Here is a 115,343-nt window from a genome sequence, read left to right on the forward strand (position 1 = left end):
CCATGTTCTGGAAGGAGTATTCTTTTACCAGTTCCTTTTTCAAGGATCTGTTTTCCACTTCCAAATTACGGGAACGAAGTGCGTTCTGGATGTTCAGACGAACTTCATCGATTTTGAATGGTTTTGTCAGGTAATCGTAGGCACCCATCTTCATCGCTTCCACCGCTGTTTCGGTTGTACCGAAAGCTGTGATCAGCATGAAAACTGTATCTGGATAGGATTCTTTGACGTGCTTCAGAAGCTCAATCCCCGTCACATGGGGCATCTGCAAGTCAGAGATGATCATATCAAAGGTTTTTTTCGTCAGAAGGTCTTTCGCCTTTTGGCCGTCCTCAGCCAAAGTGATCTCATAGCCTTCTTTTTTCAGCATGATCTCTAAAAACTCGCGTATTGATTCTTCGTCATCGACAACAAGAATTCTCGACTTCATTTATGTGCTCCCACGTCCTTGTGTTAAAAACTATTCTCTCAGTGTGCTCTGGGGAAAGTCAAAATAAACTCAGTACCTACGCCCACTTCACTCTCCACGAACACCTGCGCCCCGTGACCTTCCAAAATCTTATGAGTCACAGCTAGACCAAGGCCTGTGCCTTTCGGCTTGGTTGTATGGAAAGGTTCAAACATTTTCTTGCGGGTCGCTTCACTCATCCCACATCCCGCATCACGGATGCGCACGCGCACTTCCTTGTCGGTGACCAAAGCCTTCACCGCGATCTGCGGTTTCTGAGAATCATTCATAGCCTGATAGGAATTGATGATGATGTTCAGGAATGCCTGCTTCAATTTGTCCCGACGGCCCAGAATCTTCAACCCGGCCTCGTACTCGCGCACCTGCTCCACATCGGCGCGGACCTGGGCATTGAGCTTCATTGAATCCAGCACCTCGGTGATCAACGAAGACAGGTCCACCGCATCTGTCGGCGGCACTTCCGGACGCGCATAATCCAGGAACTCGGTGATCAGGTTATTCAGGCGGTCAATCTCACGCAAAACGATTTTCATCAGCTTGCGGTCATCGTCGTTGTTCACGGTCTGAGTCAGAAGCTCGATACTGCCGCTGATACCGGCCAACGGATTGCGGATTTCATGGGCAATACCCGCCGCCAAGCCGCCGACGGCTGCCAGCTTTTCATTTTGTCTGGCAGCATATTCAAGCTGACGAATCTTGGTCAGGTCATCAAACAACCCGATGGACAAATGCGCTTTCAACTCGGGACTGTAGATCTTTGACAAAGTCATACCCAGGATCTTCGCATTGGCATCATTCTTCGGCGTGTACTTCACATCACCTTTAAACAGCCCTTCAGATCTGCGTGTCTCTGGGAACAATTCATACCAGTTCAGCGTGGATAGATCCGAATACCCCAGAATCTCGGCGGCGGAAGAATTGGCTTTCACCACCTCACCGGATTCAGTGAAAGACACCATCCCGGTCGGAATGTTTTCCACCAGAACCTCGTTCAGCTCTTGCGCGGAACGAAGGCTTGCCCCTGTTTCTGACAGTTCTTTCCCCACGGTCTGCAACTGCTCACTCAGGTATCCGGACAGCCCGGCGACTGAGAAGAAGGCAATATTATTCAAAGCCAGCAGGAAGAAGAAGTTCAAAGCCTTCATCTCTGGTGAAAACAGCGCCGCCACGGTAAAGAAGATGCTTGTGAACAGAGCCAGTGTCACCGCACCGACGCCACGGCAGGCAATCCCCGCCAGCAGGATGTTCACCAGATGCAGGAACAAAAACAGCGACTGATTGATCCCGGAATAATAAATCAAAAAAGAGATCAGCAGGGAATCAACGACAAAGCCCGCAAACAGCAACCACGGGCTTTTCAGCAGCCGGTCCCACATCGAGAACCACACCACATGGGCGCCAAAGGCCACACTCAGGATCGCATAGAATGGACCCAGAATCTGCCAGTTGATGAAACCTTCCTGAAACACACTGGAAACCGCACTGATCAGCAAAATCAACGCAAAAAGGCTGACGCGGGTAAATTCCACCGTCAGCCCCTGATTTTTACTGTTCTGCAAAGCAAAACTTAAACGCATCTATTGAACCACATCCGCCATGTTGAAGATCGGAAGATACATCGCCACAACCAGAACCGCGATGATACCGCCCAGAACAACCATCAACAGTGGTTCCAGCAAAGAGGTCATCGCTTTTACAGCCGTTTCAACTTCATCTTCATAGAAATCCGCGATTTTACCCAGCATGATATCCATCGTACCAGACTGCTCCCCGATAGAGATCATCTGAACCACCATCTCCGGGAACGCTTTTTCCTTTGCCAGCGGGGAAGCGAAAGTTCGCCCTGCCGTCACCGACTCTTTACAGCGAAGCAAAGACTGCTCGATCACCACATTGCCCGCAGTTTTAGCAGAGATCTCAATAGCCTCGATCAAGCCCACACCGGAAGAAAGCAATGTTGACAAAGTGCGGGTCAAACGCGCGATTGCGGATTTTTGCACAACCTCACCAAACACCGGCGCTTTCATGATGAAACGGTCGAAGGCATCTTTGCCCCCGTCGGTTTTCAACCACTGCATCAAAGCCATCGGGCCGACAATCAGAACACCCAGATAGATGTACCAGTTGTTGATCATCGAGTTACTCAGGTTAACAACCATCATGGTCAGCATTGGCGGCTCTTTTCCGGAACCGGCGAAGAACTCCATGAACTTAGGAATGATGAAAACCAAAATACCGGCGATCACGATCATCGCCACGACGATGATGACCATCGGATAAACCAAAGCCCCTTTCACCTGGGCTTTGATTTTTTCGGACTTTTCCATGTAACTCGCCAGACGCTGCAGGATGCCGTCAAGGATACCGGCCTCTTCCCCCGCCTGAATCATATTCACATACAATTTATCAAAGACATTCGGAACCTGCGCCATCGAATCAGCCAGACGACGGCCCCCTTCGATAGAGGTTTTAACTTGCGCGGAAGCTTCTTTCAAAAGACCCGGGCGCAAACCTTCAGACAGGATTTTCAAAGAATCCACCACCGGGATACCGGCGTTGATCAAAGTTGCAAACTGACGAGTGAAGATCTGCAGGTCCTTCCCTTTTACGGTGGGAGCAAACAGACTGGCCGTTTTTCCCGCGGAAGCGCGCGTAGCGCCGAAGGCTACCACCCGCACTGGCAAAAGCTGCTGGGCACGCAGACGGATAATGGCTTCCTGCTGGGAAGCCGCTTCGATCTCGCCCTGAACCATTTGGCCAGAGGCATTCTTGGCCTGATACTGGAATTTTGCCATCTTAGATACCTACCTTCTTAAGAAGCTGATCAAGATTGTCCGGGTCGCGGGACACTTCAAACGCGGTTTTTAAATCCACGCGACGACGGATCAGATGCTGCAACAAAGACTGATTCAAAGTCAGGATGCCGGAGTTTTCCGGAGCCTGGGTCAAAAGATTTTCCAAAGATTTCAGATCCTGATCTTCAATCAGGCCGCGCACCTGAGGCTTCATCAGAAGCACTTCATGTGCAAAAACCTTTTCACCGCTCAGACCCGCCACCGGATACTGACCGGAAGCCATCGTCAGCACTTCCGCCAGACGAGGGGCGCCGTGTTCTCCAAAACGCTCACCCAAAGTGGAAAGCGCACGACGAAGAGCATTTGTCACTGATGGAGCCTTCATGGAATAAATCACGAACACACCCTGTTCGGCCAAAGACAAAGCCTCCAGCAAAGATTCTTCGTCGTTAAAGCCGTCATAGACGACCATGTCCACGCCGGCCATCAGACTTTCTTTTTCTTCCGGGCGGGCAAATTCACCGTTGTGATAGATATAGCAGGATCTGGATTCACGCACCTGCGGAAACGCCTTGCGCGAAAACACCACACCCAGGAATGACTTTTCATCAGAGATTTTCTGCAGAATTCGGTGCAGGGCCCACACCTGACCGGCTTCACCCGGACCGGACAACAGCACCAGACCCTTCATGCGCAGACAAGCTTCCAGCAACGACGGGGGCAGCGCCACTTCCTGCTTTCCACCGTCAAGATCCATGTCCAAAACAGCCTTCATGGTGCTGTCCTGCTGGAAGAAGGAAAAACCAATACGCAATGTATCCAGTGCTGCTTCCCCTTGCACCACACCCGTGGTTTCAAGCACCGCTTTTTGCTGGGTGCTGAGCAGGCTTTGCTGCAAAAGATTCCATTCCGTCATCAACGCAGGTGATGAGCGCAAACTTGTCCAGCCTGAAGCCAGACGAGCACGCGGCTCACTGCCGACAACAAATAAAAATTCTTCCGCTTTTTTGGCTTTAGCCTGCAAAAGGAGCTCGGTCAGACTCATTAGGTGTCCTTCACTGATGCGTTGAGCACTTCTTCAATAGTTGTTACGCCACGTTTTAGTTTCAAAAGCGCACTTCGGCGCAGGGTTCTCATCCCCTGTTCACGGGCCAGGAAACGAAGCTGTCCGGTGGAGGCACCCTTCAAGATGGCCTCTTTCATTTTCTCGGTCATGGCCAGCAATTCGTAAATCGCCAGACGGCCTTTGATGCCGGTGTTGTTGCAGTTGGCGCAACCCTTTCCACGCATCAATTTATATTCCCCGATTTCAGCCTGCGGCACGCCCAGATTCAGCAGAGTCTGCGCCGGCACTTCCACCGGAGCCTTGCAGGATTCACAGACTTTACCGACCAGACGCTGGGCCACGATCAGATTCACTGTCGAAGTGATAATGTATGGAGCCACACCCATCTCGGTCAGACGAATGACAGTTCCAGGAGCATCGTTGGTGTGCAGGGTGCTGACGACCAAGTGACCTGTGGAGGCCGCTTTAAAGGCGATCTCGGCGGTTTCAAGGTCACGAATCTCCCCCACCATCACGACATCCGGATCCTGACGCAGGAAGGATTTCAGGGCGCTGGAAAAATTCAGATCGATATCCGGGTTCATCTGAACCTGGTTGATACCTTCCAAGTTGAACTCCACCGGATCTTCCGCCGTGGAGATGTTCACATCCGGCTGATTCAGTTCCGCCAAGGCAGAATAAATCGTCGTGGTTTTACCCGAACCCGTCGGTCCTGTGATCAAAACCATGCCTTGCGGCAGATTGATGGTGGCTTTAAACAATTTCAAATCGTCTTCTTCAAAGCCGAGCTTCGTCATATCCAACTGCAAATTGGATTTATCCAAAAGACGCAGAACGACCTTTTCACCCCAAAGCGTTGGCAAAACACTGACACGGAAATCCATCTCTTTGGCCTTGGTGCGCACTTTCAAACGACCATCCTGCGGACGGCGTTTTTCGGCGATATCAAGTTTGGACATGATCTTGATACGAGAAGCAATCGCCGCCGCCGTGCCTGCCGGAGGCGCTGTGGCTTCTACCAGATTACCGTCAATACGGAAACGCACGCGGTATTTTTTCTCGTAGGGTTCAAAGTGAATATCAGATACTTTCTTACGGATCGCATCCGCCAGAATCGAGTTCACGAACTTGATGATCGGCGCGTCTTCAGACCCGCCGTCCTGATCGATGACTTCGGTGGCCGGCCCCGCACTGAGGATGAAATCATCCTCGTCGCCAACACCCATGGTGTTCAAAGACTTGGTGCTGATGCTGCCACCATAGTATTTTTCGATACCGGACATGATGGCGCTTTCCGTCCCCACCACCGCTTGGATGCGGCAACGGGTGATAAAGCGCAAATCTTCTTTGACTATAATATTAGAGGGATCGGCAAAGGCCACGACCAGAGTGTTCCCGGCTTTTTGCAGCGGGATCAGGGTGTTTTTTTCGCACACATCCTTGGGAATCATTGCAATGACACTTGCATCGATTTCAAACGTGTTGACCTCGACCCCTGGAACCGCAAAGTGTTTTTCAACAGCGCGAAGGATCTGATTGTCTTTTAAGTAACCGAGTTGAATGATGGAATTCGTCAGCTTCTGCCCGGTTTTTTTCTGCTCTTCGATGGCCAACGCCAATTGATCAGGCTTGAGCAAACCTTGCTTGACTAGAATTTCCCCGATTTTGAGTGAAGACATTAGGACTCCCCTGGACTCACTTTACTCCAGGGTGCCATTTTTTGTAACTAGACTGAGGATGAGTTTTCTTTCAAAAAGCGGGTCCAGCTTTCGTGAATCTCTTCGTTGCTCAGATTATGATTCGGATGCAGACGCTCCAGCCACAAACGTGTCAGCGCCTCGGCGACCAGCACCGGATGCAGCACCCGCAGCTCGGCTTTTTCGGCTTCTTCCAGCAACAGATTCTGCAGCGGCAACAAGTTCAGGTCCAGGGCATAGCCAGTGCCCTTCATATAATTGAAGTAAGACAAATCCGTCAGCAGTGCCTGCTGCCCTGATAAATCCACCGTGTTCACCACAATGCCGGCACTCACCGCCTGCATTGTCAGTTCATCAATTGGCAAAATATGGAAACGAATCCCCAGATGGGATTTCATCAAAGCCTGCTGATGTTCCTCCAGGCCTTCAGCTTCCCCCACCAGATAAATATCTGAAATGCCCATCAGCGCCAGCACCGAAGCGACCACGCGGGCCTCTTCGTTGTGCCCGATCACAAAAGCCGGGGTGCGAATATCCAGATCGCGGGCATCAGCCACCAAAACCATGCGCAAAGCCTCATGCAAAAGCACCCGCGGATACCAGGATCCGTCTTCTGAAAAGAAAGAATCCAGAACCTGCACCGCCCGAACCTGCGTGGGCAGCACTTTCATTTGCGGCAGAATTTCGGAAGACAATGACGGAGCGACTTTAACCGCCGCCGCCCCTTGAAAAACCCCGGCGGAAAATTCACTGACCGTTTCAAACTGCCAGTCCCAGCCCTTTTCACTGGCCAAAGACTGCATAAAACGCATGAACTGTCCTGGTGTGCCGTCCGGCCGGATCTCACGAATGAGGGTGCTCATCAAAATACTTTCTGGCGTCGGCCATGTCGTTTTGAATCTGGTTTTTCAGCTCTTCAATGCCCGAGAATTTTTTTTCATCGCGCAGGAATTTCAGCAGATAAACCTCCACTTCAATTCCGTAAAGCTGAGCATCAAAATCGAACAAATGCGTTTCGATTTTCACCGGCCCCTTGCCGTTTTCCTGGAAGGTGGGATTCACTCCGATGTTGGTGATGGAAGGATGCAGATGCGCTCCGATTTTGGTTAGAGTGCAGTATACACCCTGACGCGGAATAAACTCGACATCCGGGTGAACATTGGCTGTCGGAACACCGATGGTGCGCCCGCGCTGAAAGCCTTTTTCCACATGACCACGCAAATAGTAAGTGCGTGCCAAAAGATCATTGGCCTTTTCCACCTCACCGTTTTTCAGGTGTTCACGGATGCGCGTGGAAGACACCACCGCCCCTTCAAACTGGAACGGCGGAATGATGATCAGGCGAATGCCTTTTTCAGCGCAGTATCTTTCCAGGAACGGGATGTTGCCGGCGCGGTCAGCTCCAAAGTTAAAATCATGCCCCACCACCAGGGTTTTGGGATTCAGTTGCTTCAGGACATAATTATCCAAAAACTGCTGCGGAGTGACCTTGGCAAAGTCCCGGGTGAATTCCTCGATAATGACGTTTTCGATGCCGCGTTTTTCAAACTGTTCCTGCTGGTCTTTCAGGTCGAAAAGACGATAAGTGGCCCTTTCAGGGTGAAGAACCTTCACGGGGTGAGGATGGAAAGTATACACGACCGACGGGACCCCGAAATACTGAGCCTCTCGCACGACATTTTCAATAAGCTGCTGGTGGCCCAGATGGACCCCGTCAAAATTCCCTATAGTGACGACAGACGCCGCCAAGGGAGCGCTCAGATGTTTGGCACCTTGATAAACCTGCATATTTTTCAATATACCCGTTTCTACGCCTCCCGGTAAGAGCTTTTAATCGTTGAATTTTTCAATAAATTTGCTATGTTGCGACGCGTGCAAAAGGGCCTCATTCCTCACCTCTTATACCGACTCGAAGTCCTGCTTCGATTCTTCTCCCGTCGCCGGGGTTTTTGGCTGCGTTGCCTTTTGTGCTGGCTTATCGGTTGCCTGGCTTTGTCCAACGATGAAATCACGTCTTACGACCAGCGCTTCCAACTGCGCGGAGACCAAAAAACCTCCCCGCAGATCGTTCTGATCACCATCAAACAATCAGATTTTGCGATGATCTATGATGCCCGAACAAACTTCCTCGACAACATGAGCGAAGTCACCGACATCACCGACAGCTTCTTCTGGAACAAACCCCTTTGGTCCGAACTGCTTTTGCGTATCCTGCGCCAAAATCCCCAGTCTGTGGGCGTGACCCTGTACTTTGGCGATAACATCGGCACGGTTCGCATGACGCCGGAGGATCAGCGCATCTTCCTGGATCCGCGCATCGTGTGGGCTTCAACCACCAATTCCCTGGAACGCATCCTGACCCCGGTCTTTACCAACCGGGACCACAACAACCTGGGAAGCAACGAACTTCGTCGTGACGAAGACGGCGTGGTCCGTCGTGTGTTCCCTCAGCGGGCGGAAATGCCCCACTTGGTGGAAAAAATCACCGGTAAGAAGTTCCCGACCCAATTGGCGGGCCTGGCGATCAACTATCGCGGCTCAGCGCGAGTCTTCAAACAGTACTCTTTAAGTGAAATCATCTATGACGAACTTCCGGCCAATGCCTTCACTGACAAAATCATTTTGATCGGGGCCGAGACTTCGTCCGCTCCGGTGTACATGACCCCGATGGGGACTTTGTCGCGCACAGAAATCCTGGCGCATATCACCGACACGGTTTTAGGCGACAAGTGGATTAAGCGCCTCAGCTTTGCCTGGTACGCTGCCGGTTTCTTTGTGCTGATGCTGATGGCGGTCTTTGTGATCACCACCTATCCGCAGTCCGTGGCCCTGTTCTTTATTCTTTGGATCGGCACTTTGCTTGCGGCCCTGTCGGCGTGGGTTTTTGACACGTTCTATTTCTGGTCCCCGGCGTTTTCTCCGTTCGTACTGCTGGCCACAAGCTGGATCATCTTCATCGGTTATCAGGCCACCAAAATTGAACGCCAGAACTTCCATTTGCAGCAGGAACAGGAATATCTGGCACAGCTGGAACAGTTGAAAAACAACTTCGTCAGTCTGATTTCCCATGACCTGAAAACGCCGATTGCAAAAATTCAGGCCATCGTCGACCGCCTGATGACCCAGCATGCGCACGAAACGGAATTGGGACAGGATCTGAAATCCCTGCGCCTTTTCAGTGATGAACTGAATCGTTATATCCAGTCCATCCTCAAGGTTCTTCGTGTCGAGTCCCGTGATTTCAAAATCAACAAGGAAGTTGCCGACATCAACGAGATCATCGAAGAGGCCCTGCAGCACCTGCGCCCGCTGGCCCGGGAAAGAGGCATCCAGATCCACACGGCTTTGGAGCCGATGTTCTCGGTGGAATTTGATACGACTCTGCTGAAAGAGGTTGTGATCAATCTGATTGAAAATGCGATTAAGTACACGCCCAGCGGCGGTCAGATCGAAGTGATCTCGCACGAGTCCGAAGAATTCGTGCACGTCCTGGTGAAGGACACCGGAGAAGGGATCAAGCCCGAAGACATGGAAAAGGTCTGGGGTAAATTCACGCGCGGTTCCGATCAGGATCTGCGCACCAAGGGAACCGGCCTTGGACTTTATCTGGTTAAATATTTTATTGAACTGCATGGCGGTAAAGTAACGATGGAAAGTAAACTGGGACTTGGGACCACGGTTGCTTTCACCCTGCCGCTGGATGCTGAAGAAGACGAGGTGTTAGTATGATCAATAAGCTCCACACACTGATTGTTGATGACGAGGCCGAACTGCGCCGTTCGGTGATTTCGATCCTGAAATCCACCATGCCCGAAATTGAATTCACCATCGAGGAAGCCGCGACGGGCCGCGAAGCCCTGGACAAGGTGAAACAACAGCAATGGGATCTGGTTCTGATGGACGTGAAGATGCCGGAAATGAACGGCCTTGAAGCGTTGACCGCGATTAAGGAACACGACCCCCGCACTTTCGTCGTTTTGATGACGGCGCATTCAAATCTTCATGACGCTGTCGTGGCGATCAAAGAAGGTGCTTACGACTACGTCGAAAAACCGGTGCAGCCACAACAACTGGCCGAAATCGTGCGTAAAAGCCTTGAGGCGCGCGATCTGATTTCGTCTTTGGCGATGTCCAATCCCGTGTTTGACGACGACATTGAATCCGAGATCGTGGGCGGCTCTTCCAAAATGAAAGAGGTCTTCAACCTGATCTACCGTCTGTGCAAAGTCGACACGACGGTTCTGGTGCGTGGTGAAAACGGAACCGGCAAAGAGCTTGTGGCCCGCGCCATTCACTTCAACTCCCCTCGAAAATCCGGTGCCTTTGTGGCCATCAACTGCGGGGCGATCCCGGAAAATCTGATGGAAAGCGAATTGTTCGGCCACGAAAAAGGCGCTTTCACCGGCGCGGTGGAACGCAAGATCGGGAAATTCCAACTGGCGAACAACGGAACCTTGTTCCTGGATGAAATCGGCGAGCTTCGCCCGGACATGCAGGTAAAACTTTTGCGCGTTTTGCAAGAGCGCAAGTTCACCCCGGTGGGCAGCAACCGTGAAGTCAAAACCACGACGCGTATTATTGCCGCCACCAACCGCAATCTGGAAAAGATGATGGAAGAAGGCGAATTCCGCGAAGACTTGTTCTATCGCCTGAATGTCATGCCGATCTTCCTGCCTCCTTTGCGTGAGCGTTCTGATGACATCGAGGCCCTGGCTGGAAACTTCATCAAGAAGTTCTCAAAGCAACACGGCCGTCAGATCACGGGCATCACCCCGGAAGCTTTGGACATGCTGAAATCCTATCGCTGGCCCGGAAACATCCGCGAGCTTGAGAACATCATCGAGCGTTCTTTCATCGTGGAAAACAGTCACCAGATCACCGTGGATTCACTGCCTGATTCCATCAAACTTGCGCCGAAAGACGGCACTGACAAAACAGCGAGCGTTGGTTATTCCGGCCCGCTGGACTTTGATGCCTTCAAAGAAGAGATGGAAAAGGAATTTATCGTCAGCGCTTTGAAAGCCAACAACGGTCGTATCAACCAGACGGTGGCTCAGGCGAACATTCCGAAGAACACCCTGCTGCGCAAGATCCGCAAGTACGGCATCAATGTGAAGGAATACACTAACGAAGAATAAACCCGGCCGTGCGAAGGACTTCCTCTGCCGGGATGTCCTTCATGCACACATGGGTTTTGATCGGACAGACCTTGTGGCCATGCTTGCCGCAAGGTCGACAGCGCAAGTCCTCTTTCTGGACGACATAAGATTGTGCTGACCACGGGCGATAGCCAAATTCCAAAATCGTGGGACCAAACACCGCAATCAAAGGTGTTTCACAGACCGCCGCCAAGTGTGTCGACGCACTGTCGTTTCCAACCAGCAATGCGGCACGGGCGATCAACTGGGCTGACTCAATGATCTTGGTTTTGCCCGCCAAGGACACAGAACCCGCAATGCCCTCTGCCACTCGTTCTGACAGTGTTTCTTCCCCGGGACCACCCATCACGTAGACTTCATAGCCCTGATCTTTCAGCGCCTTGCCAACGCCGATAAAACCCTCCTCCGTCCAGCGTTTGGTGGCCCACACGCTGCCTGGGAAGATCAACACGGCTTTTCCGTTTTCAAACCCCTGAAGGTTGAATTTGGTCTTTAGCTGCTGAAACAATTCAGAATGCGCCAGCACTTTTTCACGCTGGCTCATGGACGCCCACTCAGGAGGCGCTGGTAACAAACCATGATCTGCCGGCAAATAGGGTTTTGCCCGGGTGACATAGTCTTCGATGTTCTTTTTCAGTTCGGGATCAAACGGCGCCAAAAGACTGAGCTGTCTCATCGCATCCGGCAGACGCACATCGCGTTTTACGCGGGTTTGGAAAGCCAGAAAGTTCCAGGCATTTTTGTAAGAGACTTTATGAGCGGCCTTGATTTGCATACAGAACAAAACCGTACGCATGGATTCATGCGGAGAAATCAGATGATCGACATTTTCTGACCGCAGGGATTCAATGATGCGGGCGTATGTGTCTTTCTTGCCCTTTTCGATTTCATAGACGTGATCAACAATACCGGCTTTGACAAAGAAGTCGCCCAAACCTTTGCGGCAAACCAACCCCAGCTTGTGGTCAGGCCACAAGGCCCGGCATTTTTTAAGGAGCGGGATTGAGAGCAGTAGATCGCCCAGAAAGGCGGTTTGCACAACAAGATTCAAGGGCATCGATAACTTCCTCTAACGAGACCTGATCGTAGCACATAATGGCTTTTTCACAAGTCCTCTTCCAGCAAGGGCTGCAGGGGCTTTTTGTCAAAAGCTTAAATCCTCTGTCATAAATGTCGATCTCGTGAGCACAAGTCGGACCAAACCAGGCCACCACTTGTTTTTTCTGAGAGATCGCCATGTGCATGCCCAGACTGTCCCCGGTCACAACCACATCACAGGCGGCAACACTGATCAGGCCGTCACGAAGCCCCGACTCGGTTTCCGAAGAAATCACGGAATAACCTTCCTGAATAAGACCGTTACGAATGGTGTCTTCAGGACCGCCCAGCAGCGCAATTTCAGCATACGGAAACTTTGCCTGAATGCGCTCAATCAGCAGACGATGATAGTCCACCGTCAGTTTTTTATAAGGAATCACCGGACTGCATCCAGTGTTCAAACCAATCACCAGGGATTTATTATTTTCAGCAAGCCACATGTCTTTACGACGACGAGCTTCTCGGTCTTCACTTTCAGTCAGTGGCAACCAATAGTCATCGCGCTGGTATTCACCCAACTCCAAAGCCTCAATCATCAACTGGGTTTCAGGCTTTTGATTGACGAAGAATTTTTTATGATTGTCCAAACCCAGTTCCCACAGCTCTTGAGCCGCGTCCGTGGCCGGAACAATCGCGCCGTTGGATCCTTGAACCGTGAAGCCATAAATTTGATCCACTTGAGTGCGCTTCACAACCCCACAGGCCTTCAGGGACTTATCAATCACAAAACCCACTTCAAATTCCAAAGTCGACAGTTGCAAAAGGTCCGCTTCGCTGGTGGTCAGGACACGATCAAGGGCAGGATGATTTTTCAGCAGATGGTGAGCCGGCGCATCAGTCACCCAGGTGATCATGGAACCGGGGTATTTCCGCTTGATGGCTTTCAGCAGACTGGTGCTGCGAACCACGGCCCCCAAGGCGCCCAGATGAACAATCAAAACAGAGCATGTCGGCACATCTTTTTGCGCGCAGGAAGAGTCACACACCGTATTTTTGGAGCAGGGTTTGTAACCGGAAAAGTGTCTGCAATTGATCATCGCCATCTTCATATTCTATGTCAGTTGCCCGCCGATGGCGCAGATCCAGACCGGCTTTTCAGGACCTTCGTATTGTTGAAAGCCGGCTGAAATATTCCGATAAGCCCTCGAATGAGAATCGAGAAAGAACCCCTGCAAATCCCCGCCCTGCAAATGCAGCCTTCCGCTGATGGCGGCAGCTTTACGGTTCTTTCCACGCGCAAAAGCTATCGCCTGAATCCCCTGCAGTACTCATATCTGGATGTGCTTAAAAACGGCAGCTCCATCGAGGGCCTGGTTCAGTTCTTTCTGGGACAGGGCTGGCTGGTCAGCTTTCGCGAATTGTCTGCTTTGCTGGAATTCCTGATTCAGGAAGGCCTTTTGCAGAACCCGAATGTTCAGGCTTACTTCAACCGCGCCCAACAGGCCATGCACGAACAAGGGCATTTAAGCGGACCAGGCCAGCAAGTGACCTCGCTAAATCCGTCGCAACTGCCCTTCTTCCGTTCTTTGGATTCGCGGCTTGCGCAGCACCTGATGCAAAACTCTGAACGCTTCCAGGTCCCGGCCAACATCAAAGTCATTCAATCCGGAAAAAATGACCGGGATCTGTTCATTCTGTTAAAAGGCCAGGCCGGCATTTACCGTGTGTTCGGCAATCAACAGCGCCAGATGGTGGCGGCACTTCATTCCGGGGCCCTGTTTGGTGAAAGCGGATTCCTGTTAAATCACCCGCGCACCGCGGACGTTATCACTCTGGCTCCCAGTGAAATTCTGCGTGTTCGCCATTTGCCAGAGTTCGATCAACTGATCAAAAGCGACAAAGCCCAAAGCCTGCAACAACGCTTCTGGATTCTGCAGGCCCTGCAGTCTTCCAACATATTTAAGAATTTACCCGGTGATTGCCTGGACAGTTTGATCTTCTCAGGCCGTTTGGTTAAGTCCCCGGCCCATCAAAGACTTTTCAATGAGGGCCAACCCGCCAATACCTGCTACATCGTCGTCCAAGGCAGCGTTGTGATCAGCCAACAGGGCCGCAACATCAACGTCATGGCCCAAGGCGCCTGTTTCGGCGAAATTTCCCTGCTAATGAGTGGCGGCCAGCGCACAGCCACCGCCACCACCCAACAAGAAACCATCCTGCTGGAAATCCAGCAAAACAATTTCTATCAAGTTCTGTCTCAAAATTTATTCTTAGCAAAAGAAATCGAAACCCTGGCCGCACAAAGACTCGAAGCCGACCGCCAACGCTAATTACTTGCCGGGTTTAATTTCTACGACTTCGGAAACAAGTGTTCCGATTTTGATTTTGGATTCAATTCTCAGGATAAATTTACGATCATCGTCAGACAACCAGATGAAGTTGTCGCCGATCGGATTTAATTTGCCCTTCAAAGTGATTTTGGGCTGAACCACGATGGCTTTAATCGGACCCAGCTTGGTATTCAGAACTTCACGGCGCAGGGCTTTGCCAGAGAAGACCAGGTTCTCATTGTCATTCCCGACGCGGAAAGAATACTCTTTGCCCGTTTCCCATTTGAAATTTCGCATATAGTAAATCGCGCTGTACACGTTTTGCGTGTAAGGCAGGATTTCCCAGTTCTGTTTTTTCTCTTCTTCCCCGTGATCCTTGGTCACCTTCTTTTCCCAGAAGGTCGCCGTGTTTTTCTCGACGTCAAAGAGCATCTTGGCTTCACGCAATTGACCGGATTCCTTCACGTGCAACTGGAACACACGAGGCACAAGGTCCTCGTAATCCACGAATGTCTCAACGCGGTCTTCAACACTATAGAAGGAACTGAACAAGGAACTGGTACGAATCTCCACCGCAAACGTGTAAGACTTGCGGTTATTGACCATGGCAAAAGGCTCCACCTTCATGCGAAGCTCCCCGGCAGAGACCTTGAAATAATGCACATCGTGCACCACTTCCTCACCCACCCGGAATGGATCATTCACCGGACGACGGCCGTTGAATCCTTCGGAATCTTCGATATCAGGCTGGCGGGCCGCAGGCTCGGACGCAGCCGTTTCTGTTTTAGCCGACTTGGTGGTTTTTGCAGCCGGCTTGCCTGCGGGTGCGGCGGCTGTCTTTGCGGAAGCTTTTACATCCGTTTTTTCAGCGGCCTTCCCTGTTGGTTTTGCAGAAGTTTTGCCGGGGGCTTTGGCAGAAGTTTTGGCGGCTGACTTATCCGCCGTCCCTGGAGTTTCGGATTTCGCCGCGGCCGGTTCTGCCGCAGTCGATTCCGCAGCGCCCTCTGGTGGGGCTTCCGTCTGCGGTTTTACAATCGTGACGGCTCCTTCGAACTCCTCGTTTTTTTTCAGTTGATCGGCCTTTTCGTACTTCAAAAATGAAGTCGAACAAGAAACCAAAAACAATGAAACGAGAGCACCAAGAAGCAGCTTATTCACCGGAAGTCCTTCCACCGTCGATGCACCCACATCCATTGTTCAGGGTGCTTTCTGACAATCTCTTCAAGCTTGTCGCAATAACTTTGCGTCAAATTCAGAGTCGTCTGGTCTTTATCATCAGTCACACACGAAGCCGTGTCCATCGCTGGCTCCACAACAACATGAAGTTTTTTGTCTTCCCCCTCGTAGGTATAGATGGGAAGGACCGGAGCCTTGGTTTTTTGCACGAACAGAGCTAGACCATAGGCTGTGCCTGTCTTTTTTCCAAAGAAGGAGGTCTCAATACCGAAGGGGCGACCCATAAACTGGTCCAGGACAAAGACCACCGCCGAGTTCTTTTTTAAGGCCTTCAAAATTTCAAAAGCGTTGTTAGGCGCGTGCGCATCGATGTACTGAACACCTTTCGCCCCGCGAATGGAAAACCACAGATCATCAAACCATTTGGTTTTAAATCTTTTCGTGATCAGGTTCACGCTCTGCCCGTTTAACACAATCGTGTTACAGGCAAGATCCCCATTCCCCAGGTGCAAAGTCAGGAAGAACATTCCTTTCCCGGCAGCCCGGGCATTTTCAACGTGCTCCCAGCCGTGAAACACCACATTCTTGGTGATCCACTCAGGCGTCACAGACGGAATGAAAAAGAATTCTGCAAAGTTATATCCCAATTGATAAACTGACTCACGCCCCACAGCTTTTCTTTGTTTGTCAGTCCATTCGGGGAAAGCCAGCTTCAGATTGTCCAGCACGATTTTTTTGCGGAAACCAAAGACATCAAACCACAAGAATCCCACCCAGGATCCGGATTTGCGCAGCCAGCGGCGCGGCACCAGCGAGCTGAAAAAAACCATCAGATTAACGAAGAACTTGAGTAATAATCTCATGAAGGCGTCCCTTCTTTCCTGCTTCAACCACTTCCAAAGAGGTGCTCCACAGGATGGAGGAGTCGTTGAACAAATGACGAAGTTTCACGGCATCTTTGCCGGTGGTCACCAGCATATCCGCCCCTGAAAGTTCGAAGGCTTCGGTGATGTTTTTCACATCCTGAGCCGTGTACTGATGATGATCGCGATAGTGCAGGCTCTGTTTGGAGACCTCTCCGATTTCGCCCATCATCTTTTCGAAAACATCGGGTCTTGCAATGGCTGAAACCAGGAACAGTTTTTTACCCTGAATTTCGCTGCGATTCAAAACCTGTCCGGTTTTGACGTTCTGGCACTTCTGAATCTCGTATCCGAAATAAAGTACTTCCTTGTCTTTGGGAAGTTTGGCCTCCAAAGCCTTCAAAGCATCCTCTGTGGCCAGATTGCATTTGGATAAAATCAAAACATCCGCACGCTGTATCCCCGCCCACGATTCACGGGCACGGCCTTCCGGCAGAACCTCGTAATTCGCCAGGCTTTCGGTCGCATCCAGAATGACGATATTCAAATCACGATGCAGGCGGCGGTGCTGGAATCCATCATCCACAATCAGCACATCATATTTATGAACTTCCGTGGAATAACGGGCCGTGCGCCATTTGCTGGGGCCCACGTACACTTTCACCTGGGGGTTGGCCTGAGCCAGCAACACCGGCTCGTCACCGAAGTAACGTGCGGCAAAGGGGTGATCCACATCCACCAGACAAGGCGAATCGGCATCCGCACGATAAGAGCGACTGATCACCGCCACTTTCTTGCCGTCAGCCACCAGCGACTTCAGACAATAATCAGTGATCGGTGTTTTTCCGGTCCCGCCCACTGTCAGATTTCCGATACTGATCACCGGCACCGGCGCCTTGTAGATGCCGAATACACCGCGGTCAAAGAGGCTGTTTTTAACCCCCACGACCTGATCATACAAAAATGACAGTGGACGAAGATATCTCATCAGACGAAGTACTCTTCCAGGGCTTTGACCACGCGTTCGGTCGCACCCTTGTCACCAAGATACTGACGAACCTGTCCCAGATCCGCGACGACAGAGTCGTGATACTTCTTATCCAGAACATAACGTTCCAGCTCAGCCGCCAAATTCTCGGCGGTCACTTCACTTTGGAACAGCTCTGGAACCGCTTCTTTGTTCAGAATCAAATTCACCAGACCAAAATACTTGGTCCCACGAACGAAGAGCTTCGCAAAAATACCCGTCAGCCACTTCATCTTGTACATGATGACCATGGGTTTTTTCAGCAAGCCCACTTGCAGGGTCGCTGTTCCTGAAGCCACCAGCATCATGTCCACCAGATGAATCATTCTAAACGGCTCATCCTTCAGCAACATATAAGGCAGTCGGAAATTTTCCAGACGGTCCTGCATGTACTCTTTCGTGAAGGTCGGAGCAGTCAGGATCAAAACTTTCAGATTCGGGAATTTCTTGGACAAAATCCGAGCCGCATCCAATTGAATGTCCAGATGCTGCTTCACTTCCAGACGACGGCTGCCCGGCATCAAGCCCAGCACGATTTCGTTGTCACGAATGCCGCACTGGTTGCGGTGAGTTTTGCGGTAATCAAGATCATCAATCAAACGCTCGTCCAATTCATCCAGAAGCGGATGACCGACGAACTCCACCGGCACCCCGTGCTCTTCATAGAAAGGCACTTCAAACGGGAACAAAACGAATACTTTTTTGCAGTACTTTTTGATCGTCTTCACACGGCCTTTGCGCCATGCCCACACCTGCGGGGAAATGTAGTAAACAACCGGGATTCCCAATGCGTGCAGTTTTTTTGCCAGCATCAGGTTGAATTCCGGATAGTCCATCACGATCGCCACTTTCGGACGGCGCTTTTCAGCCTCCGCCACCAGGCTGTCAAAAACACTTTTCAGATGAGAATAAGCACTGATGATTTCGGCGGCACCGACCACGGCCATCTCTTCGGATTTACCCAGGCGTTCAAAGCCGATGTCTTCCATATCCTGGCTGCCCACGCCGAAAGCATGAACCTTGCGGCCTTTGCGCTTCCAGGCTTCCAGAATTCTTTGGGCATAGGTCACACTGGAGGCTTCCGCCGCCACAATCAGAACCTGATCCATCAGCCCTCAATCATTCTCTGCACGTCTTCGATGGCTTTCAGGGCCTTCAACCCGTCAAGACCTGTGACCACAGGTTTTTTATTATTCAAAACACAGTCGATGAAAGCATCCGTTTCCCTTTGCAGGGCATCGGCTTTTTCAACGGACCACTTGGTGACCGTCAGGAACTCATCACCACCCGGACCCGGAACCACTTTTTCAAGTTCCAAAGTGCCAGTCTGGGCAAACAGGGTGCAATCATCCTGCAAAACGCGAATGGATCGCTGGGCCACCGGAGACACACGGCTGACATTGATCATCACCTGCATGCCATTTTTCATTTTGAAAGACACAGAGGCGGTATCCAGCTCTTTGGAAATAAGCTTGGTGCCGGTGCCGTTCATGGACTCAATTTCAGAACCCGTCAGCCAGAACAACAGATCCATGTCGTGGATCATCAGGTCGTGCAAAACGCTGACATCGGAACCGCGCTTGTTGTAAGGCGCCATGCGGTTCAGCTCGATGAATTTTGGATTCTTCAGATGCTTTTGCAGATCATTGATCGCCGGGTTGAATCTTTCGATATGCCCGACGGCCACTTTCACATTCTTTTTTTCAGCCAAAGCCAGAAGCTCTTCAGCCTGCTGAACGGTGGCGGTGATCGGCTTTTCAACGTTCACATGAACGCCGTTTTCCACGAACAACTTTGCCAGTTCAAAGTGACTCAGCGTACTTGCCGCAATGGTCACCAGATCCACATGACCAATCAAATCCTGGGGCTTGTGGAAGCTTTTTACCCCCAGCTCCATGGCGATTTTATCAGCCTGTGCCGGGAAGTGATCACACACCCCGACCAGTTCCACGTTCGGATTGTTTTTGTATTTCTGAGCGTGGAATTTACCCAGGTAACCAACCCCGATAACCGCGCCACGAAGTTTATTACTCATCGTCCTGCCATCCTTTAGGGCTTCTGTCCACGGCGATACCGCGTTTGGAAGAGCGAATGAAGTTCACGAAGTACTCAATGTTCGGGCTCATCGTGCACTCGTTCAGGATGCGTTCAATGCCTTCCTCAACGGTGTGAGAACCCATGATGATGATACGGATGGCTTTGTGCACGTTTGCGATTTCTTCACGTGGGAAGCCTTTGCGCGCCAGACCGATCTTGTTGGTCGCGCGGATTGTCGCGTAAGTGCCCTGAGCACGACAGAACGGCAGGATGTCCTTGTTCACGATGGAAGAACCCGCCACGAAAGCACCACGGCCCACTTTGGTGAACTGGTTGAAGGCGCACACGCCCCCGATGGTCACACCGTCTTCAATTTCACAGTGTCCGCCCAAATGGGAGTTGTTGGCGATGGTGACATTGTTGCCGACTTTGCAGTCATGCCCGATGTGCGTGTAAGCCATGAAGTAGCCGTTGTTGCCGATTTCTGTTTTGCCGTCACCCTTGCTGGTCGCAAGATTGGCGGTGGAGAATTCACGGAACGTGTTGTTGTTACCGATAATCAATTTGGTTGGTTCACCTTTGTAGGAAAGGTCCTGAGGAGCCCCTCCGATTACAGCACCGGGACAGAAATGATTGTTTTCGCCGATTTCGATAATGCCGTGACGGGAACCCAGTGTCACATGACCTTCGACGAATGTGCCTTTGCCAATAAAACCTTTGCCTTGAATCAAACAGTAAGGGCCGATTTCAACATCGTCGGCGATTTGGATGTCCGGAGAAATAACACTGCTTGAATGAATCTTATAATTTGCCATGAACTTCTATTCCTAAACTAAAAAAGGGCCTTTGCAGGCCCTTTCGTTTTCTTATCAACTACTTTTCTTTTTCGAAGGCCGCGATTACTTCAGTTGTCAGGTCCGCATCCGCAGTTGCGTAAAGAACCATTTGAGAGTTCTCCAGCACCAGAGTGTAACCTTTGTCTTTCGCAAGTTTCGCGATCACTTTTTTCATTTTCTCAAGAATCGGAGCTGTCAGCTCGCGCTCTTTTTTCTGAATTTCGATCTGGCTTTTACCAACCACATCACGATACTTCAGCATTTCTTCCTGGAATTCAGCTTGTTTTTTACCAAGCGCTTCTTCAGAAAGAACAGACTTTTTCTTTTCCAGGTCTTCACCCATCTTTTTCAAGTCTGCTTCTTTTTTCTCCAGCTCTTTTTTCTTTTTGTTGAACTCTGTTTCAAGTTCCGTTTTTGCTTTCTTACCCGCAGAAGTGGACTGAATAGCTTTTTGCATATCAACAAATCCAACTTTTGCCTGAGCTTGTGCCAAAGATGCCGTCAGTAGCATGCTCAACACGATCAACATTTTCTTCATTCCAAATCCTCCTTAAAAGGTTTTAAAAATAATTTTGTACTGGTTCAGCTACGCGGGCAAAGCCCGCTGCGCTCTCCCGGCCCAGCCGGCTAAGTCTAGCTACGGCGCCCAGAGGGCGCCTGCGCTTCCTGCGCCCGGGCGCGCTTAGAAACTAGGCCCGATGGAGAATTCGAAGACGGTGGCGTCTTGGTAAGCTGGGTTGCGGTTCAGTGGGAAGCCCCATTCGAAGCGCAATACACCAATTGGTGAATACCAGCGAATACCGAAGCCGACGTCCGCGAAGAAGTTATTGTCTGAAAGGACATCATCCGCGGCACCGATATCGAAGAATCCAGCACCCATGATGCCAGCTTCTTTAACCAAAGGGAACTGTAATTCCGTCTGGTACATGGCCTGCTGAACGCCCCCGTAGAAACGCCAAGCTTTCTCACGAGCTTCCGCCTCGGACTTACCCTCGGCGATCAGATCGTTATAGATCATCTCAGAGAACTTCATTTTACCCACGCGATAGGATCTATAACCACGCAAAGAGTATGGTCCACCCAGAAGGTACAATTCAGAGAACGGAACTTCCTGACCATCCAACCCGTCGATACGGGAATATTGGATGTTATTTCGCCACACTACGTCCCAGAACAGGTTCTTATAGTATCTGAAGTTGGCGTTACCGCGAGTATACTTCAGATCTCCACCCAGACCGGCGTATTCATAAGACGCGCTGGAATAGATCCCTTTGGTCGGCATCTGACGGTCATTACGCGTGTCATATTCAACAGTTCCAGTCATGGAGCTGGTCACACCGGAAGCCGATTCCAACGGGAACAGATCCGGATCCGTGATCAACTTGCCTTCACTGTCGTATTTTTTAGACAGTTTGGTGTCGTCATATTTGTACTTCAGGAAACCACGCGTGTACTCAGCCAGCGGGTGACCCAAACGAATTGCACCACCTGTGTGATTTTCGTCATAGTCCACACGTCCAGTGTTCGCGCTTTGATAAAGATCCGCCCCCAAAGACCAAAGGGTGTCTCGGAAGTACGGCTCAGTGAAGGACAAGCTGTAGTAACTGCCCGTGTTGCTCAAATTCAAGGACGCGCCCAGATTCTGACCTTTACCCAGGAAGTTCGCCTGACTGATGGAACCCTGCAAAGTGAAACCCTGGGAAGTACCGTACCCGGCACCCAACTGGATCTGACCGGTGTTACGCTCTTTCACGGAAATGTCCACGTTCATAACTTCCGTGCGTTCCGGATCGATGGAGGTCTTGAAGTTCACCTCCTCAAAGAAGCCCAGACGCTGGATGTTTTCCAAAGACTGACGACGGCGCGTTTCGTTGTACAGCTCGCCCTCATGAACTTTCAACTCACGACGGATGACCTTGTCACGGGTCTTGGAGTTGCCGACCATGTTGATCTTACCGAAGTAAACTTTGTTACCCTTGTCGAATTCAAACACCAGATCCACGCGACGTTCTTTGTCGTTGAAACGAGTGCGCGGAATAACGTTGGCATAGGCATAGCCCAAGTCACCATACTTCGCCGTCAGATCACTGATGTCTTTTTGCAACACATCGTAAGCAAAAACGCCGTTGTCATCGATCTTGATCACTTCGCGCAATTCGGATTTCGGGAACAAAAGATCGCCGGCAAAATCCACGTCGCCGACATTGTACTGCTCACCCTCTTCAATTCGGATGGTGATATAAATGTTCTTTTTATCCGGTGTCACCGTCACCTGCGGACGATCAACCTTGGCTTGAACATAACCCTGATTCCAGTAAAGGAAGCGAAGGATCTGAACATCACGTTCAAACATCTCCTGCTTGTACTGACCAGAGCCGCTGATGCCAGAGAAGAAGCCGCCCTCTTGAGTCAGCATCTTGCTTTTCAGCGAGCTGTCACCCATGTGGTTGTTACCCAGGAAGGTGATCTTTTTAACTTTTACTTTATCATTTTCACGGATCTTAAAGACCAGACGGACAGTTTCGTCTTTGGTGACCTCTTGAACTTCTGAATCAATCTTGGCCAGGAAGAAACCCTTGTCTTCATAAAGCTTTTGGATTTTCTCCACCGCTTCTTTAACTTTGGCCATATTCAAAAGCTGGTAAGGCTTGATGCCTGTGGCATCGGCAATATCTTCAGACTTTACTTCACTGTTGCCTTCATAAGTGATTTCAACTACAGAAGGTTTTTCCAAAACAGTGTACGTCAGCGTGACGTCTTTGCCGGTGGTCTTGCGATCCACTTGGATGTCGTTGAAGAAGCCCAGATTGAACAACGCCTGCACATCTTCACGGATGTGCTGAGTGCTGTACTGCTCGCCCACTTTGGTGGTGATCTTTGCAAGAATGGCGTCTTTTTCAATTTTACGATTGCCGGCAACTTCGATGGTTTTAACGATCAAACCGGATGTCGCATCCGATGCTTCCGCAGCCGCAACAGGAGCTTTGGCCTTGGCGTTTTTCTTTTTGGCAGGCTGAGCTACCACCGTCGAAGTCATGAATGTGATTAACAGTGCACAAAGAAGCTTACTCAAAGTTCCCATTCCCCGTTATTTTTTAAAAATCTATAAGATTTTTAAGTACTTACAATTTAGACAAGGAATCGTAACTTAAGACCAAGGTCCTGTCAAAGCCACCAGACAAGCAAATCGACTTTTTTAGCCGCAAAGCACAAGCAAATCATGAAGATAGCCCCAGGGCCTTAAGACTGCCATTGACCGTCTTTCATTCTGTACACCTTCGGAAACCTGGTGGCGAAGGTCAGATCGTGAGTCACGATAACCAGGGCCAATTTCATTTCTTCCTTCAGACGGAAGAACAGCTCCTGAATCTTTCCACTGGTGTGGGAATCCAAATTCCCTGTCGGCTCATCGGCGAACAGAATCTTTGGATGGCGCACCAAGGCACGAGCAATGGCTACGCGCTGCAACTCACCCCCAGAAAGCTGGTTCGGATGATGGTCGGCGCGGTCCGCAAGGCCCATGAAATTCAAAAGGTGCAGCGCCTTTTCTTTGGCCACCTTGATAGACTCCCCACCCACACGACAGGGGATCATGACGTTTTCAAGAGCATTGAATTCACTTAAGAGATGGTGGAACTGAAAGACGAAGCCCATCTCCGAGTTGCGGAAGCGGGACAGCTCATCATCACTCATCGCCAGAAGATCGCGACCTTCACAATACAGCTCGCCCTTATTCGGACGATCCAAAGTTCCCATGATCTGCAACAAAGTCGATTTGCCAGCACCGGAAGCCCCAAGAATCGCAAACGCCTCGCCCTCGCGGATATCCAGACTGACACCACGAAGAATTTCAAGCTCACCGACCCCTTGGGTATAGGATTTGTGAATGTCCACGGCACGCAAAAGAATATTTTCGCTATTCACTTCGAAGTCCCTCCACCGGTTCCAGCTTCGCCCCGCGACGTGCCGGCGCAATTGTGGCAATCAAACAGATCACAAGTGTTGCAATACAGATGGCCACGCCATCCACGAAACGGATTTGCAGTTCGATATTTTCCAGACGATAGACCTCGCCGGAAATCAGACTTAAACGCCCCTGCATAAATTCAAACAAATAGGCGATACCGACACCCAGGACAAACCCCAGCACCAGCCCCACCACGCCCATGAACAGCCCCTGACAGACAAAGATCTTCATGATGTCTTTTTGTGACAGGCCCACGGTTTTAAGAATGGCGATATCTTTGAAGCGACGAACGACATTTACAAACAAAGTTGCCGACACATTGAACGCCGCCACGATGGTGATCACCAGCACAACAAAGAAGATCCCCGGACGCTCGACATTGATGGCTTCAAAAAGGTTTTCATTGGCATCACGCCAGTCACGCACCCAGTAAGGAGCCCCCAACACACCGCTTAAGTTGAAGGCAGCTTCACGGGCATGATCCACGTCCTGAAACTTCAACAACAGGCCCGAATAACGGTCTCCAATATCAGCCAGATCCTGGGTGGCTTTTAAATCAGACAAAATAAAACGTTCGTTCCAGTCGTGTTTTCCCAGATCCAAAACACCCTGCACCTTGAAGGCCCCCACCCGGCGCTGGAATTTTGACGGATCCACAGAATCCGCCACTGGCACCACCACACGGAAGGTGTCGCCGACATTGAGGTTCATTTTTTTGGCAAGATTCTTACCCACCAGCGCCAAAGGCACATCCGTGGCCACATTTAAATCATCAGACCCGCTGACAATACGGCGTTTGAAGTTCAAAACCTCATTCACCCTTTGTGTGTCCACACCCTGAATCAAAACACCCGAAATCTGGCCTTTGTTGGCCAAAACCGCTTCAATAAAAACAAAGCGGCTGGTGCTGACCAAGGTGGGTTCGGCCTTGCGAATGCGCTCTTCCAGCTCTTTCCAGTCATCAGGAAAACGTGAACGCTTCACCACTTGTGCATGACCGGAAACTTCCGCCATGGCGGTTTTCAGAGTGTTTTCAAAACCACTCATCACCGCCATCGAGGCCACCAGCGCCGCCACCCCCAAAACCAGTCCCAACAAGGCCAAAGGAGCCGAGCCGCCAAACATGGTTTTGCGCGAGAAAAGCAGTCGCCAGGAAAGCCAAGGCAATGACGACTTCACGAAGGCTGACTTTCCGCCGTCAAAGTGGACTTCAGATAAGACATGATAAACCCATCCAAATCCCCGTCCATCACGTCATCGACCTGATTGGTCTCATGATCGGTGCGGTGGTCTTTGACCATCTGATAGGGATGCATCACGTAAGAGCGAATTTGCGAACCCCATTCATTGGCTTTTTTCTGGGAATTCATCGCGTCTTTTTCTGCATTGCGCTTTTCGATTTCCATTTCATAAAGGCGCGCTTTCAACATCTTCAGGGCTTTTTCACGGTTCTGGATCTGGGATCTTTCCACCTGACAGGTCACAATAACCCCGGTCGGAATATGTGTCATACGAACCGCCGAATCCGTTCTGTTGACGTGCTGACCACCGGCCCCGCTGGCGCGGAAGGTGTCAACTTTCAAGTCTTCCGGACGAACCTCGATATTGATGTCGTCATCCACTTCCGCCCAGGCAAAAACGGACGCAAACGAAGTGTGGCGACGGGCATTGGAATCAAATGGAGAAATGCGCACCAGACGATGCACACCGGATTCAGCTTTCAGATATCCATAGGCATACGGACCTTCAATCAAAAGCGTGCAGGATTTAATCCCGGCACCCTCGCCCTCGGTCATCTCGATGATTTGAACTTTGAAGTCATGCTTGTCAGCATAGCGGGTATACATACGCAGAAGCATCGAAGCCCAGTCGCAGGACTCAGTACCGCCCGCCCCGGAGTTGATGGAAAGGTAGGCGCTGTTGCTGTCCAGCTCGCCATTCAGAACTCGTTTCAACTCAAGTTCTTCACCCAGTTTTTCCAGGGCCACGACTTCACCTTTGGCTTCGCTGAAGCTGCCTTCATCCTGGGCTTCTTCCGCCATTTCCAGCAGAACTTTGGCGTCGCTCAAACGGCCTGCAAAAGTGTCGAATTCACCCACCGCCTTTTCAAGCAGGGCTTTTTCTTTGTTCAGCTTTTGCATTTCAGCAGGTTTTTCCCAGATGGCCGGGTTTTCAGCCTGAATGGAGATCTCTTCCAGGCGTTTTTTCTTGCGATCTAAGTCAAAGATACCCCCGAAGCTCCTTCGAGAAGGCTTCGAGAGACACGATTTTACTTTTAATTTCAGAGGCTTCAGTAACGATAGACATAGGCCCAGTGTAATCACAGGGCCCAGTCTGTCAAGAAAAACGCCTCCGAGAGAAGGGAGGGGAAAATCTCTCGGAGGCGACAGTATGGGAGAAACACACATCTGCCTATTACAAAGGCGATGCCAACCGGGTCTCTTCTGACTATTTGCGAAATGAATGCAGGAAAGCGCCGAAAACACGGGCCGCGCGAAGGAATCGTTCAAACTTTAGACAAAACCACGGACGCAAAAGGTCCCTTTGGGGTCTTTCTGCGAGGTTTCGATTGTCTTGTCGATTTTAGAGGGAAAAGAGGCCTTATTTACCAGAAACTTTTTTCAAAAGGACTTCGAAAGCCGCATCCTGAATGCCGAACATTTCAAGAGCGTCGGCCTCACTGGTTTCGTGATCGTACCCCAGCAAATGAAGCACCCCATGCAAAAGCATGTAACCCAGCTCCTGCTGATAAGTAAGCCCATGCTCTTTGGATTGCCGCTTTAAAACCTCGGGGCATAAAACAAGCTCCCCTAAAGAACCCGGATCCATCGAGTCAAAACTCAGCACATCCGTGGCGTAGTTCTTACCGCGAAACTCCATGTTGATTTTCTGAGCGGGTTTTTTATCCAAAAAGACCAGCGTCAGTTCGCGACGGGCCTGATCCGCTTTCAGCACTTTTTTGCGCTTTAACTCAGTCACCACAAGATCCATCCAGCTTTGAATGAATTTGCGAGGCGCCGCGTGTTTGGATTCATTGACGATCAAAACTTCCATGATCAACCCTGTGATGGCGTGTGACCGACATCCCCCAAGCCGCCACCGGCACTGCGAGGATAATCAATACGCTGGTGATAGATCCCCAGAAGAATGCGGATGAACGCGGCTTCGACCTTGGAGATGTCTTTCAGGGTCAGATTACATTCATCCAACTGCCCGTCAGAGAACTTTCTTTGCGTGATGTTTTTAACGATGTTCTGCAGACGTGCCGGAGTCGGCTCATCCAAAGATCGAGCCGCCGCTTCGATACTGTCGGCAAGCATACACAATGCAGCTTCGCGGAACTGCGGTTTCGGCCCCGGATAACGGAAGTCCTCTTCCCCGATCTCCGGACCGTCTTCTTTTTTCAGATCCAGAGCCTTGTTGTAGAAATAAGAAATCAGCGTGGTTCCATGGTGCTGCAAAACCCCGTCAATGATCGGTTTACCCAGTTTGTAGGCCATGCCCATTTCCACCCCGTCTTTTACGTGAGCGATCAAAAGGGTCTTACTCATAAACGGAGAAATATGATCATGCGGGTTGTGGCCCGGCTTCTGATTTTCAATAAAGTAATTGGCGTGCTCCATTTTACCGATGTCGTGGTAATAGCACATCACTTTACCCAGCAATGGATTGGCGCCGATTTCTTCCGCGGCCGCTTCCACCATCGAACCCACCATCATAGAGTGGTGATAAGTTCCCGGGGCTTTAACGATCATTTCTTTTAGCAGCGGGTGATTCAGGTTGCTCAATTCAAGCAGTTTGACGTCCGTGGTGTAGTTGAAGACCGACTCCAGAAGTGGAACAAACATCATCGCCACCAGGGCCGAGAAAATACCCCCCAGGAAGCCCGCGGGGATTGAAAGCAGAATTTCTTTTACGCCGCCCTCTTGATCGAACTTGGTCATGGTCAGAATGAAGGCAATCATCGCTGCATTCACTAATCCCGTGCGCACACCGGCATAATAAACGTCGTTACGGGTTTTGCAGTTATAAACCCCGCGCGCCGCCGCGATACCGCCCACCAGGGACACGAACATAAAGGCGAAGTTGTAATCCACCATGATGCCCAGGCACACGGACAGGAAGGCCGTGAACAACCACACGATTTCACCGTAAGTGATCAGCAGCCCCACCAGCATCGGACCTGCCGCCACCGGAGCCGCATACAGGAAGATCGCCGGAGGCAGGAAGTGGCCCAGTTTTGAAGCAAACGCCGCATCCGTGATGAACATGTAAATCTTGGTGAAGAAGATAATGCCAAAAGCAATCAGCATCATGACGGAAACGTCTTTGAATTCGATTTTCACTTTATTGATGGTGAAACGCTTCAGGTAAGAGAAAAACACCAAAATCGCCACCGACAGCATCAGCGCCATGGAAAGCGACATGATGTCTTTGCCCTTGTCCGCGCGGATGTTTTCAATCTGCTTGATCACCGCCATCTGGAACGGCTGAACCACCGAACCTTGCGCGATGATGCTCTGATTCTTTTTAATCGTGATGGTCACCGGAATCACCGCATCACGCGCGGCCTGACGGCGGCTGGCGGTTTCCTGCTTGTTCAGGGTCATGTTCGGAACAACCAAAGAACGGGCAAAGTAAAGGATATTGGCCTGATCCGATTCCGAGAAACGATTCAGGTCTTTTTTCAGCTCCAGTTCGAAGTTTTCCGGGGACTGCAGATCCAGGATTTCTTCACGCGGGATCGGGAATTCTTTCCCCAGATTGTTTTTGTGCACCACCCGACCCAAAACAGCAGCCTGGCTGGCCGGAATGAAGCGGTCCGGCGCTTCAGCCACTTTGCGGTCGTACCAGTTTTCAAGGTTGCGGATAACGATGGCTTCAATGCGCGGATTGAATCGAAGATCAATCAGCCACTCGAACATAAAGTCCGAAACCCCCACACCCAGCTCTTTTTCAAACTGCTTTTTGTACTGGAAGAAATCCTTCACCGCGATCCGGTACTGGGCCGGGGCCGTCGGCCACTTGGTTTCGCGGTAATAAGCACGCATGGTGCGGAAAGAGTGAATCAGGTTGACCGACACACGTTCAAAGACGCTGGTGTCATAGTCGTAAACGATCGGCACCGCGTATTCCGCCTTCAGGCGTTTTTCCTCGGTGGTGACCTCGTCGGTCATTTCAAAGCCGATGGGCGACGTGACATCGTACTTCGCCACATCACCGACATTGAAGTTGTATGGAATATCGAACTGATAGAAGATCGTGTAAGAAAGCAGTACGCAATACAGGAAGATCAAAGCCGCGCGACGGATGAAGAATTTTTCCTCCATGAGTTGCACAATACGACCCAGGAATGTCTTCTCCAAACCGATGGAATCCACCCAGTCCAAAAACTTCAGACTGTGATCCTCATAGTTGACCCGCTTGGCTGGGCTTTCGCCCTTTTTTGGATTCTTACCTCGTTGCATATCTAGTTTTTCTACGGTAACCCATATTGCAAAAATTGTCGAAATCACTATGCATTTGTGTTAGCAATAAAGAGATTCCATCAGAAAGTCGAGGAGTCCCGATGCCACACATTCCCTCCAACTTACGTCATATTGAGTCCTTAGTCGAGATCGTTGCTTCCTTGCGCGGCCCGGGAGGTTGCCCCTGGGACAAAGAACAGACTCACGAGTCTTTGACTCAATACGCAATTGAAGAGACTCACGAACTGGTCGAAGCCCTGGAACTGCCCGCTTCCGATACGGCGAAAGATCTGAAAATGAAAGAGGAACTGGGGGATGTCCTCTTTCAAGTGGTTCTGCACGCTCAGCTTGCCGCCGAACGTGGAGCTTTTACTCTGGAAGATGTGATTGCCGGAATCAGCGAAAAACTGGTACGCCGCCACCCGCATGTCTTCGCGGACACCCAGGTTGCCGACACCGCCGAGGTCATCCGCAACTGGGAAGAAATCAAGAAACAAGAGAAGGCTTCTTCTGCCGCACCGTCGCCATACGCACTGAATGTGCCTCCCCTGCCGGCTTTACAGAAAGCCTACAAAATCGGCAAACGCACTGAAAAGTTGAAATTCGACTGGGAAGACATGGATGGTGTCCTTGCCAAAGTCGAAGAGGAATATCAGGAGCTGCGCGAAGCTTTGGATGAAGGCACTGACAGCGAGATCGAACACGAGTTGGGAGACGCCCTGTTTTCGCTCGCCCAGTTGGGACGTCATGTGCAGATGGAACCCGAGCAGGTTTTGCGCAAAGCAAATCAGCGTTTTGAAAATCGCTTCAACACCATGGTGGAACTTGTCGCGAAAGATCACAAAGATTTTTCAGCAATGACCCTTGAGCAAAAAGAAGAGTACTGGCAGAAAGCCAAATTACTTTTGAAGAAGAAATAATCCAAGGGACCTTCCATCGAAGGTCCCTTTTCTTTTAAGCCTCGTAATAAAAGAGGACATTGGTTGTGACGACAAGTTCGACAGTTCCGAGTATCTTCTAATTTCGACGCGCACTTAGCCTGGAAAACGAGACGGAAAGCCTGACAAACTGGCTATAGGTTTTACACAAGAAAATATTTTGGAAAATGATTGATTTAACAACACCCTGTTATTTCACACACTTAGCGTGTCTCAATTCTAGACCAATTAAAAAATAAAAAACGAATTCATGCAGTTACCTGAAACCTGAAATTTCAGTTTTGGGTTGTTTTAAACGAAACTGAATCCATCAAGAAGCATGGTGGGGCTCAGGAGGGCATAACCGTATGAAAAAAACAGTCGCTAGCAAAGCACTAATGATGGCTTCAGCAGTGGCACTGGTAGCTGGTTGCAGCAAGGGGACTGGTTCTTACTCCCTCTTGAATGATGCAGAAGACTACAAGCAACAAGCAGTCTTCATTCCGAAGCAGATCGACATCCTTTGGGTGATCGACAACTCCGGCTCCATGAAAACCTCTCAGGACAATCTGGCGGCTAACTTCCAGTCTTTCATCTCGCGCTTCCAACAGTACAACTATGATTTCCACATGGCCGTAACGACAACTGAGGCCTGGGAAAAACAATTCAATTCAGGCAGTGATAAAGCCCGCATCAAGGACGGTGCGGTACTACAGACAAATCCAAGAATCGAAACTCACTCGGGCGTGTTCATTATGGACAAGAACACCGCGAATCTGAGTGATGTATTCTCTACCAACGCCAAGCAGGGAACGCTGGGTAATGGTGATGAACGTGCGTTCTCAAGCTTCAAGGAAGCTTTGCTTGAGCCGCAAAATGCAGGATTCCGCCGCAGCGAAGCCTTCCTGGCGGTGATCATCGTCAGTGACGAAGAGGACTTCTCGTCTTCCTCTGCGGCTTTCAACGAAAGTTACAGCAACGCCAACCTTCACACAGTTCAAAGCTATGTGGACTTCCTGGATGGATATGTTGGCAGCCGCAACTATTCCGTCAGCACCATCACGGTTCCTGACGACGCCTGCAAAACCACTCTGTCCACAGACGGTTTTGCGCGCAAGATCTCTACTCGCCTGCCAGAACTGGCAACTTTAACTGCGGGCGTGAAAGGGTCTTTGTGCTCTAACTTTGGTTCTACTCTGGAGCTCATCTCTGATTCCATCATCCAGCTTTCCAGCGTCTTTAAACTGAATCGTGAACCACAAGAGGACACGATCGTGATCACGGTAAACGGAGTTTCCGTGCCTAACGACGCAGTCAACGGATGGACTTACGATGCATCCAACCTGACCATCACCTTCCACGGAAGTTCGGTGCCGGCAGCGGATGCAAATATCACGATCGACTTCTATCCTAAGTCGATTAAACTGTAAAAGGATGTTGTATGGGTGGGGTACAGACAGCAACTAATCAGCAGCAGTGGTATATTCTGCGCGGGGAAATGAAATACGGTCCCTACGAGTACAGATCACTGATCACGATGATCCAAAATGGCGAGCTCTACGATTACAACTTCGTGTGGGCTTCGCACCTGGAAAATTGGACTTTGCTGGGCGATCTTCAGGAATTTTCCAAAGACCGTCTGTGCAGACTGATTGAAACCAAGGATCATATCGCAGGCTCATTCAAAGACAGAAAGTGTCCACGCGTGGATCTGGAAACTCCGGTCTATGCGCACAACGATCACAACTTTTTTGACGGCCACACCTTGAGTGTGAGTGAAAACGGGGCGTTGGTTCTTTTGAACGATCCCCTGCTTCTGCCCGGCCAAAAGATTCTGCTCAACTTTAGAACCTCTGAGGTGAACCCTCAGACATTCAACGTGCTTTGTGAGATTATTCGCAAGAATTACTCCAAGCAGAGACTCAACGTTAAATCCGGTTTGCATTACGCTGTTCGTTTCCTCTCAGTGCAAGAAACCGGTATGGCTCAATTAACAAAATGGACACGCGGTGGCGTTTCCAAGGAGGAAACAAATGATGGCATTCTTAAAGTTCATGAATGATTCCGGTGTTGTCGGCTGGTTTATTCTGCTGGTGGGCGTGGGCTCTCTGGTACTTGTGGCCGAACGCGCAAAAGCTCTTTACAAAGAATACGGAATGAATGTGGATGAATTCATGGGCAAAGTTCAGAACCTGGTTCTGGCTAAAAAGCTCGATGAAGCTCTGCTTCTTTGTGCCCAACTTGAGAAAAAGCCATTGGCTTCTGCCTTCAAGACCATTCTTGAAAAAGCCGACCGTGATGACGACACAATCTTCCAGGCACACGACATCGCCTTGAGCGAAAACGTGCCTTTGTACACCAAGCGCCTGCACTACCTTTCCATGCTTGCCAACGTGGCGACATTGTTGGGTCTGTTGGGTACGATCCATGGTCTGATCCTTTCGTTCCAGGCGGTTGCATCTGCTGACCCGGCACAAAAACAAGCCCTGTTGGCACACGGTATCTCTGTGTCCATGTATACGACGGCTTTGGGTCTGGCAGTAGCGATTCCGGCGATGGTGTTCTTCTCGATTCTGACTGCCCGTCAAAATGAGCTGATCGAAGATATGTCTGAAAAGTGCTCCAAACTTACAGAGCTTCTGACCAGCGCCCATATCCCTAACCTGACTCGCCAGAACGTGTTCCCGGATCACGTGACGGCACCAAGTGTGACGCCTCCGTCCCCAGGCCAGAAGGTCTCCTAACGGAGGCCTTTTCCCGGAGCGGTGGACCTTACATAACTAAGGATGGGACAATTTTATGAGACGCGCACGCAAGATCAAAGTTGATCATAACAGTGAGTTCGAGCTGGATTTGGCGCCATTGCTGGCCGTGATGGTGAAGCTGGTTCCGGTTCTGCTTGTATCATCCGCCTTTGTGCAGATGATGGTCATTGAAACTGAACTGCCGCAGGTGGTAAGCGAAGCTATCCAGCGCCAGGAAAATCAGAATACTCCGACCAATGTGGCGATGGAAATCGATGCCAAAGACGGCATCCGTATCATCATCACCGAAAAAGGCCAGGAAAAAGTCGAGACCATTCCATTGAAGGACGGCGCTTTCGACATGAACACCCTCCATCAGAAACTGGTGGCGGTAAAAAAGGCCCATCCGGAAGTATTCAAGCTTGAATTGAATCCCGACGGCAAAGTCCCTTACGACACCATTGTGAAAATCATGGACGCTGCCCGACAGGCCCGCGACAACACGGTCAAGTTCCCGGTGTTTGACACCAAACAGGGCAAGAACGTGGAAACCAATTACATGTTCCCAGAGATCATCTTTGCGAACACCATGGAGGGCTAAGCCATGTCACGTCGTCGCAGATATGAACCAAAAACAAAAAAGAACTCCACATTTGGTCTGAATATCACGTCTATGACTGATATGTTCACAATCATGCTGGTGTTCCTGCTGCAAAGCTATTCAACATCGGAAGTTCAGCTGAATCCCGAGAAGGACATCCGCCTTCCATCTTCGGCTTCAATGACGAATGCAACAGAGTCGATCAAGCTTTCTTTGAGCGGAAACGAGCTGAAGATCGACCAGACAAAGATTGCTGATGTGAAAAATGCCGACTTCCTTCCGCAGGATCTGGAAGACAAAGACAGTAACTTCATCAAGCCCCTGTTCCAGGAGCTGGATAAGATCGCCAAGTCCGAAACCGAGAAGGATAAAGCTCATGTGAAAGAGGGCCGTATCCTTCTGCAGGCAGACAAGGATCTGCCGTACGCGACGCTGAGAAAAGTGATGTACACCGCTTCAATGGCGGGGTTCCCTCAGTTGAAGCTTGTCACCATGGTTGGAGAATAAGTTTATGATTCGCACAATAGTTCTGCTTCTAGCATTTCATCTGTTCTCACATTACTGCTTTGCTGCCGACAAAAACACCAAAGGGCTTCTTCCTGAAGTCAGCATGACCCAGGGCAGTGAAAGCGATAACGAGAAAAAGGCTTTCAGCAGCGAGATCATGATCACTCGCTCTGAAAACAGAGCTATTGAGTCCCTGCAAGTTATCATCAAAAAAAACAAAGGTGCCAAGAACGAAGCTGATCTGTGGTACCGCCTGGCGGAGCTGTACATGAGACGCTCCAAGTCCGGCCGCTTCTTTGACCTTCATCAGGACACTCCCCTGATGAAGCTTTCGCCGTTCCCGGTGCCAAACGAACGTGGCGCTGAGGCCATTAAACGTGCGATCAAGATTTACACCAAAATCGAAATGGACTTCCCGCATTTCAAACAAATGGATGCGGTTTTGTTCAATAACGCCTTCGCCAATCAGCAGATTGCGCAGTACAAGGTGTCTGAACTGCTTTACCACAAACTTTTGACTCAATTCCCTAAATCCCCGCTGATCGCCGATGGTACTTTGGCGGTGGGTGAACTGCTTTATGACCAGGGTAAATTCTCTCAGGCTCTGGAGCACTTCCTGCGCGTGGAAAAATTCCCGAACAGCCGTGTTTATTCCTACGGCATGTACAAGGCCGCCTGGGCTTACTACAACATGCGTGACAGTGAAAACGGCATCAAGAAACTGGTACAGGTTGTAAAAACGAACCCACCGTTGCAGGACGGCGAGGTGCCAACCAACCGCCACAACCTGCGTCGTGAGGCCATGCGTGACCTGACGGTGTTCATCGGTGACTCTTATCCAGCCAACAAGCTTTATTCTTTCTTTGAAGATCTCGCCACAGAAGAAGAACTGGGTCAGTCCATGATTGACCTGGCGAAACTTTACGAATCCCATTCCCGCCAGAAAGAGATGAATATCTTCCTGGAAGAATACATCGACAAACGTTCGATGGGTCCGGACGTGGTGCGCTCTCACCTGTTCCTGGTCGAAGCCAACGAAACTTTGAAGAAACGCGACAAGGTTATCAACCACCTGCAATACGCATCGGACCTTTGTAAAAAGGACTCCGCTTGGAGAGGCATGCAGAAAGTGGACGTTTTGGAATCTTCCTGCGTGGAAGGATTCCGTCACACCAGCCTCGACATGGCCAAAAAATGGTGGGAGATCTGGCTTAAGAACAAACAAAACATGGAATTCTCGGATTTGACCCAGCAGTTGTTCAAACTGATTCTGGAAAACGAGGACCCGACCAAACCAGACCTGAAAACCCGTTTTGCTTACGCGGAACTGCTGTTCCAACTGCAAAAGTATGACGAAGCCAGCGTTCAGTATAAAATGGTCGGCGACAAATCCGCAGAACCAGTCATGAAACACGATGCGAACTATGCGGCCCTGTATGCCAAAGAAAAAAGCATCGAAAAGAAAAAAGACCCACTCAAAGAAGCTGAACGCAAAGAACTTGCTGCCAACTATCTTTCCAAGCATCCAACTGGCAAGTTTGCGACTTTGATCAAATTCAAAATCGGTCACATTGCATACGAGGAAGCCAATTATCCGGAAGCGGAAAAATGGCTGATGCCACTGACATCCCTGAAAGGGGCTGACAACGCCGACATCAAGAAAAAATCCGAGGATCTGATCCTGGATATGATGAACCTGCGCAAAGATTACGCAGGCATCAAGGACTTCTCAAAGAAAGTCATGGCATCCAGTGCTGACGACGGCCGCAAGAAAAGCATGAATAAAATCATGGAAGAGGCGCATTTCACTGAAATCCAGGAGTTTGCCAAGACTGGCGACAAAAACCAGGCATCTGAAAAGCTGATGTCCTTCGCCAAAGAACACGAAGGCTCAAAACTGGCACAGGATGCTCTGTGGCAGGCCCTGAGTCTGCAATACAGCGAAGGCCGTGTATATGACGCTGCAGAAGCTTCTGTGAAATTCGTGCAGAAACATCCTGATGACAAACGCAACCTGGATGCTTTGAAAGAAGCGGCCAAGGCTTACGCGGATGTCGGTCAGATCTCTAAATCCGCAGAGACTCTTTTGAAGATTGCGGATCTGGACAAGAAAAACCGCAACACTCACCTGGAACTTGCGGCGGACATTTATATCCTTGAAAAGAAAAACAAGGAAGCCCGTGCCGCGTACATGGGCATCCTGAATGGCGCTGATAACAAAACCCTGCAGCGTATTTATGGCAAATTGATGGATTCCTACAAGTCCGAACCACGCTCTGGCGAACTTGAGAAAATCCAGAACCAGGTTCTGGCAAAGGGGCTTGAACCTTACACAACTCAGATCATGATTGACCGCGCGAAGGCCTTGCTGGATTCCGGCAAAACGACCGCAGCCTTTGATCTGGCGATGAAAGCCAACGGTCGTGACGTGGCGCCGGAAATACGTGCGGAAGCCCGTCTGATTCAGGCCCGTATTCTGGAAAAAGAGCTGGTCGCACAAAGTGTGAAAGCCCGCGAGGAAAAATTCGCGATGGTGCTTTCCATGAAAACCGAGAAACTGGACAAGGCGCACACGGCTTACTACACCACTCTGAAGATGTCGAAGGATCCATTCCAGCAGTTGGAAGCCATGCGCGGTATTGACCGTTGCTACGACAACTTCATCTCAAGCCTGACAAACATGCCATTGCCGGCATCACTGACTCCGGCCGATCAGGAAGCTTTGCGTGGTGAGATCGCAAAACTGACAGCGCCGATCCAGGAAAAGAAAAATGAAAACGAAGCCAAACTGAAAGTTCTGGCTGCCGCCAAAGGACAGGCCGCAACGAATGAGCGCAGCTTTGCCTCCATCCGTGTGGATCAGACAGTTCCACCGGTGGCCCAATACCCTGCCGCTGACAAAATGACAGCTTATCTTCCAGCCTCCTCGGACATGACCATCGGCAAGGTGTCCCGTTTTGAGACCCGCACTCCGAAAGCTTGTAACAGAAGTGCCATCCTGACCGGCCAACTGGCGAATGTGAACACTTTGGAAGTTGCAGGAAATTGTTATTATTCTAGACAGTACGAGATGGTTGAAAAACTGGGTCTGGAACTTGCGAAGTCCAAAGACACGCGTGCCTTAGGTCTGTTCTATGCCAGCGTTGGTGCGGATGCCCGCGGTTATAACGACAAGGCGATGTGGATGATCGATGCCGCCCTGAAAGTTCAGCCGGAAGCAGCACCATACGTGTATCAGAAAGCCCGTCTGCTTTACAAAGAAGACGGTATGAATTCCGCGATGCCGTTTTTCGATAAAGTTTTAGACATGCAAATGGCTTCGACGGAAATGAAAACTTTCGCTGGAGTGAAGGCATTCTCAGAGGGAGATTTTACGAAGGCAATTGAAAATTTCTCTGCAATCTCTAAAGAACAATTGTATACTTTGAACGTGGGCACTCTGATGAGTGAAGCTTACGCCCAGAAGGGTGAAGTCGACAAAGCACTGAGCGTGGTGAAAGACCTGCTTGGCAGCAAGAAAGACAACACTGATTTCCTTCTGCAGCAGGCTCACTTGTTTGAGACCTACAAACAGAGTCCAACGCTTGCGCTGGATTCTTATGAAAGAGCATTTAAAGCCAGTCAGCAATTGGAAATGCGCGACTGGTTGGGTAAGAAAATACAGTATTTGAAAAATCAAAACAAAGTCGGTCAGCACGTTATCTCGGGAGACTTGTAGTATGGAGGGTACAAGTGAAATCTATCATCACAGCGATGGTTGCTTTCATTCTCTTGGGAGCATCGGCTGGCTTTGCCAAACAAAGAACAGTCCGTAAAGTCCAGGAAGTCAATTTCGGTGACATGAACCTTAAGGGAACGATTCGGAACCCTGACGGCGCCTATCTTGTGCAAAAAAGAGGCATCAAGTTTATGCCTCTTTACGATGTGCAGAAAGATATGGATGGCCGTATCCGCGAATCAGCTCTCTACTTGAACAACTAGTTTCATGAGGTGTCACATGCTCACGTTGATTGTGCGTCAATCCCTGAAAAACGGGACGGCGAAAACTTGGAAGTTAAGATCCAATAACAAAACCCACACCTTCGGGTCCTCCCGTCTGGCCGATGTGATTTCTATCGCACCGGATTCCAAGGGCATCCAGGGTCTTTTTGAATACCGTGACGGAGCCTGGTGGTATGTCGATCTGGACATGAACACCAGCGCTTCCGCTAAGGGCTCTCCGGCTTTGCGCCTGGATGAGGAAAAGTCCCTGACTATCGGCGACTGTACATTGCAGTTCACTCCGGTGGTGAAAGAAGCGGATTTGTATCTGCGCCTGGAAAAGGCCGGCAAAGAACAGCGTGAAGCCGGAAAGCAGTTCCAGCTTTACATCGTAAAACATAACGATCAGGTTCTTGAAACCAAGATCCTGCCTATGAACAAAAAATTCAAACCTTCCATGGCGATGACTCCAACAACAGTCGCTTGTGTCCCTTCCCAGGAATGGCACAAACAAATGGTCGGTGAACTTGAAGTGAAACAAAGAACCGTTTCTTTGGAAGACGCCGCCCGCATGGCCCGCCTTTCCACAGACCAGTTGATGGATGAAGACTCCAAAAAAGGTGTATTTATCGTTCTTGGTGCGGCTTTGTTCCTGGTGACAGTGGGATTGTTCTCGCCAAAATCCCAGGATCTTGAAGTGGTTGCAGCTCCGCCAAAAGCGGCGCAGAAAATCATTGTTAAAACTGAGATCAAACCCAAACGCAAAAAAGCCGAAGCCGCCCCTACCCAACAGGTGGTCGTGAAAGAACAAGCTCCGGCAGCCAATCAGAAAACGGCGGAGATGCCTACTGGTGGCAGCAAAGTTTCCAAAATGATGAAGTCCATTTCCGGCGGTCGTATTTCCCAGCTTCTGGGTAAAGTTTCCGCTCAAGCCGCTCGTTCCGGCAACGTCGTTATCGCCACAGGCGTGAAAGCAGGTTCCGGCGCTTCCGGTCGTGCCCTAGCGGCTGTCGGCAGCATGGAGCGCTCCGGCCGTGACTGGGGTAACGAAGGTGCTGGTTCCGGTGGTGGTGTCGGCACTGTCGGCCGTGGCGGTGGCAACAGTGCCACAGGTATGGGCGGTCTGGCAGCGGGCGGCACCGGTTCCGGTGGCGTGGGCCTGATCGAAGAGGAAGGCGAAATTACTGGCGGTCTGGACAGAGAGATCATCGCCCAGTACATCAAATCCAAACTGGGTCAGATTCTGTATTGCTATGAAAGACAACTGAGTGCCAAACCGGATCTGTTCGGTAAGGTCGCTGTGAAATTCACGATCGGTCCATCCGGTCAGGTGGAACAGCAGCTCATTGGGGACACAACACTTAAGAACGCAACCGTTGAGGGATGTATATTGAATAGGGTTGCCGCGTGGAAGTTTCCTGCTCCACAGGGGGGAACACGCGTGCTAGTGACTTATCCATTCTTATTCAAAAGTACAAACTAAGGCGGGGGTTATATCATGTTGAAGAAGACAATTCTAATGTTCATCCTGACGGCATCTCAGGCATTTGCACAGCAGGCGGCAGACAGCAAAGCTGATCAACGCGGCAGCGACAAGCTGGACATCAAAAAGCTGGAGCAGAAATACTGGGCAGCCAAAGACGACGACTTCAGTGTCGTTCAGAACAGACGTTACGTGAAAGCGGAACGTTTCTATCTGACCGGTGCTGCGGGTATTCCGTTCAATGACCCCTACAGCACAGGAACTATCGCTGGCGGAAGCCTGGGGTATTTCTTCAATGAACGCTGGGGTCTTGAAGGCAGCTACAACTCTGCAAGCCTGAAAGACAACGATGCGGTAAAACAATTCGTTGATACCTACGGCGCGATTCCGGACCACAACGTTTTGAAGTCATCCTATTTCCTTTCCGGTATCTGGGTCCCTTTCTATGCGAAAATGAGTGTGGTTGACAAAGCCATCATCTATTTCGACATGGGTATCTCGTTCGGTGTGGGGTCACTGAACTATGAAATCACCCAGGCCGAAGGCAACGTCTCCAAAGACACCATGGCCTACAAACTGGGCGTGTTCCAGCAGATCTTCTTCTCTGAGCATTTTGCCATCAGAGCGGATTTGGTCAACACCTGGTCCACTCAGGAAAAGATGAAGTACTATGCTCCGGGCACAAACGTGGGCGGTACTGTCGTGGGTGGTCAGCGTGATCTGGGCAGTGAAACGATCAACGATACATCACTGATGATTGGTATCACGTACTGGCATTAATTTTCTCCAGGGTGGGGGGATTTATGAACAAGTCATTAAGCATTCTGATTACTATTCCATTTCTGTGCGGCACGGCTTTGGCTGAGCCCGCACTGAAAGTCAAAAAAGGCGGCCGTCCAGCGGCTGCCAGCCTGAAGGTCAAATCCAGCCTGGTTCCGACTTTTGATGTCTATCAAAAGAAAGTGGTGAAAGGCAAAGTCGAGGTCTTCAAGGTTAAAAACATTCCTTTGCTGGATGTCGGTGAAGAGCGCGAACTCGAGGCCTCTGAAATGAGCCCGCTGCGCCTCCCCGCCTCCCGCGAAGTCACTTTGAAAGAAACCCGCCGTCGTGAATCTCCAGTGGCCATTGATTTTGTCCTGAAGCCTTACACGGACGTGGTAAACCCGGCCAAATCCCTGACCACAGCGGATGCCTTCAACAAAATTCCGGATGTCAAAATCCTGAATCCGGTGGCAGAACCTGTGACCAAGGATCCTCTGGTGCAACTGGCGAAGCTTGAAGACATGCAGCCGAATGACTACAAACTGCTGCAGGCTTTGATCTTCCTGGAAATCCAGAAGAACTACGAACTGGCGATGGGTCTGTTCTCGGAACTGATCGAGGACCCGGAACACCGGATTGAGGCTTTGTACCACTATGCCATGACAGCCAAGGGCCTGGGTCTGCACTCCGAGTTCCGCCAGTACATGATTCAGGTGGCGCAGGAAACCAAATCCAAAGAGTGGCAGCAAAAAGCAACTGAAGCCCTGGTTCAGAACATCAACACACTGGAAACGTCCGACATCGCTTTGATCGACCCTTTGGTGATCAAGCATGAAATGGACATCACCAAGAATGATGACTACCAGATCACCCGTGCCAAATACTATTCAGACAAGGGCCAACTGGGCCTGATGGAAGACGCTTTGATCTTTATCGGCGAAAAGTCCCCGCGTTATCCGGAGGCTTTGCTGCTGAATGCCCTGTTCAACTATCGTCAGGGTAAAGTCGAAGAAGCCACCATCTATCTGGAAAAGCTGATGACTGCGACCGAGGCCGACAAAACATCCCAACTGCGTTCTGTGGGTGCTTTGACTCTGGCGCGCATGCAGTTCCAGAAGTCCCAGTATAAAGAGGCCTTCCAGTCTTATCTGAAAGTCGATAAATCCAATCCTCTGTGGCTGCAGGCTATGGTGGAAAGCGCGTGGACTCAGATTTTGGGTGAGGACTATGAAGGGGCTGCGGGGAACATGTTCTCTCTGCACACGGACTTCTTCAAAAACGCGTTCTCTCCGGAATCCTATGTGGTGCGCACTGTGGGTTACCTGAACCTGTGCCAATACGGTGACGGTGTGCAGGTGCTGAATGAAATGAAAAAGAAGTATGCCCCTTGGAAGCAGAAGCTGGCTGCCTACAGCTCTTCCCACAAGGATTCTTCCGCATACTATGAAACTGTGAAGGGCTGGTTGAAAAACTCAGACCTTAAGGAAGTTGACGGTCTGCCACGTTCCTTCATTGTGGAACTGGCGCGCCACCCTGCTTACATGAGCGTGCAAAAGCAGATCAACGCCTATGAGGACGAGATCGTGAAATTCAACCGCATCGCGCTGACTTTGGTGAAAAAAGAGCGCGAGCTGATTGCCAAACAAAACGAGGCCAACAAAGAACTGGCTGACGCGAAAAAAGGACTCAAAGGCGACAGCCCTTCTGAATCCACCGTGGCGGCAGTGCAAAGAGCCGAGCAGAAACTGCTGAGCTATCGCATCCAGTTCCACATTGCCAAGAAAGCCCGCACGTCCATCAAGAATCTGCGCGCAACTGGCATGGCCCGTATTGAAAAAGAAAAAACAGTGCTGCGTGCCCAGGCATCCCAGGCTTTGAAAGGCCGCTTTGACGAGATGCTGGCAGGTCTGGACAAGGTCCTGGATCAGAACGATGTTCTGCAGTACGAGCTGTACTCTGGCGCCGGTGAGCACATCCGCTATCAAATGGCTGGTGGTGAGATCAACGAAAAAGAACGTCCGGAGCTGAAGGTTCAGAAGGAAAAATCCCTGAACTGGAAATTCAAAGGTGAAATCTGGGAGGACGAAGTGGGTCACTATCGTTCTTCTTTGAAAAATGTTTGTGCCCAAGAAGGTCAGGACGGCAGTGTGGCCGGCTTGTCTGAACAATAAGGAAAGGATTTTCAAGATGAAATTCGCTAAAGCAATGACGACTTTGTCCCTAGGTGTTTTGATGAGTCTTGGCACAACCGCAATGGCGCAGAATTCCGCCAAAGAGGGCCTGGAGAAAATCAAAGGCAATCTGAACAATTCAAAAACCAACCTTCAGGAGTATGAAAAGAACCTGAAAACCGTGGAAGGAAATCTGTCGGAAGTGGCCAAAGCCAAGTCCCAGGTTGAAAACCAGCAAAAGCAGGTTCATCAGCAGGCTGAAGAAAACAACCAGGCCATGGGCCGCATCGGTGGTCAGGAAAAGGAAATTCAGGGTCTGATCAACGAAGAAAAAAACAAGATGGCGCAGGAATCCCAGAAGATCGCGGAACTGGAAGCCATGATTGCAAAGATCAAAGAAAACCAGAAAAAGCGCGAGCTGAACATCAACGACTATCAGTTGCAGATGTCCCAGTTGACGGAAGAAAAGAAAATCTGGAATTCACGTGCGGCAACTTTGAAAGAACAGAACGAACAGGTGAACCAGAAGCTTCGCGGCCTGGCCAGCGAAGAGAACGAATGGAAAGCCAAACAGCGCGGCTATCAGGGCGAAGTCAAACGCTGGAGCAAAGAGGTTGAAAGACAGCAAAAGATCAGCGACAGCTACAACTCTTTGGCTGAAGTGAAGTAAACCCTCGCTTTTAAATAGAACCACCCAGGGACTTCTTCCGCCCGCGGAAGAGTCCCTTTTTTTTGCCCGACGTTCATCTACATTCATTGCAAGAATTTAATCTTACGAGGAGAAAACATGAACGCCACCGGAATCGGATCCTGGTTCAGAGGGATCAAAGGAAAGCTACTTCTAGCCGCAGCATTGCCCGTCATCGGCTTTAGCATCGTCTATGCAATTTCAAATCAGGGAATGAAAGGCTTTGAAGCCTATCTGGAAAACTCCCACAAAAATATCATTCCGAATCTGCAGGCCCTGGCAGAGATGCGACAGGCCCGCAACAAATACGGCTATCAGGTCTTTGCAGCGATGAGTGTAAAGACAGCCGAAAAGCGCGAACAACGCCTGAACATCGCCAAAGAAGCTGTTAAAGAATTCACAACAGCCATGGACCAGTATGCCTCCACCCCGTTCACTCCGGAAATGGAAAAGGCCTTTGAACCGGCCAAACAAGTGCGCGCAGAGTATGAAAAACTGCTGACACTGGTTATTGAAGAGATCGCCACGGGCACGCCTGAAGGTTTCGCTAAAGCAGAAGGACAACTGGATGGCCGTCTGTGGGAAATCGGAACGATCATGCATAAAATGAGTTCTGATTCCATGGCTTATTATAATAAAGCGGCAGCCGATGACGACAAAGCGGCCGAAGAAGCCTCTGTTCGCATCAACAACTTGACGCTGTTTGTGACATTAGCATCCACATTCTCCATCCTGGCAATTCTGCTGTGGATTGCAGCACGCATTTCAAACTCTGTCAGCTCCATCGCCAATCGCCTGTCCACGGCTGGTGGCCAAGTGGCTTCTGCAGTTGAGCAGTTGAATGAAGCTGGGAATTCATTGTCCCAGTCTTCAACCGAAGCCGCAGCTTCCTTGGAAGAAACCGTCGCAGCATTGGAAGAAATGAGCTCTATGGTTCAGATGAACTCGGACAACGCTAAACAGGCGGCAGCTTTGTCTGCAAGCTCTCGTGATTCCGCTGAACAGGGTGAAAAAGAAATCCAGTCTTTGATTCATTCCATGACTGAGATTTCCCAGTCCTCCAAAAAGATCGAAGAAATTATCTCTGTGATTGATGATATCGCCTTCCAGACCAACCTGCTGGCATTGAATGCCGCAGTGGAAGCGGCTCGTGCCGGGGAACAAGGAAAAGGCTTTGCCGTTGTTGCCGAAGCGGTTCGCGCCCTGGCACAAAGAAGTGCGGCTTCTGCCAAAGACATTTCCTCTTTGATCAAAGACTCCGTTTCTCAGATCGAGAGCGGCAGTGAGATCGCTGACAAGTCCGGCGCCGTTCTGACGAATATCGTGAACTCGATCAAAAAGGTTTCAGATCTGAACAACGAAATCGCCGCGGCCAGCTCTGAGCAGACCACCGGGATTCAACAGATCAGCAAAGCCATGAACCAGTTGGATCAGGCAGCACAAAGCAATGCCGCTTCTGCTGAAGAAATTGCCGCCACCAGCGGTGAAATCAATGGCCTGGCAGCAACCAATCAGAACCTGACCGTGGAACTGAACACGATCATTCTGGGCGGCGCCAGCGTGATGACCGAAGTTCCAACTGAAACCACAGCGAAAACCACCAAGAAAGTGCCCCCCTTCGCCAAACCAGCAGCGAAGAAAAGCAATGTGATTCCGATGAAGGCCACCCCGGCTCGTAAAGAATCCCAGGACATGATCCCGTTTGATGAAGATGACCGGGCAAAGGTCGGAACAACAGACGGATTCTAGTCCCGCAAACACATCAAGATTTGTTAACAGAACCCCACGACCAACGTGGGGTTTATTAATTTTTCTCCCCCATTATTCGTATTGTTAATTCTGGACTGCTAAGCACTCTTTTAAATTCCGAATAATTATCTGTTAAAAACCCATAAAGACTTTTACGGAGACTCAACTTATGTCGGAATTTAAAATATCAAGCTGGTTCAAAGGGATTAAAGGCAAATTGCTCGTGGCCGCATTTCTGCCAATGGTGGGCTTTGCCATTCTTGGATCCATCGCTCTTAACGGGATCTCAAGCGTGGTCAACCTTTTGGATATCGCCAACGAACAGGTAATTCCAACATTTGATATGGTTGGTGAAATGCGCCAAGCGCGCAATAAGTTTCAATATGGTGCCTGGGCAGCCATGGAACACACTGATGAGCCTGAAAAACTGGCGTCCTATCTAAAGACCGCCACCGACGGTATGAACGAGTTCCGCAAGGCTCAGGAAACCTACGATCCAATTCCTAGAACACCGGAAGAGGACAAGGCTTACCAAATGGCGAAGCCTCTTTTTCCGGAATATTACGCCTCGATGGAAAAAATCATCAGTCTGATCGGTTCTTCAGATCCGGCAAAATCCAAAGAAGCTGAGGTTCTGCTGGATGGCCGCTACAATGAAATAGGCAAAACGGTTAGCGCCTGGAACGGTGCCGTCACCGATATCTATGCCAAGATGGCCAAAGACGGTGTGACAGAGGCCGCCTCCACCGAAGCTTATGTAAAAAATCTGATTTATCTGGTTTCTGCAGCGACGGGTGTCACAGTGTTTGCCGTCCTTCTGTGGATCGCAGCAAAGATCGCATCCTCTGTAGGTTCCGTTGCAGACCGTCTGACAACAGCCGGTGGCCAAGTGGCTTCTGCGGTTGAGCAGTTGAACGAAGCTGGTAACTCTTTGTCTCAGTCTTCTACGGAAGCTGCAGCCTCCCTGGAAGAAACGGTGGCGGCTCTGGAAGAAATGACTTCCATGGTTCAGATGAACTCGGACAACGCCAAACAGGCAGCCGCTTTGTCTGCAAGCTCCCGCGATTCTGCTGAACAGGGCGAAAAAGAAATTCAGAACCTGATCATGTCCATGACTTCAATTTCTCAGTCTTCCAAAAAGATCGAAGAAATCATTCATGTCATCGACGACATCGCCTTCCAGACAAACTTGCTGGCACTGAATGCCGCAGTGGAAGCAGCCCGCGCCGGTGAACAAGGCAAAGGCTTTGCGGTGGTGGCGGAAGCTGTCAGAACTTTGGCGCAAAGAAGTGCCGCTTCTGCCAAAGACATCTCCTCCCTGATCAAAGACTCTGTGTCTCAGATCGAAGAAGGCAGTGCCATTGCCGACAAGTCCGGTGCTGTCTTGACGAACATCGTGACCTCAATCAAAAAAGTTTCTGACCTGAACAATGAAATCGCAGCAGCAAGCTCTGAGCAGACCACCGGTATTCAACAAATCGGTAAAGCCATGAACCAGTTGGATCAGGCAGCCCAAAGCAACGCTGCTTCCGCAGAGGAAATCGCGGCGACCAGTGGCGAGATCAACAACCTGGCGGCCACTTCCCTGAATCTGACCGTGGAACTGAATGAAGTGATCCTGGGCAGCAATGAAGTTTCTAAAGCTTCTGCATCGTCAGAAGCTCCGGTCAAAGCGAAGGCCAAAATACCTTCGCCAATGCCGAAGAAATCCAATGTCATTCCGATGAAGGCCGCGGCTCCGAAAAAGTCCGCGTCCCAGGATGTGATTCCATTTGATGACGACGAAAGAGCTAAGGTTGGGACGACCGACGGATTCTAGAAATCTGCTCGCAACCCAAAACATAAGCCAGACCGAAATAGGCGACAACCGCCAACAGGATCGTGATAAAGAGGGCCAGCATCTGCAGCCCTCTTCCTGTTTGAGCCATCAGCAGTTCATACGTCTGCAGCGAAACCACCATCCCCGCCCCGGCCAGCACGAACTTCACCGCCGGACGAAGCAACACCGACATTCTGATTCCCGGAGAATACTTCTTAAGCAATCCCATCAGCAAAACCGCATTTAAAAACGCCCCGGCCACACCCGAAATCATCAGCCCCTCAAGCCCCCACTGCCGCATTAGCACCGGCGCCAGCGACACATGCACCGCCAATGAAACCACCGCCAGCACCATGGGAACTTTCGTATTTTTAACGGAATAATAAAGCGGCATCAAAACGCGACTGCAGGACACCAGCAACAAACTGACAGCATAGATGCGCAAAATCGCCGCCGTCATCTGCACATCCTGCGCGGTGAACTTGCCCCGCAAGAAAAGAACCTCAATAATCGGCTCGGCCAGAACATAAAGCCCCAATGCCGCCGGCCACGCCAGAAACAGATTCATCAGGAAGCTTTCTTCAGCGGTTTCCTGGAATTTTTCTTTCAGTCCCCGACTGGCAAAGTCACTTAAACTAGGCAGCAGTGCCGCCCCGATGCTGACTGAAATCAACGACAGCGGAAGCTCCAGCAAACGGTCGGCCCAATAGATATAAGAAATCGAACCTTCAGGAAGGGAGCTGGCAAAATACAGATTCACCAAAGTGGAAAACTGCAATAGCCCCATACCGATCAGCCCCGGAATCATGCCTTTCACAACCGCGCGCACTTCCGGGGTCCACATCATCGTCTGCAGTCGCGGCAGACAGTTTCGCTGCCTTAAAGCTACCGCCAACAGCAGCGCCTGCAACAGCCCCCCGATCAGGACTCCCCACGCCAATCCATCCCCGTGCACGGGAAACCACTGCGGCGGCATAAAGGTGAAAACCAACATCGAGACATTTAAAAGCGCTGGCGCCACAGCCGGCAGTCCGAAACTGCCCAGGGCATTTAAAATCCCCATATAGAAGGCATAGGTGCAGACAAAGAACACAAACCCAAACATGATCCGCCCCATGCGCAGGGTCAGTTCCCACTTGGCGGCATCCAGAGCGTACTCAGAAGAAAGAATCAGACGGAAAACAGGCTCGACATAAATGATCCCCAGCAGGGTCAAAACCCCTAAAATCACCAAAAGCAGCGAATAAAAGGCATTGGCCAGGTTTCGGGCGCGCTGGCCGGTGGGATCTTCCGATTGTGTTTGCATGAAAACGGGAATAAAACTCACAGCCAGGGAGCCTTCCCCGAACAGACGGCGGAACAGATTGGGGATGCGGAAAGCGGCAGTCCAAGCATCAGTGACCGCCCGGTCAAACAAAGCCCCCAGGGCAATATCCCGGAAAAGCCCCAGGATGCGGCTAGTTAACGTCCCGGAGGCCATTAAAAAGGCGCTTTTGAGGACCTTTTTGCGATCTTCTTTTAATCCACTTGCTTCGTGAGACACCCTATGTTAATCCCTTTGGTTCGTCTATAAAAGTTACTGTGGAGGTTATCCCTTGGCAAATCATAAGTCTGCAGCAAAAAGAGCTCGTCAGTCTATCCGTAAAACTGCTGTTAACAACGCTCGTAAAAGCACTGTTAAAACAGCTGAGAAAAAACTTGTTAAAGCTATCGAAGCTAAAGATCTGAAAGCTCTTCCTGAATTGTTGAAGAACTTCTCTTCTCAAGTAATGAAAGCTGCAAAAACTGGCGTTATCAAGAAAGAAACTGCATCCCGCAAGATCAGCCGTCTTTCTACTCGCGCTTCTGCAACGAAGTAATTGGGTTTAATTCAACTCTGATTCGGTTCGCGCTGATACAAAGGCGCGAATTTGTCGTTTTGTAGAGAACGCAATCTGATTGAAGCTCAGTCCGTGGGTGACTTTATGGTCACCCTCTTTTTTTTGCGTCGAACGAACCACGCCGCGAAGGAAGACAAAGTCCCCGGCGGGCACTTGGAAGCTGACCACCACTTCGTGGCCCTCGGTCAGAACATAATCGGTGACAATGGACATACCACCCTCGCCGATTTCTCCGGATTCACAGACAAAGTAAGTCCCATCGCACAGGATACCGATCTTGCGTTTCATCGCACGACGCGGGTACTGGCGGCGGAAATAACCTTTATCTTCAAATGCAGGATTGGCTTTGTTCATCACAAAGCTTATCGGTCTATTCAGCTATCAACTTGAAAATGTCTGCACTCCAGCTTCGCTGGAGTGGTTCACATGGCGTATTGAGTGCCGCAGGTCTTTAAAACCAGGTTTTCCAGCCAGATGTGACTGGACAATGGTGAGGACTTCAAAGCCTTGTCTGTCTCAGACAGAACCACCAGGGTTTGTTCCAGCTTTTTAGCAGTCCAAAGTCGGGCTTGATCCAGGTAGCTTTCCAGGAAATAAGGCGGCACCTGGGCAAAATGCGCGAGCTTCGCGCCATGCAGGCCTTCTTCCATTCCCCGCTTTAAAGTCAGCAGGATACGCACGTGACGGGCCACCAAAGACACGATCCCGATCTCGTTCTGCCCCTGATCCAGCAGGTGAACCAAAAGCTCCAAAGCCTTCACACGGTCGTTTTCGCCGATGGCCTTGGTGAAATCAAAAACGTTCTCTTCCTTGGAGCGGGACACGGCCTGAGCCACATCCGCCACTTCAATACGGCGCTCGCCGACGAACTCACCGAGCTTTTTAAGCTCCCCTTCGATTTCGGTCAGGTGATGACCCACCAGCTTGTGCAAAAGCAGGATGGCATCATTACTGATCGTCAAACCCAGGGACTGGGCGATGTAGTTGATCCAGGATGGAATCTGATTTTCGTAAGGTTTTTTGAATTCAACACAGTCGGCTTTGTCGAGCAAAAGACGGATCTGTTTTTTGCGCTTGTCCACGCGGGACGCCAAAAGCACGAACACGGTGCTGTCCACCGGAGTTTCAAACAGCGTTTCAAGCTCGGCCCATTCTTTGTCCGTAAGTTCCTGGGCCTCTTTCAGGATCACCAGACGGCGCTGAGCCATCATCGGCAAAGTTTCAACGGCATCACGCACCGACACCACGTCAGCGTCAGAAGCATAGAACAGGCTGTAGTTAAAATCCACGGCCCCTTCAGTCAAAACAGAATACTTGAAACGTTCAACGGACTGGTTCAACAGGTAGGGTTCTTCACCGAACAGGAAATACAACGGCGCAGTCTGACCTTTTTCAAGATCGCGATAAAATTTCTGCGCATCGATGAGTGCCACGAGTTGAATATCCTTTTAGAAATTTTCGGTAATACGATCATGTGCCTCGGACATAATGTCATAAGCCATGAGGTCAATGTTCTGCCTTCGCGCAGAAAGATTGTAAAGCGGATTTATGGAGTTAACACCGGCCAGCGTTACCTGAGGTGCTGCGTAAGTTCTTTCTCCACTGAAGGACCCACTCCAAAGCTCCGTTCCATCCGCCTGGCGCACGACTTTCACCGTCACGGTCAGCAGAATACGATACTCTGACGCAACGACAGTTCCATTGGGCAAATAAGGCGCTGAAGAGTCCCCGGCCACACGTTTTGCACCCGGTAAATACTGAACAGAATCAATCTGCCCGATCACTGCCACTTCCGACAAGGAATTGTCCACAATTCGGGCAACTCGGGAGCGCTGGAATTCCTGAATCAGTGTGTTTGTGAACGCCACTTCGATCCCGGTTTCCTGTGTTTTGTTTTTGAAAATCGGCACAGAAATCTGCTTATAACCGCCAGGAATACTGCGCGTGCCGCTGCCCAGACGATAGGCACATCCCGAGAGGAATAGCGACAGAATCAGAGTGATGCGAAAAGCTTTAAATATTGCGTCCACGGCCCCAGTTGAGTATAAAATTAGCAGGAAGTCATCACAGAAATGGTGACTGCGCGACGCAATCAAGGAAGAAATATGGCAACTCAAGATTACAGTTTGCTGGCTCCGGGCCCCGTCAATATCCATCCTGAGGTGCGCAAAGCGCTGGCACTGCCGATGATTCACCATCGCACTCCGGAATTCGATAAAATTCTTAAGAAAGTTCTGACCCAGATCAAAACTGTTTTTCAGACCCAGGAAGATGTTTATCTTCTGACCTCCACCGGCTCTGGCGGGATGGAAGCTTTACTGGTCAACACCTTGTCACCGGGCGACAAAGTTATTGCCATTGTTTCAGGCAAATTTGGCGAGCGCTGGGCTGATATGGCCGCGCATTTTGGCGCCTCAGTTCTGACCATCAACGTTCCTTGGGGTGAAGCCGTCAAAGTTTCTGACGTTGAAGAACTGCTGCAGAAAAATCCTGACACCCGCGCCGTGCTTTGCCAGGCGTGCGAAACCAGCACCGCTGTGGCCCACCCGATTGAGGCTTTGGGTAAAATCATTCAAAAATATCCCGACACCTTGTTCCTGGTGGATGCCATCACTGCACTGGGGGCGTACCCTCTGCCGATGGATGCCTGGGGTATTGACGGCATTGTCGCCGGATCGCAAAAAGCCTTTATGCTGCCGACAGGTTTGTCGCTGCTGTCCTTTTCGAAAAAGGCCTGGAGATTCATCCCCGACGCCAAATGCCCCAGATATTATTTTGACATCCGCAAAGAGAAAAAAGCCAACGCTGCCGGCGAGACTTTCTATTCTTCCAACGTCGCTTTGATCCGCGCTTTGGATGTGGTGCTAACGCTGATTTCCCAGCAGGGCTTGGAAAAACTTTTCCACGACATTCATCGCCGCGCGGAATTCACCCGCATCTTTGGTCTGAAGCTGGGCTTCACTTTGTATGCACAATCCCCCAGCAACTCGGTGACTGCGTTGCTGGTGCCACCACAGATGGACGGACAAAAAATCCGCCTGCACCTGGAAGAAGTTCACAACATCACCATCATGGGCGGACAGGATCAGGCCAAGGGCCGAATCATTCGTGTGGGACACATGGGTTACATTCAGGATCACGAACTGATTCGTCTGGTGGAGTGCTTGGGGCACACCCTGCGCCACTTTGATTCAGATTTTATGTCGTTGGAGCATATTTCCAACATCACGACCGAGGCGAAAAACTGGCTGGAGCAAAATCCGTGAAGAAAAAAATCCTGATCACCGACCGCTTTGCGCAAGACAGTTTTTTGTACCTGCAACAACACAGTCAGTTTGACGTCGTTCGCAGCGACAACCCCCAGCACCTGCCATTGGAACATCTGGTCAGCGCCAACGCCCTGATCATTCGCAGTCGCACGCGCATTGACGAAGAGCTTTTGAAAAAAGCCCGTCAACTGCAACTGATTGTGACTTGCACCAGCGGGTTTGACCATATCGATTTGGATGCCACCCAAAAATGGGGTGTCACGGTCATGCATACTCCCACGGCCAATATCGAATCGGCCGCACAGTTAACGTGGGGCTTGGTTTTGTCCTGCGTGAATAACATTCAGGCCGCACACAAAATGGTGAAAGCCGGCGAATGGAACCGCGATCAAATCACGGGCATTGAACTGGCTGGCAGAAACTATGGCATTGTGGGCTTGGGACGTATCGGATCCCGCGTGGCAGAATTGGCGCAAGCCTTCGGCATGAATGTGGTCGCCTACGACCCGTATCAAGAAGACGACGTCTTTGAACGCCTGCACATTCCCCGTCTCAGTTACGAAGAGGTTCTGAAAACCGCCGACGTGATCAGCTTCCACGTGCCAAAAACCCTGGAAACCGAGCACATGCTGAACCGCTCGCAGTTTGAATACATCCACAGAGGCATCGTCCTGATCAATACGTCGCGTGGTTCGGTCATCAACGAAAACGACCTGTGCGAAGCCCTGGAAAAAGGCTGGCTGCGTTCGGTGGGTTTGGACGTTTATGAAAAAGAGCCCTTGAACAGAAACTCTAATTTGCTGAAATACCCGAACCTGGTTTTGACTCCGCACATTGGAGCCAATACAGAAGACGCGTTCTTTAAAGCCTCCCAGATTGCAGCTAATAAGCTTATGGCGTTTTTTGTGGACGGATCGACCTCTGACACCCTCCCGCCAAGGGCGCCTTGGTATGGAGCGGCTCCATTTAAGGGCGAATAAACTTGCCTGATATCCCCTCTTTGAGAGACAGTTCTAGGGTCTGTTTTAAGAGGTACGTATTATGTCAGGCGTTGTTGTTGTCGGTGCTCAGTGGGGCGATGAAGGTAAAGGTAAACTGATCGATGTGTTCGCTGAAAAAGCGGACATGGTGGTTCGATATCAAGGTGGAGCCAATGCCGGCCACACCCTGGTAGTGAACGGACAAAAAACCGTTCTGCATCTTGTTCCCAGCGGTATTCTGCGCCCGGAAACAACATGTGTGATCGCCTCCGGTGTCGTGATCGATGTTTTCTCGATCCGTGATGAAATCAAAAAGCTGAAAGACACAGGCTTTTTGCAAAACCCAAAACAACTTTTGATCTCTGATACGGCAACTTTGATTTTGCCATACCATAAAGCTCTGGACGCTGCTCGTGAAGCCGCTTTGAGTGACGGCAAGATCGGCACCACCGGCAAAGGCATCGGCCCGGCTTACGAAGACCGCGCTTCCCGCCGCGCGATTTTGTTCGGTGATCTTTTCGACAAAGACAATCTGAAAAAGAAACTGGAACTGGCACTGACTGAAAAGAACTTCATGCTGGAGAACTACTACAAGGGCTCCACTTTCAAAGCCGATGATCTGATCAAGGATCTTCTGGCCGTGGCTGAAGAGCTGGCTCCATACCGCACGAAAGACACTTCGCTGTTTATCAGTAAAAGTTTGAAGTCCGGAAAAAGAGTTCTGTTCGAAGGCGCGCAAGGCACGATGCTGGACATCCTGCACGGCACATATCCTTTTGTAACGAGCTCTTCCACTCTGGCTTCCAACGCCTGCGCCAGTGCCGGCATCGGCCCTGCGAGCGTTCAGAAAGTCATCGGCGTGTTCAAAGCCTACACCACTCGCGTGGGCAGCGGCCCCTTCCCGACTGAGCTGAACGATGAAATCGGCAAAAAGATTCAAGCCGACGGCCACGAGTTTGGTTCCACCACCGGCAGAAGCCGTCGTTGTGGTTGGTTGGATCTGGTAGCGTTGAAATATGCGATCCGCGTGAATGGTATTACAAATCTGGCGATGATGAAATTGGATGTCCTGACAGGACATGATCGTATCGGTGTGTGCACAGCGTACAAACTGAACGGCGAAATCATCACTGATCTGCCAACTTCACCGTATGAACTGGAAAAAGTGGAGCCCGTGATTGAATGGATCCCTGGTTGGACACAAGATTTGACGAAAGTAAAAACACTCTCGGATCTTCCACGCCCAACAACGAACTACATTGACTATCTGGGTTCACAATTAGGCACACCGATCGACGTAATTTCCGTCGGACCGGGCCGAGAACAGACACTGTGGGTCAAGCCTTTGTTCAACAATTAAGCAGAGTTAGCAGGAGTTAGCAGTTTTTATAGAATTTTCGAAGGCCTTTGCCCACACCTTGAGCAAAGGCCTTTTTTTTATCAAAAAATCGCAAAAATTTTTAAAAAACTGCAAGAAAGTGTATTGACTTTGGACCCCTCTTACTACAAATTAGCACTTCCTCAAACGGACAGTGGTTCGCTAGCTCAGCTGGTAGAGCACTTCACTTTTAATGAAGGGGTCGATGGTTCGAATCCATCGCGAGCCACCATTTTTAGTTCGTTTGTTTTTCCTAAACGTTCCCATCGTCTAGGGGCCTAGGACACCTCCCTTTCACGGAGGATACAGGGGTTCAAATCCCCTTGGGGCTTGGTTTTCCCAAGGGGCTTTGAACTTAGAGCGCCGGCGCAAAACAATCCTACAAAGCTCGCGGCACGCGGCGAACGCCGGCACAGGGGTTCATCGACGTCGCAGGATGCGACCTCGAGGGTGCGCAAAGCGCAGGGCAAAGCCCCGAGGAGCGTGATGCGACGAGCCCCAATCCCCACCGCAAACCTAAGACCACATTCTTAACAGTTTATCTGAAAGATCGCTTCGAACAACAGACCGCTCTCTCATTGATAGACCATCAATTACGATCCAACCAATTGAACCAGTTTCTCTATGCACAAACTTTGGCATTATGTGTGAACGTTTACTATCCTGCGAGTCATAGAAAATTGGTTCATCTTCAGGTCGAGGATTTACCCTAATAAATGGGTGAGGTTCTTTTATTTTTCTATCTTTTGAAATTTCAAGCTTCTCTATAGTCACCCTAAGAGGCTCAATATCTTCAAAGATCTCATTGAACAGGGGAGTCTGATCAACGAGCTTTCGCGCTCTAAGCAAACGCAAAATCTCATACATGCCGCCTACCCAATAATCCGACAGAATCGACTGGATATCGAACGCAATGACGTCGTTGGTGCTTGTATCCAGCCGACTAGTTTCCATCTCCATGCTTCTCAATATAATACCCACCTTGCCTTGATTCTGGATATTTACAAAAAGCATAGACTGCGGCATAGCACCACCACCAACTTTATGTGAGGCAGAAATCCATTTCTTATAAATTTCTTGATTACTAGCACTGGCAAGATTCATTGGCCATTTCAGTTGCCGATTCGCCGACCGGGAACCTTTTTAAATCAAAATTCTCCTGGGACTGACTCTTTTTTTTAGATTGTATAAGAGACAGCTTTATGAATGGGAACAGGCCCAGAATCTGGCAAATCCTGAGTCCGGCCTGATTCAGGGAAGTTATACCATCGCGGTTCACCCTTCGGTCGCCCTCTATACTCTGGGGGCATTCATGCCGAGTCTTCAATCAGACTTTGCGGGCCTTGATTTCAATTTTATCCATGGTCTTTCCCGAGAAATGACTGAAAAGGTCATCAGCTGGGAAGCCGATTTTGGCATTGTCGTGAATCCCATCAGGCACCCGGACCTTGTTATTAACAAGCTGTGCACGGATGAGGTCACCATCTTCCACACGAAAAATGCCCAGGATAAATTGATTTATGATCAGAACCTGTCCCAGTCCCAGTACATTCTGAAAAAAATCAGCAAAAGAACCAGCTTCAGCGGCGTGCTGAGTTCAGGAAACCTTGAAGTGGTGGCGAAACTGACGTCCTTGGGTTTTGGATATGGTCTTTTGCCAACCAGAGTCGCCGCCCAATACAAGCAGCTTGAAAAACTAAAAGACGCCCCTGTATTCAAGGACGAAATCTGTCTGGTTTACCGCCCCGAAAAGCACAACAACGCCGTCAGCAAAAAAATTATTCAGACTATCAAGTCATCGAATTTTTAAGCAAGGGCATCACCTTTCATAAACTCCAACCTCTCCAACAACCGAATCGCCGGCTTCGGCACCGTATTGCCTCCCAGATACAAACGAGGTCTCACATAACCCCAGGTTCACATTCACAATCGTACTAAACCTCAGAAAAGACTGGACTATTTCTGGCAAAAATCACTTAACAATTCAACCAAATCTGCCGAAAAGAAGCTTAAGATGTTTGACGCCCGTACGTTCCTAACACACATCTCAACGTCATTCTTTGCGCTCTTTCTTACGAGTTGCATGGATGCTTCGCTATCCCCTCTGCTCAGCGAAAATCAGGTACTACGTAAAATCACAGTTGAATCCGGCAAAACCGTCGTGCTGGAAGAAGGCATCGGTCATCAAATCACCTTGGGAGTCGAAACCCCAAGCGTACCGGGCGTGACCGTGAAGCCCGAAGACCTGGGCTGGACCTTAAACGATGAAGATGGCGATTTTGAAGCTTCCAACGGCACTCTGCTGGTTCAGCCGGGGATCACTTCTGTCAGCTTCATCATCAAAGCCACTCGCGATGCGGTTATTGAAAACGATGAAACATTCGAACTTCGTTTTACCGGCGAAAAATTCGAGGGCCTGGACAGCAACGTTATTTCTTTTGTCGTGAAAGACAAAACCACCCGCGCCAAAGTGACGGCAGCGGCGACTTTGGATTTTGGTCCGCAGATGAAAGACACGGTCATTGAAAAATCCGTGAGCTTCCAGAATACCGGCGATGCTCCAGCCCAAGGCCTGACTTTGAGCACCTTGTCGGCACCCTTTGCCTTTAAAGGCGGATCATTCCCAGGAAACGGCGGCACCTGTTCCACCACTTTGAACGGTCACTCTTCCTGTTCGGTCGTGATCACTTACAGCCCAACCGAGGTCAACACGCACTCGCAAACGTTGACTTGGAATTACACCAATCCTGATATCGCGGATAACGGTTCCTTGGGAATTTCAGGCTTGGGCGTGGAAGTGGCTGCCGTGCTGGGTGGTCGCCCGGCGAATCCAAGCAATGTCGAAGATCTGGACATTACGGTCTCTGGCACGAACGTCACACATTATCGCTACAAGGTGGGCCCGCAAGGCTCAACAGATTGCACAGTGTCTTCGGGCTATTCGACAGAAACGGCCGTGGGCGCAAAAATCACTGACGACCTTGCTGCTTTGGCCAATCAAAGCCTGAAAATCTGCGTGGTCGGGAAGGATTCAAACAACTTCTGGCAGCCTTTCACTGCGGCGACAGTTTACACTTGGAATTACGACACCCTTCGCCCGTCCGTGGTGATCAGCCAAAAAACAGGACAGGCTGATCCAACAAACACCCTGCCCGTTCGTTTTAGTCTGGTGTTCAGCGAAGCGCTGGCGGAAAGCTCATTGACCGATGGCGATGTGAGCTTCGCCGGCTCCGCTTTGGTCAATACGCACACTCTGACGAAGATCGACAGCACTCACTATGAGCTGACAGTTTCTGGTGTGGATAACAACGGCGTGATTCAGCCGGTAATCAATGCAGACAAATTCTCGGACCTTGCTGGGAATCTGAATACCGTTTCTACAAGCTCTGACAACCAAGTGACTTATGACACCAGCGCCCCGTCTTTACCGACGTCTTTAAGCTGGATTCAAACATCACCAACCAAGGTCACTCCGGCTGCCGCCAGTTGGACTTTGTCAGATTCATCCGACATCGCTGAGCAAAAAATCCAGTTCTATAAAGATGCATCCTGCCTGCTCTTGGAAGGCACGGCCATTTCACTTTCCACTTCGGCGGTCACGCGAAGCTTTGCCGGGGCTGATGGCGAAACGTACACTTATAATCTGACGGTGATCGACACTTCCGGAAACGTCTCGGTTTCTGGCTGTTCGACGGCGCTGACCATGGACCGCACAGCGCCCAGTCTGGCTTCTTTCAATCCTGCGACCAGTGTTCGCGCAAGTCTTCCGGCTTCAGTAACGGTCACTTTCAGTGAAGCCATGCTGCAATCCGCAGTTGAAACTGAAAGCAACTGGGGTATCACCTGCTCTGGCGGCGCGAATGTTTCAATTGCTGGTGTGTCAGCTTCCAGTGCGACAGCGGCCGTTGTGAATTTGACGGTAACGACATTGCCTGCCAATGCCGAAGTTTGCACCCTGACTGCAAAAACAACCCTGACTGATGTGGCGGGTAACGCCCTGCCTGCTGCCGGCACGGTTCAATACACCCTGGATCTTCCGGGCACTGTTGTGTCTGTGACATCGTCTTTGGCCAATGGCTCTTACAAAGCTTCCCAGGTCGTGCCTGTCTCTGTCCAATTTACCGAAAACGTGACGATAGCTGGCGGCACGCCAGAACTTTTAATTGAAACTGGATCTACCGATCGTGTTGCGGCCTACGTCAGTGGCTCCGGTACGAACACTCTGGTGTTCCAATACACTGTCCAGGCAGGCGATAACTCTGCGGATCTTGATTATGAGTCCGTCAATGCGTTGACACTGGCAGGCGCCACAATCAAAGACAGCTTTGGCAATGACATGATTCTGACTTTGCCAGCGCCAGGCGCTGCAGGTTCACTTTCCGCCAACAAGAATATCATCATCGATACCCAAGCACCCGAAGCCTTCGTGATCGCGGGTGTGACTGGCGGCACCGACTCGACTCAGGATGAATGGCTGACCAATGGTTCCACGGGAACGATCCATTGGGCTGCGGCACCTGGCAGCACTCAGTATTTGGTAGAAATCCGTAACAGCGATGCTTCCGCTCCCGTTTGTGCCCAGCAAACAGTGACAACAACGTCTCACACCTCCACTGGGTGCGCCCTTTCCAATGGCACCCAATACACGGCGCGAATCTCTGCCCAGGATGCCGTGGGGAACTCCACCGCAGCCACTAATAACGACTTTGTGTTCACGGTGAACACTTCCGCAGTGATTGCCACCATTACGGGTCAACCTACGGGCAAAACCAATCAGACCACACTGAATATCGATGTCGCCGGTGCTGACGTTCAGACCTATCGCTACAAAATAGGTCCTGCAGCTTCCACAAACTGCGCGGTTGCAACCGACTATTCCGGTGACATCGCCATTGCCACCCACATCACGGATTCCATCAGCGGCTTGGGTAACACTGATATCAAAGTCTGCGTGATCGGTAAAAACTCGGCCAGTGTCGAACAAGCCCTGACCTCGGCGACCACGGCGACGTGGACACAGGATTTGGCAGCCCCGACTTTGACCATCAATCAAAAAGCCGGTCAGGCTGATCCGACCAACGCCGTCCCGGTGGAATTCACCATCGTGGCCAGCGAAGCCATTGCCAACTTCGCAGTCGCAGACATTACGCAATCCGGAACCGCTTCTGGCATCACCTGGAGTCTGACGACGTCTGATAATATCACTTGGTCCCTGAAGGCCACGGCCATCACGGGGGCCGGCACCCTGATCCCATCCATCACCGCCAATAAAGTGACGGATGCGGCTGGCAATAACAACACCGCCAGCACCAGCACTGACAATCAAATCACTTACGAGACGACCAAGCCGTCTTTGACCATCAATCAAAAAGCCGGTCAGACCGATCCAACCAACACCCTGCCAGTGGAATTCACGGTGGTCTTCACCGAGGCTGTCAATGCCAGCACCTTTACCGCGGCTGACATCACCCAAGGTGGAACGGCTTCCGGTATCACGTGGAATCTTTCGACTTCTGACAATATCACATGGACCCTGCAGGCCACCGCCATCACAACAGCCGGAACTTTGATTCCGTCCATCACAGCGGGGAAAGTCAGCGATCCGGCCGGCAATACGAACAATGCCTCGACCACGACGGATTCTACGGTGACCTATGATATTACGGCTCCGGTGAATGCAACGTCCCTGGCCTGGCAGCAGACGTCCCCGACGAATACCACCAGCCTTGTGGCTTCTTGGAGCAAATCCACCAGCACGGATCTGGCTTCACAAAAAGTCCGTTTCTATACAGGGGCTTCTTGTGACACGTACACCGGAACAGAAAACGCTGCGACCAGTTCTGCGACCACATCAAACTTCACAGGTGTGAATGGCACGACTTACACTTATCAGGTCATTTCTTTGGATGCTGCCGGGAACTCGATCACTTCGGTTTGTTCCAGCGCGATCGTTATTGACACCACGGTTCCCACTGTCACCAATGTTACATCCAACAAGGCCAATGGAGCATATACTGTCGGTGATGTCATTGATGTGCGCATCACGTTCTCTGAAAACGTGACTGTCACTGGAACTCCGTTGATTGCCCTGAACACAACCCCTGCCCGTTCTGCATCTTACGCTTCGGGCACCGGGACGAACACCCTTGTCTTTAACTATACAGTTCAAGCCACGGACACCGCGGCAGACCTGAATTATGCCGCCACCACGTCCCTGACAGTGGCTTCTGCCACCATTCGCGATGCCGCGGCCAACAATGCGACTCTGACCTTGCCGGCAACGGGGGCCGCGGGCTCTTTGGGCACGAACAAAAATATCGTGATCGACACGACCGCCCCAAGCATCACCACCTTCACGGTGACAAACACGACCCCGACGAACAGCACAACATTTAATATCACTTCGGCCGTCAGTGGCAGCCCGGCTACTTATTGTATTATGGAAAACAACACAGCCGTGGCATCGTGCACGTGGACAGCCGGAGCTTCACTACCAGCCACATTCACGGTAACGACTGTGAATGAAGCCAAAACACTTTATGCCTGGGTGAAAGATGCTGCCGGCAACGTCAGTGCAATGGCTAGTTCAGCATCGATTACATTCGATAACACTCCACCGACCGCAACCCTGTCCGGCCAGCCCACGGGGTCCAGTGCAAAGTATGCACTGAATATTGATGTCAATGGCAGTGATGTTGTCGCTTATAAATACAAATTGGGTGTCGCTGGTTCCACGGACTGTACTGTGGCAACCGGATACTCGGCCTCTGAAATATCCAGCTCAACAAATATCACTGACAACATTTCCGCACTGGCTAACGGAAGCATCAAAGTGTGCGTGGTCGGCAAAGACACCGCTGGAAACTGGCAGACCTATGCGACTGCAACCGCTGTGACCTGGACTAAAAATTCTCCGGCTATTCAGTTTAGCGCTACGACATCCAGTGTTTCTGAATACAACGATCCGACGCATACCGTGGCCGTCAGCATCCCGTCCGCCGTCGATATCGCCGTCAGTGTCAGCTATACATATTCCAATGGTTCCGCACCTTCTGCAACAATGGGATCTGACTATACCGCCACCAACGGCACGGCAACAATTGCGGCTGGCAGCACTTCCGTGAATATTTCAATTCCGATTCTTGATAACAGCACTGAAGAGTATGACGAAACATTCAAAATCACCCTGAGCGGCCCGGTGGGTGGTTCTTTGGGGGCTAACACCGTTCACACCGTGACTATCACGGATGACGAAGCTCCACCGCTGGTCACGATTCAGGACGTTTACGTTGTTGAAGGTTCTTCCACCAGCCTGATGGCGACACTATCGCATCCAACAGACAAAGGATCTGTCTCCATCAACTGGACGCGTGACACCTGCACCGGCACTGACTGTGCCACAGTTGGCACGGACTATACGATGGCAACCACTTCGGGCACTGCTTCTGTTGCGTCGGGGGCAACTTCGGTCACATTTGGCAGTCTGACAACAATCAACAACGCGGCTGACGAACTTTACAAACGCATTCCAATCAAAATCACCGGTATCACCGGCGGTACATCTTATATTTCCAACGCCGATATCTTTATCAACGACAATGACAGCCCGGCCGGAAAGGATGCCGTGGATGTTGTTGCCGGTGACAACCACACCTGCGCCCTGACCAGTAACGGTAACGTCTATTGTTGGGGCCACAATGGGGCCGCGCCCCTGGGACAAGGACACTACTATCCTAGTTCTTCACCACTGCTGGTTCCGTTGGCCGCCCCGGCCGTGGGGATAGCTTCTCTCTATAATAACGTCTGTGCTGTGTTAAACACCGGGGCGCTTTACTGTTGGGGTCAGGGAAGTCATGGTACTTATCCGGGGGGTGGTTTTACCGGAACCAGCTCGATAAGCACTCGTTTGACACCAACACTTGTAACCGGAATGAATTCGGGTGTCACCCAAGTCAGCATTGGCTGGGGTAACTCTTGCGCCATTCAAAACGGGGCCGTTTATTGCTGGGGTATCAAAGAAGGTGGCATTCTCGGGGATCCAGCAACCGCCTCCCCGACAACAGCACCCGTCGCTATTGCGAGCTTGAATTCGGGCGTAACAAAAATCTCAAGTGGCCAGTTCCATGCTTGTGCCATTAAATCCGGAGCATTGTACTGCTGGGGGCAAAACTCCAACGGCGAAGTGGGTGTTGGCAGCACCACTCTGGTGGGCACGCCGACGGCGATCAACGGCCTGGGAACTGTCACTGATGTTTGGACGGGATATTATGGCACCTGTGCGAAAAACAATTCCAATCAGGTCTATTGCTGGGGTAACAATTCCGACAACCAGCTTTTAAGCAATACCACTGCGGATGTCACCTCGCCGCTTTTGATGGCGGAACTTGCCGGAGCCACAGATATTTACTTTGGTATCCAGTTCTGCGCGGCTTTAGCCGGCGATTTGCATTGTAAAGGCAGAAACTATTTTGGCGAAGCCGGCATCAATCAGCCGACAGGAACCTCGGTGATTCCTTTGACCCCCGTTGTTGGAGGCTCTGGCGGTGTCACTGCCGTTGCGGGCTCTACAGGGGCTCACACCTGTTTCGTGCGCAGTGGCCAGGTTTATTGCACAGGATTCTCGGGATTCGGCCAGCACGGCGATCAGCAACCTCTGCAGTCCAATGCCCACGTTCTCAGCCCGAAATTCAGCGGTGCCAGCACCATTTCCATCTTCACTGAGCATGCTTGCGGCATCTTCAGCGGGGCCGTGAAATGTCTGGGTGACAGCTACTATAGCAAAACCGGAAATCTGCTGACAGATCGTATTTATCAGGCTCCGACCCAGGTGAAAAATCTGACCTCTGGAGCCACCAAGCTTGTCAGTTCCAGCACCGGCACATGTGCCGTTGTGTCAGGCGGGGTTCAATGCTGGGGTCGCAACTTTATTCGCGCTTCGGGAAGCACTTCGGGAAATCCGAATATTCCGACAGGACTGTCTTCAGGAGCTACGGACTTGGCAATGAGTTTTGGCAGCACTGTGTGCGCCATTAAGGCGGGCAAACTTTACTGTTGGGGTCAGGTTGATATCATCCCTTACTTGGACCTTGCTGTTGATTTCTATTATGCGCCCGTCGAAATCACCGCCGCTGGTTCCAATAACGTGTCCGTCACCTTGGGCCGCCATCATGCTTGCGTGTTGAAAACAGACAAAACCGTCTGGTGCACCGGCTACAATGCCCACGGTCAGTTGGGCCAAGGGGACACCTCTGACCGAATCAGTCTGCATCAGGTGCCGGGTCTGACGAATGTCGATGAATTGCAGGCTTCCAGCTATGGAACTTGTGCCCGCATCGGAACAACGTCCATCAAGTGTTGGGGGCAAATAACAGGAAATGGAACCAACACCAACCAAAAGACGCCGGTTGATATTGGAAGCTTCACCAACGTGACCCGACTGATCAGCGGTTACACCAACCACTGCGCGATCAACAACGGCGCCGCCTATTGCTGGGGCTTTAATCGCTATGACCAACACGGCTTGAATGACTATCAGACAAATGAATACCATTTTTCTCCGACGGCTTTGACGACTCTTAACGCCATCGGCACTGTGACTGATCTGGAAGTTCGTGGCGCTTATGGTATTTGCGGTAAAATTGGCACAAACTGGTACTGTTCGGGTATCGACACGAACAGCGAGCTGGGAACAAACAGAAAGCCGTTCCGTCTGGCGCCGGTTTCCATGGGGCCTTTCCCTAACTAAACCAAATCACTGCTTGATTAACCCTCTGCGTTTCCCCTAAATTTTAGGGGTTTACTAAACAGAGGATCCTCATGAAGAAACTACTTTTGTCCTTAATGGCCGGCCTTTTGGCGCCGACCATAGCCATGTCTCAATCCGAAGTAATCGACAACTCACAAAGCCCGCCCCGCCAGTGGAAGACGATTGAAAACGAATACGTTAAAGTCATCTATCCTGAAGCCTTCCGTCCCAAAGCGGTGTATGTGGCGAATCTCATCAAACACAACGCCGCCGTTGTGGGCCTGAGCTATGGAATCAGCAAACCGAAGAAAATCACCCTTATTATCCGCAATGAGGTGGCTCTTCCCAATGGTTTTGTAGCTCGCGCTCCCCGCCGCACAGAGTGGTTCAATGCCGGTGCCTACAGCCCCATGGTGGGATCTCTGGAATGGCTGCAGATTCTTTCCATCCACGAATACCGTCACGTACAGCAGATGGATGACTTCAATAAAAACACGGTTCGCTATTTCGATTACCTCTTCGGGGATCTGGGGCTGAATCTGGCCGATGTGATCTCTAAAAAACCATGGATGGCGGAAGGTGATGCCGTCTATGCCGAAACAAAATACACGGATGGTGGCCGGGGCCGGTCCCCGCGTTTCCTGACGCGTCTTAAAGGTATTTTGCTGGGGGGCGAAACCCCGACTTACGATCAATTTGTGAATGGGACCTATCGTGACGCTTTGGTGAATCAGTATGTTTACGGTTACGTGCTGATTTCCCGCGCGTATCAAAAATATGGTGATGATTTCTGGGAAAAACTGACCGACAAAATCACCCGCGGTCCCCACCCGTTCCGTCTGGAATCCGCGTTCAGGGAACTGACCGGCGTTGAGTTCCAGAGCTTCTACTATGAGACTTTCAACGAACTGCGCGAGGCATGGAAGAAAGACGCCTTCACCGACGCTCCCAAAACCGACTACACGGTAAGATTCAATCCCAAGGTTTCCAATAACAGTCTGTACTATGTGAAGTTTGACCTCAATACGGTCCCGGCCATCTACAAATCCACAGCACAGGGTGAAGAAAAAATCGCCGAAGTGCCGTATTCAGAAGACTTAAGCCGCATTGACTATTCCGGCACCCATGCTGTGTACACGGATTATGTGCCTCACCCGCGCTATGGATTTGAGGGCTCGGCAAATCTTGTTCTGGTGGATCTGACCGGTGGATCGAAGTCCTACATCACTTCAGGACGCCGCCTTTACAATCCGAAATTCAGCGCCAGCGGTAAATCCATTCTGGCAGCGGAGTTCAATGACAAGATGACCTGGGACATTCAAGAAATTGGTTTTGATGGAAAGAACCTGCGCACTCTGTCCCTTAAAGACCTTGATCTGATGGAGGCCGCTTCGCTGAACGGGGATGAAATTATCGCCGTGGCTTCCAACAACACCGGACACAAGGCCTTGATTCAGGCGCGCTTCGGTTCGGATCAATATAAGGTGCTTTTGCCGTTTTCCCGCAACAATATCTTCTGGCTGCAGACAAACTCAAACCAAGAAATTCTGTTCGAGGCACAGTACAAAGGCGCCAACGAAATCTTCCACGGAAACACCCTGGGTGAATTCAGGCAATGCACCCAGAGCAAAATTTCTGCTTACGCTCCAACCTTTGATGGAACAAGCCTGGTTTACACCGAAGAAACCCCCTACGGAGCCCGTACCAAGAAAGCGGAGTTGAGCTCATGCGCGGCCCTGCCGGCTTCCCAACTGGTTGACTTCAACTATCTGGGCGACAACCCCAGTGATAATTACAACAAGTTCCAGCCGGTACCACTGAGCGGCCAGGAAACCTTCTACACGGCGGATTCTGCCAAATACACCGAATCAGACTATGGGATGTTTGATGCGCGGGGTTTCACTCCGCACACCTGGAGCTTCTTTGGCGGTCGCGGCTTGGCTTTGACGGTGATCACGGACAACTATCTTCGCGATTTCGGTTCCGCCATCACGGTCGGTTCTGATGGCGAGGAAAACACCCCATTTACTTCCGTCAAGATCGACTTTAAACGGTACTGGCCGGTCTTCAGCATTCTGGGCGACATCCGCAACCGTGCTGCCGATGTGAATCTGAACACGCAGGAACTAACCTGGCGCGAGGGCTCTTACGGTTTGGGCGTGGCCTTGCCGTATGCCTTTAAACACCACCTGTACAACGGATACCTGCAGGTTGATTACTCTGCGAAGCTTTTAAAAACGGAAAGCTTCCGACTGGACAAGGTGTCTGTGCCGGGATCTCAAGCTTCCACTTACGCGGATCAAAAAGTGGGCCTTTTGTTCTCTTACACCAAATCCGCGCAGCACCGTGCGATTCTGCCTCCGCTGGGGGTCGACGTTCAGGCGTTCTATGAAGACGTGGATGGAGTGTCCAACGAAGAAGCTCCGGGTTCTTACCGAACTTACGGACAGGTTCGTCTGTACCTGCCAGGCTTCCTTGCTAATAATGGCATTCGTCTGACTGGGAATGGACAGGAGAACCGCGAAGGCACCGGCAATTACATCTTCCCGACTCCGGCATTCAATCCGGTGGGTTACATCTATTCCCGTGGCTTTGATTACCTGCCGGCAGATCGTTTTGTAAAGGGCAGCTTCGAGTACATGTTCCCGCTGTCTTATCCGGACTACAACCTGGGGGCGTGGATCTATTTCAAACGTCTTTATGGAAATCTGTACATGGATCACACCAAAGTCATCCTTGGCAACAACAACGCCAACCTGAACAGTTATGGTGCAGAGTTGATCGCACAATCTGTGATCTTCCGCTTCCTGCCAATCGACTTTGGCTTCCGCTATATTCAGAAAGTGGAACCGGCCGAGGGTGAAGGTGAAATCTTCCTGGGCACGAACTTAGCTGTGTTCTAAATAAAAAAGGCCTGCGCAATGCAGGCCTTTTGTTTTTCGATCTTAGCGACCGACAGTTCCGGGAATCCCGTCAAACATGATCCCCACCGTAAAGTAAGAACCCGACAGATCCAGAGAGTTCACACTGGTGCTGACCGAACCGGAGCGCTTCAGGTCATCCACCTTGTTGTGCTCAATAGCGCCTTCAAATACAAAATAGAATCGCTTGTAACCCAAAGCCAAAGAGACTCCCGCCGCAGCGTAAGGGGATGCGTACCAGCTCTCTCCGACACTCTTGGTGTAGTCACCGTTTTGTGCCAGAGTCTTCATCGTGACTTTCGTATTGGTGCCGCCAACACCAGCAAAGGCATCGACGCGATAGAAGTCCTCACGAACAATGGGGACACGTGCAATCAGCAGGAACGCATCCTGATCAATTTTGGCAGAATAGTCGGTATTAGGGTCGGCCGGATTTTCTTCACTGTCAGCGAGCTTCTTGGCATAACGAGCGCCCACATCCAGATATTTCATCACAGGATAGGTAATTTCCAGGCCCAACTGCGTGACGCCTTCAATTTTTTTCATGGATTGAGCTTCCAGACTGTCATTCAGTTCATCAAGCTTCACACCCGTCATTCCCGCAAAGAAGCGGGCCTGAACCGGAATCTCAACCGCCGCAGAGGCTGTTGCCGATACGATTAAAGAAAACAAACCAACGACGACAGGGAACTTCATCATAATCACCTCGTGAAGTTCCATAGTAAGTAGGACGAAGCAGTTTACTCAAGTCTGGGCCGCTGGATCCCAACAATTTCTCGACCGCAAACTGAAGATTGTTTTCAGGACTTTTACGGCTTCAACGAAGGGTAAATCTCAATCAGGCTGATCACCCCGTTTACCACGATCTGAAGTCCCACGCAGAATGTGAGAAAACCCACCAGTTTATTGCAGACCTGTGCCGCCTGAGGGCTGAGCTTGGCCAGAATGGTCGGAGCAGAATAGTAGCAAACAAATACCGTCGCACACATCAGCACACTGGCCGTCAGCACGGCCACGACCTTAAACAGGTGCACCTGCGTGTCGGGATGATAGCTGTTGGCACTTAACGCCAATAAAACCGATATCGTCCCCCCTCCCATCGTCGTTGGAAACGCCAGAGGATAGAACAGATGTGACATCAGGGACGTTTGTGGCTTTTGAGAGGACGCAATATTCTTCTCGGGGTCTTCTTCTTCAGACTTTGAAAGAATCTGCAAAGCCATACGCGCAATGATAAAGCCCCCGGCCAGTTGCACCACCGCAGTCGAGATCCCAAACAAACGGAAAAAATAAACCCCAAAAATAGAGACTACAAAACACAGGGCCAGGCAGAACACCGCAATGGACAAGGCCGCCTTACGACGAATCTCTGCGGAGTGCCCCATAAAGAAGGGCCCCACCACCAAAGAACTTCCAATCGGATTGACCGGCGGAAACAGGGCCAGAAATGACAAAAAGACCAAATGAAAGAATGAATGAATCGAGATTGTTTCCATCGCTAAAATCCTGGTTGGGTTCCCTCTAAACTACTTTAAGGTCGCCCTTTCAGACAATGACAATTGATCCGGCTGCGGGCCCACAAATAGTCTTTAAATCCCCCACAATAAGCTTGCGCTAAGCCCTCCAAAGCACTAGAAAAAGTGCCGAAACTGGTGGCATTTTTTCCGGCACGGATCTTGGAATATTTCCCACTGGATTTCCAAAAACCCGTTTTTCGGTGTCGCTATGGCACTGAAATGCGACATGAGAGCAAAGGGCGCAAATGAGAACGTTTAAAACGAACACACCACCAAGATTTTTTTCATCCCTGCTGATTTCAGCTTTGCTGTTCACCGCCTGCAGCCCGACGGCTCAAGCTCCAAAAGGGCCGATCTTCAATTCAGACTTCCTGGAAGGCCTTTACAGCAACCGCCCTACCGTTGAAGATCCGTACATCTTTATCGTCAAACTTTCCAATCCGGCTTTGCTTGAAACCGCCCAAAGAAAAGACGGTAAACTGGTCATCGACAAGAAGCTTCTCGCTGCAATTCAGGCGGAGCAGGAAGCCACCATTGAAGAACTTAAAAAAATCTCTGCCGACATCAAGGTGCTTATCCGCTACAAGCTGGTGCTGAATGGCTTTGCTGTTTGGGCACCTGCGAATGTCTATGAAAAAATCAAGTCCGTTCCCAACATCACTCTTTCTGAAAAAGCCGGCTCTTTCGCCCGTCCCATGGAAGAAGATGACATCAACCTGAAAGGTTTGGTGGGTAAAAACACATCCGTGAACTTCATCGGTTCAGAAGCCGCCTATGCCCAGAATATCCGTGGTCAGGGCATGCGCGTGGGTGTGATCGACACCGGCGTCGACTACACTCATAAAATGCTGGGTGGCGAAGGCACGGAAGAAGCTTACAAGGCCGTGAATCCCAATGAAGCCCACCCGTCTTTCCCGAATAAAAAAGTTGTGGGCGGAATTGATATCGTGGGATCTGAGTACAACTCCGGCCACACGAATCCTCTGAAACGCATTCCAGTTCCTGATGCCAATCCTTTGGATGAAGCGACTCACGGCACCCACGTGGCTGGTACGGTGGCGGGCATTGGCGATGGGATCAACACCTACAGTGGCGTTGCTCCGGATGCCGATCTTTATGCGATCAAAGTTTTTGGCGCAAAAGGTTCCACCAGTGATGAAGTGGTCATCGCCGCTTTGGAATACGCAGCGGATCCGACGGGCGATCTGACTTTCCAGAAGCAACTTGATGTTGTGAACCTGTCTTTGGGCAGCGGTTACGGCAATCCTCATATCATGTACAACCACGCCATTAAAAATCTGGTGCGCGGCGGGACTGTTGTCGTAGCGGCGGCTGGTAACAACGGTGACCTTCCCTACATCGTGGGGGCTCCGTCCGTGTCTGATGATGCTATCTCCGTAGCCAACAGCATCGACAACATGAACCAGAACGTTCTGTTCCCGGCTGCAGAGTTCACTGTGGGTGGCGAAGCATTGATTGTTGAAGCCACCGAAGGGGCCATTTCAAAACCTTTGGCAGAAATCCCGTCCCTGAAAGAGGAGCTGGTATACATCGGCACCGCTGCAAAACCACTGGATGAAGCAACCAAAGCCCGTTTGCAGGGTAAAATTGCTTTGATCGACCGCGGTGAAGTGAACTTCTCTGTTAAAATCCAAGTGGCTCAGGAAAGTGGTGCGATCGGCGTGGTTGTTGCCAACAACGCCGAGGGCGCTGCGATTGTTATGGGTGGCGAAGGTAAATTCGACATCCCGGCAATCATGATTGACCTGGCTTCAGCAAAAAAAGTGAAAGCCGCCATGGCACAAAGCCCGGTGGTGGTTGACTTGAAAACAACTGCCCAGATTGAAAAACCCTGGATGGCGGACACCATCTCCCCGTCTTCGTCCCGCGGTCCGCGCTCTGAAGACGGCATCATCAAGCCTGAAATCTCTGCTCCGGGCACCAACATCATCTCTGCGGCCAGCCGCGCGGGCGACAAAGGCGCCAACATGACCGGCACCAGCATGGCCAGCCCGCACATCGCAGGCGTGATGGCATTGCTCAAACAAAAGTACAACACCCTGTCCCCGGCCGAACTGAAATCCGTTTTGCTGGCGCATGGTAAAGTGATCAATGCCGCTGATAAAAAAGTTTACTCCGTCAGCCGTCAAGGGGCTGGCCGTGTTCAGGTGGCCGAATCCCTGAACGCCAAAATTGTGACTGTGCCTGCGGCAATTTCCTTCGGCATTACAGACGTTGAAAAACAGAAGACCCTGGCTAAAGAAATCACCGTCAAAAATATCAGCGACGAGGCTGTGACTTTGTCCGCCCAATGGACGGGTTCTGAGGCGCTGCAAATCACGGCTCCGACAGTGACTCTGGCGGCAGGCGAATCCAAAACGATTCTGGTGAAGGCTAAAATCAACGGTTCTTTGATGGCCAATCAAACTGACGAGCTGGATGGCTACCTTTCCCTGAAGTCCCAGGACAAAACTTTGGCGCAACTGCCGGCTTTGGCCGTGACTCGCAAGATTTCCAAAATTTCTGCCACGTCCTTGGTGGTTCATTCCTCTTCCAAAACAGACAGCGCTGGCAGTCTGGCGGAAGTGGTTCTGAAAAATGACAGCGTGAATCCGGGTGAAGCTTACCTGTTCAACCTTCTGGGTGCGGACGGCCGTAAGAAATCTCCGAAGCAGGATCTGGTTCACAACCGTAACTGTGACCTGCAGTCTGCGGGTTACCGTGTGATTGAATCCGACAAAGGCCGTGTGCTGCAGGTCGCGTTGAAGCTTTATGAAGGCATGACCACTTGGCAGCGTTGTGAAGTGAATGTGCAGCTTGATTCCAACGGTGACGGTTTGGCGGACCAGGAACTGGCAGGATTGCCGGCTTCGGACCTGCCGGGCATGACCGGAGACGACTTTGTCAGCTTGCTTTTGGATGGCAATGCCGCCCGTGATATGCGCCGCCAGTATGAAAAAGACTTTGCCGCAGATCCAAGCAAGGCCAAAGAAGACTACAGCGGTGCTGTTTTGGATATGCGCGGAATGGGCGTCTTTGACAACTCCACTTTGGCTATCATCGAGGCTGATATTTCGTTGTTGTCCTTTGCAGAAACTGGCGAGATCAGCCTGAAGGTCTCTACAACCCACGGTGACAACGGCGCGATCGAATACGACGACTATCTGGGTGAGCACAGCTCTCAGTGGGAAAAGGTCTCTGTGAATACGAATGCTCAGGCCTATACACAAATCCCGGAAATCATCGAACTGGATTCCCAATCCAGCACCACCGTGAACCTGATCAAAGGTTATGGCGCAGGTGATTTGATCCTATACGCTCCTCAGAATCGCTCGGTTCGGGATGTCCTGCTTGAGGACAACCAGTCCCAGTTGATTCCAGCCACGTTCAGCGACGAAAATTAATTTTCGTTTGTAATTTTCGCCAACATCCATAAACTTTAAAGGGGGATTGCAATCCCCCTTTTTTTTCTCTTTAAGGATGGTGGCTATGAAACAACTTCTGGTATTTACGGCTTTGGCACTTCTTTCCTCTTGCGCGATGAAGGGGCAAAGTATTCGTGATGTTCCCACTATCAACTCTCAAAACATTCAGGCCCCGCTTCGTGATCTTCCCAAGAAGGAAGTGACCATCAGCGTGGTGGATGCCCGTAAAGAGGAAGTCAAAGCCCAAAGCGATGAACTGCGCTCGGAAGTCCGCCGTGCGGTGGCCGAAGCGCTGGAACGCCAGGGGGTGGCGGTGAAAACTCCGGGGGCGAACTCACTGTTACTGACAATTGAAGATTATCAAACCGGCCAGTTCAAAGAAGGCTGTGTGAAAGTTTCTGGTGTTCTGACGATTCCAAACAAAGCCAAGGCCAAAGCCGAAGCCTCTAGTTGTTTTGAAACCAAACACCCCTTCGGCTTCAAAATGGGCACGGATATCACCAAGGCCTACGAAGAAGCCTTGAACCTGCTGTTTAAGAATCTGGATTCCGCTTTGTCTGAGGTTTATTTGCGCTAAAAACGCGGCCTTACCGGTAATTTCAAAGATCTCAACCATTCCCTGACAATCTCCTGACAACATTAGCGGAACATTTTGGTTATAGTCCCGGTTCTAAAAACACAAGGAGATAGAATGAAAGCACTTATCTTTGCTCTTACTTTGGGCCTTTCTGCTGCTGCTCAGGCCGACAACTGCGTTTCTGCTGATGGTTTGATCATCCCGAACGGCAAAACTGTTCGCATGTATTATAGCTCCCAGCCAACAAAAGAAATCGGCCCGAACTACACATGCAACAGCACATCCCGCACTCGCACCTGCATTGATGGCGCGCTTTCTACTTCCACGATCACTTGCAGTGAATATGATTCTGGTGGCTGTGTTGACTGGTGGATGGACCGCTTGCAAGACACGGACTTCAGCTTCGCTCAGTGCAACGACTAATTTCCAAAACAAAAAAGCCAGGGTCCTCCTGGCTTTTTTTATTCCAGCATTTTCTTCAACTGGTCTCTTTCCGCATCCCCTGCAATCAGCCATTCCGGCGGCACATGCTCAGTCACATAATCCCACGACTGCCGACACATCTTCTTTGCCAGGGGCTTTGCGTGCAGATCCTTCAACAAATTCAAATGGCGCAGCAGGATTGTGCGAATGGGTTTATAAAAACCCTCGGCGTCGGTGCCGGCGTTGGTGATATCTTCCGAGGCTTCCACTCGCGCAATGATGTCCTTAAAGTACTTTTCCAAACTCATCTGAGTATTGGAGCAAACATCCCCTGCCTTGCCCATCAATTTCGTTGAAAATTCTCTGATTTAAAGAATCATCAACTTCATTTTTTACCAGACTTCCGTCGGCATTTTCAAACCTATCGTCCTGAAATTTTATGTTTCAGTGTGAAAGTTAACATACTTCAAAGGCCTTCTTGTATTTTGAAAGTACAGCTTTGTCTTACACCGGTGACATGATTTTGAACACTTAACAGTTTACCCAGGCACCGTTCGCACGTTCTTCAAGCAGGAGCCCCCGACACTTTGGAGGTCTTTTGACGAACCTTAAGCATCTAACGAAAGCTGTTTCTTTCGCCGCTATTGCTATTGCATTTTTACTGGCGGCAGGTTGCTCCCCTTCCTCGACATCCCTGAAAGATCTGGCCAGCACCATCGAAGATGGCAATGGCAGCGCCGGCACACCCGATACCGGTGAACAAGCCCCAACAGAGCCCACTGATCCAACAGAACCCTCGGTTCCTTCCGTCCCGGACAACAGCTATAAGATGGAGGCCCTGTCCTGGGAAACATCCGCCAATCCTGAACGCAAAAAATGGTCAGAATATCTGCACAAGATCATTCTGGAAGACTGGAACACCCTGCTGGGTGGTGCAGATGATATGAGCAAGTTCTGCCCGCGCTACAGTTCCCTGGATAATGATCAGCGCGCCAACGTGTGGGCGGCGCTCTTTTCTGCCATGGCGAAGTATGAAAGCGCTTACAGCCCGACTTCACGCATGCATGAAACAACCATGGGGACGGATCCGGTGACTGGCAACCCGGTTTATTCGGAAGGTCTGTTGCAGCTTTCTTATCAGGATGTGCAGTGGGCACGCTGGTGTGAGTTTGACTGGAGCAAAGACAAAAATCTGGCAGCAAAAGATCCCAAGAAAACAATTCTGGATCCGTACAAGAATCTTTACTGCGGCGTCGGTATTATGGCCAAACAGATTAAAAACAAAGGTCTGATCACTGTCGGTTCCGGTGCCTATTGGGCCGTGCTAAAGAGCGGTGGCAAATATCAGAAAATCACCGAGATCTCGGGTATGGTCAAAAAATTATCCTTCTGTAAGTAACAAGACGGTCGGGCGTCGCTCTGATTTCCCTCGGGGGGCGCCCGTTCCGCACCGTCTTTTTGTTTTCTAAAACATTTCCTTTAAAATCTTAGCCTTTCAAATCTTCTGCGCCGATTCTATAGACCACCACATACGTGGGAGGAATCATGCAGGAGCCAATGGATCAGTCTGAAAAACACATCCAGGAACTGTGCCCCATCTGGGAACTGGACGAGATGCAACGAGCATCCAAGCGCCATCAGCGCGAAACGGTCCCGTATCCATCACAGATGAACAGCTCGCGGGACAACTTTGAAGACTACTATCTGCACCCGCATTCGCCTCCTGCCCCAAATGAAAGGAGCTCTTATGCTTAGAGCCGCAATAGCTTTCTTTATCATAGCGATTGTTGCCTACATCTTCGGTGCCAGCGGCGTAGCGGGGTTGTCGGTGGAGATCGGACGAATCTTGCTGTTCGTCTTCCTGGCTTTGGCAATCATCAGCTTTATCATCAATCTGGTCAGTGGTCGAAAGCCCTGACAGAGAAACAAAAAAGGCGCTGTCACCAGCGCCTTTTTATTTAATGGACCCAGCCAATCAAAATGGCGCCCAGAGTGCATGAAGCCACCACGATCCACAAACCCACTCCTTGCAGGAACGGTTTGATCCCGACGCTTTTCAGTGTCTCTTTGGTCAGGTTCGCACCAATCAGGAACAGCGTTACGACCAGGGCGCGCTTGGCCACGGTTTCAACTATGTGGCCCGCCGGGCGAAGCTCCGGAAGCCAGGTGACCAACGCTGCCGCAATTAAAAAGCCCAGAATAAACCATGGCTTTTTTGCCTTGCCAGCGCCCCCTTCGACCTTTTGACCGCGGAAGTAAAACATACCAATCAGGAACGTCACCGGCACGATCCACAATGCGCGCGCCAGCTTCACCGTGGTTCCCACCTGCAAAGACTCAGGACCGTATTGCAAAGTCGAACCCACCACCGAACTGGTGTCGTGAATTGCCAGGGCACTCCAAAGACCGAACTGGGTCTGAGTCAGATTCAGCAGATGTCCAATCCCGGGGAAGATCACAAGCGCACAGGCATTCAGCATGAACACTGTGCCCAGGGCGACAGACACCTCATGAGACTTCGCACGAATGGTCGGAGCCACGGCGGCAATCGCACTGCCTCCACAAATCGCCGTCCCCACGGTGATCAAAGTCGACGTATCCCGTTCAATCTTCAACAGCCGACCGATCAGCATCCCCAGAATCATCGTGAACGAGATGCCCACTACCGTGTAGCCGATGCCTTGAAAACCCACTCGCCCGACCACCATCAAATCCATCCCGGCACCCAGTCCGATCACGGACAGACTTAGCAAGTGGTGAGTATAGCTGCGGGTTTTATCAACATAAGGATTTCCCAAAAACACCGCCAGCACAACGCCCAGAACCAGGGCTGCCGCGGATGAAACAAAGGGAAAGAAGCACAAAAGTGCTGCTATCGGAAAAACGATTTTTGCAATACTTGTTTTGTTCATAGAACCACTATGCGCGCGTGAACTCTTTCTGTCACCCCACAATCGCAAAAATGCATTTTGTCGAAGCACTAGGCGAAGGACGATGGAACATCTTATGCTTTCCTCGAACAAAGGAGGTTGCAATGCAACGCAAAGGATCAGCTCACTGGCAGGGAAATCTTCAACAAGGTCGCGGCGAACTGTCTACGGAAAGCGGCGCTCTTAAAAATCTTCCCTATTCATTTTCCGACCGGTTTGAAAGCGGCACCGGAACTAATCCCGAGGAGCTGATCGGCGCAGCCCACGCCGGATGCTTTTCCATGGCCCTGTCTGGTGCCTTGGCCAAAAAAGGATTCAATGCCGAATCTTTGGATGTTTCCGCAACAGTGACCCTTGAAAAGTCAGGCGACGGATTTTCCATCACGTCCTCAAAACTAAAACTGCGTGCGCTGGTTCCGGGTATTGATCGCAAACTTTTTGAGAGCATCGCCCAGGATGCCAAGAGCAACTGCCCGGTGTCCAAGGTGCTCAATGCCGAGATCTCGCTGGAAATCGATTTCCACGAGCTTCGCTCCCCGTCCGCCACCGCACACTAGTCCGCGACACGCCCCCGGGGGAAAACCCGGGGTTTCTGTTTTAAGGGTGGTGTTCACGCTCATGCTGCTGAAAGATCTCGTGGATCTTTTTTTCGTCATACTGACCGATGGCTTCTTCCACCAAAAGACTTTCACGATCCCGGCCCAGAGTCAGCACCGCCGCCACCTTCTGATCTTCATAATAGGCCACGGCGAAATCTCTGCTGCTCAGATCCCCCATGACATCCATGCGATCAAAACGGTCGGAATGCCCGACATACCCCAGACTCAGATCATAGTGCTGTGTCCAGAAGAATGGCACATCCTGGAATTTCACGCGATCCCCCATCATATTCAAAGCCGCCGTCTGCCCTTGGCGTTCGGCAACCTCCCAGTGTTCGACCCGGATAGAGCGCTGACTGTGCGGGTCCGGCCATCTGGCGATATCTCCGGCGGCAAAAATTCCGGGGACACTGGTTTCAAGATATTCATTCACCAGCACGCCATTTTCCACCCAGCATCCCGCCTGCTCGGCCAACTGGGTGTTGGGGCGAATCCCCGTTCCCACAATCACAAAATCACAGTCTACACTTTGCCCGTCATCCAGCAGAACACTGCGCTGACGGATCTCTTTGATGGTGTGCCCCAAATGGAAGATCACGCCGTGTTCTTCATGCAGTTTGTGCAGCACACTGCCGACGTGAACTCCGACAACCTTCAACAGCGGCATTTCCTCTGGGGCCACCACGTGGACTTCCAGATTACGCTGTCGAAGTGCCGCTGCCACCTCAAGACCAATAAACCCGGCCCCGACAATCACAACCTTCTGCGCCCAGGAGGTGCGACCGATAATGCGCCGACAGTCCTGCAACGTGCGCAGATAGAATACGTGATCCTGCTGGACACCCGGGATCGGAGGATGAATCGGCTCGCCCCCGGTGGCCAGCAACAAGCGATCATAGCGCAGCGTCTTTCCATTCGATAAAAACACCGAGCGTCTGTGAGCATCAATTTTTTCGGCCTTGGTGGAAAGTTCAAAATGGATCTTGTGGGTCTGATAGAATTCCTCTGTTTCCAACGGAACCCAGTCCTCAGGCAGGTTCCCGGCCAGATAGTCTTTCGACAGATTCGGACGGTCGTAAGGCAAAGACTTGTCTTCGCTGATAATGGTGATGGAGCCTATGAATCCCTGTTTGCGCAGCATGATTGCCGCCGCAGTTCCCCCGGCTCCGGAACCGACGATGACGTATCTTTGTGATTCACTCCATTCCCGCGGCCGCACCGAGCTTTCCTTTTTTCCGGTGACATAGGCTTTCCCCTCGCGCACTTCCACATTATATGCAGAAACGGGATTCAGTGCGGGCGCCTTTAAAGCCTCGCCGGTGCGCAGATCGAAACAGGCATGATGCCACGGGCAATGCACAGTTTCCCCCACCACAAGCCCTTCAGAAAGAGGCCCCCCATAGTGCGAGCAAGTTGCGCCGATCGCAAAGTATTCGTCATCATGGCGGACCAGAATCACAGGTTCCTCTCCGACGTAACCCAGCAGACTTTGATTTTCACGCAGCTCCGCCAGATCGACACCTTTACTCAGATTCGGCCCGCTCAATTCAGCACTTCTTCCCATAAAGCAGCTCCTTTGAATGCGCCTATCATAGTAACTTTCCGCTTCAGGCTGGAGCAGGACCTCGACGAAAATGCTAAAAAGCAACACAGTTGCAACGTAAATAAAATTAAATGTTTTTTTCGGTGTTTCAGGATGAGACGGAACCGTCAAAAATTCACCGCCCCATCTTCAAACAAAGGCCAATAAGTCCGATAATAAAGTGTTGTATCCGTGGCCAGGAGGCTGACTTGAAACAGTGGGTGAAAAAACTAGTTGATCAGTTTGACATGGACTGGGGCTCGAACAGTGGCACTGAAAAAGCCAAGGATGTTCCAGCCATGAGCGAAGAGCGCGCAACCCTGCTCTTTATTCTCGACGTTATGAACAAGCACCTTTTTGAAATCCAGAACCACTCGGTGCGCAAAGTGCGCAACAAGCTGGATAACTTTTCAAAGGCTCTGGTGAAGCAGGACCATGCCGACACCGAACGCGTGCTGTTTGAAATCCGTCAGTTTATTTCCAGTTATCGCATTGATGAATACAGCTATGTGCAAAACACCTTTGATGACTTTAAACGCATCATCTGGGAATTTGCCGATCACCTGAGCGAAGAGGTCGATGCCGAAGCTTCGGCCAGCGGCGACATCAATCAAAGTCTGGAGCAACTGCGTGAAGCGGTTGAATCCAACTCTATTGAAGACCTGCGCGCCAAGTCCCGTGAATTTATCAATTTCTATCTGAAGCATCAGAGCACGCATAATGAACGCCGTTCCAAACGCATGGAGGCGATCAAGAAGAACCTGACCACGGTCAAAAAGCAGCTTATGGAAGCTAACACAACCATGAGAAAAGACCATTTGACCGGGGCCCACAACCGCAGAAGCTATGACGAGCAAATCCGCCGTTACCTGCAGTTGCATGAGATCGACAAAGACCCTATGACTTTGATCATTATGGATATCGACTTCTTTAAAAAGATCAACGATTCATACGGCCACGACATTGGCGACTTTGTCCTGCAGGAATGTGTTCGCCTGATCCAGGAAAGCTTCTCCCGCGAAGAGGACTTCATTGCCCGTCTGGGCGGTGAGGAATTTGCGGTGATCCTGCCGGGCTGCGATGCCCAGGCGGCGGTGCGCATGGCGGAAGAGGCCATGAACCGCATCCGCAAAGAGGTCTTCGTTCACGAGAAGTTTGAAATCCGCTTCACCGTGTCCATGGGTATCGCCGAAGTGATGCCCGGAGAAAAAGCGGACTCTCTTTACAAGCGCGCCGACGAGGCCCTGTATGAATCCAAGCAGACAGGACGCAACAAATACACCGTGTCCAAGGGCTCCCAGATCAAACGTGTTGCCTGAGGGACTGTCCAAATTTTAGACAGTCGTCAATAGAAGTATGGTGACCAGAAAAGCCTGAACAATCGTTCGGGCTTTTTTTATGTTCAGAGATTTCTGAACACCCGCAGTGAAATTCCGGTTCAGATACATTCAACCCGTCCCCCGTGTTGGCTTCATGCTTGCTTTAGCACTTCAGCATGAAAGCAATTCTGTTTTTAATCACTACAGTTCTGGGGGCCTCAATGAATTCATACTCTCAAGAGAATTCAGAAAAGGATATTGTCGTTGCGATCATCGACACCGGCGTGGATGTGAATCATCCCCTGCTTCGCGACAATCTGTGGGTGAACCCCCGCGAAAAAGACAATATGAAAGATGATGATGGCAATGGATATGCCGATGACCTCCATGGATGGAATTTTGTTTCCAACAACAACGACCTGACCGACAACCACGGTCACGGCACACATGTGGCCGGCATCATCCAGCAGCGCACCCGTTCTTCGCGGGTGAAGTTCATGATTTTGAAATATTATGACCCGTCGATTCCGGCGAACGACAACCTGATGAATACTGTGAAGGCCATTCGTTACGCCACAAAGATGAAAGCGGATATTATCAATTATTCCGGCGGTGGTGACGAAAGAAGCCCCATGGAAGAGGCAGCCATTCGCGACGCCCAGGAACAGGGCATTCTTTTTGTCGCTGCCGCCGGCAACGAGGGGCGCAACACCGACCTGGTGGGCTATTACCCGGCAGGATACAAACTGAACAACATCATTTCCGTGGCTGCCATGGATTCACAAAAACGCCTGCTGGCGTCCAGTAACTTCGGCACAAGTTCTGTGGATATTGCAGCTCCGGGAAAAAATGTGTTTTCAGCCCTTCCCGGCGGAAAATACGGATATATGAGCGGCACCTCCCAGGCAACGGCGTGGGTCAGTGGACTGGCGGCCTCGCTGATGCTCAACCGCCCTTGGGAAACCCTGAATCCGCAGGACATTAAAAGAGCGCTGGTTAAAAGCGGCGTCAAAGACCGCCAGCTTTCCAGGAAAATCCGTTCCCAGACTCGCATTTCAAACTTACAGGTGGGATTGAATCTGGAGTAGTTGCTAGCGGTCCCCAAAAGACGCTACAATATCCTTATGTTGAAACCTGCATTGATTCTGCTTCTGCCCCTGATGATCACCGCCTGCTCTGAAAGTTTGCAAGCCCGGGAAGTCCCGGCGATCCAAGCCACCTGTGAACACGATGAAAAAACCTTCCGCTGCGTGGAGGTTCTGAAAAACTATGACGGTGACACCCTGACCGTGAACATTCCCAATGTCCCGGCCCTGATCGGGAAAAAGATCAGCGTGCGTGTTTTTGGCATCGACACGCCGGAAGTAAAAACGAAAAACAAGTGTGAAAAGGAAGCCGGTCGCATTGCCCGCAACCTTGTGGCCAGCACCCTTAAAAACGCCAAAAGTGTGGAGCTTCACAATGTTCAGCGTGACAAGTACTTCCGCATTCTGGCGGACGTCATGGTTGACGGCAGATCTTTGGCGGACATTCTGCTAAAGAACAACCTGGCCTATGCCTATGACGGCGGAACCAAAAGCCATCCGGACTGGTGCAAGTCTTTGCGTCAGCCTGCCAATTATTAATTCTGCTTGTTTGCACACCGGGGCTCGCCACCATTGCGGGCCTCGGCACCGCCCGCCAGAATAATCCCATGGCACACGAATTTCAAAAACAGCGCATTTCGGACTGGCACCGCTCCAACCTGGGAAACCATATCACCGACAAGACCCGGGATATTGACACGCAGGACTTCACACCATCGCAGCAAAGATCTGATCTGCACTTTCAGGTCGATGGCCTGAAAACTCTGCTGAATGAACTTGCTGGGAAAGGCATTCAAATCGAGGACCCAGTGGTTGAAAACGACTTTGGTTCGTTTGCCTGGATTCATGACCCTCAAGGACAGCGCATCGAACTGTGGGAGCCCGCCCCCTGGCAGAACAATCTGATCAACCTGCCCGAGCCGGACTGACTCACTTCATGTACTTGTCGAAGATCTTTTTGGTCACGCCCTCTTTTTTCATCTTCAAAAGGGTTTTGTTAAATCGTTCCGCCAGTTGCTGATGCCCTTTGCCTGCGGCTTTGGAGAAAACCACGTAAGACGGATTTTCTGAAACCACGAAGACCTCTTCAAAAACATCCTTATACCCCATCCGCCTGATCAGGAACCAAAATGCTTCTTCCGAGGCGATCACCACATCAACACGTTTTACGTCGTTGGCACTGAGCTTTTTCACCAGCATCTCTTGGGTGGTGCTGTGATCCAAGCGCAGCTTTTTCTTGAAATCGTCAAAGGCGGGACCGTAAGAATAGCGATCATTCACGCCGACCGTCAGCCCTTTGAAGTCTTCAAAACTGTTGATCTTCAAGTTGCGCTTTTTTAGAGCGAAAGCCAGATTACGGGTCTTGCTAATGGGCTCTTCAGTGAAGTAATAAACCTTCTGGCGGGCTTCCGTCAAAAAAGGCGGAAACAGAGCATCGACTTTCCCCAATTCTGTCATGACCTCGGCCCGCGGCCAGGGATAAGTTTCAAAAACGGGCTCCACGTTCATGCGCTTGCAGGCCTCGCGGATGATTTCCACATAAGTGCCCTTAAGCTCCCCGGCTTCGCGGTAAATCTTAGGGGGAATATCATCATAGGAGGCAAACACTATCTTTTCAGCCTGGGCCGTAACAACGGCAAAGCAGACGCCCATAAAAATCAAAACGCGGAACATACTCACAACCTGCACGTACAAAAAGAGTTCGTCACAGAATGAAGTTGGATAACAAAATGTTCAACTCTTTTCCCCTGCAAACCGGTCGATATCAGGGACAAAGCTTCATCAAATTCGGCCCCTTAAGAGGACTGTCTAAATATCAATGAATCCTGTCGTTTTTACTCTGTGGCCGGGCCGGAGGTCGCCCCGCCTGCAAGGTGGCGGCTTTCCCGCTGGCAAGAAGCTTGCTTTGGCTTTACAGATTGAATGAATTTTAAACACTGGAGTGTTTCGTGAAGCTGCTCTTGACCCGTCTGATTCTGGCGCTCGGCCTGCTATGCTCGTTCTTTTTGGAAATGGCTCTGGCCAAGCAGGTGGACCTGCGTCCTTTGCAAACCGAGGTCAAAGATCAAAAGCGCCGTGACACCTGTGCTTATTTTGCCGTGTCAGCATTGATTGAATCCACCATCAAAGGCTTTACCGGTCACGATTACGACATTTCGGAAGAATACGAAATCTATCGCCACAAGGTGCAGTCCCCATGGCGTCCAGAAGTGGAATTCGGAAACACCTATCAGTTGCTTTTGAATTTCTCCAATGGCAACAGTCTGTATCTGGAAAAAGACCTGCCTTATCAGGAAAGCAGTCTGGACTTCACCAAACCCTTCACTCCGGAACAAACCAGCTTCTTCGATCTGCGCCAGCAGAAAGTCACCCGCGTCGACTATCGCAGCCTCCGCACAAAAATCATCACCCAGATGTGGGTGCGAAAACCATGGTCCGAACTTTTCATGCAGGAGCTGGACGCGAAACGTCCGGTCGTCGTGACACTGAAAGTATCCCTGTCTCATATCAACGACCAAAAAGGCACCTTCACATTCAGCCCTCAGATCAACGCCGACTGTGACAGTGGCAAAATCAACTGCGGAGGCCACGCAGTCCTGATTGTGGGTTATGACGACGAACAAAGAGTCTTTATGTTTAAAAACTCCTGGGGCCCTCTCTGGGGCAATCAGGGTTATGGCTATGTGACCTTCGATCATGTCGATGGTTTCTCGGATCAGCCCTTGACGGCGTATTTTGACAAACTCACCGGTCCTATGGTGAGAGTCGTTGAACCCTAGCTTAAAATTGAAGCCATGAGCGCATTTCAGGAAAAACACTGGTATCATCTGTTTAGCAACAAGGCTCGCGTGCTCTATCCGAGCTCGGATCCCGCGCATGATTATCTTCATATTATGCGCGTGGTAAGCACAGCCAAGCAGCTTTGCCAGGCTGAACATGCCCGCTGGGAAATCGTCATGCCGGCGGCCTTCTTTCACGACTATATCAATGTTCCCAAGAATGATCCGCGCAGGCCTTATGCCTCCAAGCTGTCTGCCGAAGCGGCCATTGAATACCTGAAGTCTGTGCAGTATCCGGAACAGTACTTTGATGATATTCGCCACGCCATTGAATCACACAGCTACAGTGCCGGCATCAAACCAGAAACCCTGGAGGCCCGTATTGTTCAGGATGCCGATCGCCTGGACAGCCTGGGTGCCATCGGCATTGCCCGCTGCTTTGCCGTGACCACGCAGCTAAGCCGGCCTTTCTATGCCGAAGAAGACCCCTGGGCAGAGACGCGCGAACTGGACGACAAAAGTTATGGCATTGATCATTTCTTTTCGAAGCTGTTCAAATTGGTGGATCACCTGAACACACCAACCGCAAAAAAAGAAGGCGAACATCGTGTCGCCTTCATCAGAACCTATCTTGACCAGATCAAAAGAGAAATCTAGCGTCCGCTGTCTTCACCAAACATTGGCGCAGGAACCGACTCCACAATTCCCGCCTCAATCACAAATTCGCGCATCAGTTCAGCCAGCGACGCCGTTTTTTCCGGCGGCATATTCTGAAGAGTGTCGATCATATGTTCTTGAACTGTTCGGGGGATTTCGCTGAGTTTTTCCAGACCGGAGGGAGTGAGCGATACAACCACTTTGCGAGAATCTTCTTTGGATATCATGCGGGATACAAGGCCTTGCTCTTCAAGCTTTTTGACCACCACAGAGACGGAGCTTTGATGGGTGGTGGTCCTTAAAGCCAGGTCATTGATGGAAAGCCCTGGTTCCTCTTTGAGTTTTTTCATCACAAAAATTTGTGCGGCACTCAAACCTAGATCTTTCTCGAACTGACTGGAAGACACGCGAAGGGCTTTGAAGATATGGCGGATATAGTCCATGACTTCACCCACCTCGGACCTGTACTCAGAATAAGTATTACTCATGCAATCAATTAAGTACTATTCGATGAGATCGTGCAAACGATTTTTATATGCACTGCCATACATGACATTTTGCAAAGCCACGCAAAGACTAAGATGAAGAGATCTCGATGAACTCCGGCAGCCCTAGAGCTGAGGCTCCATTTGCGTTCGCAAAGTCAATTCTGTACGAGCGAAGAGCGATGCGATTGTCAGAAAGTTCCACAGTTGATCCATAAAGTTTGTCACCCACAATCGGATAACCGTGACGACTTAAATCAAAACGCAATTGGTGCGAACGTCCAGTGACAGGGTTCAGATCCCAGACCTGATATTCGCCCTGCATGCCTCTGAAAACCGCCACAGTAAGGCATTCCTTGCCTTGCGGGCTTTCATACGCCCGGCGTTTTCCCCGCAGCAAACGACAGCGCCACTCAAATGTGTTCCCCACTTGCGGACTGAGTGCCAGTTTATCATTGGGCACGTTCGCCGGGATATGCGCATAACTCTGCCCGGTGGTCAGAGCACGATAGGTCTTTTTCACAGTCTTGTTTTCGAACCACGCATTGGCTTTACGATGCGCCTCTGCTGTCTTGGCATAAACCACCAGACCCGAAACTTCGAAATCAAGTCGGTTCACCGGATAGATTTGAATTCCCTTTTCCTTCTGTAAAGCCGTTCCCAGGCACAGACGGGCATCATCTTCTTCAAAGCGACTGGGTGTGGAAAGCACACCTGCGGGTTTGTCACAGATGATAAAGTGAGTATTCTCAAATACGATCTGAATCATTTTTTACTAAGGCCTACGAGGAATATCTCTTTGGAAATCTTGCGGGTGGAATCCGGCTTCACGGCCTCCACTTTCGCGAAGGTCTTTTTCATTTCATCGCGAAGCTTGCCGAAGTCATCACTGTGGAAGAGCTTGCACACAAAGTGTCCGTCTTTTTTCAGGAAGCGACGAGCGACATCCAAAGCCAGCTCACACAACTCCATGGAACGTGCCTGATCGGTCATGCGAATGCCCGTGGTCTTGGGCGCCATGTCTGACATCACAATATCAAACGGCGGCACAAAGCCATGTTCCTTAAAGATGTCTTCCAGATTCAGATCACGAAGATCGGCCTGAATAAATACGGCATTCTTCAGCTTCACCGTCACCGGGCTCAGGTCCACACCCAGAACACGGCCTTTTTCACCCGCCATCTTGGAAGCATACTGCGACCACGACCCCGGAGAAGCACCCAGATCCAGCACCACCTGACCGGGCTTGAACATCTTGAATTTCTGGTCGATCTCTTCAAGTTTGAAGACGGAACGAGCCGCAAAGTTTTCCTGCTTTGCTTTTCTGAAGTAGTGATCGCGAGGATTATAAGTCATATCGGAGGGTTATCCAGCGAACCCCCGATAAAGTCCACCCCTTTTTGGGGCCTCGGTAAAAAGGATTAGGCGTCGCGAGGCTCTTTCACCATGGCCAGCAGAACGCCGCCAGAAACGAATAGAACGAGCAACCCCACCATCCCCCAGCGCGAGCTTCCGCTGAGCATCGCCCCGGCCGCGACCACCAATGGCCCCAGAATCGAGGCAAAGCGGCCCACGAGGTTGAACAGACCAAAGTATTCGCCACTGGCCTCTTTCGGGATCATACGGCCAAACATAGAGCGACTGAGGGACTGCACCCCACCCTGCACCAGACCGATTACGGTCGCCAGCAAATAGAAATGCGTGGCGGTTTTCATCTGGGTGGCGGCTATCACAGTCACTCCGTACACTATGATACAAACCAGAATTGGCATCTTGGCGCCCCAGCGCTTGGTCAAAGTTCCGAAGAAATAAGCACAAGGGAAACCGATGAACTGCGTGATCAGCAAAGCGGCAATCAGATCCTTGGATTCAAAACCAATCGAAATTCCGTAATCCACCGCCATGGTCATCACGGTGTAGACCCCATCAATATAAAGCCAATAAGCCACCATGAACATAAACAGATTGCGCTCTTTCATCAGGGCCTTCAAAGTCCCTTTGAGTGTGCGCAAACTTTCCAGCGTCAAGGTCCCGATGCCTTTCACCGATCTTTCCGCATCAGGCTCTGGCACGTTCTTCATCAGTGGTAAAGAAAACGCCAGCCACCACACCGACACAATCATGAACGACAGCTTGGTCGCCACCGTAGCATCCGGAATACCAAAGCTTAACGGATAAAGGGCCATCAGCACATTCAGCAGCAGCAGGACGCCGCCGCCCAGATAGCCCAGCGAGTATCCCAACGACGAAGCAAAGTCCATGTACTTGAGCTCCGCCACGTAAGGAAGAAGCGAATCATAAAAAACACTGGCCGCATTAAAAGCCGCCAGTGTGATACCGTAGGCCCACAAAGCACTGACCCAGTCCCCTTGCGGAATGAACCCCATCCAGGCACAACCGACGACCCCAATTAAAGTAAAGACCATGCAAAAGAGCTTTTTATAGCCCTTCATGTCCGCGATAACGCCCAAAGTGGGACTTAGTAATGCAATTGCCAGACTTGAAACAGAAATGGTGACACCCAGACGGGCCGTGGTCACAACAGCGTCAGTGCCGACACTCCAATATTGCTTAAGAAAAACCGGAAAAAAGGCGGCCATGACCGTCGTGGCATAACCACTGTTGGCCCAGTCATAAAAGGCCCAGCTAAGGATTTTCTTTTTCTGATTTGGATTCATGCTTCCCCCGCGCTTCAAAGAAAACACGGAACGCGGAAGAACGGAAGAAGAAAATCAGCGCCAGCAAAGTCATAACAAACATCAGACTTGAAAGCGCATTGAGCTTGGGGCTGACCCCCAGTTTCATCGCCGTGTAAAGCTTGACTGGCAGCGTATCCTGCCCCACACCGTTCACGAAATAGGTGATCAGAAAATCGTCAAAGGACAGCAAGAAACTTAAAGCCCCGCCACCGATGATCGACGGCACCAACAGCGGCAACACCACCGAACGATAGGTCTGCCATTCGGTGGCGCCAAGATCACGGGCGGCATCCTCAAGGCTGCGATCCAGCGTTGCAAGCCTTGCCCCGACAGTCATCATCACATAGGAAATACTGAAGCTGACATGGGCAATCACGACGGTTGTCAGCCCCAGCTCAAACTGCAAAATAAAGAACAACGACAAAAGCGACAGCGCAAAAACAATCTCTGGAAACACCAGAGAAACCACGGACAGCCCCTCGACAGCCCAGCGCCAGCCTCCGGCAGAGCGGTACAATCCCACCGCCGCACTGGTGCCAATCACAGTCGAAAGAAGACTTGCAATCACGCCGACAAACACACTGTTTTTCAAGGCATCCATCAAAGCCTGATCATTCACGACTTCAGCAAACCAGCGCAGGGTCCAGTTCCAGGAATCCGGCGTCTTTTCAATCAACGCCCCCAGAATCATAACCAGAATCGGTGTGTGCAGCAAAAGCAGCGTCACCCACAAAACAATCTTCGCTAGTGGGGGCGCCTGAGGACGGCTTCGTTCAATTGCGGGCACGGCGCGCCTCCCACATTCTGAATACCAACGCCAACACCAGCAAAAGCACCATCATCAGCACAGACAAGGCAGCCCCGAAAGGCCAGTCACGGGCTTTCAAAAATTGCTCGGTGATCAGGTTTCCATAAAGCATGTTCTTGGCGCCGCCCAAAAGATCGGGAATCACGTATTCACCCAATGAAGGAATAAACACCAGCAAGGACCCCGCCCACAGAGCTTTTTTCAGATTCGGCAAAATCACCGTAAAAAGAATTTTCCAGACATCCGCCCCCAGATCCTGAGCGGCCTCCACCAAAGAAAAATCAAATTTTTCAAATGCCCCATACAGCGGCAAAACCATAAATGGCAGATAAGTTGTGATCATTCCGTAAAGCACCAGCCACTTGTTCTGGGTCAGGGCAAATGCATCAAAGGGAATTCCCAAGAACGTCAGCCCGGCCTGAAGCGGCCCCTCGGCCCCGACAAAAAGTCGGATGGCGTAAATACGAATCACCAGATTGGTCAGAAATGGCAGAACGATGGCCATCAGATAAAGCTGGCGCAAACGCGTGGAAGAGGTCGCCATGGCCCAGGACACAAGAACTCCCAACACCAGGCAAAACCCCGTCGTAACAAGAGCCAGCTTGAAACTCTCGGCAAAAATCCCCAGGTAAGTCGGCGAAAAAGCCCGCACATAGTTGGCCATGGTCCATGACCATTCGACGCCACCATAGGTTCCGCGGGTTGCAAAACTCACCACCCCGACAATAATCAGCGGCAGCAGCACAAAGACCACAAACCACAAACCCACCGGCAGAAGGAACAGATCTCTTAATTTCACTTTTCACGCTCGCCAAAGACCATGGCGCGACGAACGTAGGCTTCGATGCTCATCCCCAGACGGATCTGATCCGGCGGCACGTTGATTTTACCTTTGATAAGACTGCCATCGCCCAGACGAATGGTGGCCAGGTCCTCACTGACCTCGACAAGCTCGCCCCGCAGCAGACTGGTGGATTCCACAAACTGAGAAGCAAAGATGGTTTCCGGATTTTCGTAAATCTCGCGCGGAGAACTGACTTGCTCCAAAACTCCCCGGCTCATGATGCCGATACGGTCTGAAAGGGCCAAAGCCTCTTCCTGATCATGAGTCACACAAATAAAGGTCAGCCCCAGTTTTTGCTGCAAGGCACGCAGCTCCTTTTGCATGTGTTCACGCATGCGGTAATCCAGCGCCGACAAAGGCTCGTCCAGCAAAAGCACGCGGGGTTCGTTCACCAGGGCGCGCGCCACGGCCACACGTTGGGACTGCCCGCCGGACAATGTTTCAGGCTTGCGGTCCCGGAACTCGCCCATGTCCACCAAGGCCAGCACTTCAGCAACCTTGGCCTCGATCTGATCTTTACCCAAACCTTTCAGGCGCAGACCATAGGCAATGTTTTCCCCCACGCTCATGTGCGGGAAAAGAGCATAGCGCTGAAAGACCATGTTAAAGGGACGTTTTTGCGCAGGCAGATGATCCACGCGCTGACCATCCAGCAGAATCTGCCCTGAAGTGGCGCTTTCAAGACCGGCAATGATGCGAAGAAGTGTTGTCTTTCCACATCCACTGGGCCCCAAGAGGGAAAAAAACTCCCCTTCCCCAATGGAAAGATTGACTCCCTTCAGAGCCGTTTGACTGGAAAAACTCTTGCCGATATTCAGAAGTTCCAACATGCTTCTAACAATAAGAAGGAAATAAAAAAATGTCGAGAATATTGATGGCCGGCCTGGTTCTTTGTGGGCTGCTGGCGGGATGTACAAAGAAGTCTGCTGAAGTTTCTGAAGCCAAAGAAGTGAACCTGTCTATCTGGGGCAACTATATCTCCCCGGAATTGCAGGCGCAGTTTGAGAAAGAAACCGGCATCAAGATCAACATTTCCAACTATTCCTCGAATGAAGAATTGCTGGCCAAAGTGCAAATGGGATCGTCCGGCATCGACGTGGCCGTGCCTTCGGACTATATGGTCGAAGTCATGTCCAAGATGAATCTGCTGGAAGCACTGAAGCCGGACCAGATTTCAAACAAAACCCTGATTGATCCTCAGTTCCTGAAGCAGAACTACGACCCGGAAAACAAGTTCTCGCTGCCCTACATCTGGACGACAGCAGGCATCGCAGTGAACCGTGATCTTTACAAAGGCCCGATCAAAAGCTGGAAAGACCTTCTGGAAAATCCGCAACTGAAAGGCAAGTTCGCCCTTTTGGATGACGTGCGCGAAACCCTGGGCGCCGCCCTGAAAATGAACGGCTTCAGCGTGAACAGCACCAACCCGGAAGAAATAAAAAAAGCCAAAGACACTTTGTTAAAAGCAAAGAAGAACGTAAAGATGTTTGCCTCTGACACCATCGACATCCTGAACAACAAGGAAGTCGCTGCCGCTCAGACCTATTCCTCTGACGCCCTTCAGGCCGCCGACAAGTCCCCAGGAAAAATCGAATACATCATCCCGGAAGAAGGTGGAACATTCGCCATCGACAACCTGGTCATCATCAAAGGCGCCAAACACCCGGAGGCCGCCCACAAGCTGATCAACTTCCTGCTAAGTGAACAAGCCGAAATCAACCGCGTAAAGACAATCCTTGGCGGCCCCGTTCTAAAAAACACCAAAGCCTCGCTGACAAAAGAAATGCAAAACAACCGCGCCTTATTCCCGGACGAAGCCACTCTTAAAAAACTGGAACGAATCCAAGACCAAGGCGAAAAAAACAAACTCTTCGAAGACTCTTGGACAGAAATTAAAACTCACTGATTGTGGGTTTGTTCGTTGCCGGGTGGCGCGGGGTTTGGATGGGGTCTTGAGGGATCCCGCCTCCGCGGTACGCCATCCGGGCTCAATTGCCGCTCGTCCCCTTCGGGGCCGAGTTCGCGCCATCCAGGCGCCGGCAAAGACCGCTGCGTCGGGCTCCCTCAAGTCCCCATCCAAATTGCTCCAGTCGGAAATATCTAATAACTATCAATGTGTTCTTAACTGCGCAGGCACGCGACAATAGGTGCCAGTACGGTAGAAATTCGAAGTGCTTTGTTTTTGAGCGTAGGTGCACGACGATGTGACATAGAACCGACGTCTTTGTGATGGGATGTTCGGAAGTGGTTTCTTTTGCTTTATTCAACGCAGATTTGGCGGCTTGTTGCCGCAGGCTTGGCCGAAGGGGACGAACGACAATTGAGCCCGGATGGCGTCCCCCGTAGCGCCAAGGCTGCGGCAACAAGCCGCCAAATCCCCCGCGCTAGGAAGGAAGTAAAAGGAACTACTTCCGAACAGCTTCCTCTGCGATGACTTCGACCTGTTCGATGGCCGCATCGTTGTGGGCCCGCGAGTCTTCGCTTTGGAGTTCGGAGTACAGACAGGCGACTCCGATGACGGTCAGAATTAAACCCGTGCCTATATACAAGGTCACACTTCTTCTGCTTTGGTTAAAGAGGAAGTAACAAAGGCCGATCAAGATCAGGATCGGGCCCAACACTGCTGTCGAAGCAAGCATCTGCCTGAGCGCAAATGCGCCAAGCTCCGTATTCATAACCACCACCTACGTTCAATTATTTTGGTTATTTCGTATAACTTTTCGGCAGGACTTTAATAGAGCTAAAGGGGTTTAGAGTAAATTCCCCACCTGGGGGATAATTCGTAATGCTTGCGGCTCAAAGTGAAATCTGCTGCAGCCAAACATCCGGTTTCGAGACAATCGTGAGATGATTCAGGCCCTGCACCACACGGATGTTCGCTCCCGCTTCGGTGAAGAGCTGCTCCTGCCGCTGCGGGATGATGAGTTCATCCTGTTCACCCACGACCACGTGAACCGGCGGATGAAGCTTCTGAATATCTGCCATGATCTTATCTGACGGAGTCACTGCTGCCAGATAGGCCGCACTGTAAGTCAGCTTTTCCTGACCACTGACGAACTCAACAGGCAAGTTGACCTTAAAACCACCATTGCCGTCCGGTGAAATCCATCCGCCGAAATCGTCGTGGAAAACATGCAAACCGGGCGGCAGATACGGAGAGATCGCCAGAAATTGGGCGAACTGCCTGCGAATGTCCGACACCGCCACACGCAACACAAAACCGCCACCCAACGAGTGACCGGCCAATATCACGCGAGAAACCGCGCGAGTCATTTTGATATGAATGATTAATTCTTCAAGATCGATTTCGAATTGATGCTGTGAATGCGGATCGGCCGCTTTAAGACTGGCGCCGTGACCGCGCAGATCCGGGGTCACCACGGTACCAAGCCCGGCCTGGGCCATGGCGGTGGCCAGGACACACATGTACCGGCTGTCGCTCCCCACCCCGTGATACAGAACAATCAGGTTGTCCGACCAAGCGGGGTAAATACGGTAAGAAAGGACATCCCCCTGGCGAGTGCGAAAAGTTTCAAGCGGGGAAAGTTTTCCCAGCGGAATTTTGAAACTTTTCAGATCCAGGGTTTTGCCGGCCATTAAGCCATCTGCTCTTGTTGTTTTTTGTGCTGATAGTACTCGTAGTCGCCGTCATAGATGCGAATCTGATTCTTGTCGACTTCGAAGACTCTGGTGGTCACTTCGCGCAGGAAGTGACGGTCGTGCGATACGATCATCACAGTGCCCGGGAAGTTCTTGATCGCATCCAGCAGCAATTCGCGGGATTTGATATCCAGGTGATTCGTCGGCTCATCCAGAATCAGCAAATTCACCGGCTGCGCCAGGATGCAGGCCAGAACCACGCGGGACTTTTCGCCACCCGACAGGATCGAGATCTTTTTCTCGGCCTCTTCGCCCGAGAATTTGAAAGCACCCAAAAGACTTCGCACCGTGCCCATACCCGCATTCGGAATGCGCGAGTGAACCTCATCCACGATTGTCATCTTTGGATCCAGAACGTCCAAAGAATTTTGGGAGAAATACCCCAGAGTGATGGAAGCCCCCAAAGTCATTTTGCCTTCAGTGGCTTCGGCATGACCGGCAATGATTTTAAGCAGTGTGGATTTACCCGCACCGTTCACACCCACAACCGCAATACGGTCCAGACGTTTCACCAAAGCATTAGCCCCCGAGAAGACCAGTTTTTCCTTGCCGTCATCACGTGTCCAGATCTTGGAAAGGCCTTCCAGCTTCACCACCTCGTCCCCGCCCCGGGCAGGCACCGGCCATTCAAATTTGATTTCAGCTTCTTCGTCCGGGATTTCAATACGGTCGATCTTTTCAAGTTTCTTCACGCGGGACTGAACTTGCGCTGCGTGGGAAGCACGCGCCGCAAATCTGGCAATGAACTCTTCTTCCTTCGCCAGCATGTCCTCTTGACGTTTGGCTGCGGCAATAAGCTGTTCTTTGCGGATGTCGCGTTCTTTTTCATAGAAGTCATAGTTGCCACCATAGACCGTGATGGTTTTGTTGGCGATCTCAACGATCTTACCCACCAGACGGTTCATGAAATCACGATCGTGGCTTGTCATCAGAATCGCGCCCTTGAAGTTCACCAGCCACTCTTCCAGCCACACGATGGATTCAACGTCCAGGTGATTCGTCGGCTCATCCATCAACAAAACTTCCGGATTCAGCGCCAGGATTTTTGCCAAAGCGATACGCATTTTCCAACCGCCAGAGAAACTTTCGCAAGGACGGTGATAATCGTCCGGGCCGATACCAAGACCGGTCAGGATTTCAGCGGCACGGGATTCAAGGTCATAACCACCCAGGCGTTCAAATTCGCCCTGCAGTTCACCGTAGACTTCAAGAATCTTCATCATTTCATCCGGATCCAGATCCGGATCAGCAAGCTTGGCTTCACATTCCTGCATGCGCGCCTGCATGTCGCCGATGTTGCCAACAGCGGACTTTACTTCCTCAAGAGCGGACTTCCCTTTCATCTCTTCGATGTTCTGGGAGAAGTAACCGATCACAGTACGATCCGATTTGGAAATAGTGCCGCCGTCGATGCCCTCTTCGCCCATGATGATGCGGAAGATGGTGGTTTTACCGGCGCCGTTGGGGCCGACCAGACCGATTTTCTCTCCGGCATTGATCTGGAAAGATCCGTTGCGATAGAGGACTTTGTTACCCTGCTGCTTGGTGATGTTCGATAAATGAATCATAGGTCCTTCGTATAACTTTTTTTGCCTCTGAAGGCTTCAAAAAATTTCGGGAAAATCTGCCTTCTTTTTTAGCACCTCTCAGAGTGTACACAAAAAATCATAAATTCGCGATTTTTCTGGTCCAAATCCTTAAGAGATATCAAGCACTTCGCCAAATATAGACCCACCTCACATGGTCCCGACGTTGCTCTGGTAGAGCTGCGGGGGTTACACATGATCGCAACAAAGAACCACACTGCAGTTAAAAACAATACAATCGCTGCCGCCTTGATTTCACTCGTTGTTCTGTTCACAGGTTGTGCAAATTCCAGCCAATTTCCAGTCACCAGTCTGGATGATTCCAACCAAAGTGCAGGGGCCACAGATCCCGGCAGCACCGATCCCGGTGATGATACCAATACGGGCGTAACACCCACGCCAACGCCGACCCCAGAACCGGAACCCGGCTATAAGATGCAGGCCCTGGCCTGGGAAAGCACCAAGTACCCAGAGCGCACCGAATGGTCCAAATATCTGCAAGAGCTGATTTTGAACGAATGGAGCAGCCTGCTTCCTGGCGCTGACGATATCACCACCTTCTGCCCGAAATACAACACCCTGGACAACAACCAGCGGGCCAATGCCTGGGCCCAGCTTTTTGTCGCCATCGCAAAATATGAGAGCGCCTACAGTCCCGTTTCACGCATGCACGAAACCACTATGGGCACAGACCCTGTGACCGGCGGGAAGGTCTACTCTGAAGGGCTTCTGCAACTGTCCTATCAGGATGTCCAGTGGGCCCGCTACTGCAAGTTTGACTGGCAAAAGGATAAGAACCTGGCGCCTACCGACCCCAAGAAGACCATCCTGGATCCCTATATCAACCTGCACTGCGGAGTTGGCATTATGGCCGGCCAGATCAAGAGCAAAGGTCGTATTGTCGTAAGTTCAGGGGTGTATTGGGCCGTGATCAAATCCGGCGGAAAGTACCAACAAATCAATAACATCGCCGCTATCGTGAAGTCCCTTCCGTTGTGCAAATAGTTCATTATTCTGGGCGCCAAGATCGACTATCTTGGCGCATCTTTTTGAAGTGGGCTTGGATCTGCCGCAAGCAGTGCGGTATCAATGCACATATGGTGTTTTTTATTTGAGACCACTTCCAATACCTGAAAGGTCTCTAATGACTCCGTTAACAACCGTAGACAATTTTGAAAACTTTGGACTGAGTGCACCTGTGATGGCTGCGATGGCAGACATGGGCTTCACCACTCCAACTCCGATCCAGCGTCAGGCTTTGCCGATTCTGCTGGCTGGTGCCAATGACTTTATCGGTCTGGCTTCCACGGGTACCGGTAAAACCGCTGCCTTCGGGATTCCGCTGATTGAAAATATCGACAGCACCACCAAAGACACTCAGGCTCTTGTCCTGAGCCCAACGCGTGAGCTGGCTCTGCAAGTGGCAGAACAACTGACTTTGCTGGGTAAGAAAAAAGGCGTTCGCGTCGTCACCATCTACGGTGGCGCTTCTTACCGCACACAAATCGACGGCGTTAAACGTGGCGCACACATCGTGGTGGCAACTCCGGGCCGTCTGGTTGACTTCCTTGAACAGAAAATGATCAAACTTCAGAGCGTGAAAACTGTCGTTCTGGATGAAGCTGACGAAATGCTTTCCATGGGCTTTAAAGAAGCTCTGGAAACAATCCTTTCTGCAACTCAGCCGGAAGATTCAGACTCTGTTCGCGCGGCTTGCCGTACATGGTTGTTCTCTGCAACCATGTCTTCGGAAGTTCGTCGTTTGACTTCCACTTACCTTGAAAATCCTGAAACTGTCTCTGTGAACAAAGTGGGCGGCACGGCTGACACTATTGAGCAGATCTACTACACAGTTAAGAACTCCTACAAAACCGAAGTGATTGCCCGTCTGTTGCAAACCGCTCCGGAATTCTATGGCATCATCTTCTGCCAGACAAAAATGGAAGTCGCAGAGCTTGCTGACATTTTGACTCAGCGTGGATTCCCGGCAGACTCTCTGCACGGTGACAAATCCCAGCAGGAACGTGAAGCGACTTTGAAGAAGTTCAAACAGCGTCAGGTGAAAGTCATCGTGGCGACCGACGTTGCGGCCCGTGGTCTGGATATCAAAGATCTGACTCACGTGGTGAATCATTCTTTGCCTTGGGATACTGAATCCTATGTTCACCGTATCGGCCGTACCGGTCGTAACGGTCAAAAAGGCACCGCGATCACTTTGGTGAACCCGGAACAATTGACCCTTCTTCGCCGTGTGATGCAAAACACGAAAGCAGTTTTGACCAAAGGTGTGGTCCCATCTGCTGATGAAGTGGCTGGCCTTAAAATCAAAGACGTTATGGATAAAGTCAGCACCATGGACTCCGAATCAGTCCCATTGCAACTGGCGATGGACCTGATCCAGGATCTGATCCAGGCTGAAGACATCAACTTCAAGGATCTTTCCAAAGAAGAGCTTCTGGCTCGATTCATCGCAGCTTACTTCCCGAACGTGTTCGTGAAGAAAGATCTGATGCTGGATTACATGGGCGACCGTGTTCCGCGTGAGCTTCTGCCACGCGATCCAAACGACAACCGCTTCACCCGTGGTGCCCGTGGCGCCGATCGTCGCGATGACCGTGATGATTACCGTGCCCGCCGTCCATTCGGTGCCGGCCGTGGTGCCAGCGCCCCTGCGCGCGGTTTCCGCTCTGAAGGTGCTCGCGCTGAATTCAGCGGTGGCGAACAGCGTGCTGAAAGAACCGAAAGACCGGCTTTCCGCGACCGTCCGGAAAGAGCTGAACGCACAGAACGTCCTGAGCGCAGCGAACGTGCTGAACGCGCAGAGCGTTCCGAACGTTCCTTCCGCGCTTCCGCCAACAGCGACAGCCGTCCGGCCCGCGCTGAACGCAGCGAGCGCTCTGAGCGCCCACAACGCGCTGAAAACGACCGTCCTGAGCGTCGTGGTGACCATCCAGGCATCAAGCGCTTCCGCGCTCCGAAACGCCAGTACCGCGATTAATTCATCCGTCTCATAGTGAGACAGCGCAGAATTGTCACGACAGTGTGATGATTCTGAACAAGAGCAGACTCTAAGAGTCTGCTCTTTTCGTTTTAAGACTCCGGCATCATGCTTGCTTTGCAATGTTTCGGAGACATTATGAGACAATTCTTAACGGCACTAATCATATTTGCGCTGGGACTGCCGACATTTGCGGAAACCCGCAAAGTGCACCGCTCTGACGGAGCCCGGGGCATTTGCCTGGGTTGCGAAGACCGTGGCGACAAGTCCGTGGATCAGATCCGCGCCCTTCGTTCGGCGGTGGGTGGTGATCAATCCTATAAAGACATTTACAAATACAACTACAACAAACAGAAGGACCGCAAGGTCGCAGAAGTCTGCAGCAGCATGGTCACCAATACAGGCTACGGACCCTGGGGCCGGCATATTCTGAACATCCTGAATGAGCGCGAGTATCCGAACCTCTTTGACGGCACACCGGATCTTGTCAGTCTTTGCCCGGCCTATCCCCAGTTGGGACCGGAAGAAAAGAAGGTGGTCTTTGTCGCCATTATGAATGTCATGGTCCTGGGGGAAAGCACCTGCGGAGCCGGCCCGCACACGGCCAAGGGTCCCAACGGAACCGCCGTGGGCATCTTACAGCTTCATCGTGGTAAAGAAGCCTCTTATGAAAGCGAAGGACGACATGGACACGGCCCCGAAATCGGCTGCAAAAACGGTGACGGCGAAAAGCCGGAAAGCTCTCTGAAATGCGGCTTGCATTTGCTGGATATGCAGTTTGCTGCCAAAGGCGAATTGCTCAGTCGTTCCTCCCACTGGGAGGTTCTAAGACCCCAAGGCCGCAAACAAAAACACAAGTGGACCAAAAAAATCGTCAGTGAACTTTCAATCTGTAAATAACAAAATCTTACGCCACTGATGCCGGAACTCACGATCCTGTATCAGTTGGCTGTAGGAACGATCCGAAAACAACACCCCGACAAACTCTCGCACTGGCAAACTGACCCTGCTCACCGACCGCGCATCAAAGTGATGATAAAGCATTTCATGCACTGTCAGCGCCGCCTGCTGATCGAGCGACAGGATATTCCACAAAGGGCGATGAATGAAAATCTGATTCTTTTTTCGCACGGCCAATTGAACCAGTTTTGCGGGATCCACCGCAGGAAGCTTTTCCAAATCCGTCGTCAGTTCAAGTTCACTGCGGGTGAACTCCCAGCGTAAATCATTCAAAGACATCATCAGCAGCAAATGCAGCTCCGGAGAAAACCGCGCGATGTCCGCCATTTTCTGCGCGATCAGCCCCACCGGAAAGTCGCTGGGAAGATTTACGCGCAGGTCCCAGTAGGTTTTTTCAGAATAAGATCCGCCAAAGAAAGGCAGCTCAACGCCCGCTTCAAAAAGATCCAGCAGCACCACTCCCCGGTCCGTCAGCACACCCTTGCCACCATTGCTTTCGCGATAGGCCTGAGCAGAACCACTTAACAGCGTCAAAGAAATGACAAGCATCATCAGTGCCTTCACTACTCCTCCTTGTTCAGTGGATACAACGACAAACTGAGCTGAAACACCTGATCTTTGGTTTCGCTTTCAGAAAGAAAAAGCCCCAGCTTGCGCCGAAACGCCTTGATCATCTGTTTGGCCTCGTGCAGTTTGCGGGAATCCGTGGCCACCACAATGGAGGACTGATCCCGGTGCCCCAGCGACAGATCCTGCAGCGCCTGCACAGAACGAAGCAGCACCGCTTTCTGAAAACGGCGATGGGCTTCTGTCGCAGCCACATCACTTAAGATGTCCGTCGTGAATCCCTCGGAAGTGTCGACCCACGTGCCATCACTTTCGATACGCAACAATCCCACCGCCTGCAGTCGGTCCACACATTCCTGTGCCTGATCAGAGGATATCCCCATCACCAGAGCCACCCACTGAACGTCCGGCTGAAAGCTTTTCAGCTTCAGCAGTTCCAGTATGTGATAGTGCCGGGGATCGGAGATGATTTTAAAGGTCTCCAAAGGAATCTTCTGCAGCCTGACGACGTTGTTTTTCGCTCGGCGGGTGTGACGCCGGTATTTCTTCAATTCTGCTTTTTTGAAATTTTCAATGGCCTGATCACTCAGATGAATCTTGCGCCCGATGGCTTCCACCAGTTCAGGATGGATCGGTCGCTTGCCGAGCAGAATTTTGGACAGGCGGGAGTCATCAATCCCGATATAGCGGGCATAGGCCCTCTGGGAAAAATGACGGTCATTGGCGCGTTTTTCTTTGTAGTGATCTTTCAGGACATCGACAAAGTTTTTAGTGCTCATGCACCGATCAGATCAGGCACTGAACAACAAGGCAATCGCGGTGCGGCCGCGAAATCTTAAGTGTTTGCAACCCGCACCTTAAAGGCCCGCACTATTCCTTGCGGCCTCCGTGAATCATGTCCGAAACCAACCCTTGATCGTGGCGATTTTCCGCGACAACAATTCCCACAATATGCCCAACAACAAATGCGACAAAGAACCACATCATCAGTTCGTGAATTTCTTTGACGGGATTCAGGGCTTCTTTACTGATCCCCAGCTCGGTTTTGAAATAGAGCAAAAGACCGGAAGCCACCATAAAGACCGTGACCAGATAAAACAGCGCATAACCGGTTTTAACGAGTGTATAATGAACGGCATTGGCTTTCTGTCCTGCGGGAACCTTTGGCAGATTCCAGGCGCTTTGAGCCGCATGCGTGGCCGGGCATTTTTTAACGGCAAAGATCCCCACCAGAACCCGCACCAGCAGCAAGCCCCCTAACGTGAAGCCCAGCACATAGTGCCAGTCCCACATGGGAGTCCGAATACTGACTGCAATATCCTTGGCCAGCTCTGGAGTGATCGTGGTTCCGGCTTCCTGAAGTTTGTTTTCGATCAGCGCGGAATTGGTGCGCCAGCTTAAAAAGGTTTTACGCAAAAAAGCTGTTCCCAGCAGTCCCAAAATTGCCAGGGCATTCAGCCAGTGCCAGACGCGCAGACTTAGAGGTTGGTATTTTTTAAAACTGTAGTTGTTCATGCCGCCAACTTAGCACATCAACCCACGCGGCTGAAGGACAAAAGAGCGGACTTTAAGTCATCTGCAACTTCCAACCCCCGGATGACTCCCATACGCACCAGTCGTTCGCGCAGATTTTCGCGCAGAGAACACAGGCGGATTTCCGCCGGCTTCAGACGGATCTCCCTTTGCACCTGAGCCAGCCACGGTATGGCGTCGGCACTGATGGAATCCACATCCTGAAAATACAGCACCACACAACTGACCTCGCGCTTGGCGAGAAGTTCCTGACGGCAGGCCTCCAGGGCCGGCAACACCGGGGTGTTGATCTCGCCCGAGAAACTCACCACCAGCATTTTGTTTTTCTGGTTGAAACTATACTGAAACGACTTCTGATCTTCCAACGTACAACTCCTAGAAATCGGCTTCTTTAATTTTTTACATGGTAACACAAGAAGCGCAGCATTAAAATTTCTCAAGAAAACCATATCAAGATGATCCAGCACCGTATTTCGGAGCCCGAATAACACTCCGTTTGACAAGGATTAGCCGTCCAAATACATCTTTCAGGGTTTATTTCGGAGGGATTCATGAAAGTATTTGCAGCACTCCTGCTTGCCGTCTTTGTCACGACTTCAACGGCCTTTGCCGCGCCAAAAACGACGCCTCAAAACAGCGCGACAGTAAGAATCAATCCCGACACTCTTCGCCGCATGTTCCTTGACCGCAATGTGGGTATTGCGATTTCCCTGAACAACGTTCATCAGGCCAAAGAGCGCGTGAATGTGGCCCGTGGCAACCTGCTGCCTTCCGTGAATCTGGGTGGCGCTATTTCCAGTGGACCTTCCTTTGCGCTGAACACAGTTTCCTTCCTGTTGCCGTTCCTGATGCCGTCCAACTGGATGGATCTGAAAGAAAACACCTACTTGCTTAAGGCGCAGGGCATGTCCCACTACATCGCCCAGTTGAATGGGTATTCTTCTGCGTACTCCATCTACATGACGATCCTGGGTGATATCGAACTGCGTGGTATCCTGGCCCTGCAATACGAAAATCTGAAAGCGATCGAGGAACAACTGCGCCTGCCTGCTCAGTTGGGCATGATCCGCGAAGAGGAATACCTGCAAGCCCAGGCACAAACACAGATGGCGCTGGTTCAGTTGTCCCAGGTGGACGAATTGGTACTTCAGGAAAAAGCCGCTATTCGTGAATTGCTGGGCCTGTCTTTGACGACCGAAATCGTTTTCGAGGACGCCGCGGTTGCGGTTTCACCGGTTGAAAACTGGTCCCCGCAATCATTGCTGACCCAGGTGCACGAAAACTCCCCGGAAAGCCGTCAGATGGCAGCCATGATCACTTCTGCTCAATACAACAAGTGGAGCAAAGCTTTCAGCTTCCTCGGTGGACATTCCCTGGGCGCCTCCCGCATGAACGGCGCCATGGGAAGCCTTGAACACTCTGGCTCTGTGAATTTTGGCTTTGCATATTTCCCAAATTTGAAAATCAGCAACCTGAATATCGAACAACTGAAACTGCGCAAAAAAGAACTGCAGTTGGAACAGGCGAACCTGATTGAAGTGACTTTGGGTTCCCTGATGGAAGCGCAGAAACAGTACAATGCCGCGGCCTTGGCGCACGCAAATCTGGTGAAAGTCTATGACGCTGAAGTTCTGCGCTATAAACTGGGCATGACAGACTTGCTGCACGTACTGGAGGCTTCTAACGGCCTGACCAATTCCGTGACCAACAAAATCAAAGCCCAGACGGCCCTGAACACTTTGCGTATCAGCCTTCACCGTATCATGATTTCAGAGCAGTTCGCGAAAGTGGAGGACTGTGAAATTGAACGCCGCGGTTCGGGCGGCATCAAAGGCAAATTGGGCCGTGTCTTTAATCCGGAAAAATACCAGGTCACCCTGGACGAAGTCTGCGGCAACTAACGCAGAAACTGGACATCGAAGTGGCCGTTGGAGGTTTCCTCCGGCCACACCAGAAAGATGTCACCATTCAGCTCCGCCACGTAAAGGCGTGTGAAGACCGCCTCCCCCTGCCAGTAAAAGGAACTTCCCATCCGAAAGTTCCGGCTGACCGTTTCCGACAACATTTCAAATCCGACCACTCTTAAGCGATCCCCGCGATGCAGATCATCGCCTCTCTCAGATTCCCTGATCACCAGTTCCTGGCCCACCTGCAGTGAGCATCTATCCAGTGTTTTCACAAGCCCTCCCAAAAAGTTCACGTGGACTCTTGGACTTCAGTTTAACCGCCTAAAATCCAAGAATCCCTTCACAGTCTCATTCTGACTATTGCACACCACTGGAAGCAGAACGTTCAGGACGTCCCTTCCCCGGACCACCGCCGCGGCCAAACTTAGGCGGAGCCTCAAAGCCTTTCTCTTGCAGACAGGCATCAATTTTTGAGCGGGTTTCATCATCGGGGGCCTGAGGTCTTTGCCCCGGCTCGGGCTGGGCAATGCCAAGCTCTTCATGGCAGGCACGGAACGCCTCTTTCAGGGCTTCGTGGGACTTTTCCTGAGCCCAGCTTGTGTGCGCTGAAGTCACCGTCACCAACATCAGGGTCGCGATCAATTGTTTTTGCAGAGTTTTAAACATAAGGACCTCCTCGTCCTTTTCAAGAATAGAAAAGGACTATGGAGGCAGAATGGAACAGTCCCGGAACAGGACGCTTGCAAGGACCTTTTAACGGGCTTCGCAAACAATTCCCGGCTCTTGAGAGGTGCCGGTCAGGTTGTAGTAATGGCGGGAATCCAGATCGTTGATGAAAAGATCACCCGTGTAACGCCCCATGAAGGCGCCGTTTTTCAAAACCGGGCTGATACGGATGTGCACCATGCCCGCGGCCCCGCCGCGCAGATTCACATCATCCATGGATGATGCTGGAACAAGGACAACATCAGAACGCGTGTAAGTCTGGCCGGTGATCTTGTCGTGAAACTTCAAAGCCGCCCCAAGATTGTAAGCACCAACAACAGGTTTTAGCGGATCAATAGTGCGGTTGAAGATGACCTCAATCACGGCGTCAGCGCGCATCGGTTCATAACCCGGCACGCACACAAGTTTGGCGACAGAAGCTCCGGCATGCAGGGACGAAAAAAGAACAACAGCGGAAATCAAAAGTTTTTTCATAAGGGGACTTCTACCTGAAGCCCCTCCCCCTTTGCAAGGGTCATAAAAGCCAGTCTTACTTGGCTTTCAATAAGCTAGTTTTTGGCGTGCAAAGCCACTTTATTGCCTTCCGTGTCCTCGAAAGTGGCAATAAAACCGTACTGGCCAATGCTCTTTTTATCCGTCAGCGTCTTCCCGCCTTTGTCTTTGATCTTTTTAAGACTGTCTTCAATGCTGTTCACACTGAAGTAAAGCAAACAGCCATCATGCGACGGCTTGTAGTCAGAGCCCTGCACCAGCGCCCCGGTGGCACCCGGCTCTTTTTCCTTCATGGGAAACATCGCCATTTTGACGGGGCCCATTTCGCTCAAAGTAAAGGAAACATCGAAAGACTGCTCATAGAACTTCATGGCACGGCTCATGTCTTTGACCGGGATTTCAAACCAACCGCAGATATGCATAAGAACTCCTTTGTGATGCTGGAGTTCATTGTAAAGGCAGGCTTTAAAAAAAATAATGCCCACGTGTAAAACACATGGGCACAGAGGATCTGGAGAAAAACGAATTGTTCTTATTTGAATCGAATCAGAGTCACTCAAAAGCACACTCTATTTTTTTCATCCAAGAAACAATTATATTGTTTGAGCTCCTTTTAGTGAGGGATCAATTCAATTGATCCTATTCACGGTCCTCTTTGGACTCTTTGATGCTTCGGTTATTTCTAACTTCATTCATCCAGAGTTCATACTTCAATAGTACTCCTTCAAAAAAATAAGAAAACCGCAAACTCGCTCCCTTACTGCATCTTAAGCCCCGGCAGGACTTTGCAATCTCACTGGCGTTTGTTCACTGAACGAAGGAATTGAAAAATCTGAATCCATTCCAGATTCGCCCACGCACAAGGTCCTAAAAATTATGTCTCGGTAACAATTTTTCCGACGAACACCCCGTGTCAGCTAGCATCTGTCGAAGAACACACAGCATCTTTCACGGAGGAACGATGAATTTGATCTCTAAAAAGTCCCTGGTATTGGCCGCTTTCCTTTCCATGACCGCTTGTGCGGGCCAAGACTACAGCTCCGCCGAAGTCCTTCCGGACGACACCGAAATGGAGCAGACAATTCCCGAAACAGAACCCGTCGACAAATCCACTGCCGCAGAAAATGAAACGGCATCAAACGAAGACACCACCACTGTGCTTGAAAGCGAAGCGATTCTGAAAAACTATGATCATCTGGATCCGAAAAGACTGATCAACTCAAAAGCGCTGGCCGAAGCGGTTGTATACTTCGACAAAAACCAGTCCCGCATATCAAAAACAAAAAATACATGTCCCTGATCGATTTCGGCAAACGTTCCACTCAAGCCCGTTTCTTTATTATTAATATGTCCACTGGTGAAGTGACAGCCATCCACACCGCCCACGGTAAGGGCTCTGATGCCAACCATGACGGCTACGCGGACAAGTTCAGCAACAAATCCGGTTCCAACGCGAGTTCTTTGGGCTATTATCTGGCGGCAGAAACTTATACCGGCAAACACGGTTTGTCTTTGAAGCTGGATGGCCTTTCCAGCACGAACTCCAACGCACGCGCCCGCGCCGTGGTGATCCACGGAGCAAGCTATGTGAAGGAATCCAGTGTTATTCAAGGTCGCAGCTGGGGCTGCCCGGCCGTGGCAAATCACCTGCGTGACAAGGTCATCGGCATGCTTAAAGGCGGCAGTTTGATCTACGCCTTCGCCAAGTAATTACTTGATCACAGGTTTTGTATCCGGCGGAGTTTTAATTTCTCCACAGGCGATCCGGTCTCCGGCTTCGCCTGCGGGCTGGGATTTATAATCATCCGCTTTCGCATGAATCACGATCGCGGTCCCCTCTTTGGAGACCACAGAGTTTTTTCCCGCCCGGACGGTGAGCATCGGATTGACAACATCCACGGACGCCGTCCCGTCTTCTTTCACGACAATATTATTGAAGTCCCCCGCATGCGGGCCGCCTTTGCTTTTGTGGCCGTGCTTCTTTTTATCCGGATTAAAGTGGGCGCCGGCGGATTTGAAATCTGGAGCGGTACACAGGCCCTTTTCGTGAATATGAAAGGCTTTTTCCCCAGGGGGAAGATTCTGCAGTTCCATCTGGATGCGCATCCCGTTGGTCACATCAGTCAGCGTCGCATTCCCGACCTGTTCACCCTTGGCATTACGAATGATGATGGCTATAGGGTCTTGCTGTGCATAGACCGAACTTGCTCCCACGAGGGTCAGCACCAGGGCTTTACTAAGGGCTTTAAACATAAAATTCCTCCCGCGAAAATATCAAACTAAGTTAAGGCGGATTTGAGGAATCTCCAAAATAGAATACCTTGTAATTTACCAGATTTAACCTAGGCTAAGTTATACATCTATTCGAGGGGAAAATTATGAAATGGATTTTGGCTGTTCTTGTCGCCGCACTTGCCGGATGCTCCACTACACCCAAGAAAGAATCCCCGTCCACTGGCGCCGTCGTGCCGGATGTTACCGCACCTTCAACCATTGACTACGTTGCTTTACAAACTTTCCTGGGACTGGATCGTGCGCCGGAAGAGCTGGGTTACACGGAAAGAGCTTTCAACACCTGTGACGCCGGTTATGGTTATTCCCGCTCGCAGAACTGCCGTCAGGAAGTCTTTGTGGTGCTGCATTTTCGACTGCTGTGTCGTGATTCTGAAGGAACCATTTCCACAATCCTGACAGAGTCAGACGTAACACCGATTGCTGGCAGGACCGTGAAATGGAGTTTAAAAGGAATGACTGGAACAGCCCTGACTGATGGTCTGGGCTATGGACAGATTCGCACGGTGTCCCCAAGATCCCAGCGCCGCGAGCGTGCGCGCCTGGCCGTGGGATCTGAGTTCTTGTACATGCGAGCTAACGAGATCACAAAAATCATCACACCACGTCCGTGGTGCAATCCTTAATTGCAATCCACCTCCTGAATGTCGAGGGTCACGTTTTTCGCAAAAGCGCGTCCCTTGCCCTCACCAATGATAGTTGCTGACAAGTTTCCGCGCAGGATGTCTGATCCACCACAGGCGGTTTCAAGCAGCACGTCTTTCTGCCCCACATACTGTGTTGTTTTTTCGGCTTTTTCAGCGGCAACAATTTCAAGGGTCTGTTTGGCGCCCTGGCTGCCGGCTTTGAAGATTTCAACTTCCGCTTTCACGCGGGTCTGCTGCGGATACGCACGCAGGCTGATCAATTGCTGACTGTCGCGCACAACAATCTTTTTTCCGGCTGCCGCCTTCAAGGTCAGTGCAAAGGTGCAACTGCCACGGGCAATCTTGCTGGTTTCCTCTTTCTTGACATAAAGTCCGTTGGGGATGCGCACACGGCCTTCGGCTTCGTTCAGTTCATAACGGCCCGGGGCCCACTCGCAGGCATTACCCGCAGTTTCGACAAATCCCGTTTGGGCAGCCGAAGCGGCCAAAGACATAAAGGTGAAGGAAGCTGCCAGCAAAGTGTGTCTCATCATAATTCCCCCCGGAATTTTACTGGGGCCCGATTGCCACCAGAGTGCATGTCAGAAGGAAACTATTTCAAGAAGAGTGCCAGATTTTTTGGCTCCAGATTAAAGCGCGGACTTACCAGAAAAACACTGAACCCAGTGGAGCATGCCCTGTGAGTTGGCAGCGATCCCCACACCCATGGTGCGAAAGTTGGAACTTAGAATGTTATTGCGATGACCGGCGGAACTCATCCACCCTGCCATGACCTGAGCTGCGGTGGAATAACCGGCCGCGATGTTTTCACCCCAGTAACTTCCGGAAAGGCCAAAGCGCGCAAATCTTTGTGTGGTGGTTTCCGTAGGACTGTCGTGGGCAAAAAAGTTTCGTGCAACCATATCGTCGGCGTGGGCCTGAGCCTCGGCCACACAGGCTGGCAGGGCCACCAAAGCGTCCAGTCCCCGGCTGGTGCGCTCGTGGTTGACCGCCATAAGGACTTCGCAGGCCATCCCTGTCATGGGATCACATTCCGCCTCGCTGCTTTCGCCATTGGACTCTTGTTCGTTGCTGCCACCGGCGCCAGGCCCTGCGCTGTCCCCGCCACCACCACCCGCACAGGCGGTCAGAGCCAGCACAAACAAGAATAAAAATGAGACACGAACCATACCGTCCTCCTGCGCAAATTAAAGCAAGGACGGAGCCAATAAATCAAAACTGCTGAGGTGATTGAAATCGGGAACTTAGAAGAGCTGCGGGAGCTTTGAATTTCAGACAAAGTGTAAGCTGTCTGAAGCGTCGACAGAAAAAACAGGATTCAGAAATAAAAAAAGGCGGAAATTTCTTTCCGCCTTTTTCATTAAGATGAAAATCTTAAAATTAGAAACGACCACCGCGGTTACCACCGCCGAAACCGCCACCACGGTTGCCGCCGCCACCGCCGCGACCACCACCGAAGCCACCACGGTTCTCACGAGGAGCCATTGGTTTAGCTTCAGATACGTTCATTGCACGACCCATCAACTCAACGCCGTTCAATTTAGCGATTGCAGTTGCAGCTTCGTCGTCAGTAGACATTTCAACGAAAGCGAAACCTTTAGAACGACCAGTTTCACGATCGATCACGATGCGTGCAGATTCAACATTTCCGAATTCTGCGAAAGTGTCAGCCAAAGACTGATCATCCAAAGAATAAGAAAGATTTCCAACGTAGATTTTTTTACCCATATAAACCTCCTAAGATTTGCTTTTGGGAAGCTCTTAAGAGGTCTTGGGCCCTATGCCCGAAAACTCTCCAGAGACTAAATTCTTACTAGGGAATTTCTAGCGAATTTCTCGGAAAAGGGGAAGCAATTAAAATGAGAATAACCTAAATGAGCATTATTTCGCTGAAACCTGCGAACACTCAGGGATATGAAAGCGGCGCGCAAAAACAAACAAAATATTGTGAAATCAAAGACTTAAAGCCCAAAATGGGGTTTCAGCGGCAAAACCCCACCCTGTAAGAGGTCTAGACCCCCCAGGGGGCCCGGAAGCCCCGTGGCGGCCCCCTTAGCGGCCATCCACCAGGCGGATGCCGTCATCGTGGACCGTAATCAGGCGTTTTTTGTAAAGCCCACCCAGGGCGATTTTGTACTTCTTTTTGCTGACTCCGAACAAATCATAAATCGCCTCAGGATCTGTTTTGTCGGTGATGGGCAGGAAGCCGCCTTTGGACTTCAACAGCTCCATGATGCGCTCACCAATATCGGCGGTGGCTTTGTGGCCGGCCTCGTTCAGACGCAGATCGATTTTTCCGTCATCACGCACCTGCTTGATAAAACCCTTCAGACGCTGACCGTATTCCAACTGTTGAAACACCTCATTCGCATACAGCATGCCCCAGTGACGGCCATTGATGATGGCTTTGTATCCCAGATCAGTTTTCGCAGCGATCAACAGATCCACGCTTTGCCCGGCTTCGTAATTGCCGGATTCTTTGTCGATGAAACGGTCCAGACGCATGGACGAGGCAATGCGATCCGTCTTATCCAGATACAAATAGACCAGAACATTCTGACCGATTTTCAAATCACGGGTTTGTTCACTGAATGGCAGGAACAAATCCTTCGGCAATCCCCAGTCCAAAAAAGCACCCACGCGCTCAATGGATTTCACTTTCAGCAAACCGAAAGTCCCGACCATCGCAAACGGCATTTCTGTCATGGCAACAAGGCGGTCTTCCGAGTCAAAACAGACAAACACTTCCAGTTCGGCACCGACTTCGCAGTTCTCGGGCTGATAGCGTGCGGGCAACAGGATTTCCCCGTCACTTCCACCATCCAGAAAGACCCCGTATTCCATTTTTTTGACGACTTTAAGCTTGTTGATCTGACCGATTTGAACCATGGCGAAGTGATGCCACAAAACCGCCATAGGGGGTACCTAAATCTGGAGCGGGTCATTTTTTCGTATTTTCATTCAGAACTCGACAAGAAAAGCCCCGCCTGCTACCTAAATATTTTTCATTTTCCCGAGGTGTCTTGTGTCGCAAAATCAATTCTCATCACTTCCCCTGTCCCCGGAGCTGCTGGCTGTTGTTCAGGAACTGGGTTTTGAGACACTGACACCGATCCAGCAGGAAAGCATCCCGCTGCTTCTGGCAGGAAAAGACATCATCGGCCAGGCCAAAACCGGCAGCGGAAAAACCGCGGCCTTCTCACTTCCGATCCTGAACAAGATCCAGATCGACCTGCCTCAGTTGCAGGCGCTGATTTTGTGCCCGACCCGCGAGCTGGCAAGTCAGGTGGTCACTGAAATCCGCAAACTGGGCCGTCGTTTACCGGGCCTGAAGGTTCTGGCCATGACCGGGGGCCAATCCGGCCGTGAGCAGGCGGATGCTTTGGAAAACGGCGTGCAGATCGTTGTCGGCACTCCGGGCCGTCTGGCTGACTTTGTCGGTCGCAGCCGCATTGATCTTTCGGCCGTGAAAACCGTTGTGCTGGATGAGGCCGACAAAATGCTCGACATGGGTTTTGCCGATGAAATCAAAACTGTGATGCGCGATCTGCCAGGTTCGCGCCAGACCGTGCTGTTTTCCGCAACCTTCCCTGAATCCATCGAGCATCTTTCACGCAAATACCAGCGTCATGCACAGCAGGTGATCATCGAGGACGAAGAACAAAACCTGATTGAACAGTTGGTTTATGACAGCGAGGACGATGACAAAACCAACGTGCTGATGCGCATTCTGCAGCAGCATCCGTCGGATTCCACCATCATCTTCTGCAACACCAAAAACGCCGTGGCGGAAATCGCCGAGCGCCTGAATGATCTGGGGGCTGCCAGCGGCTGCCTGCACGGAGACATGGAACAGCGTGAACGCGACCGCGTGATGGCGATGTTCCGTAACGGTTCCCACCGTATTCTGGTGGCCACCGACGTAGCCGCACGCGGTTTGGATATCGACAGTCTGGAACTGGTCATCAACTTTGACCTGCCCCTGTCACCGGAAATCTATGTTCACCGCATCGGTCGCACCGGGCGCGCAGGTAAAACCGGCGTGGCGGTCACCATCGCCCACCCCAAAGACACTTTGAAACTGGCGCAGTTTGAAGACCTGACCGGCGGCAAATTCGCACGTCCTTCGTTGGGCTTTAAGAATCAGTACGGCTTGAATAAAACCCTGAAAGAAGCGCCGATGAAGACTCTTTCCATCTCTGGCGGTCGCAAGGACAAGCTGCGTCCCGGGGATATCCTGGGTGCTTTGACCGGGACGGCGGGCGGTTTGACTTCCGCAGATGTCGGCAAGATCGAAATTCAGGACAAGATTTCTTTTGTAGCCGTGTCTGCCAAAGTTGCAGACGGCGCCATGCAAAAGCTGCGTGAAGGCCGCATCAAAGGCCAAAAGTTCCAGATCAAATTTGTGAAGTGATTATTCGCGCGAACGGAACAAGGACAGATTGCCGCCGTCAAATTCCTGACCCGGCAGCCACCCTTCGCGTTCAGCGATCTCTTTCAGCCACAGGCGCGCATTCCCTTTGGTCACCACGACAATTCTTTGACGGCGCGACACTTCCACCAGTTGATTCAAAACATGCTGGTAAGTGTCCTTGCTGAAGGGATCAAACATGTAATAGACGTCGGCGTCAGGGATGCGGAAGTTTTTTTCGGAAAGATCCTGGGTGAAAAAATGAACGCGCCCTTGCAAGCCGAACTTTGCGGTGGATTCATTGGAGATATCCACGCGGTGTTTGACGTACTCGTATCCGATAAAATCAATATCCGGCCGAAGCACACCGACAACCAGCCCCACCCGCCCATAGCCTGAGCCCAGATCAATAAAGCGTGTGCCTTGCGACGCCTGCACTTCACGCAAGGCCGTCAGCAATGTTGAATAGGAGGACTGCACCCCCAGGCCGGCACCTTCATAAAGTCTTTCGGTGCCATTCACGTCCGTCTTCATCCCCAGATCGGCATCATAATTCAAACCAAAGATCTGATCCAGGCCATCAAACGTGCGGTACAAAGACAGCGCCAGGGACCGCGCCTGCGAATTTCCCTGCAGCCACAGCGAGTTCTCGTGGGCAAAAACCTTTTCCATCAGTTGCAGGGCCCGGGTCACAAAAAGATTTTTCTGCTGCTGCCCCAGAGATTGCACATGGGACAACAGTATTTTCTCAAGCTCTTCACAAAGCTCTGCCATTCGGCGCAGTTCTTTTTCATTCAGAGGTTGCAGAGTGTCCTGCAGATAATTCAAAGACAGAAGATTGGAGGCAAAGGTCTGTTCGGCAAAGTGGCGATAGTTTTCAGAACTGGAGGCGGGGTCTTTTTTCAGCGTCCACTGCTCTCCCTGCAGAAAGATCAGGGCAGATCCAAGAAAGGTGACATCAATGAAAGCCTCGGCCACTTCTTCGGAGGCCAGTTGGGAAAACTGCTGCCGGAATTCCTGTAAAAAGGGCCCGCGCAGTTCTTTTTTATATGAGGCCAGACCCTTGATGACGAACTCGCGAAGCAGGCTTTGATTTATGTTCATATATAAAGCTTAGCACGGGTTCGTGGAAATAAACGGAATTTATGAAAATAACGCCTGCCCGCCGCTGTTTCCAAAAAGAATTTGACCTGAGCGGGTACTTCGCCCATAACGCTGACCTGACGCTAGGGGTGTTGGTGAACTCACCGACTGAGAATAACCCTTTGAACCTGATAGAGATAATGCTCGCGCAGGGAAGCAAGAATAGAAAGATCCGGCTCTGTTTCCATAAGCCCCTTTCTGTCATGCCGACCTGCCAAAGGAAGGCCATGAAAAAGTACTTATCAATCCTCAACGCCATGACAGTTCTGCTGACCAGTCCGGCTGTTTATGCACAAAATCTCCCGACAGAGATCAATACCATCACTGTGCAGGATGATCAGGTTCAGGAACCGCTGGAGGCCTTTGGCTTTCCCGAAATTCCGGCGCAGAATCTGCCTCTTTCGACCTCGCAGATCAGCGACCGGACTTTGCGTGAAAACCGCATTCACCGCCTGTCGGAGATTACTTTGATTGAAGCCTCGGTGACGGACAGCTACAACGCTTCGGGATACTGGGACTATCTTTCCATCCGCGGTTTCACCCTGGATAATCGCGCAAACTTCCTGCGTGAAGGACTTCCCATCAACGCCCAGACCTCCATTCCTTTGGAAAACAAAGAACGCCTTGAAGTGCTTAAAGGTCTCAATGGCCTGCAAACCGGCGCGAGCTCTCCGGGGGGCATGGTCAACTATGTGATCAAACGCCCGACCCCGCGCCAGCAATTCCTGCTGGAAACTGAAGTCGGCAGCTATGGCAACTGGCTGATTGCGGCAGATGCCGGTGGTCCTGTCAGGGGCCATGACCAGTTCGGTTATCGCCTGAATGTGGCGCATGAACAACTGAGCCCCGCAGTCGAAGACAGCAAAGGCGAACGAAATGTTCTGGCCCTGGCCAACAGTTGGCGTCTTTCAGAAACTCAATTGCTTGAGTCGGACATCGAATGGTCCAAAAAATCCCAGCCGACCCAGGCGGCTTTCAGTCTGCTGGGAAGTGATCTGCCGCAGGTGACGGATCCCCGTTTGAACCTGAACAATCAAAGCTGGTCCCAACCGGTGGTTTTCACCGGCTTGACCGGCAGCCTGAAATACACTCACCGCTTCAGTCAAAACCTGATCTGGCAGACAACGGCGGGCGCGCAGGAACTGCACACCGATGACCGCCTGGCTTATCCGTTTGGCTGTTCGGCGGAAAACAACTATGACCGCTATTGCTCTGACGGCACTTTTGACATGTATGACTTCCGAAGTGAAAATGAACGTCGCAGCACTCAGGCCATAAAAACATCCTTGCAGATGAAGGGTGTGACCGGCCCGGTTTCCCACGACATCAATGTCGGTTATCTGGGGCATGTGTCCCGAGAGCGCTATGCCAAGCAGGCTTACAATCCGGTGGGTGTCGGAAATGTGCAAGGCACCGCGAAACTCCCGGCCGACCCCGCCCTGACTGATGAAAACACCAACCGGGATTCTGAAGTGAACGAAATTTTTGCTTTTGATTCCGCTCATTGGGGTTCCTGGGGAGCGTGGCTGGGACTTCGTTTCAGTGATGTCCATCGCAGCAGTGTTCGCACAGACGCCTCGCGCGCCACGGATTACCGCGAAAATTTCTTGCTGCCGTGGATGGCGCTTTCTTATCAATTCCCGGCATGGATGACCTATGCCAGCTATGGTGAAGGGGTTGAAACTTATGTCACCCCGAACCGCAGTGGCTATACCAACCCCGGACAGTTTGTCCCGGATGTGATCAGCAGGCAGATCGAAGTCGGCGCCCGCGGCGGCGAAACTGTGACTTGGAACCTTGCGGCCTTCCAGATCGAACGCCCGCAGGTGGAAGATCAACGACCGGACTATAAAATTGACGGCAGCAGCCGCCATCAGGGTGTGGAGGCAGAACTTGGCGGAGAAGTCGGCCGACTGCAATGGACAGCTTCAGCGATGTGGCTGAAAGCGCGCCGTCTGGACAGCACGCTGAATCCTGCAATCAATGACCGGCGCCCGACGAATCTGCCCGAGCACACTTTGCGTGCCCATGTGAATTATCTGATCCCTGGAGTTCAGGGCCTGTCAGTGAATTCCCGGGTTTCCTATGAAGGTGAACGTGCCGTGACGGCCGATAATTCCCTGATGCTGTCCGCGTGGACTCGCTGGGATGCAGGCGCTTCTTATGAGTTTGGGAAGAAAGATGAAAAAACGGTGGTGCGATTGGCCGTTGAAAATCTGACGGATGAAAAGTACTGGAAGGAATCCCCTACCCAATACGGGCACATCTATCTGTACCCGGGCGAAGTCCGCAGCGTCTTTTTAACACTGCAGACTGAACTTTAAGACGGATTACTGACGCTCGGTCGTAAAGACGGGGGCGTCAGCACCCATCGCCGCGGCTTCTTCAAGAATGAAAGTCTTGAACATAGTGGCGTTCGTGTATTCACCGAAATGACGGCAGTCTGGCGCCAGATCGTGCGGTCCGCGGGTGATCCCGACAACCACAAGTCCTTTGGAAGTTTCCAGATAGGCCGGACCACCGGAATCACCAGAACATGCCCCTTTGGCATTGTTCTGATCGGTCACCAGAATGGATTCCCACAATTTAGCCAGCGGCACACGCACAAAGTTCAGACCGGTTGCTGGAGTCGGATTATCAATTTCATTCAGCAATCCATAGCCGGCAAGCAACAAAGTCTCGCCCGCTTTCAGCTCCACGGACTCATCCAAAACTGGAACTGGAACGGCGTTTTCCGGAGCATCCAACAACAACTTGATCAAACCCACGTCGTTACGTCCTGTCACCGGGAAACCGTTGTCATCATACACCAGGTGATAATCTTTATGGGTTTCGTATTCTGCCACTCGCAAAAGCTTTGTTTCATCAATCGTCGTCGGAAGAACTTCACCCATATGAACAAAGATCTCTGCGCCCTGAAGATCCACCAGACAATGAGCCGCAGTCAGAACCAGATTCTTTGAAATCAATGTGCCCGTGCAGATAGAGTAAGGTATTCCCTGATAGTTATAAATCAAAGACACGGTGGACGCCGTCACGGGATTCGTGGCATCGGCTTTTTCGCCGCCGATAATGGAGGTCTCTTGACCGTTCATTTCGACACTATTGGTTTTTTCATTCTTCGTACAAGCAACAAGGGACAAAAGCAGCAAAGATGACAGCAACAGC

Annotated in this window: 104 protein-coding genes, 2 tRNA genes, 1 pseudogene and 1 riboswitch (2 of these 108 running past the window's edge); of the genes and pseudogenes, 49 read left to right on the top strand and 58 right to left on the bottom strand. The window is 51.0% G+C overall.

The genetic code is table 11. From position 1 onward, the window contains the following. The 7 genes in view from B9G79_RS11275 to B9G79_RS11305 are tightly spaced (at most 47 nt apart) and all read right to left on the bottom strand, a layout consistent with a single transcriptional unit that may run on beyond the window. On the bottom strand, window positions 1-430 hold the beginning of the coding sequence (locus tag B9G79_RS11275; protein ID WP_088565589.1) for a sigma-54-dependent transcriptional regulator. Its footprint begins 977 nt before the window's first position; the window shows 430 of its 1,407 coding nt (coding positions 1-430); it begins with the start codon at window positions 428-430; its stop codon lies off the left edge, out of view. Between the two features lie 38 nt (window positions 431-468). Next, complete coding sequence (locus B9G79_RS11280) at window positions 469-2,046, bottom strand: two-component system sensor histidine kinase NtrB (RefSeq protein ID WP_088565590.1); 1,578 nt, start codon at window positions 2,044-2,046, stop codon at window positions 469-471. Then, complete coding sequence (locus tag B9G79_RS11285) at window positions 2,047-3,264, bottom strand: type II secretion system F family protein (protein WP_088565591.1); 1,218 nt, start codon at window positions 3,262-3,264, stop codon at window positions 2,047-2,049. It abuts the gene before it with no gap. A gap of 1 nt (window position 3,265) precedes the next feature. Beyond that, on the bottom strand, window positions 3,266-4,309 hold the full coding sequence (locus B9G79_RS11290) for a twitching motility protein PilT (RefSeq protein ID WP_088565592.1): 1,044 nt from the start codon (window positions 4,307-4,309) through the stop codon (window positions 3,266-3,268). Continuing rightward, window positions 4,309-6,009 (bottom strand): type IV-A pilus assembly ATPase PilB, encoded by a 1,701-nt coding sequence (gene pilB / locus B9G79_RS11295; protein ID WP_088565593.1) that lies wholly within the window; start codon window positions 6,007-6,009, stop codon window positions 4,309-4,311. The genes B9G79_RS11290 and pilB overlap by 1 nt, the downstream gene beginning before the upstream one ends. Before the next feature lie 47 nt (window positions 6,010-6,056). Continuing rightward, the gene (locus B9G79_RS11300) at window positions 6,057-6,890 is read right to left on the bottom strand and encodes a hypothetical protein (protein ID WP_088565594.1); all 834 of its coding nucleotides are present in this window, start codon (window positions 6,888-6,890) and stop codon (window positions 6,057-6,059) included. After that, entirely contained in the window at window positions 6,871-7,815 is a 945-nt protein-coding gene (locus B9G79_RS11305; protein WP_088565595.1) for a bifunctional riboflavin kinase/FAD synthetase, read from the bottom strand. Before B9G79_RS11305 ends, B9G79_RS11300 begins: the two co-directional genes overlap by 20 nt. Before the next feature lie 177 nt (window positions 7,816-7,992). Between B9G79_RS11305 and B9G79_RS11310 the strand changes: the two genes are divergently transcribed. Both B9G79_RS11310 and B9G79_RS11315 read left to right on the top strand, forming a co-directional pair. Next, a complete protein-coding gene (locus B9G79_RS11310) occupies window positions 7,993-9,756 on the top strand; it encodes a sensor histidine kinase (RefSeq protein ID WP_088565596.1) in 1,764 nt (587 codons plus the stop codon). Beyond that, window positions 9,753-11,165: a sigma-54-dependent transcriptional regulator gene (locus B9G79_RS11315; RefSeq protein ID WP_088565597.1), complete on the top strand. Its 1,413-nt coding sequence runs from the start codon at window positions 9,753-9,755 to the stop codon at window positions 11,163-11,165. Before B9G79_RS11310 ends, B9G79_RS11315 begins: the two co-directional genes overlap by 4 nt. Here the strand turns inward: B9G79_RS11315 and B9G79_RS11320 are convergent. Both B9G79_RS11320 and B9G79_RS11325 read right to left on the bottom strand, forming a co-directional pair. Continuing rightward, window positions 11,152-12,243 carry a glycosyltransferase family 9 protein gene (locus tag B9G79_RS11320; protein ID WP_088565598.1) on the bottom strand — a complete coding sequence of 364 codons (1,092 nt, stop codon included), beginning with the start codon at window positions 12,241-12,243 and terminating at the stop codon, window positions 11,152-11,154. The two genes, B9G79_RS11315 and B9G79_RS11320, sit on opposite strands and share 14 nt — an antisense overlap. Further along, window positions 12,176-13,327, bottom strand: a complete 1,152-nt coding sequence (locus B9G79_RS11325; RefSeq protein WP_232468589.1) for a glycosyltransferase family 9 protein — start codon at window positions 13,325-13,327, stop codon at window positions 12,176-12,178. Before B9G79_RS11325 ends, B9G79_RS11320 begins: the two co-directional genes overlap by 68 nt. A 105-nt stretch (window positions 13,328-13,432) precedes the next feature. On the opposite strand from B9G79_RS11325, the gene B9G79_RS11330 reads away from it, so the two are divergent. After that, window positions 13,433-14,554, top strand: coding sequence for a cyclic nucleotide-binding domain-containing protein (locus B9G79_RS11330; RefSeq protein WP_088565600.1), 1,122 nt, complete (start codon window positions 13,433-13,435; stop codon window positions 14,552-14,554). On the opposite strand, the gene B9G79_RS11335 is transcribed toward B9G79_RS11330, so the two are convergent. From B9G79_RS11335 to B9G79_RS11395, 13 genes are all read right to left on the bottom strand, one after another. Then, complete coding sequence (locus B9G79_RS11335; protein ID WP_232468591.1) at window positions 14,555-15,712, bottom strand: DUF3108 domain-containing protein; 1,158 nt, start codon at window positions 15,710-15,712, stop codon at window positions 14,555-14,557. Continuing rightward, window positions 15,709-16,593 carry a lysophospholipid acyltransferase family protein gene (locus tag B9G79_RS11340; RefSeq protein WP_088565602.1) on the bottom strand — a complete coding sequence of 295 codons (885 nt, stop codon included), beginning with the start codon at window positions 16,591-16,593 and terminating at the stop codon, window positions 15,709-15,711. Before B9G79_RS11340 ends, B9G79_RS11335 begins: the two co-directional genes overlap by 4 nt. Then, entirely contained in the window at window positions 16,565-17,581 is a 1,017-nt protein-coding gene (gene lpxK, locus B9G79_RS11345; protein WP_232468593.1) for a tetraacyldisaccharide 4'-kinase, read from the bottom strand. Before lpxK ends, B9G79_RS11340 begins: the two co-directional genes overlap by 29 nt. After that, window positions 17,581-18,729: a lipid-A-disaccharide synthase gene (gene lpxB, locus B9G79_RS11350; protein ID WP_088565604.1), complete on the bottom strand. Its 1,149-nt coding sequence runs from the start codon at window positions 18,727-18,729 to the stop codon at window positions 17,581-17,583. The genes lpxK and lpxB overlap by 1 nt, the downstream gene beginning before the upstream one ends. Beyond that, window positions 18,729-19,655: a Gfo/Idh/MocA family protein gene (locus B9G79_RS11355; protein WP_088565605.1), complete on the bottom strand. Its 927-nt coding sequence runs from the start codon at window positions 19,653-19,655 to the stop codon at window positions 18,729-18,731. The genes lpxB and B9G79_RS11355 overlap by 1 nt, the downstream gene beginning before the upstream one ends. Next, entirely contained in the window at window positions 19,648-20,472 is an 825-nt protein-coding gene (gene lpxA / locus B9G79_RS11360) for an acyl-ACP--UDP-N-acetylglucosamine O-acyltransferase (RefSeq protein WP_088565606.1), read from the bottom strand. Before lpxA ends, B9G79_RS11355 begins: the two co-directional genes overlap by 8 nt. A 58-nt stretch (window positions 20,473-20,530) precedes the next feature. Next, window positions 20,531-21,031, bottom strand: a complete 501-nt coding sequence (locus B9G79_RS11365) for an OmpH family outer membrane protein (protein WP_088565607.1) — start codon at window positions 21,029-21,031, stop codon at window positions 20,531-20,533. A gap of 144 nt (window positions 21,032-21,175) precedes the next feature. Next, window positions 21,176-23,575, bottom strand: a complete 2,400-nt coding sequence (bamA, locus tag B9G79_RS11370; protein ID WP_088565608.1) for an outer membrane protein assembly factor BamA — start codon at window positions 23,573-23,575, stop codon at window positions 21,176-21,178. Window positions 23,576-23,733: 158 nt separating this feature from the next. Next, window positions 23,734-24,417, bottom strand: a complete 684-nt coding sequence (locus B9G79_RS11375; RefSeq protein ID WP_232468595.1) for an ABC transporter ATP-binding protein — start codon at window positions 24,415-24,417, stop codon at window positions 23,734-23,736. Further along, window positions 24,410-25,639 (bottom strand): ABC transporter permease, encoded by a 1,230-nt coding sequence (locus B9G79_RS11380; RefSeq protein WP_232468596.1) that lies wholly within the window; start codon window positions 25,637-25,639, stop codon window positions 24,410-24,412. Before B9G79_RS11380 ends, B9G79_RS11375 begins: the two co-directional genes overlap by 8 nt. Further along, window positions 25,636-26,767, bottom strand: a protein-coding gene (gene prfB, locus B9G79_RS11385; protein WP_232468598.1) for a peptide chain release factor 2 whose coding sequence is annotated in 2 segments (ribosomal slippage) — window positions 25,636-26,685 and window positions 26,687-26,767 — 1,131 coding nt in all. Because the reading frame shifts where the segments join, the coding sequence is not laid out codon by codon here. Before prfB ends, B9G79_RS11380 begins: the two co-directional genes overlap by 4 nt. A gap of 294 nt (window positions 26,768-27,061) precedes the next feature. Beyond that, window positions 27,062-27,514 carry an rRNA maturation RNase YbeY gene (ybeY, locus tag B9G79_RS11390; protein ID WP_088565611.1) on the bottom strand — a complete coding sequence of 151 codons (453 nt, stop codon included), beginning with the start codon at window positions 27,512-27,514 and terminating at the stop codon, window positions 27,062-27,064. 2 nt (window positions 27,515-27,516) lie between these two features. After that, window positions 27,517-29,928, bottom strand: a complete 2,412-nt coding sequence (locus B9G79_RS11395; RefSeq protein WP_088565612.1) for an HD family phosphohydrolase — start codon at window positions 29,926-29,928, stop codon at window positions 27,517-27,519. Between the two features lie 101 nt (window positions 29,929-30,029). On the opposite strand from B9G79_RS11395, the gene mazG reads away from it, so the two are divergent. The 14 genes from mazG (at window position 30,030) to B9G79_RS11465 (ending at window position 47,350) form a co-directional block, all read left to right on the top strand. Beyond that, complete coding sequence (gene mazG / locus B9G79_RS11400; RefSeq protein ID WP_232468600.1) at window positions 30,030-30,848, top strand: nucleoside triphosphate pyrophosphohydrolase; 819 nt, start codon at window positions 30,030-30,032, stop codon at window positions 30,846-30,848. A 365-nt stretch (window positions 30,849-31,213) separates the two neighbouring features. Continuing rightward, the gene (locus B9G79_RS11405) at window positions 31,214-32,275 is read left to right on the top strand and encodes a hypothetical protein (RefSeq protein WP_088565613.1); all 1,062 of its coding nucleotides are present in this window, start codon (window positions 31,214-31,216) and stop codon (window positions 32,273-32,275) included. Window positions 32,276-32,286: 11 nt separating this feature from the next. Then, window positions 32,287-32,907 (top strand): PilZ domain-containing protein, encoded by a 621-nt coding sequence (locus B9G79_RS11410; protein WP_088565614.1) that lies wholly within the window; start codon window positions 32,287-32,289, stop codon window positions 32,905-32,907. Further along, entirely contained in the window at window positions 32,879-33,589 is a 711-nt protein-coding gene (locus B9G79_RS11415) for a MotA/TolQ/ExbB proton channel family protein (protein ID WP_088565615.1), read from the top strand. The genes B9G79_RS11410 and B9G79_RS11415 overlap by 29 nt, the downstream gene beginning before the upstream one ends. 55 nt (window positions 33,590-33,644) lie before the next feature. Next, entirely contained in the window at window positions 33,645-34,190 is a 546-nt protein-coding gene (locus B9G79_RS11420) for an ExbD/TolR family protein (protein WP_088565616.1), read from the top strand. Between the two features lie 3 nt (window positions 34,191-34,193). After that, window positions 34,194-34,697 (top strand): ExbD/TolR family protein, encoded by a 504-nt coding sequence (locus tag B9G79_RS11425; protein ID WP_088565617.1) that lies wholly within the window; start codon window positions 34,194-34,196, stop codon window positions 34,695-34,697. Between the two features lie 4 nt (window positions 34,698-34,701). Beyond that, window positions 34,702-38,415, top strand: coding sequence for a tetratricopeptide repeat protein (locus tag B9G79_RS11430; RefSeq protein ID WP_088565618.1), 3,714 nt, complete (start codon window positions 34,702-34,704; stop codon window positions 38,413-38,415). Window positions 38,416-38,429: 14 nt separating this feature from the next. Beyond that, entirely contained in the window at window positions 38,430-38,678 is a 249-nt protein-coding gene (locus tag B9G79_RS11435; protein ID WP_088565619.1) for a hypothetical protein, read from the top strand. A gap of 16 nt (window positions 38,679-38,694) precedes the next feature. Continuing rightward, the gene (locus tag B9G79_RS18505; protein WP_088565620.1) at window positions 38,695-40,161 is read left to right on the top strand and encodes an AgmX/PglI C-terminal domain-containing protein; all 1,467 of its coding nucleotides are present in this window, start codon (window positions 38,695-38,697) and stop codon (window positions 40,159-40,161) included. A 15-nt stretch (window positions 40,162-40,176) separates the two neighbouring features. Next, window positions 40,177-40,941: an outer membrane beta-barrel domain-containing protein gene (locus tag B9G79_RS11445; RefSeq protein WP_088565621.1), complete on the top strand. Its 765-nt coding sequence runs from the start codon at window positions 40,177-40,179 to the stop codon at window positions 40,939-40,941. 23 nt (window positions 40,942-40,964) lie between these two features. Beyond that, window positions 40,965-43,094, top strand: a complete 2,130-nt coding sequence (locus B9G79_RS11450) for a hypothetical protein (RefSeq protein ID WP_088565622.1) — start codon at window positions 40,965-40,967, stop codon at window positions 43,092-43,094. Window positions 43,095-43,110: 16 nt separating this feature from the next. Continuing rightward, on the top strand, window positions 43,111-43,764 hold the full coding sequence (locus B9G79_RS11455) for a hypothetical protein (protein ID WP_088565623.1): 654 nt from the start codon (window positions 43,111-43,113) through the stop codon (window positions 43,762-43,764). A gap of 117 nt (window positions 43,765-43,881) precedes the next feature. After that, complete coding sequence (locus B9G79_RS11460) at window positions 43,882-45,531, top strand: HAMP domain-containing methyl-accepting chemotaxis protein (protein ID WP_088565624.1); 1,650 nt, start codon at window positions 43,882-43,884, stop codon at window positions 45,529-45,531. A gap of 169 nt (window positions 45,532-45,700) precedes the next feature. Next, complete coding sequence (locus B9G79_RS11465) at window positions 45,701-47,350, top strand: HAMP domain-containing methyl-accepting chemotaxis protein (RefSeq protein ID WP_088565625.1); 1,650 nt, start codon at window positions 45,701-45,703, stop codon at window positions 47,348-47,350. Here B9G79_RS11465 and murJ read toward each other — a convergent pair. Beyond that, window positions 47,322-48,830 (bottom strand): murein biosynthesis integral membrane protein MurJ, encoded by a 1,509-nt coding sequence (gene murJ, locus B9G79_RS11470; RefSeq protein WP_232468601.1) that lies wholly within the window; start codon window positions 48,828-48,830, stop codon window positions 47,322-47,324. The two genes, B9G79_RS11465 and murJ, sit on opposite strands and share 29 nt — an antisense overlap. Before the next feature lie 115 nt (window positions 48,831-48,945). Here murJ and rpsT point away from each other — a divergent pair, with 115 nt between their 5' ends. After that, window positions 48,946-49,209, top strand: a complete 264-nt coding sequence (gene rpsT / locus B9G79_RS11475) for a 30S ribosomal protein S20 (protein WP_011163955.1) — start codon at window positions 48,946-48,948, stop codon at window positions 49,207-49,209. A 6-nt stretch (window positions 49,210-49,215) separates the two neighbouring features. Here rpsT and B9G79_RS11480 read toward each other — a convergent pair whose 3' ends face one another. The 3 genes from B9G79_RS11480 to B9G79_RS11490 form a co-directional block, all read right to left on the bottom strand. After that, complete coding sequence (locus B9G79_RS11480) at window positions 49,216-49,584, bottom strand: PilZ domain-containing protein (protein WP_088565627.1); 369 nt, start codon at window positions 49,582-49,584, stop codon at window positions 49,216-49,218. Window positions 49,585-49,652: 68 nt separating this feature from the next. Then, window positions 49,653-50,663, bottom strand: a complete 1,011-nt coding sequence (gene holA / locus B9G79_RS11485) for a DNA polymerase III subunit delta (RefSeq protein ID WP_088565628.1) — start codon at window positions 50,661-50,663, stop codon at window positions 49,653-49,655. 15 nt (window positions 50,664-50,678) lie between these two features. After that, a complete protein-coding gene (locus tag B9G79_RS11490) occupies window positions 50,679-51,260 on the bottom strand; it encodes an LptE family protein (protein ID WP_088565629.1) in 582 nt (193 codons plus the stop codon). Between the two features lie 75 nt (window positions 51,261-51,335). Here B9G79_RS11490 and B9G79_RS11495 point away from each other — a divergent pair, with 75 nt between their 5' ends. The 5 genes from B9G79_RS11495 to B9G79_RS11515 all read left to right on the top strand — a co-directional run bounded on the left by B9G79_RS11495 (window position 51,336) and on the right by B9G79_RS11515 (window position 55,189). Next, the gene (locus B9G79_RS11495; RefSeq protein WP_088565630.1) at window positions 51,336-52,496 is read left to right on the top strand and encodes a pyridoxal-phosphate-dependent aminotransferase family protein; all 1,161 of its coding nucleotides are present in this window, start codon (window positions 51,336-51,338) and stop codon (window positions 52,494-52,496) included. Beyond that, entirely contained in the window at window positions 52,493-53,479 is a 987-nt protein-coding gene (locus B9G79_RS11500; RefSeq protein ID WP_088565631.1) for a D-2-hydroxyacid dehydrogenase, read from the top strand. The genes B9G79_RS11495 and B9G79_RS11500 overlap by 4 nt, the downstream gene beginning before the upstream one ends. 61 nt (window positions 53,480-53,540) lie before the next feature. Then, window positions 53,541-54,839 carry an adenylosuccinate synthase gene (locus tag B9G79_RS11505; RefSeq protein WP_011163948.1) on the top strand — a complete coding sequence of 433 codons (1,299 nt, stop codon included), beginning with the start codon at window positions 53,541-53,543 and terminating at the stop codon, window positions 54,837-54,839. 174 nt (window positions 54,840-55,013) lie between these two features. Further along, window positions 55,014-55,089, top strand: a tRNA-Lys gene (locus B9G79_RS11510). 27 nt (window positions 55,090-55,116) lie between these two features. Further along, window positions 55,117-55,189 (top strand) — tRNA-Glu (locus tag B9G79_RS11515). 184 nt (window positions 55,190-55,373) lie between these two features. Here B9G79_RS11515 and B9G79_RS11520 read toward each other — a convergent pair. Then, window positions 55,374-55,961 carry a hypothetical protein gene (locus B9G79_RS11520; RefSeq protein ID WP_088565632.1) on the bottom strand — a complete coding sequence of 196 codons (588 nt, stop codon included), beginning with the start codon at window positions 55,959-55,961 and terminating at the stop codon, window positions 55,374-55,376. Between the two features lie 70 nt (window positions 55,962-56,031). On the opposite strand from B9G79_RS11520, the pseudogene B9G79_RS11525 reads away from it, so the two are divergent. The 3 genes and pseudogenes from B9G79_RS11525 to B9G79_RS11535 form a co-directional block, all read left to right on the top strand. Beyond that, window positions 56,032-56,667 (top strand): annotated as a pseudogene (locus B9G79_RS11525) (LysR substrate-binding domain-containing protein); the annotation flags it as partial. A 204-nt stretch (window positions 56,668-56,871) separates the two neighbouring features. Next, on the top strand, window positions 56,872-64,602 hold the full coding sequence (locus B9G79_RS11530; RefSeq protein ID WP_088565633.1) for a Calx-beta domain-containing protein: 7,731 nt from the start codon (window positions 56,872-56,874) through the stop codon (window positions 64,600-64,602). A 71-nt stretch (window positions 64,603-64,673) separates the two neighbouring features. Beyond that, the gene (locus tag B9G79_RS11535) at window positions 64,674-67,505 is read left to right on the top strand and encodes a hypothetical protein (RefSeq protein WP_011163937.1); all 2,832 of its coding nucleotides are present in this window, start codon (window positions 64,674-64,676) and stop codon (window positions 67,503-67,505) included. Window positions 67,506-67,547: 42 nt separating this feature from the next. On the opposite strand, the gene B9G79_RS11540 is transcribed toward B9G79_RS11535, so the two are convergent. Further along, entirely contained in the window at window positions 67,548-68,222 is a 675-nt protein-coding gene (locus B9G79_RS11540) for a hypothetical protein (protein WP_088566867.1), read from the bottom strand. A 110-nt stretch (window positions 68,223-68,332) separates the two neighbouring features. Beyond that, window positions 68,333-69,019: a MarC family protein gene (locus B9G79_RS11545; RefSeq protein ID WP_088565634.1), complete on the bottom strand. Its 687-nt coding sequence runs from the start codon at window positions 69,017-69,019 to the stop codon at window positions 68,333-68,335. 266 nt (window positions 69,020-69,285) lie between these two features. Between B9G79_RS11545 and B9G79_RS11550 the strand changes: the two genes are divergently transcribed. The 3 genes from B9G79_RS11550 (at window position 69,286) to B9G79_RS11560 (ending at window position 73,465) form a co-directional block, all read left to right on the top strand. Further along, a complete protein-coding gene (locus tag B9G79_RS11550) occupies window positions 69,286-72,444 on the top strand; it encodes a S8 family serine peptidase (protein ID WP_088565635.1) in 3,159 nt (1,052 codons plus the stop codon). 85 nt (window positions 72,445-72,529) lie between these two features. Beyond that, window positions 72,530-73,042: a hypothetical protein gene (locus B9G79_RS11555; protein ID WP_232468603.1), complete on the top strand. Its 513-nt coding sequence runs from the start codon at window positions 72,530-72,532 to the stop codon at window positions 73,040-73,042. A gap of 114 nt (window positions 73,043-73,156) precedes the next feature. Beyond that, window positions 73,157-73,465 carry a hypothetical protein gene (locus tag B9G79_RS11560; protein WP_088565637.1) on the top strand — a complete coding sequence of 103 codons (309 nt, stop codon included), beginning with the start codon at window positions 73,157-73,159 and terminating at the stop codon, window positions 73,463-73,465. Window positions 73,466-73,503: 38 nt separating this feature from the next. Here B9G79_RS11560 and B9G79_RS11565 read toward each other — a convergent pair whose 3' ends face one another. Beyond that, window positions 73,504-73,773: a hypothetical protein gene (locus tag B9G79_RS11565; protein WP_088565638.1), complete on the bottom strand. Its 270-nt coding sequence runs from the start codon at window positions 73,771-73,773 to the stop codon at window positions 73,504-73,506. Window positions 73,774-74,063: 290 nt separating this feature from the next. Here B9G79_RS11565 and B9G79_RS11570 point away from each other — a divergent pair, with 290 nt between their 5' ends. The 3 genes from B9G79_RS11570 (at window position 74,064) to B9G79_RS11580 (ending at window position 75,383) form a co-directional block, all read left to right on the top strand. Beyond that, complete coding sequence (locus B9G79_RS11570; protein ID WP_232468604.1) at window positions 74,064-74,864, top strand: hypothetical protein; 801 nt, start codon at window positions 74,064-74,066, stop codon at window positions 74,862-74,864. 146 nt (window positions 74,865-75,010) lie between these two features. Then, the gene (locus tag B9G79_RS11575; protein ID WP_157678775.1) at window positions 75,011-75,220 is read left to right on the top strand and encodes a hypothetical protein; all 210 of its coding nucleotides are present in this window, start codon (window positions 75,011-75,013) and stop codon (window positions 75,218-75,220) included. Beyond that, the gene (locus B9G79_RS11580) at window positions 75,213-75,383 is read left to right on the top strand and encodes a DUF1328 domain-containing protein (RefSeq protein WP_088565640.1); all 171 of its coding nucleotides are present in this window, start codon (window positions 75,213-75,215) and stop codon (window positions 75,381-75,383) included. The genes B9G79_RS11575 and B9G79_RS11580 overlap by 8 nt, the downstream gene beginning before the upstream one ends. Window positions 75,384-75,423: 40 nt before the next feature. Here the strand turns inward: B9G79_RS11580 and B9G79_RS11585 are convergent, their stop codons facing one another. Then, window positions 75,424-76,377 (bottom strand): YeiH family protein, encoded by a 954-nt coding sequence (locus B9G79_RS11585; protein ID WP_088565641.1) that lies wholly within the window; start codon window positions 76,375-76,377, stop codon window positions 75,424-75,426. Between the two features lie 122 nt (window positions 76,378-76,499). Between B9G79_RS11585 and B9G79_RS11590 the strand changes: the two genes are divergently transcribed. Then, window positions 76,500-76,952, top strand: coding sequence for an OsmC family protein (locus B9G79_RS11590; RefSeq protein ID WP_088565642.1), 453 nt, complete (start codon window positions 76,500-76,502; stop codon window positions 76,950-76,952). Between the two features lie 40 nt (window positions 76,953-76,992). Here B9G79_RS11590 and B9G79_RS11595 read toward each other — a convergent pair whose 3' ends face one another. Beyond that, window positions 76,993-78,558 (bottom strand): FAD-dependent oxidoreductase, encoded by a 1,566-nt coding sequence (locus tag B9G79_RS11595; RefSeq protein ID WP_088565643.1) that lies wholly within the window; start codon window positions 78,556-78,558, stop codon window positions 76,993-76,995. Window positions 78,559-78,785: 227 nt separating this feature from the next. Here B9G79_RS11595 and B9G79_RS11600 point away from each other — a divergent pair, with 227 nt between their 5' ends. The 4 genes from B9G79_RS11600 to B9G79_RS11615 all read left to right on the top strand — a co-directional run bounded on the left by B9G79_RS11600 (window position 78,786) and on the right by B9G79_RS11615 (window position 81,909). Then, a complete protein-coding gene (locus B9G79_RS11600; protein WP_088565644.1) occupies window positions 78,786-79,895 on the top strand; it encodes a GGDEF domain-containing protein in 1,110 nt (369 codons plus the stop codon). Between the two features lie 221 nt (window positions 79,896-80,116). Further along, window positions 80,117-80,983, top strand: coding sequence for a S8 family peptidase (locus tag B9G79_RS11605; RefSeq protein ID WP_232468605.1), 867 nt, complete (start codon window positions 80,117-80,119; stop codon window positions 80,981-80,983). Between the two features lie 36 nt (window positions 80,984-81,019). Continuing rightward, window positions 81,020-81,520, top strand: coding sequence for a thermonuclease family protein (locus B9G79_RS11610; protein WP_088565646.1), 501 nt, complete (start codon window positions 81,020-81,022; stop codon window positions 81,518-81,520). Window positions 81,521-81,588: 68 nt separating this feature from the next. Continuing rightward, the gene (locus B9G79_RS11615; RefSeq protein ID WP_088565647.1) at window positions 81,589-81,909 is read left to right on the top strand and encodes a VOC family protein; all 321 of its coding nucleotides are present in this window, start codon (window positions 81,589-81,591) and stop codon (window positions 81,907-81,909) included. A 1-nt stretch (window position 81,910) separates the two neighbouring features. On the opposite strand, the gene B9G79_RS11620 is transcribed toward B9G79_RS11615, so the two are convergent. Then, the gene (locus B9G79_RS11620; RefSeq protein ID WP_088565648.1) at window positions 81,911-82,654 is read right to left on the bottom strand and encodes a substrate-binding periplasmic protein; all 744 of its coding nucleotides are present in this window, start codon (window positions 82,652-82,654) and stop codon (window positions 81,911-81,913) included. A 275-nt stretch (window positions 82,655-82,929) separates the two neighbouring features. Here B9G79_RS11620 and B9G79_RS11625 point away from each other — a divergent pair, with 275 nt between their 5' ends. Then, window positions 82,930-83,760: a C1 family peptidase gene (locus tag B9G79_RS11625; RefSeq protein WP_232468606.1), complete on the top strand. Its 831-nt coding sequence runs from the start codon at window positions 82,930-82,932 to the stop codon at window positions 83,758-83,760. A 15-nt stretch (window positions 83,761-83,775) separates the two neighbouring features. Then, complete coding sequence (locus B9G79_RS11630; RefSeq protein ID WP_088565650.1) at window positions 83,776-84,417, top strand: HD domain-containing protein; 642 nt, start codon at window positions 83,776-83,778, stop codon at window positions 84,415-84,417. Here B9G79_RS11630 and B9G79_RS11635 read toward each other — a convergent pair. From B9G79_RS11635 to B9G79_RS11665, 7 genes are all read right to left on the bottom strand, one after another. Beyond that, entirely contained in the window at window positions 84,414-84,905 is a 492-nt protein-coding gene (locus B9G79_RS11635; protein WP_232468607.1) for a MarR family winged helix-turn-helix transcriptional regulator, read from the bottom strand. The two genes, B9G79_RS11630 and B9G79_RS11635, sit on opposite strands and share 4 nt — an antisense overlap. Before the next feature lie 88 nt (window positions 84,906-84,993). Further along, on the bottom strand, window positions 84,994-85,671 hold the full coding sequence (locus tag B9G79_RS11640) for an RluA family pseudouridine synthase (protein ID WP_088565652.1): 678 nt from the start codon (window positions 85,669-85,671) through the stop codon (window positions 84,994-84,996). Next, a complete protein-coding gene (locus tag B9G79_RS11645; protein WP_011163914.1) occupies window positions 85,668-86,258 on the bottom strand; it encodes an RlmE family RNA methyltransferase in 591 nt (196 codons plus the stop codon). Before B9G79_RS11645 ends, B9G79_RS11640 begins: the two co-directional genes overlap by 4 nt. A gap of 65 nt (window positions 86,259-86,323) precedes the next feature. After that, window positions 86,324-87,580, bottom strand: a complete 1,257-nt coding sequence (locus B9G79_RS11650) for an MFS transporter (RefSeq protein WP_232468608.1) — start codon at window positions 87,578-87,580, stop codon at window positions 86,324-86,326. Further along, window positions 87,549-88,388 carry an ABC transporter permease gene (locus B9G79_RS11655; protein WP_088565653.1) on the bottom strand — a complete coding sequence of 280 codons (840 nt, stop codon included), beginning with the start codon at window positions 88,386-88,388 and terminating at the stop codon, window positions 87,549-87,551. The genes B9G79_RS11650 and B9G79_RS11655 overlap by 32 nt, the downstream gene beginning before the upstream one ends. Beyond that, the gene (locus tag B9G79_RS11660; RefSeq protein ID WP_088565654.1) at window positions 88,375-89,208 is read right to left on the bottom strand and encodes an ABC transporter permease; all 834 of its coding nucleotides are present in this window, start codon (window positions 89,206-89,208) and stop codon (window positions 88,375-88,377) included. The genes B9G79_RS11655 and B9G79_RS11660 overlap by 14 nt, the downstream gene beginning before the upstream one ends. Then, window positions 89,205-90,083 carry an ABC transporter ATP-binding protein gene (locus B9G79_RS11665; RefSeq protein ID WP_088565655.1) on the bottom strand — a complete coding sequence of 293 codons (879 nt, stop codon included), beginning with the start codon at window positions 90,081-90,083 and terminating at the stop codon, window positions 89,205-89,207. Before B9G79_RS11665 ends, B9G79_RS11660 begins: the two co-directional genes overlap by 4 nt. A 29-nt stretch (window positions 90,084-90,112) precedes the next feature. On the opposite strand from B9G79_RS11665, the gene B9G79_RS11670 reads away from it, so the two are divergent. Continuing rightward, on the top strand, window positions 90,113-91,159 hold the full coding sequence (locus B9G79_RS11670) for a polyamine ABC transporter substrate-binding protein (RefSeq protein WP_232468609.1): 1,047 nt from the start codon (window positions 90,113-90,115) through the stop codon (window positions 91,157-91,159). Between the two features lie 499 nt (window positions 91,160-91,658). Here B9G79_RS11670 and B9G79_RS11675 read toward each other — a convergent pair whose 3' ends face one another. The 3 genes from B9G79_RS11675 to B9G79_RS11685 all read right to left on the bottom strand — a co-directional run bounded on the left by B9G79_RS11675 (window position 91,659) and on the right by B9G79_RS11685 (window position 94,481). Continuing rightward, window positions 91,659-91,928: a hypothetical protein gene (locus B9G79_RS11675; protein ID WP_088565657.1), complete on the bottom strand. Its 270-nt coding sequence runs from the start codon at window positions 91,926-91,928 to the stop codon at window positions 91,659-91,661. Between the two features lie 121 nt (window positions 91,929-92,049). Continuing rightward, the gene (locus B9G79_RS11680; protein ID WP_088565658.1) at window positions 92,050-92,850 is read right to left on the bottom strand and encodes an alpha/beta hydrolase; all 801 of its coding nucleotides are present in this window, start codon (window positions 92,848-92,850) and stop codon (window positions 92,050-92,052) included. Beyond that, complete coding sequence (locus tag B9G79_RS11685; RefSeq protein WP_088565659.1) at window positions 92,850-94,481, bottom strand: ABC-F family ATP-binding cassette domain-containing protein; 1,632 nt, start codon at window positions 94,479-94,481, stop codon at window positions 92,850-92,852. Before B9G79_RS11685 ends, B9G79_RS11680 begins: the two co-directional genes overlap by 1 nt. Window positions 94,482-94,694: 213 nt before the next feature. On the opposite strand from B9G79_RS11685, the gene B9G79_RS11690 reads away from it, so the two are divergent. From B9G79_RS11690 to B9G79_RS11700, 3 genes are all read left to right on the top strand, one after another. Then, window positions 94,695-95,504 carry a hypothetical protein gene (locus B9G79_RS11690; RefSeq protein ID WP_088565660.1) on the top strand — a complete coding sequence of 270 codons (810 nt, stop codon included), beginning with the start codon at window positions 94,695-94,697 and terminating at the stop codon, window positions 95,502-95,504. Between the two features lie 139 nt (window positions 95,505-95,643). Continuing rightward, the gene (locus B9G79_RS11695) at window positions 95,644-97,497 is read left to right on the top strand and encodes a DEAD/DEAH box helicase (protein WP_232468611.1); all 1,854 of its coding nucleotides are present in this window, start codon (window positions 95,644-95,646) and stop codon (window positions 97,495-97,497) included. 138 nt (window positions 97,498-97,635) lie between these two features. After that, window positions 97,636-98,397, top strand: a complete 762-nt coding sequence (locus B9G79_RS11700; protein WP_232468613.1) for a hypothetical protein — start codon at window positions 97,636-97,638, stop codon at window positions 98,395-98,397. Here B9G79_RS11700 and B9G79_RS11705 read toward each other — a convergent pair. From B9G79_RS11705 to B9G79_RS11720, 4 genes are all read right to left on the bottom strand, one after another. After that, a complete protein-coding gene (locus B9G79_RS11705) occupies window positions 98,383-99,021 on the bottom strand; it encodes a hypothetical protein (RefSeq protein ID WP_088565662.1) in 639 nt (212 codons plus the stop codon). The two genes, B9G79_RS11700 and B9G79_RS11705, sit on opposite strands and share 15 nt — an antisense overlap. Then, window positions 99,021-99,803, bottom strand: coding sequence for a TIGR02147 family protein (locus B9G79_RS11710; RefSeq protein ID WP_088565663.1), 783 nt, complete (start codon window positions 99,801-99,803; stop codon window positions 99,021-99,023). Before B9G79_RS11710 ends, B9G79_RS11705 begins: the two co-directional genes overlap by 1 nt. A 91-nt stretch (window positions 99,804-99,894) precedes the next feature. Next, window positions 99,895-100,539 carry a cytochrome b/b6 domain-containing protein gene (locus B9G79_RS11715; RefSeq protein ID WP_088565664.1) on the bottom strand — a complete coding sequence of 215 codons (645 nt, stop codon included), beginning with the start codon at window positions 100,537-100,539 and terminating at the stop codon, window positions 99,895-99,897. Window positions 100,540-100,556: 17 nt separating this feature from the next. Continuing rightward, complete coding sequence (locus B9G79_RS11720; protein WP_232468614.1) at window positions 100,557-100,922, bottom strand: STAS domain-containing protein; 366 nt, start codon at window positions 100,920-100,922, stop codon at window positions 100,557-100,559. A 186-nt stretch (window positions 100,923-101,108) separates the two neighbouring features. Between B9G79_RS11720 and B9G79_RS11725 the strand changes: the two genes are divergently transcribed. Then, window positions 101,109-102,458, top strand: coding sequence for a TolC family protein (locus tag B9G79_RS11725; protein ID WP_088565665.1), 1,350 nt, complete (start codon window positions 101,109-101,111; stop codon window positions 102,456-102,458). On the opposite strand, the gene B9G79_RS11730 is transcribed toward B9G79_RS11725, so the two are convergent. The 4 genes from B9G79_RS11730 to B9G79_RS11745 form a co-directional block, all read right to left on the bottom strand. Next, entirely contained in the window at window positions 102,455-102,736 is a 282-nt protein-coding gene (locus tag B9G79_RS11730) for a hypothetical protein (protein WP_157678776.1), read from the bottom strand. The genes B9G79_RS11725 and B9G79_RS11730 overlap by 4 nt on opposite strands. Window positions 102,737-102,821: 85 nt before the next feature. Then, a complete protein-coding gene (locus B9G79_RS11735) occupies window positions 102,822-103,130 on the bottom strand; it encodes a hypothetical protein (protein ID WP_088565667.1) in 309 nt (102 codons plus the stop codon). An 87-nt stretch (window positions 103,131-103,217) separates the two neighbouring features. Next, the gene (locus B9G79_RS11740) at window positions 103,218-103,664 is read right to left on the bottom strand and encodes a hypothetical protein (protein WP_088565668.1); all 447 of its coding nucleotides are present in this window, start codon (window positions 103,662-103,664) and stop codon (window positions 103,218-103,220) included. 74 nt (window positions 103,665-103,738) lie between these two features. Further along, a complete protein-coding gene (locus B9G79_RS11745; RefSeq protein ID WP_088565669.1) occupies window positions 103,739-104,104 on the bottom strand; it encodes a VOC family protein in 366 nt (121 codons plus the stop codon). 539 nt (window positions 104,105-104,643) lie between these two features. Here B9G79_RS11745 and B9G79_RS18375 point away from each other — a divergent pair. Together B9G79_RS18375 and B9G79_RS18380 are read left to right on the top strand one after the other, a co-directional pair. Then, complete coding sequence (locus tag B9G79_RS18375; RefSeq protein ID WP_232468615.1) at window positions 104,644-104,982, top strand: hypothetical protein; 339 nt, start codon at window positions 104,644-104,646, stop codon at window positions 104,980-104,982. After that, window positions 104,973-105,392 carry a murein L,D-transpeptidase catalytic domain family protein gene (locus B9G79_RS18380; RefSeq protein WP_232468616.1) on the top strand — a complete coding sequence of 140 codons (420 nt, stop codon included), beginning with the start codon at window positions 104,973-104,975 and terminating at the stop codon, window positions 105,390-105,392. Before B9G79_RS18375 ends, B9G79_RS18380 begins: the two co-directional genes overlap by 10 nt. Here B9G79_RS18380 and B9G79_RS11755 read toward each other — a convergent pair whose 3' ends face one another. Beyond that, window positions 105,393-105,935, bottom strand: coding sequence for a superoxide dismutase family protein (locus tag B9G79_RS11755; protein WP_088565670.1), 543 nt, complete (start codon window positions 105,933-105,935; stop codon window positions 105,393-105,395). It abuts the gene before it with no gap. Window positions 105,936-106,060: 125 nt separating this feature from the next. Between B9G79_RS11755 and B9G79_RS11760 the strand changes: the two genes are divergently transcribed. After that, window positions 106,061-106,600, top strand: a complete 540-nt coding sequence (locus B9G79_RS11760) for a hypothetical protein (protein ID WP_088565671.1) — start codon at window positions 106,061-106,063, stop codon at window positions 106,598-106,600. Here B9G79_RS11760 and B9G79_RS11765 read toward each other — a convergent pair. The 4 genes from B9G79_RS11765 to B9G79_RS11780 form a co-directional block, all read right to left on the bottom strand. Further along, window positions 106,597-107,154, bottom strand: a complete 558-nt coding sequence (locus tag B9G79_RS11765; RefSeq protein WP_088565672.1) for a hypothetical protein — start codon at window positions 107,152-107,154, stop codon at window positions 106,597-106,599. The genes B9G79_RS11760 and B9G79_RS11765 overlap by 4 nt on opposite strands. A gap of 96 nt (window positions 107,155-107,250) precedes the next feature. Continuing rightward, window positions 107,251-107,790 (bottom strand): CAP domain-containing protein, encoded by a 540-nt coding sequence (locus B9G79_RS11770; RefSeq protein WP_088565673.1) that lies wholly within the window; start codon window positions 107,788-107,790, stop codon window positions 107,251-107,253. A 211-nt stretch (window positions 107,791-108,001) separates the two neighbouring features. Continuing rightward, the gene (locus tag B9G79_RS11775) at window positions 108,002-108,349 is read right to left on the bottom strand and encodes an RNA recognition motif domain-containing protein (RefSeq protein ID WP_088565674.1); all 348 of its coding nucleotides are present in this window, start codon (window positions 108,347-108,349) and stop codon (window positions 108,002-108,004) included. A gap of 324 nt (window positions 108,350-108,673) precedes the next feature. Continuing rightward, window positions 108,674-109,510 carry a CvfB family protein gene (locus B9G79_RS11780; protein WP_088566872.1) on the bottom strand — a complete coding sequence of 279 codons (837 nt, stop codon included), beginning with the start codon at window positions 109,508-109,510 and terminating at the stop codon, window positions 108,674-108,676. 136 nt (window positions 109,511-109,646) lie between these two features. On the opposite strand from B9G79_RS11780, the gene dbpA reads away from it, so the two are divergent. Continuing rightward, a complete protein-coding gene (dbpA, locus tag B9G79_RS11785; RefSeq protein WP_088565675.1) occupies window positions 109,647-111,035 on the top strand; it encodes an ATP-dependent RNA helicase DbpA in 1,389 nt (462 codons plus the stop codon). Here the strand turns inward: dbpA and B9G79_RS11790 are convergent, their stop codons facing one another. After that, a complete protein-coding gene (locus B9G79_RS11790) occupies window positions 111,036-112,136 on the bottom strand; it encodes a class I SAM-dependent methyltransferase (RefSeq protein ID WP_088565676.1) in 1,101 nt (366 codons plus the stop codon). Window positions 112,137-112,250: 114 nt separating this feature from the next. After that, window positions 112,251-112,347: riboswitch (TPP riboswitch) on the top strand. Between the two features lie 55 nt (window positions 112,348-112,402). Between B9G79_RS11790 and B9G79_RS11795 the strand changes: the two genes are divergently transcribed. Next, window positions 112,403-114,499, top strand: a complete 2,097-nt coding sequence (locus B9G79_RS11795; protein ID WP_088565677.1) for a TonB-dependent siderophore receptor — start codon at window positions 112,403-112,405, stop codon at window positions 114,497-114,499. A 6-nt stretch (window positions 114,500-114,505) separates the two neighbouring features. Here B9G79_RS11795 and B9G79_RS11800 read toward each other — a convergent pair whose 3' ends face one another. Then, window positions 114,506-115,343 carry the 3' portion of a S1 family peptidase gene (locus tag B9G79_RS11800; RefSeq protein ID WP_088565678.1) on the bottom strand. It continues 14 nt past the right edge of the window, so only the last 838 of its 852 coding nucleotides appear in the window; the start codon falls outside the window, past its right edge; its stop codon occupies window positions 114,506-114,508.

The sequence above is a fragment of the Bdellovibrio bacteriovorus genome (genome assembly GCF_002208115.1).
Lineage (GTDB): Bacteria > Bdellovibrionota > Bdellovibrionia > Bdellovibrionales > Bdellovibrionaceae > Bdellovibrio > Bdellovibrio bacteriovorus_C.

Coding starts and splice junctions, on each gene's coding strand:
- B9G79_RS11780 (WP_088566872.1), bottom strand. CDS start 109,510: ATGGTTCAAATCGGTCAGATCAACAAGCTTAAAGTCGTCAAAAAAATG.
- B9G79_RS11415 (WP_088565615.1), top strand. CDS start 32,879: ATGATGGCATTCTTAAAGTTCATGAATGATTCCGGTGTTGTCGGCTGG.
- B9G79_RS11610 (WP_088565646.1), top strand. CDS start 81,020: ATGTTGAAACCTGCATTGATTCTGCTTCTGCCCCTGATGATCACCGCC.
- B9G79_RS11465 (WP_088565625.1), top strand. CDS start 45,701: ATGTCGGAATTTAAAATATCAAGCTGGTTCAAAGGGATTAAAGGCAAA.
- B9G79_RS11755 (WP_088565670.1), bottom strand. CDS start 105,935: ATGTTTAAAGCCCTTAGTAAAGCCCTGGTGCTGACCCTCGTGGGAGCA.
- B9G79_RS11280 (WP_088565590.1), bottom strand. CDS start 2,046: ATGCGTTTAAGTTTTGCTTTGCAGAACAGTAAAAATCAGGGGCTGACG.
- B9G79_RS11495 (WP_088565630.1), top strand. CDS start 51,336: ATGGCAACTCAAGATTACAGTTTGCTGGCTCCGGGCCCCGTCAATATC.
- B9G79_RS11710 (WP_088565663.1), bottom strand. CDS start 99,803: ATGAGCACTAAAAACTTTGTCGATGTCCTGAAAGATCACTACAAAGAA.
- B9G79_RS11505 (WP_011163948.1), top strand. CDS start 53,541: ATGTCAGGCGTTGTTGTTGTCGGTGCTCAGTGGGGCGATGAAGGTAAA.
- B9G79_RS11550 (WP_088565635.1), top strand. CDS start 69,286: ATGAGAACGTTTAAAACGAACACACCACCAAGATTTTTTTCATCCCTG.
- B9G79_RS11365 (WP_088565607.1), bottom strand. CDS start 21,031: ATGAAGAAAATGTTGATCGTGTTGAGCATGCTACTGACGGCATCTTTG.
- B9G79_RS11340 (WP_088565602.1), bottom strand. CDS start 16,593: ATGAGATTATTACTCAAGTTCTTCGTTAATCTGATGGTTTTTTTCAGC.
- B9G79_RS11770 (WP_088565673.1), bottom strand. CDS start 107,790: ATGGTTCGTGTCTCATTTTTATTCTTGTTTGTGCTGGCTCTGACCGCC.
- B9G79_RS11790 (WP_088565676.1), bottom strand. CDS start 112,136: ATGAACATAAATCAAAGCCTGCTTCGCGAGTTCGTCATCAAGGGTCTG.
- B9G79_RS11635 (WP_232468607.1), bottom strand. CDS start 84,905: ATGAGTAATACTTATTCTGAGTACAGGTCCGAGGTGGGTGAAGTCATG.
- lpxK (WP_232468593.1), bottom strand. CDS start 17,581: ATGAGATATCTTCGTCCACTGTCATTTTTGTATGATCAGGTCGTGGGG.
- B9G79_RS11555 (WP_232468603.1), top strand. CDS start 72,530: ATGAAACAACTTCTGGTATTTACGGCTTTGGCACTTCTTTCCTCTTGC.
- B9G79_RS11325 (WP_232468589.1), bottom strand. CDS start 13,327: ATGGCGATGATCAATTGCAGACACTTTTCCGGTTACAAACCCTGCTCC.
- B9G79_RS11645 (WP_011163914.1), bottom strand. CDS start 86,258: ATGACTTATAATCCTCGCGATCACTACTTCAGAAAAGCAAAGCAGGAA.
- B9G79_RS11535 (WP_011163937.1), top strand. CDS start 64,674: ATGAAGAAACTACTTTTGTCCTTAATGGCCGGCCTTTTGGCGCCGACC.
- B9G79_RS11565 (WP_088565638.1), bottom strand. CDS start 73,773: ATGAGTTTGGAAAAGTACTTTAAGGACATCATTGCGCGAGTGGAAGCC.
- B9G79_RS11575 (WP_157678775.1), top strand. CDS start 75,011: ATGCAGGAGCCAATGGATCAGTCTGAAAAACACATCCAGGAACTGTGC.
- B9G79_RS11330 (WP_088565600.1), top strand. CDS start 13,433: ATGAGAATCGAGAAAGAACCCCTGCAAATCCCCGCCCTGCAAATGCAG.
- B9G79_RS11585 (WP_088565641.1), bottom strand. CDS start 76,377: ATGAACAAAACAAGTATTGCAAAAATCGTTTTTCCGATAGCAGCACTT.
- B9G79_RS11410 (WP_088565614.1), top strand. CDS start 32,287: ATGGGTGGGGTACAGACAGCAACTAATCAGCAGCAGTGGTATATTCTG.
- B9G79_RS11740 (WP_088565668.1), bottom strand. CDS start 103,664: ATGAAAAAACTTTTGATTTCCGCTGTTGTTCTTTTTTCGTCCCTGCAT.
- B9G79_RS11540 (WP_088566867.1), bottom strand. CDS start 68,222: ATGATGAAGTTCCCTGTCGTCGTTGGTTTGTTTTCTTTAATCGTATCG.
- B9G79_RS11545 (WP_088565634.1), bottom strand. CDS start 69,019: ATGGAAACAATCTCGATTCATTCATTCTTTCATTTGGTCTTTTTGTCA.
- B9G79_RS11560 (WP_088565637.1), top strand. CDS start 73,157: ATGAAAGCACTTATCTTTGCTCTTACTTTGGGCCTTTCTGCTGCTGCT.
- B9G79_RS11620 (WP_088565648.1), bottom strand. CDS start 82,654: ATGTTCCGCGTTTTGATTTTTATGGGCGTCTGCTTTGCCGTTGTTACG.
- pilB (WP_088565593.1), bottom strand. CDS start 6,009: ATGTCTTCACTCAAAATCGGGGAAATTCTAGTCAAGCAAGGTTTGCTC.
- B9G79_RS11690 (WP_088565660.1), top strand. CDS start 94,695: ATGATCGCAACAAAGAACCACACTGCAGTTAAAAACAATACAATCGCT.
- B9G79_RS11590 (WP_088565642.1), top strand. CDS start 76,500: ATGCAACGCAAAGGATCAGCTCACTGGCAGGGAAATCTTCAACAAGGT.
- B9G79_RS11460 (WP_088565624.1), top strand. CDS start 43,882: ATGAACGCCACCGGAATCGGATCCTGGTTCAGAGGGATCAAAGGAAAG.
- B9G79_RS11580 (WP_088565640.1), top strand. CDS start 75,213: ATGCTTAGAGCCGCAATAGCTTTCTTTATCATAGCGATTGTTGCCTAC.
- B9G79_RS11650 (WP_232468608.1), bottom strand. CDS start 87,580: ATGAATCCAAATCAGAAAAAGAAAATCCTTAGCTGGGCCTTTTATGAC.
- B9G79_RS11530 (WP_088565633.1), top strand. CDS start 56,872: ATGTTTGACGCCCGTACGTTCCTAACACACATCTCAACGTCATTCTTT.
- B9G79_RS11685 (WP_088565659.1), bottom strand. CDS start 94,481: ATGATTCATTTATCGAACATCACCAAGCAGCAGGGTAACAAAGTCCTC.
- B9G79_RS11735 (WP_088565667.1), bottom strand. CDS start 103,130: ATGTTTAAAACTCTGCAAAAACAATTGATCGCGACCCTGATGTTGGTG.
- bamA (WP_088565608.1), bottom strand. CDS start 23,575: ATGGGAACTTTGAGTAAGCTTCTTTGTGCACTGTTAATCACATTCATG.
- B9G79_RS11405 (WP_088565613.1), top strand. CDS start 31,214: ATGAAAAAAACAGTCGCTAGCAAAGCACTAATGATGGCTTCAGCAGTG.
- B9G79_RS11395 (WP_088565612.1), bottom strand. CDS start 29,928: ATGCAACGAGGTAAGAATCCAAAAAAGGGCGAAAGCCCAGCCAAGCGG.
- B9G79_RS11595 (WP_088565643.1), bottom strand. CDS start 78,558: ATGGGAAGAAGTGCTGAATTGAGCGGGCCGAATCTGAGTAAAGGTGTC.
- lpxA (WP_088565606.1), bottom strand. CDS start 20,472: ATGGCAAATTATAAGATTCATTCAAGCAGTGTTATTTCTCCGGACATC.
- B9G79_RS11315 (WP_088565597.1), top strand. CDS start 9,753: ATGATCAATAAGCTCCACACACTGATTGTTGATGACGAGGCCGAACTG.
- B9G79_RS11665 (WP_088565655.1), bottom strand. CDS start 90,083: ATGTTGGAACTTCTGAATATCGGCAAGAGTTTTTCCAGTCAAACGGCT.
- B9G79_RS11745 (WP_088565669.1), bottom strand. CDS start 104,104: ATGCATATCTGCGGTTGGTTTGAAATCCCGGTCAAAGACATGAGCCGT.
- B9G79_RS11765 (WP_088565672.1), bottom strand. CDS start 107,154: ATGATGAGACACACTTTGCTGGCAGCTTCCTTCACCTTTATGTCTTTG.
- B9G79_RS11355 (WP_088565605.1), bottom strand. CDS start 19,655: ATGAGTAATAAACTTCGTGGCGCGGTTATCGGGGTTGGTTACCTGGGT.
- B9G79_RS11715 (WP_088565664.1), bottom strand. CDS start 100,539: ATGAACAACTACAGTTTTAAAAAATACCAACCTCTAAGTCTGCGCGTC.
- B9G79_RS11615 (WP_088565647.1), top strand. CDS start 81,589: ATGGCACACGAATTTCAAAAACAGCGCATTTCGGACTGGCACCGCTCC.
- murJ (WP_232468601.1), bottom strand. CDS start 48,830: ATGGCCTCCGGGACGTTAACTAGCCGCATCCTGGGGCTTTTCCGGGAT.
- mazG (WP_232468600.1), top strand. CDS start 30,030: ATGCCACACATTCCCTCCAACTTACGTCATATTGAGTCCTTAGTCGAG.
- B9G79_RS11455 (WP_088565623.1), top strand. CDS start 43,111: ATGAAATTCGCTAAAGCAATGACGACTTTGTCCCTAGGTGTTTTGATG.
- B9G79_RS11700 (WP_232468613.1), top strand. CDS start 97,636: ATGAGACAATTCTTAACGGCACTAATCATATTTGCGCTGGGACTGCCG.
- B9G79_RS11630 (WP_088565650.1), top strand. CDS start 83,776: ATGAGCGCATTTCAGGAAAAACACTGGTATCATCTGTTTAGCAACAAG.
- B9G79_RS11445 (WP_088565621.1), top strand. CDS start 40,177: ATGTTGAAGAAGACAATTCTAATGTTCATCCTGACGGCATCTCAGGCA.
- B9G79_RS11430 (WP_088565618.1), top strand. CDS start 34,702: ATGATTCGCACAATAGTTCTGCTTCTAGCATTTCATCTGTTCTCACAT.
- ybeY (WP_088565611.1), bottom strand. CDS start 27,514: ATGGAAGTTTTGATCGTCAATGAATCCAAACACGCGGCGCCTCGCAAA.
- B9G79_RS11290 (WP_088565592.1), bottom strand. CDS start 4,309: ATGAGTCTGACCGAGCTCCTTTTGCAGGCTAAAGCCAAAAAAGCGGAA.
- B9G79_RS11520 (WP_088565632.1), bottom strand. CDS start 55,961: ATGAATCTTGCCAGTGCTAGTAATCAAGAAATTTATAAGAAATGGATT.
- lpxB (WP_088565604.1), bottom strand. CDS start 18,729: ATGGATCAGGTTCTGATTGTGGCGGCGGAAGCCTCCAGTGTGACCTAT.
- B9G79_RS11760 (WP_088565671.1), top strand. CDS start 106,061: ATGAAATGGATTTTGGCTGTTCTTGTCGCCGCACTTGCCGGATGCTCC.
- B9G79_RS11480 (WP_088565627.1), bottom strand. CDS start 49,584: ATGAACAAAGCCAATCCTGCATTTGAAGATAAAGGTTATTTCCGCCGC.
- B9G79_RS11670 (WP_232468609.1), top strand. CDS start 90,113: ATGTCGAGAATATTGATGGCCGGCCTGGTTCTTTGTGGGCTGCTGGCG.
- B9G79_RS11675 (WP_088565657.1), bottom strand. CDS start 91,928: ATGAATACGGAGCTTGGCGCATTTGCGCTCAGGCAGATGCTTGCTTCG.
- B9G79_RS11300 (WP_088565594.1), bottom strand. CDS start 6,890: ATGAGCACCCTCATTCGTGAGATCCGGCCGGACGGCACACCAGGACAG.
- B9G79_RS11725 (WP_088565665.1), top strand. CDS start 101,109: ATGAAAGTATTTGCAGCACTCCTGCTTGCCGTCTTTGTCACGACTTCA.
- B9G79_RS11305 (WP_088565595.1), bottom strand. CDS start 7,815: ATGCAGGTTTATCAAGGTGCCAAACATCTGAGCGCTCCCTTGGCGGCG.
- B9G79_RS18505 (WP_088565620.1), top strand. CDS start 38,695: ATGCTCACGTTGATTGTGCGTCAATCCCTGAAAAACGGGACGGCGAAA.
- B9G79_RS11605 (WP_232468605.1), top strand. CDS start 80,117: ATGAATTCATACTCTCAAGAGAATTCAGAAAAGGATATTGTCGTTGCG.
- B9G79_RS11425 (WP_088565617.1), top strand. CDS start 34,194: ATGTCACGTCGTCGCAGATATGAACCAAAAACAAAAAAGAACTCCACA.
- B9G79_RS11795 (WP_088565677.1), top strand. CDS start 112,403: ATGAAAAAGTACTTATCAATCCTCAACGCCATGACAGTTCTGCTGACC.
- B9G79_RS11695 (WP_232468611.1), top strand. CDS start 95,644: ATGACTCCGTTAACAACCGTAGACAATTTTGAAAACTTTGGACTGAGT.
- B9G79_RS11680 (WP_088565658.1), bottom strand. CDS start 92,850: ATGGCCGGCAAAACCCTGGATCTGAAAAGTTTCAAAATTCCGCTGGGA.
- B9G79_RS11640 (WP_088565652.1), bottom strand. CDS start 85,671: ATGATTCAGATCGTATTTGAGAATACTCACTTTATCATCTGTGACAAA.
- B9G79_RS11320 (WP_088565598.1), bottom strand. CDS start 12,243: ATGCCCTTGAATCTTGTTGTGCAAACCGCCTTTCTGGGCGATCTACTG.
- B9G79_RS18380 (WP_232468616.1), top strand. CDS start 104,973: ATGTCCCTGATCGATTTCGGCAAACGTTCCACTCAAGCCCGTTTCTTT.
- B9G79_RS11775 (WP_088565674.1), bottom strand. CDS start 108,349: ATGGGTAAAAAAATCTACGTTGGAAATCTTTCTTATTCTTTGGATGAT.
- B9G79_RS11420 (WP_088565616.1), top strand. CDS start 33,645: ATGAGACGCGCACGCAAGATCAAAGTTGATCATAACAGTGAGTTCGAG.
- B9G79_RS11285 (WP_088565591.1), bottom strand. CDS start 3,264: ATGGCAAAATTCCAGTATCAGGCCAAGAATGCCTCTGGCCAAATGGTT.
- B9G79_RS18375 (WP_232468615.1), top strand. CDS start 104,644: ATGAATTTGATCTCTAAAAAGTCCCTGGTATTGGCCGCTTTCCTTTCC.
- B9G79_RS11450 (WP_088565622.1), top strand. CDS start 40,965: ATGAACAAGTCATTAAGCATTCTGATTACTATTCCATTTCTGTGCGGC.